We start from the raw sequence: 113,811 nt of genomic DNA, 5'->3' as shown, positions 1-113,811 counted from the left end.
TCACGCCCTTGGCATTGGCGGCCTTGGCGAAGTCGACCACGCCCGGGATCGCCTTGGCCTTCTTTTCGGCTACCCACTGGTCCCAGGTCAGTTCGTCGTATTCCTTGCCGTCGCGCACCAGGCGCGCCTGGTAGGGCGAGTTGTCCAGCACGGTCTCGTCCACGTCCAGCACCACGGCCGGCTTCAGGCCCTTGGCGTCGTTGCCGCGCTCTTCCGGCACCAGCGCATCCCAGTGGGCTTCCTTCAACGCCGCATCCAGGTGGTCGGCGGCGGCGCGGTAGGTCTGCTCGGTGATCGCCCTGTACTCCTGCGCGCGCTGCATCCACAGCACTGCGTTGAGGTTGTCGTTGGCGGTGGCATCGAGCGCGCCGTCGGCCTTGGCGGCGGCAGCGGGCGCCTGCGGGGCCGCGGCTTCGGCGGCGGGCGCCTCCACGCGCTTGCAGGCGGACAGGCCCAGCGCCGCAGTGGCGAGCAGGGTCAGGGACAGGGAAACGGGACGACGCATGGATTCACCGGCAATCAGATATACCGGCGCATTTTACCGGCAAAGCCGGCCCCGGGACGGCTATGCTTGGCGGTTGACCCGTTGCCCTTCCGGAGGCCGCCATGACCGATTCCGCCCAGACCCCTGACGTCCCCCTGCTCGACGCCGTGCAGGCCCGCCTGCTGGGCTGCCTGGTGGAGAAGGAGGCGACCACCCCGGACACCTACCCGCTGACGGTCAACGCGGCCCAATCGGCGGCCAACCAGAAGACCGCGCGCGAGCCGGTGATGAACGTGGACGCTGGCAGCGTGCAGCACGCGCTGCGCCAGCTGGAGGCGTTGGGCCTGGCCCGCCAGCACTTCTCCTCGCGCGCCGATCGCTACGAACACCGCCTGCAGGCCGCGCTGGACCTGACCCGGCAGCAGACCGTGCTGCTGGCGCTGCTGCTGCTGCGCGGTCCACAGACGCTGGGCGAGCTGGTCACGCGCAGCGAGCGCCTGCACCGCTTCGCCGACACCGACGAAGCCCGCCATGCCATCGAGCGCCTGCAGCAGCGTGCCCTGCTGGTGGTGCTGCCGCGTGCCAGTGGCCAGCGCGAAGACCGCTACATGCACCTGCTGTGCGGCGAGGTGGATGGCGCGGCGCTGGCGGCGAAGTACGCCAGCAGCAGCGGCAGCAGCGATGCGGCCCACCCGGGCCTGGCCGAGCGCGTGGCCCAGCTGGAAGCGGCCGTGGCCGAGCTGCAGGCACAGCTGGCCGAACTGCGCGGTTGAGGCAATCTACTGGGGTCGGATCCCGCAAGGCGGGCTCTGACCCCAGTGCTATCCCGGGTTGCCGGCCAGCGGCCGGCACTACCGGATGTCCTGCCGATGCAGTGCAGACCAACTGTCGGCACCCACTATGATCAAACCTCGGCCGCGCCCGGCGTGGCATACAGCCGGCTCGGGCTGTCCACGCCCGGCAGCTGGATCACCCCGCGTTCCTGCATGCCCAGGCCCAGCAGGATCTTTCCGGACACCACATTGTCCAGGTCGGTGATGCCATACAGATCGTGCAGGCCCAGCGCTCCGCGTGCATGCGCGAACACTGCCCGCGCCGCCTCGCCGGCATAGCCCTGCCCGGCAAATTCCGAAAGCACCGCATAGCCGATATCCGGCCCCGGCAGGCCATCACGCCGCACCAGCCCGGCGTTGCCCAGCCAGGCACCATCGGACAAGCGCTCGATGGCATACATGCCGAACCCGTTCAACGCATAGCTGTGCAGCACCCGCAGCGCGATGTACTCCCGCGCCTGCGCCTCACTGCGCACATCACGGTCGCCGATGAAGCGCAGGAAACCCGGATCGTTCAACAGCGCCAGCATCGGCACCGCATCGCGATCAGGTTCGATCGCACGCAGGCGCAGGCGTTCACTTTCAATCGGATGCACGCGCAGACCTCCAATGGAAAAACCGATTGTAGAGCCGTGAGCTGGGATCGGATCCCTTCCCATCGGGAAGCGGTCCGGCCCCGGTCAATCGAACAACGCCTCGATCGCCGCCAACCCGGCACTCGCCCGCTCCTTCTTCCGCGCCGCATCCGCCACCGGGTCGGCACCGTCGCGCTGGATCTCCTCGGCCGGGATCTCATCGAAGAACCGGCTCGGCTTCAGCCGCACGTGCTCGCCAAACTTGCGCGTGAGCTTGCTGTAACTCATCCACAGCTGGATCTTGGCGCGGGTGATGCCCACGTACAGCAGGCGACGTTCTTCCTGCAGGTTGCCCTCGTCCAGGCTGACCTGGTGCGGCAGCACGCCGTCCTCGCAGCCGACGATGAACACGTACGGGAACTCCAGGCCCTTGGAGGCATGCATGGTCATCATGCGCACCTGGTTGCCGCCCTCGTCCTTGTCGCTGCGCGACAGCAGCGCCAGCTGGCCGGCCAGGTCGGCGGCGGTTGCACCGCGCGGGCCGCCCTCGAACCACTGCGCCAGTTCCTCGATGTTGTTTGCGCGGCGCTGGTAGCTGGCCTCTTCCTTGGCCTGCTGGCGCAGCTCGCTCAGCAACCCGGATTCCTTGGCCACCTTGCGGATCATGTCGCCGGACGTCACCTGGCGCATCTGTGCACGCAGGTCGCGCAGGATGTCGGTGAAGCGCGCCAGGCTGTTGGCCGCGCGCGGTGGGAGCTGCTGCAGGGCACCGATGGTTTCGGCCACATGCGCCATCGGCATGTCTTTCTCCTGCGCCAGTTCGGCCAGCCTGGCCAGCGTGCCGGCACCGACATCGCGCTTGGGTGACTGCACCGCACGCATGAACGCGGTGTCGTCGTCCGGGTTCACCAGCAGGCGCAGCCAGGCCAGCGTGTCCTTCACTTCCTGGCGCTCCAGGAACATGGTGCCGCCGGTCAGGTGATAGGGAATGCGCAGTAGCTGCATCGCCTTTTCCAGCGGGCGCGACTGGAAGTTGCCGCGGAACAGGATGCAGAAGTCACTCCACGGCACGTTGCGCGATTGCGCCACGAAGGCGATCTCGGCGGCGACCTTCTCCGCTTCATGTTCGCTGTTGCGGCATTCCCACACGCGGATGCGTTCGCCGTCGGCCTGGTCGCTCCACAGCTTCTTCAGGTGCTCATGCGGATTGTTGGCGATCAGCGCGTTGGCGGCGCGCAGCACGCGGTTGGAGCAGCGGTAGTTCTGCTCCAGCTTGATGATTTCCAGCGTGGGGTAATCGCGCCCCATCTGCTGCAGGTTTTCCGGGTTGGCGCCGCGCCAGGCGTAGATCGACTGGTCATCGTCGCCGACGCAGGTGAAGTTGCCCTTCTCACCGGCCAGCTGCTTGAGCAGGCGGTACTGCGCGTCGTTGGTGTCCTGGCATTCGTCCACCAGCAGGTAGCCGATGCGCTCGCGCCAGGCCAGCGCGATCTCCGGGTTCTCTTCCAGGATCTGCACCGGCAGGCGGATCAAGTCGTCGAAGTCGACCGCATTGAACGCGGTCAGCCGCAGCTGGTAGCGCTCGTAGACGCTGGCCGCTTCCTTCTCGCGGTTGCTGCGCGCGGCGGCCATCGCCTGTTCGGGCGACAGGCCAGCGTTCTTCGCGCGCGACACCAGGTTCTTCATGTCCTCGATGTCATCGGGCTTGGCGCCGTACATCAGGTCCTTGATCTGCGCGGCGGCATCATCGGCATCGAAGATCGAGAAACCGCGCTTCAGGCCCACGGCGGCATGTTCGATCTGCAGGAACTTCAGGCCCAGCGCATGGAAGGTACAGATGGTCACCTCGTCGGCGTCCTGCTCGCGCAGGCGCTTGGCCACGCGCTCGCGCATTTCCTTGGCCGACTTGTTGGTGAAGGTGATCGCAGCGATGCGGCGGGCCGGGTAGCGGCCACAGCCGATCAGGTGGGCAATCTTCTCCACGATCACGCGCGTCTTGCCGCTGCCGGCGCCGGCGAGCACCAGCAACGGGCCTTCGATGTGCAGGACCGCGGCAGCTTGGGGAGGATTCAGACCGTGCATGGGGACAGGATTGTAGCGGGGTGCCGGCAGGCCCACCTGACTTGCATGGCGCCCGCCCGTAAGGTATTGAATCGGCACCGGAACACAGGAGCGTGGTCCATGTCCCCGACTGTCATCGCCCGTCCGCTTGCGGCCGCCCTGCTCGGCCTGCTGGCCCTGCCTGCGGCCGGGTCCGGCCCGCCGCCGCGCACGGATGCCTATGAAGCGATCGTGCTGCAGTCGCACGAGTTCCTCGTCTACCATCCGGACCTGCGCTTCCGTGGGCTCGGCATGCAGGCCCGCGAACGGGGCCGCCACGAAGAAGCCCGCATCGACTTCCGCAATGCCGCGCGCTACGGCGACAAGCTGTCACAGGCAGCGCTGGCCGACATGCTCTGGAACGGGCAAGGCGGCCCGGCTGACCGCGCCCTGGGCTACGCGTGGATGGACCTGGCGGCCGAGCGCGGCACCGAGTGGCTGGTGGTGCAGCGCGAACGCTTCTGGGAGGCGCTGTCCGCCGACGAACGCGAGCGCGCGGTGCGCGAGGGCCGCGCGCTGTACGCCGAGTTCGGTGACCCCGCCGCCACACCGCGGCTGGAACGCGAACTGCGCGTCGGCAGCATGCAGCAGACCGGCAGCCGCGCCGGCTGGAGCGGCGCCATGCGCAGCCAGGGCCGCGGCGATGCCGGGCCGCGCGTGCTGCAACCGGAGAAGCACCAACTGGCCCGTTACTGGGATCCGGTGGCCTACCGGCAATGGCAGGACGAGGCGTTGGCGAAGTCGGGGCGATGACGTTGGTTTTTTTCCATGGCCATGGCCAGGAGGGCGATCATGAAGGCGAAACACGCTCCACTCTGCCTGTTGCTGCTTCTGTCGACGGCCGCTGCCGTCGCCGCAAAGGAATGTCCGGTTGAGGCCCCGCGACGGATTCCGCCCACCGTCCTGACCGGAGGGTTTTTCGATTCGCACCCGGACCTCTTCTGGCGAAGCATGGCCCAACGGGCCGAACAGGATAAACAGCCCGCCAGGGCCCTGGTCTACTACAAACGCTCGGCACGCTACGCCGACAAGTTCTCCCAGGCAATGGTGGCAAGGCTGTACCAGGAGGGTATCGGCACTGCGCCGGACCCGGTGATGGCCTACATCTGGATGGACTTGGCCGCCGAGCGCATGTACCACGACTTCCTGGTCCTGCGGGAACACTACTGGGCACGCCTTGATCCGCTGCAGCAGGCACAGGCGATCGAGCGCGGCCAACAGGTATACGCCGACTATGGCGACCGCGTAGCCAAGCCCCGCATGGAACGGGCGCTCAGCGACGGGCGCCGGCAGATCACCGGCAGCCGCGTCGGCTACGTGAGCTCGGCCCTGGTCGTCGTGCAGCGCCGCGGCGACGAGCAGGGCATCGCAACACCAGGCAACATCGTCTACGACAACGACTACTGGAAGGCCGCCGACTACTGGTGCCTGCAGGACAACTACTGGCGGCCAGCGCTTGCGCCCAGCATCGAGATCGGTGCACCGCAGCAGATCCGCGACGGCGGGCCGGGTGGCGACTAGAATTGGCCGATGGCCAAGCTCTACTTCTACTACTCGGCGATGAACGCCGGCAAGACCACTACCCTGCTGCAGAGCGCACACAACTACCGCGAGCGCGGCATGCGGGTGGCGATCCTGACCCCACGCCTGGACGATCGTGCCGGCGCCGGCGTGGTCGCCTCGCGGATCGGCCTGCGCGCCGATGGCATGGCCTTCGACCGCGATACCGACCTGCAGCGCTGGGTGGAGCAGGATCTGGCGGCCAACGGCCCGATGGGCTGCGTGCTGGTGGACGAGGCGCAGTTCCTGACCCGCGCCCAGGTCTGGCAGCTCAGCGAAGTGGTCGACCAGCTGCGCATTCCGGTGCTGTGCTACGGGTTGCGTACCGACTTCCGCGGCGAGCTGTTCGAGGGCAGCCAGTACCTGCTGGCCTGGGCCGACGAGATGCAGGAGATCAAGACCATCTGCCACAGCGGCAAGAAGGCGACCATGACCGTGCGCGTGGACGAGCATGGCCACGCCGTGCAGGACGGGCCGCAGGTGGAGATCGGTGGCAACGATCGCTACGTGTCGGTCAGCCGTGCGGAGTTCAAGAAGATCACCCGCGGCGAAGGGCGGATCGACCCGGCGCAGGCGCCGCTGCCGCTGTAAGGGGTGTTCTTTTGCAGGGCTTGCAGCCCTGCACCTGCTCAACGCAACGGCAACGGCCAAAGCCAAAGCGGCATTCTGCGGGATGGCGGGGCGGTGTGGGTGGGTGTCGACCTTGGTCGACACATCTGTCAGATATCGAGTGAGATTCCGGGGTCAGATCCGTTTTCCTTCGTAAAACGGATCTGACCCCATGAGCAATTCCGACAGATCGCGGCGATCTGTCGAAGGCGGGGTGGGTCCGGTGGCGGGAGTGTTCGCGGCATGGATGCCGCGACCAAGCCCCCAGGGACGGGTTTACGGCGTCTCCCGCCGCCGGACCCACCCCGCCGTCCCACGGAATGCCCGCTTTTGACGTTGACGTTGATGTCTGCAGGTGCAGGGCTGCAAGCCCTGCAAACCCAACCCTCTCTTAGTACAGCGTGCGCTCCGGCGCACCCGCCGGCGGCGGGGTGTACTGGTACAGCCAGGTTTCCGTAAGCGTCTTGCCACCACTGCGCAGGAACAGGCGGATGTCGATCTGCTCGGTACTGCCTTCCGGCGGCACCAGGTCGAACATCGCGCGATAGCCGTTGATCTCGCGCAGCGGGCGCGCCGACACGATCTCGACCCGGCCACGGCTGGCTTCCACCACCGCCTCGACCTCACCCTTGTCGATCAGGCTGGCCAGCTCGCCCCCTTCGAAGTCCACCGCGAAGCGCCAGCTGAAGTACTCGCGCTTCTTGCCGACCACACCGCCCAGGCCGGTGCGGCTGGCCACGCAGTGCGCCAGCGGCGGGCGCACCGGCGGTTCGGCGCCCCAGTACAGGCGGTAGCCGACCAGCAGCTCCTGGCCCGGCTGCGGCTTTTCCTTCGGGTTCCAGAACGCCACGATGTTGTCGAACGTCTCGTCCACGGTGGGAATCTCCACCAGCTGCACCGAGCCCTCGCCCCATTCGCCCTTCGGCTCCACCCACAGGCACGGGCGCTTCTCGTAGAACACGCCGTCGTCCTGGTAATGGTCGAAATTGCGGTCGCGCTGCAGCAGGCCGAAGCCGCGCGGGTTGCGGTCCACGAACATGTTGAAGCGCAGGTTGCGCGGGTTCAGCAGCGGCCGCCAGATCCATTCGCCAGCGCCGGTCCACAGCGACAGGCCATCGGTATCGTGGATCTCCGGGCGCCAGTCCCATGCCATGCGGCGGTCGTTCTCGCCCACCTGGTACATGCTGGTGCACGGTGCGATGCCGAGCCGCTCGATCGGCTTGCGCGGGTACAGCGCGCTGTCGATGTCCATCAGCAGCACGTCGCCATTGGTGATCGCGAAGCGATAGGCGCCAGCCACGCTGGGTGAATCCAGCAGGCCGTAGACCACGATCGTGTCCGAATCAGCCGATGGCTGTTCCAGGTAGTAGGCGATGAAATCCGGGAATTCCTCCGGCTTGCCCATCCCGGTGTCGATCGCCAGGCCGCGCGCGGACTGGCCGTACTGGCCTTCCTTGCCGACCGCGCGGAAGTAGCTGGCGCCGAGGAAGGCGGCGAAGTCGCGGTCAGTGTCCTTGCGGGTGTTCAGGCGGAAGCCGGCGAAGCCGAGGTCGGCCGGCAGCTCGCCATCCTTGATGCCGCTCTTGCCGTAGTTGAACGCCGCGCCGTCATAGGCCAGCTCCTGCGCCTTGCCGTCGACCACGTCGAACATGCGCACCGGCGAATGGAAGTACAGGCCCAGGTGGAAGAACTTGGCCTGGAACTTGCCGGGCTGGTCGGCCCACAGCGCATGGTCCTGGCGGTAGCCGATCGACTGGTACTGGTCCCAGTCCAGTCCTTCCAGACGGCCCGGCAGCACCCGCTTGTGGCTCTTGTAGGGCGCCTGCGCCAGCGCGCGCGCCTGGCCCTTCAGGGTGGCGAAGTCGAACGGTTGCGGCTGGCCGAGGCGGCGCAGGCCCATCTGGCCGCTCCTGCTGGCCGCGCACGCGGGCAGGGACGGCAGGCCGAATGCAGCCAGGGCGAGGGAGGCATTGCGGATGAAGTCGCGTCGTTGCATGCAGGCGCGTCAGGCACAGGGAGGAAGGTCGGCCATCATAGGCAGACAAACGTTAACGGGCAGCGGAGACGCGCCCTGCCCGTTCAGCTGCCGCTGGCTGCCGGCTCAGCGCTGGCAGTGGCTGCACCAGACGCTGGCGCGCTGGCCGATGGTGGCGTGCTTCAGCGCGCGGCCACAGTTCGGGCAGGGCAGCCCGTCACGGCCGTACACCAGCAGTTCCTGTTCGAAGTAGCCCGGCGCGCCATCGGGGCTGATGAAATCGCGCAGGGTGGTGCCGCCACGGGTGATGGCATAGCCCAGAATCTCCTTCACCGCGTCGGCCAGCCGCTGGTAGCGTTCGCGCGAGATCTTCCCAGCCTCGCGCAGCGGACTGATGCCGGCCTTGAACAGGCTCTCGGCGGCGTAGATGTTGCCCACGCCCACCACCACCGCCTGGTCCATCAGGAAGGTCTTCACCGGCGCACTGCGGCCACGGCTGCGCGCAAACAGGTAGTCGCCGTCGAATCCCTCGTCCAGTGGCTCCGGGCCCAGCCCCTGCAGCAGCGGGTGGATCTCACCGGCGGGCTGCCAGAGCAGGCTGCCGAATCGGCGCGGGTCGTTGAAGCGCAGCAGGCGGCCGTTGTCCAGACTGATATCCACATGGTCGTGGGCGCGCAGCGGTGTGTCACCGGGCAGCACGCGCAGGCTGCCGGACATGCCCAGGTGCAGCACCGCGCTGCCCATGGCGGTATCCAGCAGCAGGTACTTGGCGCGCCGGCGGATGTCCTCGATGCGCTGCCCCGGCAGCAGCTCGGCCACTTCCGGTGGAACCGGCCAGCGCAGGTCGGCGCGGCGCAGGATCACGCCATGCACGCGGCGGCCCTGCAGGTGCGGCGCCAGGCCGCGGCGGGTGGTTTCGACTTCGGGCAGTTCAGGCATGCAGGGATTCTATCCCCGCTCTGCGGCCGGCACCTGGCCGTCGATGCCGGGGAATGATCCCCGGCATCGACCGGTGTCAGGCGCCCTGGCCGGCGCGCACAGGCTCCGCCGGAACCGGTGCCGCAGCGGCGGAACGGTCCGGGAACAGCGACGGCAGCGTTTCCACGAACCGGGCCAGGCACTGGTCGCTGTAGCGCTCGGCCGTCTGCTTGACCAACGCATAGTCGTCGGCCTGCCAGGCTTCCAGGGGTGCGGCCACCGGTGCGTCGACCTGGCACTGCACGCCTTCGCCACCGACCAGGCGCAACAGCTTGCGGGTATACGGGAAGCCGACGTGCTGGGTCTGGCGCAGCTCGTACTGGGTATCGGCATCGCCCAGTTCCTTGTAGATCAGGGTGAAGCCATCGGCGGTGATCTGCACCGGCCGTACCTCTGCCGGCACAGCGCCCGGATGCGCGGTGAAGTACTCGGCCAGGCGCATGCGCACCTGGTCCTGCAGGTAACCGAAGGCCGGGTTCGGAACGGTCTCCACCCGGGTTCCCTTCAGCTGGTCCTTCTTGAACGAGCTGCCGCCGAGCGTGCCGGAAAACAATGACACGGCAACCTGCGCGGCCACCAGCTTGCCGGTGGTGGAACGCTGCACCAGGCGCAGCGTCTTGTCGCCGACTGGCTGGCCATCCGCGCCCATCTGCAGCTTTACGCTCACCGGCACCCGGCTTTCCCAGGCAGGCAGCTCCGCCACGGCGGCGACAACGCCGGCATCAGCGGCGGGAACGTCTGCAGCCGTCGCCGTGTCGGACGGGGCGGTCGGGGGTGGCTCATGGGCCAGCACAGGCGAGGCGATGACGAGGCTGCCGAGCAGCGCGGCCGCCAGCAGCGGTGGGTTCGATTTCATGGGGGATCCTTGGGTCGTGTCGGGCCAGTGCAGGCGATTCCGTTCGGCATCGATCATCGCAATGGCACCGCACTCCCTTCCATGTCCTTCCCCCTACCGCGATCCATCGCGGTCGACATGCCAGATCGCCTTACCCGTGCGGATCGACCGGTACCCGGGATCGCGTCGAACCCACCATCGGCAGCACGCCGGGAATCTTTAGCGCGGAGGCGCCGCCAGTTCGCGCGCATCCAGGAAACCATCACCGTTGGCATCCTGCTTGTGGAAGCGCTGCACGATCACCTGCCGCTGCTGCTCGCGGCTGATCGCCCTGCCCTTGCCACCGGGCAGCTCCTCGGCCGTCAGCACACCATCACCGTTGCGGTCCATGCGGTCGAAGGCATACAGCATCCACTGCACGTACTCGGCCTCGCTGATCCTGCCGTCGCCATCGCTGTCCATCCGCTGCAGATAGCTGGCGGTGTCGGTGACCTGGGCCAGCGCCGCGCCCGGCAGCAGTGCCGCCAGTAGAAGCCCGTACCCTGCCCTCACGCGCCCACCAGGCTGTAGCCCTTCAAGCGTGCGGCGTAGGCCTGCAACGCCGCGATACCGCTTTCCTCGGCCTCGCGGCACCACGCCTGCAACTGGTGCAGGCGCTCGGCGGCGTCGTGGCCTCGGGCTTCCAGCAACGCCGCCAGCCGCGCGCGGTACTCGACAAGGGTGCGGATGCGCGGGCGCTGTGCCACCCATGCGCTGAGCTGGGCACGGCTGTCCGGCTTCAGCCAGCGACCATCGTTGACCAGTCCACGGCGCAGCCGGCGCGGCAGCAGGCGGCGCAGCTTGGCTCCGGCCTGGGCGGCTTCCTCGCGCAGGGCCGGCATGAACACATTGCGCTGGTAGTCGGTCATCGCCTGGAAGCGATGCGACAGCAGCGCCTTAAGGGTCTCGGCATCGGGCACGGCGATGTTCGGACGCACGTCCATGGCCGGTGCCACCCGCAGCACCTTGGCCAGGCGCAGCGCCTGCAGCAGGCGGATCGCACTCCAGCCGATGTCGAATTCCCAGCGCCGCATCGCGAAGCGCGCCGAGCTGGGGAAGGCATGGTGGTTGTTGTGCAGCTCCTCGCCACCGATCCAGAACCCCCACGGCGTGAGATTGGTGGAGGTATCGGCAGACTCGTAGTTGCGGTAGCCCCACCAGTGGCCCAGGCCGTTGACCACGCCGGCCGCCCAGAACGGGATCCATGCCATCTGGATCGCCCACAGGGCCACGCCGGGCAGGCCGAACAGCACGCTGTTGATCACCAGCAGCAGCACCGGGCCCAGCGTGGCGTGCGGGGTATACAGGTGGCGCTCGATCGCATCGTCCGGGGTACCGCGCCCGTACTGTTCGATGTCCGCGCGCATGCCGCGTGCCTCCCGGTACAGCTCCACGCCGTGCCAGAACACCCTGCCGATGCCGCGGGTGACCGGGCTGTGCGGGTCGTCCTCGGTCTCCACCTTGGCGTGGTGCTTGCGATGGATGGCCACCCACTCGCGGGTGATCATCGAGGTGGTCAGCCACAGCCAGAAACGGAACACGTGGGCCAGCGCCGGGTGGAAATCGACCCCGCGATGGGCCTGGCTGCGGTGCAGGTACAGGGTCACCGAGAAGATGGTGATCTGGGTGAAGACCAGCAGCACTGCCAGCATGGCCCACCACCCCAGGCCGAGCACACCACCGGTCAACAGGGACATCAGGGCATCAGGCATGAAGGCTCTCCGGATCGACGCGGGGATGGCAGACATGATGGCCGCTTGCGTTGCAAACTGCATCCCTGCGGCGATGTATCGCATCGCCATCCGTGGCACCGTTCACAGTTGGGGACCTGAGTTGTCGAGCCTTGATCCACGCGCCAGCGCCATGACCGCCGCCCCGCCCGTCGCGGAGCTGCCCCCCTTGATCGAACTGGACCGCGCCACCGTGGTGCGCGGCCAGGTGAAGGTGCTGCACGGGCTCAGCCTGCGCATCGCGCAGGGCCAGCACACCGCCCTGCTCGGCCCCAACGGCTGCGGCAAATCCACCTTCATCAAGCTGATCACCCGCGAACTGTATCCACTGGCGCAGGGCGACGGCACGGTGGCGGTGAAGGTGCTGGGCCAGAACCGCTGGCAGGTGGACCGGCTGCGCTCGCAGCTGGGCATCGTCACCGGCGACCTCAGCAGCAACCTGGCCGACATGCCCGGCCTGACCGTGGAACAGGCGGTGCTGTCCGGCTTCTTCGCCAGCTACGTGGTGCCGGCCTTCCGCGAGGTGACCGCCGACATGCGTGCACGCGTCGGTGAAACGCTGGCGATGACCGGCGCCCTGACGCTGCGCGAGCGCGCCTATGCCGAGCTGTCGGCCGGCGAGACCCGCCGCGTGCTGATCGCCCGCGCGCTGGTCAATCGACCGCAGGCACTGCTGCTGGACGAACCCTCCACCGGGCTGGACCTGGTCGCCCGCGAGCAGCTGGTGGCGACCATGCGGGTGCTGGCGCAGCAGGGCATCACCCTGGTGCTGGTGACCCACCACATCGAAGAGATCATTCCCGAGATCGAGCGCGTGGTGCTGCTGCGCGATGGTCGCGTACTGGCCGACGGCACCCGCGCCGAGCTGCTGCGCAACGAACCGCTGTCGGCGGTGTTCGGCGGCGCGATCACCGTATGCGAGCAGGAAGGCCGGCTGACCGCGTACGCGGGGTGATCGACATGCCACTGCAGAGCCGAGCCGATGCTCGGCTGCTCCTGATCACGACAAACAGCAGCCGGGCATCGGCTCGGCTCTACAGGATGCAATGCAGCGGGCCGGATATCCCGGCCCGCCACCGCCGTGCTCAGAACCGCAACGCCAGCGCGCGCGACTCGATCGGTGCCATCCGGCTCTGGTCCTGCAGCTGCAGGTCGCGCAGTTCGTACGGCGCACCGAAACCGGCCGGCAATGCGGCCTGGTCGAACGGCAGCACCAGCTGGCCTGCACCGGGGCCATCGAACCACGCCGCCGCATGTGCCTGCGCGACCGGCTTCAACTGGCCATCGCGGGCCGTGGCGTACAGCGTGCCGCGTGCTTCGTAGCGGCCAGCGGCGGCCACCTGCAGCGGCAGTGCCACCTGGCGGCTGGACGGGTCCGGTGCCGCCTGGCCACTGAAGCGCGCGGTCGGCCGTGCCACCGCGAAAGCCACCTTGCCGTCGCGCAGCACGCCATCGGCCTGGGCGAACACCTGCAGTTCCCACAGCCCCTGCACGCTGCCGAGATCGGCGGGGATGCGCACCTGCGCGCGCAGGCTGCCGTCGGTGGTGCGCAGCAGGCGCTGCGGCCAGCTGCGGCCATCCGGTGCGACCAGCAGGGCTTCACCGCCCAGGCCGCCACGGCGCGATGCCAGCTGCGCGGTGGTGGCGCCGTCTTCCAGCAGGCGTGCCTGCAGCTGCACGTTGCCACCAGCCAGCACCTGCGCCTGGTTGGCCTGCACTTCCAGCCGCAGCGGGCTGTTCGGCTCAAGCACCTGCACCACATAGCGGCCCTGCGCCTGCGTGCTCTGCAGCGTGTACGCACCGGCCGAACTGGTCGCGCCGGTGCGCAGCATGCTGCTGCCATCACTCACCGGCATGCCGGCATCCTGCAGCGCGCGCGCATCGACACTGCGGGCCACGCTGCTGCGGCCGGCCGGGTCGCGCACCTGCAGGGTGTTGGCCGGCAGCGCGCGGGCACCTGCGGCCGGGCTCAGCTGGATCACCGCATCGGGCGCCGTCAGCGGCAGGTCCAGGCCGCGTTGCAGCTGCGTGCCATCGACCTGCTGCCAGTAGCTGCGGCTGACCGAGGCATACGGCATGGCCGCCTGCAGCGGTTGTGCCGGGTCCAGCGCCCAGGCAAAGGACAGCGGCGCGTGCTCGCTTTCATCGGCGGGCAGCGGCGCGGCCACCAGTGCGGCAGGCACCTGATCGCCCGCGCGGGCGGCCTGCAGCGGCTGCGCGGCCTGCGCTGCGGAAAGGGACAGCACGGCCAGCAAAGCACTGGCCAGCAGGGTGGAATGGTTCGTCATGGTCATCTCCCTCACTGGTTCAGGTCGTTGCGCAGCAGGGTGCCGAGGCCGAAGCACTCGCGCCGGCTCTGGTTGTGGCTGAGTGGTTCGGCGCCCTGGGTGCGTGCCTTGTCGGTGAACCAGGTGGTGCCGGCAGCCTTCTGGCTGCTGCACTCCAGGAAGCCATCGGAGCAGGACGACAGCCAGTTCTGGGTGAACTCCAGGCCGACATTGGCGGCGTAGCCACCGCAGTAACTGTTGCTGTCCCACACCGCCGATTCCACATCGCTGCCGACCACCGCACGGAACGGTTTGGGCAGCGCCGGGCGACCGGCCGTGCCGTACAGGTTCTGCGCGTTGTAGGTGGCCATGCTCGCCACCTGCTGCTGGCGTACCGCGTCGTTCTTGTAGCCCAGCAGCCAGCCCAGCGACGTTTCGAAGGTATTGCCGTTGAGCACCGCATCGGCCAGCGGCGTGCCCGCCGAGGACGGAGCCAGTGCATTGACCTTGCGCACCGTGCGGATGATCTTCGGATAGCGGCTGTCGTAGGTCGGGTTGGACAGGATCCAGCGCATCACATTGCCGCCGTTGGAGTGGGTGATCACCACCAGCTGGGTGATGCCACGGCTGTCGATGAAGCCGGTCAGCTGGTTGGCCAGGCAACCGGCCGCTTCCGGTTTCCACATGTACTGGGTGAAGTCACAGTTGATGACGACGTAGTTGCTGCTGTTCGGCAGGCCCTGGCGCACGGTGTCGATGATCGCCGGCTGCCAGTAGTCCTGGGTGGCATTGGTCTGCGCGCCGGTGCCATGCACGAAGGCCACGCCGACCACGTCGGCGGCCTGCGCCGGGGCGGTTGCCAGCCCGAGGAGCAGGGCCAGGGCGGTACTTCCTGTTGCGGTGCTGCGCATCGCTTCTCTCCCTCTGTCAGTGGATCCCCCCGACCCGGCTGGAACTGGACGGCCTCTCGACCCCGTTGTGTCGATGCTCGCGGCGCAGGCGCGTGAAAGTCCGTGCGCTGCGCCCGGATTCAGGAGACTGACGACACTCGATGACGTTTTTCATACTGCCCCGATGACCATGCCGGGTCTGGCCGTATGACCGATGGCCACTGCGGTGTCGCATACGGGCTGCGATCATGACGCGATGTTTTTCCTCTGGAGCCGTCCATGTCGCTGATTTCCCACACCCCCCGCCCACTGCTCGGTCTCACCGTTGTCGCGGTCCTGGCTGGCTGCGCAGCCACCGCCAGCAAGCCGACCGCCGTCGAAGCCAACATCACCACCAAGGCGGTGGGCTATCTGGACACGAGCGCGGTTCCGGCCAGCCTGGACCTGGTGCCGGCACCACCGGCGGCCGGTTCGGCCGCCCTCGCCCTGGACGAACAGGTCAGCCGTGAAGCCCGCGCGCTGCGTGGCAGCCCGCGCTTCGCCCAGGCCGGCGTCGATGCGGAACTCGGCTTCCCCGAAGGCGCCAACCACTTCTCCTGCGCCGCCGACATCGACGTCGATGCAGTGAAGACCCCGGCGCTGTACCGACTGCTGGAGCGCAGCCGGATCGACGCCAGCGCCGCCACCAAGGCGGCCAAGAACCACTACCAGCGCCCGCGCCCGTTCATGGTCAACGGTGAGCCGACCTGCTCGCCGAAGGACGAGGACGGCCTGCGCAAGAACGGTTCCTATCCGTCCGGCCACACCTCGATCGGCTGGGCCTGGGCCCTGATCCTGTCGGAGATCGCGCCGGACCGCGCCGATGCCATCCAGGCCCGCGGCCGCAACTACGGCGAGAGCCGCCTGGTGTGCAACGTGCACTGGCAGAGCGACATCCTCGAGGGCCGCTTCATGGGCGCGGCCGCCGTGGCCCGCCTGCATGACAACGCTGCCTTCAACAAGGACCTGCTGGCCGCACGCAAGGAGATCGAGGCGGCGCGCAAGGCCGGTCGGCACTCCAGCCGCGACTGCGCCACCGAGAATGCGGTGCTGAAGGTGCGCCCGCAGAGCGCGCTGTAGGCCACGCCTCTGTAGAGCCGAGCCATGCTCGGCTCAGAGCAGCCGAGCGCAGGCTCGGCTCTACACGAAGCAGAAAACCAGAAGGGCCGGCATTGCGCCGGCCCTTCTGCATTGCATCAACGCAGCCACCGCATCAGAACTTCGCGGTGAACTCCACGCCCCAGGTACGCGGCTCATTGAGGAAGCCGGTCAGGTTGTTGAAGTCGATCGCGCCGACCACGCGGGTCTGGTTGGTCAGGTTGCGACCGAACACCGCCACGTCGTACTGGCCGTAATCCCAGTTGTAGCCCAGGCGCAGGCCGCCTTCCAGCGAACTACGGCCGCGGAATTCCGGCGACTCGTAGATGAAGAAGTTCACCGCACTGCGGTAGGCCCAGTCGGTGTAGGCGTACAGCTCGCTGCCATCGCTGAGCGGGAAGCCCACGCGCAGGGTCGCGTTGTGGATCCACTTCGGCGCCTGCGGCAGCGGGTTGCCGTTCACCAGCGCATAGGTCTGGTCGTTGATCACCGTGGTCGGGTCGGTGATGGTGCAGCCACCGCCGCAGATCGCCACCGCCAGGTTCTTGTCCTTGATCTCGGTGTCGTTGTAGCTGCTGCCGAAGGTCAGCAGGACGTTGTCGGCCAGGTAGGCCTCCAGGTCCAGCTCGACGCCCTGGCCGATGGTCTTGTCGGCGTTGAGCAGGGTGGCGGTGTTGTTGCTGCCGCCCACCGCGATCAGCTGCTGGCCATCGACGTTGTAGCGGAACACGCTCAGGCCCAGGCGCGCGCGGCGCTCGAACAGGTCGGCCTTGATGCCGGCCTCGTACGAGATCACCTTCTCCGAATCGGCCTGCGACAGGCCTGGCGCGAAGGCCAGGCGGCCCTGGATCGACGGCGCGCGGAAGCCCTTGGCCACGCGGGCATAGGCGTTGATGTCGTCGGTCAGCTTGTAGACGCCGCTGAGGTCCCAGCTGACGTCGTTGACGTCGGTGTTGGCCAGGTACGGGCCACTGACCGGGGTGCCGAACGGAACGGCCTGCAGCACGCTGGCGCTGAAGTCCTTCTTGTCCTGGGTGTAGCGCACGCCGGCACGCAGCTTGAAGCGGTCGGTGACATCGAAGTCACCCGAGGCGAACACCGCCCAGGCCTTGTTGCGCTGGTTCTGCACCACGTGGCCGGTCTGCGGATTGCCCGGGGCCAGCGAGTCGTAGTTGAAGTTGTTGATGGTCACGTCTTCATCGAAGTAGAAGACGCCGGCCTGCCAGTCGAAGCGGCCCCACTCGTTGGACTCGATGCGGACTTCCTGCGTCCACTGGCGGTGATGCGGCAGGCCGTCAGCCGACTCCGACGAGAACGGAATCAGGCCGGGGCCGTAGTTGCCGGCGCCAAGGAACGCCGCGCCGTAGCCACCGTCAATGTCACCGCGGTTGAGCGATTCGGCGGTTTCGTAGCCGGTGATCGAGTGCAGCGTCACCGAGCCGAGGTTCCACTGCAGGCGCGCGCTGCCACCCCAGGTCTTCAGGTCGGAGAAGTTGACGCCGTCGTTGGCCACCTTGTCGCGGTCGAAGTTCTCGACCAGCGAGTTGCCACCCTTCTCGATGATGTTGGCGCGGAACAGGCGGGCGGTGCCATTGAGCTTGCGCTTGTGCAGGTTGAACAGCGCTTCGAAGTCATCGCCTTCGTACAGGAACTGCACGCGGCCGGCGGCTTCGTCATAGCCTTCGAAGCCACTGTTGGGAGCGCCGACGCGGGTGTTGTCGACCCAGTCATCGCGGCGCTGGTAGATCGCCGAGACGCGTGCCGACCAGCGATCGGTCAGCGGGCCGCCGTAGGCGCCCTGCACGTTCCAGCTGTTGTAGCTGCCGTAGCCCACGCGCACGTAGCCGTCAGCATCCTGCGACGGTCGCGCCGAATCGAACTTGACCACGCCGGCCGGGGTGTTGCGGCCGAACAGCGTGCCCTGCGGACCACGCAGCACTTCCACGTTGGCCAGGTCGAACAGCGGGAAGCCCTTCAGCAGCGGGCTTTCCTGCACCACGTCGTCGTACACCAGCGAAACCGGCTGCGACGCATTGAGGTCGAAGTCGGTGTTGCCCAGACCGCGGATGTAGAAGCGCGGGAAGGCACGGCCGTAGGACGACTCGATGTTGAGGCTGGGCACGCGTGCGGCCAGGAAACGGATGTCATCGCCGGCCGAACCGAGCACATCCAGCTTCTCGCCCTGGATCGCGGAGAGCGCGACCGGCACGTCCTTGGCGTTCTCGACACGGCGCTGCGCGGTCACCTGCAGGGCGTCGAGGGCAACCGGATCCTTGGCAGCGGGGGTTTCCTGGGCGGCTGCTACCAGCGGCAGCAGGGCGGAAAGAGCGGCAACGAGGGGGCGCGCGACCGGAAATCGGCCACGGGAAGTGCGGGTCGGGGACATGGCGGTAGGCTGTGTTTGGAGGGGTGGTAAAACGGCGCTACCAGATAATTGTTGCAATACAGCACCTACGCCGCAAATGCCCGCCGTTCATGGCCCCGTCGCCGGCACCCCCGGGCGCTCGCTAGACTCGGGGTTTCCACGCGACGGACCCGCCGCCATGACCCAGTGGTACTTCCATGCCTCCGCCCAGGCCGAGCGAATCGGCCCGCTTGATGACGGGGCCGCACGCCGCTACGCGCAGGCCAATCCACGCGCCCTGGCATGGTGCCAGGGCATGAGCGGGTGGACGCCGATCGCCGAGGTGGCCGAGCTGCAGGCTCCGGCCCCGGGCATGCCCAACACACCGCCGCCGGTCCCGGTCGCCGCCGGCGCCAGCGGCCGCGCCGACGACATCGAGTTCCGCATCGTCGGCCATGAAATGCAGTTCGTGGAGATCGAGCTCGACCCCGGCGAGAGCGCCATTGCCGAGGCCGGCGCCTTGATGTTCAAGGACGCCACGGTACAGATGGACACGGTGTTTGGCGCTGCCAACGGTGACCAGGGCGGCTTCATGGGCAAGGTGATGGCCGCCGGCCGCCGTGTGCTGACCGGCGAGAGCCTGTTCGCCACCGTCTACACCCAGAGCGGGCATGGCAAGGGCAAGGTCGCCTTCGCCGCGCCCTACCCCGGCACGGTGCTGGCGATGAAACTGGACCAGCACGGCGGCCGCCTGATCTGCCAGAAGGACAGCTTCCTGGCCGGCGCGCGCGGCGTGCAGATCGGCGTGCAGTTCCAGCGCAGGATCATGACCGGCCTGTTCGGCGGCGAGGGCTTCATCATGCAGAAGCTGGAAGGCGACGGCTGGGTGTTCATCCATGCCGGCGGCTGCGTGATCGAGCGCGAGCTGGCCGCCGGCGAGCGCCTGGACGTGGATACCGGCTGCGTGGTGGCCTACCACTCCAGCGTGGACATGGACGTGCGCCGGGTGGCCGGCATCAAGAGCATGCTGTTCGGCGGCGAAGGCGTGTTCCTGGCCACGCTGACCGGCCCCGGCAAGGTCTGGCTGCAGTCGCTGCCGTTCTCGCGCCTGGCCGGCCGCATGTGGATGGCCGCACCGCAGGGCGGCGGCCAGAGCCGCGGCGAAGGCTCGGTGCTGGGCGGCCTGGGCCGGATGCTGGATGGTGACAACCGGTTCTGACCCACTCATTTGGTAGGTGCCAACCTTGGTTGGCACATTCCTTCAGCGCGCGACCAGGCATTTGTGCGGACCAAGGTCCGCACCCACCAGAAGCGATTCACGTTTTTTTGCTGAATAGGGAGTTCCCCCCACCCTGCCAGCCCCGCCACCGCTTCGGTATGCTGGCGCCCTTTCCTGAATCCAGCGCCGCGAGCGCACTGCCGATGAGCCTGTTCCGCCCCCGCATGCTGCTGTCCGTCGCCCTGATCGGCCTGCTGGCCGGCTGCGGTGGCGACCCGGTCCGCCCCACGCCGCCGCCGGCGCCGACCGTGGTGCCGCAGGCCAAGCCGATCAGGATCGGCATCGCCCTCGGTGGCGGCGCGGCCAAGGGCTTCGCGCACATCGGCGTGATCAAGATGCTGGAAGCCAACGGCTTCGAGCCGGCCGTGGTCTCCGGCACCAGCGCCGGCAGCGTGGTCGGTGCGCTGTATGCCAGCGGCATGGACGCCTTCCAGATGCAGAGCAAGGCAGTCGCGCTGGACGAAGCCAGCATCCGCGACGTACGCCTGTTCTCCGGTGGCCTGGTGCAGGGCCAGAAGCTGCAGGACTACGTCAACGAGCAGGTCGCCAACCGTCCCGCCGAGCGCCTGAAGAAACCGTTCGCCGCCGTTGCCACCCAGCTGGAAACGGGCGAGCGCGCGATCTTCGTGCGCGGCAACGTCGGCCAGGCGGTGCGCGCGTCGAGCAGCATCCCCGGTGTGTTCGAGCCGGTGAAGATCGGCGGCCGCAATTACATCGACGGCGGCGTGGTCAGCCCGGTGCCGGTGGATGCCGCGCGCCAGCTCGGCGCCGACTTCGTGATCGCCGTGGACATCTCCAGCAAGGCCAGCGGCAAGGCACCGACGGACATGCTGGGCATCGTCAACCAGTCCATCTCGATCATGGGCCAGCGCCTGGGCGAGCAGGAGCTGGCGCGCGCCGACATCGTCATCCGTCCGAAGGTACTGGACATCGGCGCCGCCGATTTCAGCCAGCGCGGCACCGCGATCCTGGAAGGCGAGAAGGCCGCAATGGCGGCCATGCCGCAGATCCGCGCGAAGATCCAGCAGTTGCAGCGCGCGCGCGCCGCCGCAGCGGCACCCGCGCCGGTGGCCGCACCAAAGTGCGAGGAAGCCTCGCGCCTGGGCAAGCTGATGGGCCGCAAGGACAAGTGCTGATCCATTGATGCCAGGCCACCGGGCACGCCTGGTGGCTGCTCAGGGCTCCAGCTGCGACAACGGCAACGCCTGGAAACCCTTCACCGTTCGCAGCACGAAGCTGGAATTGGCATCGGCCACGCCGCCGGCGTTGAGCAGCCGGTCCAGCAGGAAGTGCGAGAAGTGCTCCAGGTCGCGCACGTAGACGTGCAGCAGGTAGTCCATGTCGCCGGTCAGCGCATGGCAGGCCACCACCTCGTCCCACGCTTGCACGCTGTCCACGAAGTGGCCGATGGCGGCCTGGTCATGCTTTTCCAGCTGCACGCGCACGAAGGCCTGCAGGCCCAGGCGCAGCTGGCGCGGTTCCAGCCGCGCGCCATAGCCGACGATCACGCCCTCGCTTTCCAGCCGCTGCAGGCGGCGCAGGCAGGCCGAGGGCGAGAGGTTCACCCGTGTCGCCAGCTCGGCGTTGGTGGCGCGCCCATCCCGCTGGATTTCAGCCAGTAGACGTATATCCGTGCGATCGAACTGGACTTCTCCGGCCATTGTTGCCCCGCAACATGGTGAGTACGCAAGGATATTGCGCCAACAAGGCCAATCGACGCAACTTTTGCAACCCTGTTGCGTGCGCCCTGCCCTAGCATCGTGGGTATCCCGTCAAGGAGTGCCCCATGGACCTCGCCCAGCCCCGCCGCGTCGAACACCAGCAGACCGACAAGGGCTACGTGCCGGTGTATACCACCGCGCTCGTCGAGCAGCCGTGGGACACCTACAGCGCCGACGACCACGCCACCTGGAGCACGCTGTACCAGCGCCAGCGCGAACTGCTGGTCGGCCGCGCCTGCCAGGAGTTCCTGGACGCGCAGGACGAGATGGGCATGAGCGCACACATGATTCCGCGCTTCGACCAGCTCAACGAAGTACTGGGCGCCGCCACCGGCTGGACCCTGGTCGGCGTTGAAGGCCTGCTGCCGGAACTGGATTTCTTCGACCACCTGGCCAACCGCCGTTTCCCGGTGACCTGGTGGATCCGTCGCCCGGACCAGATCGACTACATCGCCGAACCGGACCTGTTCCACGATCTGTTTGGCCACGTGCCGCTGCTGATGAACCCGGTGTTCGCCGACTACATGGAGGCGTACGGCCGTGGCGGCGTCAAGGCCCACGCGATCGGCCCGGATGCACTGCAGAACCTGACCCGCCTGTACTGGTACACGGTGGAGTTCGGCCTGATCGATACGCCCGACGGCCTGCGCATCTACGGCGCCGGCATCGTGTCGTCGAAGGGCGAGTCACTGTACTCGCTGGAATCGCCCGCGCCCAACCGCATCGGTTTCGACCTGCAGCGGATCATGCGCACCAAGTACCGCATCGACACCTTCCAGAAGACCTACTTCGTCATCGACAGCTTCGAACAGCTGATGCAGGCGACGTCGCCGGACTTCACCCCGATCTACGCGGCACTGGCCGACCAGGCGCATCTGCCGGCCGGTGATGTGCAGGACGACGACCGCGTGTTCCAGAAGGGCACGGGTGAAGGCTGGGCCGACGGCGGCGACGTGTAAGCGCGTAACGCACACCGCTTCGCAGTGGAAACGGCGCACCCTGGTGCGCCGTTTTCGTTGTTGCCTGCACCGTTCTGTCGCGACGGCGCAGGCGAGGGCAGGACACTCAGCCGTCCACGGCCCGGCAGGAACCGCGCACCATCAGTTGCGGATGCACGCTGGCCGCAGCCGGCGCCTCCGGTACGTCGGTCTGCACCAGCATCGCGGCAGCCATGCGGCCGATGTCGGAGACGTGGCGGCGTACCGACGTCAGCGGCGGCCACAGCCGCGACGCCAGCGGGCTGTCGTCGTAGCTGACGATCGACAACTGCTGCGGCACCGCGATGCCCGCACGCAATGCCACCTGGTAGACGCCCGCGGCGATTTCGTCGTTGCCGGTGAAGATCGCACTGGGGCGTTGTCCGCCCATCAGCAGGCGTTCGGCGGCATGCACGCCGGACTCGAAGGTGTCGCCCGCTTCCAGCACGCGCTCGCCCGGCAGGGTCACGCCGACCTGGGCCAGCCGATCAAGGAAGCCGTGGGTCCGCTCGCGGGCAGCGCGCCGGTCACCGGGACCGGCAATCACCGCGATGTCGCGGTGGCCGAGCGAGAGCAGGTAGCCCGCAGCCGCCGCCGCACCATCGCGATCGTGGGTGACCACCGCCTGCACGTCTTCTTCCGACGCATGCGCGTTGATGCGGATGTGGCGGCAGTCGATCGCGTCGAGCATCTGCGCCAGCGCCATCGATTCGGAGGCGCGCGGGCCGAGGATCACGCCATGCAGTTTCTGCTGCTGCACGAAACGGCGCACGCCGTCCGCACAGTCCGGATCCTGGCTGTTGCACGGGTGCACCACCAGCTCATAGCCGGTGCCGCGCAGCGCTTCCAGCGCGCCGTGCTGCAGGTCGACAATGCATTGGGCGCCGGGGTCGTCATACACCAGGCCGATCAGGAAGGAGCGGCGGAACGCGAGTCCGCGCGCCAGCGGGTCGGGCACGTAACCGACCTCCCGCATCAACGCCTCGACCTTGTCGCGGGTGTCTTTGCGCACCAGCGGCGAGTTGTTGATGATTCTTGAAACCGTTTTCTTGGAAACTCCCGACAGTCGTGCGATGTCGTTGATCGTGGCAGCCTTGCCTTTCGATGCCGGCAACGCGGCATCGCTCATATTTCGCACTGACATGTATAGAACCAGGTAAGTCGGAGAATTCTAGCCTTGCACCCGTCGGATGCGAAGTTGCGGAACGTCGCAGCGGATCTGAATCGCGTCGTGTTCGACACGTTTTGCTGCGCGAGGTTCCCTTGTGATTGCTCTAGTGCCTCTGCATCTGAACCGTGCTTCTGCGCGTGTTCACCCTGAATGCGGACGCGACGCGCGCGAACGCCAACATTCCCTTAACCATGCTCCGCTACAGTCAGGTGCATGGACCTGCAGACCTCTCCGTTTCCGCCGTTCCGTGGCCGCGACCGGTTGATCGCTGCGGTCGACGCGGCGGTGACCGCCGGTGATGCCGGGCGCATCACCGCCGACCTGCAGCTGGCGCTGCAGGAAGCCATAACCGACAGCCGCATCGAATTGCCCGAATGCGTGCATCGGCCGGTCAGTGATCATTACGCGCGACGTCCGCTGTACCACAGCCGCGAACACGGCTACAGCGTGATCGCCATGAGCTGGGGCCCAGGGCAGGGCACGCCGCTGCACGACCACGATGCCATGTGGTGTGTGGAGGGAGTGTGGTTGGGCGAACTGGAGATCACCCGTTACGAGCTGCTGGAGCGCGCCGGCGAGCGCTGGCGTTTCCACCGCCACGCCACGCTGCGCGGAGGCTGCGGCAGTGCCGGCAGCCTGATCCCGCCGCACGAGTACCACACCCTGCGCAACGCCAGTGACGACGCATTGGCGATTTCTGTGCACGTGTACGAGTCGCAGATGGAGCGCTCGGCGGTGTTCGATCCGCTCGGTGGCGACTGGTACCAGCGCCGCATCCAGGCGCTGCAGGCCGACCCGGCCTGACCGGGGCAGGGCGGGGCGACGCTGCCAGCACCTTCGTGAGCCACGTGGCATCATGCGCCGCTGCGCTGCCGTACCCGGCGGCGATCCGCGATGCCCCGTCGGGCAAGGAGCAAGACCATGTCCAGCGCTGATCCGCGCCTGCGCGCGCTGTTGAAGCTGGCACCGGTGATCCCGGTGTACACCCCCGAAGATGTGAATGAAGCGGTCGACGTCGCCCAGGCACTGTTCCGCGGCGGCCTGCCGGTAATCGAGGTGACGCTGCGCACGCCGCAGGCGCTGGATGCGATCAAGGCGATGGTCGAGGCCGTGCCGGACGCGGTGATCGGTGCCGGCACCGTACTCGACGCCGCGCAGATGCAGGCAGCAAAGCAGGCCGGCGCGCGATTCGCGGTGTCCCCCGGTGCCACGCCGGCGTTGTATGCGGCCGCGCGTGATGCCGACCTGCCGTACCTGCCCGGTGCCGCCACCGCCTCGGACCTGATCCTGGGCCTGGAGCATGGCCAGGACACCTTCAAGTTCTTCCCGGCGGTACAGGCCGGCGGCGCCGCGCTACTGGCCGCCTGGCACGGTCCGTTCGCCGATGTGCGCTTCTGCCCGACCGGCGGCATCAGTGCGCAGACCGCACCGCAGTTCCTGCATCTGCCCAACGTGCTGTGCGTGGGCGGTTCGTGGCTGACCACCCCGGCACTGCTGCAGACCCGCGACTGGGAGGCGATCGAACGCCTGGCCCGCGAGGCGTCCGTGCTGGCCAGCTGAACCTGCTCCGCGAATCTTCAAAGGTTTGATCGTGATCAAAGCGCCGGCCTCGTGCAGGCGTCATTCTGTGGGCAAGCGCACTACGGAGATCCGAACATGAATTCGACCATGAAGGCCGCTGTCGTGCGTGAGTTCGGCAAGCCACTGGTGATCGAGGAAGTCTCGGTACCACGCCCGTGGGCGGGCGAGGTACTGGTCAGGATCGAGGCCTGTGGCGTCTGCCACACCGACCTGCACGCCGCCGAGGGCGACTGGCCGGTGAAACCGAACCCGCCGTTCATCCCCGGCCACGAGGGCGTGGGGCACGTCGTGGCCGTGGGAGGCGGGGTAGGGCACGTCAAGGAAGGCGACAGGGTCGGCATCCCCTGGTTGTACTCGGCGTGTGGCCATTGCGAACACTGCCTGGGTGGCTGGGAAACGCTGTGCGAGACACAGCGCAATACCGGTTACTCGGTCAACGGCGGCTTCGCCGAGTACGCACTGGCCGATGCCAACTATGTCGGCCTGCTTCCGAAGGACGTGGGCTTCGTCGAGATCGCACCGGTGCTGTGCGCCGGCGTGACCGTCTACAAGGGCCTGAAGGTCACCGACACCAAGCCCGGCGACTGGGTGGCGATTTCCGGCATCGGTGGCCTGGGCCACATGGCGGTGCAGTACGCCCGTGCGATGGGCCTGAACGTGGCTGCGGTGGACGTGGACGACAACAAGCTGGCATTGGCCCGGCAGCTGGGTGCGCAGATCACCGTGAACGCGCGCACCACCGATCCGGCCGCCTTCCTCAGGAAGGAGATCGGCGGCGCGCACGGCGCCCTGGTCACGGCGGTCTCACCGAAGGCGTTCGAGCAGGCGCTGGGCATGGTCCGCCGTGGCGGCACCGTCTCGCTCAACGGACTGCCGCCCGGTAATTTCCCGCTGGACATCTTCGGCATGGTGCTCAACGGCATCACCGTGCGCGGCTCGATCGTCGGCACCCGGCTGGACCTGCAGGAGTCGCTGCAGTTCGCCGCCGAAGGCAAGGTCGCGGCCACGGTCAGCACCGACCGCCTGGAGAACATCAACGACGTGTTCGCGCGCATGCACGCGGGCACCATTGAGGGCCGCGTGGTACTCGACTTCGCCGCCTGACCGCCTGTGCATGGCCGTCGTCGCTCCGTCCCCCTCTCCCACGGACGCGGCGGCCATGCCGATCCATCGGTAGTGACGGCCGCTGGCCGGCAAACCCCAGGCGGTTCGGTAGTGCCGGCCGCTGGCCGGCAACGCGGGCACTCTGTGGCCGCCGTACAATGCGCGCATGCCCGGCCTGCTCAAGACCCTGTTCCTGTCCATCGTCGCCCTGATCGGCGGCGTCCTGTCGCTTGCGCTGGTCAGCAGCGTCGCCAGCTGGCTGCCCCCGTTGCTGGGCCTGTCGCCGGACAACAACAGCGTGCAGCTGGGCTGGGACCTCACCTTCAGCGTTCTTGGTGGCATCGCGGGCGTTTCCTTTGCCACCTATTACGCCCCCTGCTGGCCGCGTTCGCATGGCTTCTCGATCTGGTCGCTGATCGCGCTGGGCTGTGGCTACGCGATGTGGACGGCCGGTGCGGATTTCCCGTTCTGGTTCGTCATTTCGCTGCTGGCATCGCTGCCGCTGCAACTGCTGGCCGGTTGGTGGTTCGGCCGTCGCGCCTCGCGCGACGCAGGGTAACGGCGCCTTTGTAGAGCCGAGCCCATGCTCGGCTTTCATGCACATCGACACATGCAGCCGAGCATGGGCTCGGCTCTACAGGTCCATGCGCGGCAGCGTCTGCTTCAACTGCGCGATGCCCTGCCATGGGTCACTCTTCAGGCGTTGCGCCCTCGCCAGCGCCTTGCCCATGGGAAAGGCGTCGGCAGCACTGATACGCGCCAGTTCCTCCCAGCGCAGCGGCACTGCCACACCGGCGGAATCGCGCGCGCGCAGCGACCACGAGCACACGCTGGTGGCCCCTCGGGTGTTGCGCAACCAGTCGATGAAGATGACGCCACTGCGCTTGGCCTTGCTCATCGTCGCCACATAGCGATCAGGTTGCTCCTTTGCCATTGCCTGCGCAAAGGCCTCGCAGAACGCCTTCGCCTCGTCCCAGCCGGCCTTGGGCTGCAGCGGTACCACCACATGCAGCCCCTTGCCGCCAGACAGCCGCACGAAGCTCTCCAGGCCCACCTGCTGCAGACGATCACGCACATCACGTGCACCCGATTTCACCTGTGCCCAGCTGACGCCGTTGCCAGGATCGAGATCGAATACCAGTCGATCCGGATGCTCGGTGTCTGCTACGGTCGCACCCCACGGATGCAGCTCCAGCGTGTTCATCTGCACCAGCTGCAGCAGGCCCCGTGCGTCGTCGATATAGACATAGTCCTCGCGGCCGCTCTTCTGCTGCAGGGGCACCGCGTGCACCGCGTCGCCCAGGCCGGGGCCATGATGCTTCTGGAAGAAACAGGCCTTGCCCACCCCATCGGGGCAGCGCAGCAATGACAGCGGCCGTCCGGCAATTTCGGGCAGGATCCAGCGCGCCATGCGCCGGTAATAGTCGGCCACGTCGCCTTTGCCCAGTCCCTGACTGGGAAACACCACCCGCTCCGGATGCGTGATCTGGACCTCACCCCCGGCTTCAGCAACTGCTGTTGCGTTGCTCATTCCCAGGTCCTCCTTCTGCTTGTCGCTGCGCAGCCGCTTGAAACTGGCCTGGCGCAGCAGGCCTTCCTTGCCCCAGCCACGGAACGCCACTTCCGCCACCGTCACCGGCTTCACCCAGCGCACGCTGGCGGCGCGGAACGGCACATGCGCCGGAAGCTGCAGCACGGGCGTCTTTACTGCCAGTGGCTGCAATGCCTTGAGCAGCGCGCGCAGGTTCTCGTCGTCGAAGCCGGTACCGACGCGGCCCACATAGCGCAGACCCTCCTTGTCCGGCGTTGCCAGCAACAATGATCCGAAACCCACCCGCGAGCCCCTGGGGGCCGTGTAGCCGACAATCACGAACTCGTCGGTGTCTTCGTGCTTCACCTTCACCCAGCTGCGCGCGCGGGTGTTCACGTACGGCGCGTCCACCTGCTTGCTGACGATGCCTTCGAATCCGGCCTGGCCACTGGCATCGAACACCTGCGGGCCCTGGTCGATCACATGTTCGCTGAAGGCCAGGATGCCGGGCACCGGTCCGATGAGATCCTTCAGCAGCGCTTTGCGTTCCAGCAATGGCGCACGACTGATGTCCGCGTTGGCCACACCCGGAAGATCGAACACGATGTAGCGCAGCGGTTGCTTCGAGCTTCCATCGATCACGCGCTGCAACGCTGCGAAATCGCTGCGCCCTTCCTTGTCCAGCACCACCAGCTCACCGTCCAGGCGCGCATCGCGCACCGGCAGCGCCTGCACGGCCTGCACGACCTCGGGGAAGTCATCGGTCCAATCCAGGCCATTGCGGGAGCGGAGCTTCACCTCGCCGTCGTGCAGATCGGCCAGCAGGCGATAGCCGTCCCACTTGATCTCGTGCAGCCAACGCGCGCCGTCCGGCGCGCTGTCGCGATGATCGGTCAATTGCGGTTTGAACCCATGCGGGTAGGGCGTGTCACGTGCGCCGTCCAGTTTCAGCGCGCGCGCATGCCAGCGTGCATCGGCCTTGCGGGTAGCCGTGCGTGCGGCGGGCACAGCACGCCCTGCCTTCCCCTCAGTGCGCTTCATCACGGTGGATGCGCGCTTGGGCACGTGCGCGTCCAGCAGATCGTCTGCTTCGGCATCGCGCGCCTGCTCGTCGTCGCGCTTGATCAGCAGCCACTGCACCTGGCGTCCCTTCATTGCCGTGCGCACCAGCTTCCAGCCACCGGCCAGGCGTTGTCCATGCAGTACGAAGTCGATCTTTCCAGCTGCCAGCGCCTGCAGTGGATCGCCTTCGCAGGCCCAGGTGCCCTGATCGAACACCTCCACGTGCCCCGCGCCGTAGTGGCCTTCGGGAATGTCGCCCTCGAAGCCAGCGTAGGACAACGGGTGATCTTCCACTTCCACGGCCAGCCGCTTCTCGCCGACGCGAAGCGAAGGACCTTTCGGCACCGCCCAGCTCTTCAGCACGCCGTCCATCTCAAGGCGGAAGTCATAGTGGCGCGAACTGGCATGATGCAGCTGGATGACGAAGGTTGGCCGCCGCTGCGGATCACCGCGTGCGGGTGTGTCGTCAGGCTCCGGCGTCTGCCCTGTGCCTCCGCCAAGCCGGCGCTTGCGCCGGTACTGGTGCAGCGACATGGTTCAACCTGCCTTGCGCCGTGGTGCGGCCTTCTTCGCAGCCTTCTTCGTTGTCTTCTTTGCGGCCTTCTTCACCGTCGACTTTGCAGCTGCCTTGCGCGTTGCGGCCTTCTTCGCCGGCGTGCGCTTGTTCGCATCCAGGCTCTTCTGCAGCAACGCCATGAAGTCGACAACGTTCGTTGTCGCATCCTCGTGTGGTGCGGGCCCATCTTCCACCCGCGTGGTGCCGCCCTTGGACTTGATGCGCTTGTTCAGCACCTGCTGCAGGCGCTCGCGGAATTCATCGTGGTAGTGCGATGGGTCCCAATCGCCGGACATCGACTCGATCAACTGCTCGGCCATCGCCGTTTCCTTGCTGGTGATGCGGTAGTCGGACAGCTTGCCGGCAGGCAGCTTGTAGTCCTCGGGATCCACCAGTTCCTGCGGATAGCGCAGGATCATCAGCACCAGCGCGTCCGCATGCGGCATCACCGCACACAGGTACTCGCGCGTGCGCACCACCACCCGGGCAATGCCTACCTTGCCGGTACTGCGCAGCGTTTCGCGCAGGAGCACGTAGCCCTTTTCGGCCTTCTTGCCGGGCACCAGCAGGTACGGCTTCTCGTAGTAGCGCGGGTCGATCTGCGCTGCGTCCACGAAGGATTCCACCTCCACCGCTTCGTGGCTTTCCGGCGCCGCCGAGCGGATGTCGCCTTCCTCCAGCACAACATAACTGCCCTTGTCGTACTCATAGGCTTTGACGATGTCCTTCCAGGGCACTTCCTCGCCGGTGTCGGCGTTGACCCTTTCGAAACGGATCGGCTTGCGATCGCGCGAGTCGAGCATGCGGAACTGCAGGTCAACCTTGCGTTCGCCGGACATCAGCGACACCGGCACATTGAGCAGTCCGAAGGACAGCGTACCGGTCCAGATCGGGCGGGCCATGGACGCACCTCTGATGGGGCAGGGCACCCAGCTTCAGATGGGCGGTGTAAACCACCCGTGTCGATACCGTGCACGTGGGTTCCACGCAGGTGCGGTAGTGCCGGCCGCCGGCCGGCAGAGCTCGCGGCCTCAAGTGTCCTGGGGTTGCCGGCCAGCGGCCGGCACTACTGCAGCAACGGCCTCACCGCCGCCGCCGGAATATGGTCCAGCGCGCGCCAGGCGTCCTCCACCACCGGTCGCGCCTGCGACCAGCCCAGCCGCGACTGCCCGCGCATCTGTTCCCAGTGCTCGGCCAATTCCTCGCAGGTATCGGCAGCGTCACCGCGCGGCCAGTCGGCAGCATGGGTGGTCAACGCGAAGGCATAGACCGGGCACAGGTCACGCCAGTTGCGATGACTTTGCCCGCGACGTTCCTCGTAGTCACTGAGCATGTACTGCAGATAGTCCTGGGCCACCGCCTGCGGATCCTCATGGCGGCGCGTGCGGCGCTGCGCGGTACGTTGGCCGAGCGGATCGAGCAGGGCGTTGAACACGGACGGTGCGGGTCGTTCAAGACGGGGCATGGCCGGCTCCTGCAGCGGGGCGGGTGGGCAGGAATACGCGCGGTGCCGTTACCAGCGGGTGAGCGAGATGTTCATGACGCCAGGTTCGCGGCGGCTTTACCTGCGTCGCGGTGTAGTGGGAACCCCGAGCGCAGGTAGCCAGACCATGAGCCGAGAGACCTCCCGCGACCCGCTGCGCGCAAACCACCCGCCCATTCCGGGCGAGCAGCGCGGCAAACGCGATGCCGACAACGCCGACTACCGTGGCACCGGCGCACCGTTCTTCGATGCCGAGCACGGGAGCGACCATCTGCCGGTGAAGCACGAGGCTGAACAGGCGGCGCAGGACCGCAAGGATGGCGGTGACCGCCATCGCGGTGGCCAGGAAAGCCCGCTCAAGCGCCGCGAACGCAAGCAGCGCGCCAGCGACAACCAGGACGAAGCGCTGGAGGAGACCTTCCCGGCCAGCGACCCGACATCGCCGTTCGTGCCAGCCAAGGCCCCCGACTGACGGGTAGTGCCGGCCGCTGGCCGGCAACCTCCTGACGTCCTGCACGGCGCGATGCCGGCCAGCGGCCGGCACTACCCCTTCAACGCCACGACCATTGCAGGCCGACGTTGGCCCGCCGTCCCGGTCCCGGTTCGTAGAAGCGCCCGTTGCCATCGTTGACGATCACCGAGCCTATGTAGGCCTGGTCCAGCACGTTCTCCATCCGGGCGAAGGCGCGCAGCTCGCCACCCGGCAGGGCCCAGCGACGGCCGCCTTCCAGATGCAGCAGGGCGAAGCCGGGCGCGCGTTCGGTCGCCACGTCGTTGACTACGGTATCACTGCTGGCGGAGGCCTCCAGCGCCCACTGCCACTGGCCGGGCGACCATTGCAGCCGGGCAGAGGCCTGCTGGCGCGGTACCCCGGGCAGGCGGCTGCCGGCGGCAACCAGGGTGTTGGAGGTGAGGTACGGCGAACGCGCCTGCGCCTGCAGCCAGGTCCACGCCAGCTGCAGCTCCAGCTGCTCGGCCAGCGGCTGGCGATACTGCAGTTCCACACCCTGGCGGCGGGTGCGGCCGATGTTGCGATAGGTGCTGCGACCGCCGATGTTGCTGGCAACTGCCAGCTCATCGTCGGTATCTGCACGGAACAGGCTGACATCGAGCTGGGTTCCATCCTGTGCGTGCCACTTGCTGCCTAGCTCCAGGCTGCGGCTGCGGGCGGCCGCCAGATCCAGCGCCAGACCCGCCTGACCATCGGCGCGATACCCCAGCTCGTTGAAGGTGGGGGTCTCGAATCCACGCCCCACGGCGGCATGCAGGCGCCACTGCGGGCTGGCCTCGAAGCTGACGCCTGCCACCGGCGTGGTCGCCTGGTAGCGCCGGTGGCCACTGTCATCCGGGTTGCGGGTGGTGATGTAGCGATCGTCCGAGTCGAAACGCACCGCGCTGTGGCGCACCCCGGCCAGCAGCGACCAGCGCGGACTCCATTGCCACCAAGCCTGGGCGAACTGGTCCACGTTCTGCACGGTATCGATCTGGTCACGGCGCAGGCGCCCGCGCACCCCGAGGGCGCTGCCCACGAAGTTCTCGTAGCCGGTGCGGTGCTGGCGCTGGCGGTCGGCGCTGAGCCCGGCCACCAGGTCCAGCGGCCGGCCGGCCAGATCGCCGTGCCAGCCCCAGCGCGCGTCCAGCCCGCCATACCCGCCCTGCAGATCGATCACGCCGCCGGCATGCAGCGGGCTGTTGGTCTGGGGTGCCGGCGGAATCGGCAGGTATTGGGTCACCGTGCGTTGGCCGGCATAGCCCATCAATTGCCAGCGCTGTGCCCCGGTCTCCCGGGTCCAGCGCAGGCCAGCCTGCTGCTGGCGCACCGATTTGCGGGTGTTGTACTGGTGCGCGACTGCCGTGGCCTGGCGCGGATCAGCCGCCACCTGGGCACGGCTCAGGCCCAGCGGATCCTGCGCATCGGGGGCATCCAGCGCATTGAGCAGCAGCTCCAGCCGCCCACCGCCCAGATCACCACCAATGCGTGCGTTGAGCGATTCGCGGCGCGCACGGCTGTGGTCCCGCCAGCCATCGGTGCGGAAGTGGTTGGCCGCGATGTTGTAGTCCAGCGCTGGGCCGGCACCCTTGAGCTGTGCGCCGACACTGAGGGTGTTGTCGGCGCCGGCATTCACGCGCAACCGCCACGGGTCACCGGCCTGGCCCTGCGCGCTCCAGACCTGCAGCACGCCGCCGGAGGAATTGCCGTACAGCGCCGAGAACGGCCCGCGCAGCACCTCGATGCGCTCGGCGCCCAACAGGCTGGCATGCGACAGCTGGCCCTGGCCGTCAGGCATGGTGGCCGGCACGCCGTCGATCAGCACCCGCACCCCGCGCACGCCGAAGGTCGAGCGTGCGCCGAAGCCACGAATCGACAGCTGCGTGTCCTGGGCGAAGTTCTGCCGGTCACGTGCCAGCAGTCCGGGGACCCCGGCCAAGGCCTCAGACAGCTGCGCACCGGTGCCCGCGCGGCTGGCGTCGATCCAGACCGTGTCCTGGCTGGCCGGCAGCGCGAACGGATCGATGCCCGGCACCCGGGCGGCCTGTACCTGCACCGCAGGCAGGGCGGTGGGCGCAGGCTCGGCCACCGCCGTCCAAGGCGACAGCAGCAGGGCGGACAGCGGCAGGCAACGGCGTCGTGCGGCGGGATTCATGATTCAGGTTGATGGATCGGGCGGCAACGCACGCCATGGTACGGGGCCGCGGATGACGATGGCGGCGGCCAGCCCCGGCAGGCTTTGTTACGATGGGCTGTTTCCGGCCGAAAAGCCGCGGACCGCGTAGCGCACTTCCTCCCCCTTTCCGTCTACCGAACGAGTACCGCCGTGTCCTTCTTTGCAAACGTGGAACTGGTCCCAGGCGACCCGATCCTGGGCCTGACCGAGGCGTACAACGCCGACAGCCGCCCGACCAAGGTCAACCTGGGTGTGGGCATCTACTACGACGAGAGCGGCCGCATTCCGCTGCTGCGCGCCGTCAAGCAGATCGAGCAGCAGCTCGCCGCTGAAGCCAAGCCGCGCGGCTATCTGCCGATCGATGGCCTGCCGGCGTACACGCAGGCGACGCGTGAGCTGGTGTTCGGCAAGGATTCGCCGCTGCTGGCCGCCGGCCGCGTGACCACCGCGCAGACCGTTGGTGGCAGCGGTGCGCTGCGCGTCGGCGCCGACGTGCTGAAGAAGCTGCTGGCGCACGCCACCGTTGCGCTGAGCAACCCGAGCTGGGAAAACCACCGTGCGGTGTTCAGCGCCGCTGGTTTCGAGGTGCTGGATTACACCTACTTCGACCCGGGCACCCATGGCGTCGATTTCGACGGCATGCTGGCCGACCTGGGCAAGCTGGAAGCCGGCACCGTGGTGCTGCTGCACGCCTGCTGCCACAACCCCACCGGCGCTGACCTCACGGTCACCCAGTGGAAGCAGGTCGCGCAACTGCTGAAGGACAAGCAGCTGTTCCCCTTCATCGACATGGCCTACCAGGGCTTCGACAAGGGCATCGAGCAGGACGGCGCAGCGGTGCGCATCATCGCCGAAGCCGGCATCGACAGCTTCATCGTCGCCAACTCGTACTCCAAGTCGTTCTCGCTGTATGGCGAGCGCGTGGGTGCGCTGTCGATGGTGGCGCCGACCGCCGCTGACGCCAAGGCCGTGCAATCGCAGGTCAAGCGCGTGATCCGCACCATCTACTCCAGCCCATCCACCCACGGCGCTGCACTGGTGGCCGGCGTGCTGACCAACCCGGAACTGCGTGCGATGTGGGAGCAGGAGCTGACCGAGATGCGCGAGCGCATCCACGCCCTGCGCCACGGCCTGGTCGAGAAGCTGGCCGCTGCCGGTGCACCGCAGTTCGGTTTCATCAACGAGCAGGCCGGCATGTTCTCCTACTCCGGCCTGAGCCGTGAGCAGGTCGAGCGCCTGCGCGACGAGTTCGGCATCTACGCCGTCGGCACCGGCCGTATCTGCGTGGCCGCGCTGAACCAGAACAACCTGGAATACGTCGCCAAGGCCGTGGCCACCGTCGCCAAGGGCTGAAGCAACGCTCCAGTAGCTTGAGGACAAAGGCGCCGAAAGGCGCCTTTGTTTTTTGCGCCCTGGTCTCTGTAGAGCCGAGCCTACGATCGGCTTGTGCGGCATGAAGGACGAAGAGCAGCCGAGCGCGGGCTCGGCTCTACAGAAGGAAGGCGCCACGAGCGCAACGCATCTGGAAACGATTACGCCTTCCCGCGCTCACGCACGCCCCCGCCAGACGGGCGACAATAGGCGTTTTCCCGCTGCCGAGACCTGCCCGCTCATGTCCCGTACTTCGTTGACCCGCTTCCTGATCCAGGAACAGCACGCCGGCCGCATCAATGCCGACCTGCGCCAGCTGATCGCGGTCGTCGCCCGCGCCTGCACCAGCATCTCCATCGCCGTCAGCAAGGGCGCCCTCGGTGGCGTGCTCGGCGACGCCGGTACCGGCAACGTGCAGGGTGAAGCGCAGAAGAAGCTCGACGTCATCAGCAACGAGATCCTGCTCGAAGCCAACGCCTGGGGTGGCCACCTCGCCGCCTGCGCCTCGGAGGAAATGGACCACAGCCAGCCGGTGCCGGACATCTATCCCCGCGGTGATTTCCTGCTGCTGTTCGATCCCCTCGATGGCAGCTCCAACATCGACGTCAACGTCTCCGTCGGCACCATCTTCTCCGTGCTGCGCTGCCCGACCAATGTCGAGCTGCCGGGCGACGACGCCTTCCTGCAGCCGGGCAGCAAGCAGATCGCCGCCGGCTACTGCATCTACGGGCCCAGCACCCAGCTGGTGCTGACCGTCGGCCATGGCACCCACGCCTTCACCCTGGACCGCGAGAAGGGCGAGTTCGTGCTGACCACCGAGAACATGCAGATCCCGGCGGCCACCCAGGAATTCGCGATCAACATGTCCAACCAGCGCCACTGGGAAGCGCCGATGCAGGCCTACGTCGGCGACCTGCTGGCGGGCAAGGAAGGCGTACGCGGCAAGAACTTCAACATGCGCTGGATCGCCAGCATGGTGGCCGACGTGCATCGCATCCTTACCCGCGGCGGCATCTTCATCTACCCGTGGGACAAGAAGGACCCGTCCAAGGCCGGCAAGCTGCGCCTGATGTACGAAGCCAACCCGATGGGCCTGCTGGTCGAGCAGGCCGGCGGTGCCGCCTGGACCGGCCGCGAGCGCATCCTCGACATCCAGCCCGACCAGCTGCACCAGCGCGTGCCGGTGTTCCTCGGTTCGCGCGAGGAAGTGGCCGAGGCCGTGCGCTACCACCACGCACACGACGACGCACAGGGCTGACAACCGATCGCCTGACGGCGGTCATGGCAGATCGATGACATGACCGTGGGGTGACACCGAGGGCGGCAAACGGCACCATCAAGCCGTTGCCGCCTAAGGAATGCACGCATGCACGAGCAGGGCCCGGTCGATTTCATCGAAGTCATCCACAACGCCGTCCCCAGCGAGGTCTGCGCGGCGATCGTCGAGCGCATGCGTGCGACGCGTGGCCTGCTGCCCGGTGCGGTGGGCAGTGGCGTGTTCCCGGAACTCAAGCACAGCAAGGATCTGCGCATCAGTGGCCTGGACGGCTGGCAGGATGTTGATCAGCAGCTGCAGATTGCGGTGTTCAACGGCCTGCTGACTTATCTACGCCGTTATCCACAGGCGTTGATCGCCCCACTGATGTTGCAGATCCAGGACAGCAACGGCCAACCGCGACGCCTGTCTGCCGAGGACTTCCCCGACATGCCGCAGCAGCAGCTGGCCGACCTGGCCCGCACCTGCCTGCGCCCGGGTGCGATCAACCTGCAGTGGTATGCGGCGGGCGAGGGCGGCTACCCGTACTGGCACTGCGAGCTGTACCCGAAGGATGCGCAGGCCGAGACCCTGCACCGGCATGTGCTGTGGACGCTGTACCTCAACGACGACTTTGACGAAGGTGAAACCGAGTTCCTGTTCCAGGGCCGCAAGATCGCGCCGCGTACCGGCAGCCTGCTGATCGCCCCGACGGCGTTCACCCACACCCATCGTGGCAACCGGCCGCAGGGTGGCGACAAGTTCATCGCGACGAGTTGGATCCTGTTCCAGAGTGCGCAGAAGTTGTTTGGAGGGTAATGCCGAGCTGCTCGTCGGCCGCGTATGTAGAGTCGAGCCATGCTCGACTGATGGACTCAGAACAACGAGCCCTGCGGCGACTCCTTCTTCGGCGGCAGCGGCTTCTGGAAACGGCTGCAATCCAGCTTCGGCCAATGGCTGTTCTGTGCATTGAAGCCCAGACGCTTGCGTGCCAGCTTGAAGCGGTTGTTCAACAGATCGGCATACACGCCCTGGCCACGCATACGCGTGCCGAACTGGCTGTCGTAGTCCTTGCCACCGCGCAGCTGCTGGATGGTGCTCATCACGTGCGCAGCGCGATCGGGATGGTGCGTATCCAGCCAGTCGCGGAACAGCGGTGCCACTTCCAGCGGCAGGCGCAGCAGCACGTAACCGGCGGTGCTCGCACCTGCGCCGTGCGCAGCCTCCAGCACGGCTTCCAGCTCGCTGTCGTTGATCCAGGGAATCACCGGTGCCACCATCACACCGACCGGAATGCCGGCGTCATGCAGGCGCTTCATCGCGCGCAGCCGTGCATGTGGCGCTGATGCACGCGGTTCCAGCTTCGCGGAAAGATGCGGGTCCAGCGAGGTCACCGAGAAGTGCACGCTGACCAGGTTCTCCGCGGCCAGCGGCGCGAGCAGATCGATGTCGCGCTCGACCAGCGCGTTCTTGGTGATCAGCGAGAACGGATGCCGGGTCTCCAGCATCACTTCAATCAGCTGGCGGGTCAGCTTGAACTTGCGTTCGATCGGCTGGTACGCATCGGTGTTGATGCCCAGTGCGATCGGCTGCGGCACATAGCCCGGTTTCGACAGTTCCTTGCGCAGCAGCTGCGGCGCATTGGTCTTGGCGAACAGCTTGGTCTCGAAGTCCAGCCCCGGCGACAGGTTCAGATAGGCATGCGAAGGGCGGGCGAAGCAGTACGAGCAGCCGTGCTCGCAACCGCGGTAGGGATTCACCGATTGACTGAAGCCGACGTCGGGCGAGTTGTTGCGGGTGATGATGCTGCGCGCGGTTTCGGCGCGTACTTCGGTGCGCAGGCGCGGGGCGAGGAACTCTTCGCTTTCGTCGACCGCCCAGCCGTCGTCCACCGCCTCGCTGACGGTGCTTTCAAAGCGCCCGGCAAGGTGGGACGTGGAACCTCGGCCCTTGATCGCAATACCCATTGCGGCAGGGTACGTCGTGGCCGTCTCAATGGCTGCGACGGCCGCCTGAAGGGTTCAGGTCGAGGGTGAGCCGAGCGTGGACTCGGCTCTACAGTTGATGCAGAGACCTTGTGGAGCCGAGCCTACGCTCGGCTGCAATGCATCAGAGCAGCGCCAGGTACCCGCGCACGGTGGCATCCAGCCCGTCATACAGTGCCTCGCCGATCAGCGCGTGACCGATCGACACCTCCAGCACCTCCGGCACGTGGGCCAGGAAGTCGCGCAGGTTGTCCTGCGACAGGTCGTGGCCAGCATTGACACCCAGGCCGACGGCCTGCGCTCGTCGGGCAGCAGTGGCGAACAGCGCCAGCATCGCATCGGCATCGCCCGCCGCATGCGCCTCTGCATAGGGCCCGGTATACAGCTCGATGCGGTCCGCCCCCACCTCGGCTGCCTGCTCCAGCAATGGGTTGCCCGCGTCAACAAACAGGCTGACCCGACACCCCATGGCCTTCAGCGCAGCCACCAGCGGACGCAGGCGCTCGGCATCGCGTTCGAAGTCGAAACCGTGGTCGGAGGTGATCTGGCCGTCATCATCGGGGACCAGGGTGGCCTGCGCCGGACGGGTCTGTTCGCACAGCGGCAGCAGCCCCGGGTAGCCCTCGCGCGGCGGCGCGAACGGATTGCCTTCGATGTTGAATTCAACGCCACGCGCGCGGGTCAGCGTGGACAGGGCCAGCACGTCCTCGGCGGTGATATGCCGGCGGTCCGGCCGTGGATGCACGGTGATGCCATGCGCGCCGGCATCCAGGCAGGCCTGGGCGGCACGCACCACGTCCGGTTCGGCGCCGCCGCGCGAATTGCGCAGGACGGCGATCTTGTTGACGTTGACGCTGAGCTGGGTCATGGAACGGAACTACTTGGAAAGAGGGGACGGGTCGTGGTCGTTGTGGTCGTCAGTGCGGCGGGCCTGGGCCTGTTCGCGCAGGCGGCGCAGCTCCTCGGCATCGATCAGCGTGGCCGGGTCGCGCTGCAGGTCGCCGAAACGGGCCACGTAGCGGCCGCGCACCCAGGCCAGCAGGAAGCCGAGCGCCGCCAGCAGGCACAGGGTCATCAACCCCGCGCTCGGGGTCTTCAGGGCGAAGGCAAAGCAGCCCAGCGCCAGCAGCAGGTACAACCAGTACATAGTCGGGCTCCCCGGATGATCGCCGCAGTGTAGCGCTGCGTCAGAGCAGCGGCGAGGCCAGCCGGGCGAAGGCCTCGGGCAGGCGGTGCAGCCACAGCGAGCGGCCGACCTGGTCGTGCACCCGCGTGGAACGGTCGAATTCGCCCTGCAGCAGTTCGGCCAGCGCAGCGACGCGGTCACGGTCGCTGATCATCATCGACAGTTCGAAGTTCAGCCGGAAGCTGCGGTGGTCGAAGTTGGCGCTGCCGACGATGCAGACATCGTCGTCGGCGATGAACGCCTTGGTATGCAGCATGCGCGGCCCGTACTCGTAGATCTTCACGCCCGCGTGCAGCAGTTCGTCGAAGTAGGACCGTGCGGCCTGGGTGACGAACCACGAGTCGCTCATCTTCGGCACCAGCAGGCGCACGTCCAGGCCGCCCAGCGCGGCCGAGGTCAGCGCCATCCGCGCTGCTTCACCGGGCACGAAGTAGGGCGTCACCAGCCACACGCGCTCGTGTGCTTCCTGGATCGCCGCCACGTGCAGGCGGTGGATGGTCTCCCAGCCCGAGTCGGGCCCGGACACCAGCACCTGGGCGCTGATCGGTCCATCCGCACGCAGCGGCATGTCGGCCGGCCACAGGCGGGCGATGTCGAAACGCGAGTGGTCCTGGCCACTGGCATAGAGCCAGTCCTCGGCGAACACCAGCTGCAGGCTGCGCACCACGTGGCCGCGGATACGCATGTGCAGGTCGCGGTAAGCGTCGGGCCTGCGGCTCTCGTCTTCCTCGTCAGTGATGTTGATGCCGCCGGTGAAGGCGAGGCGACCGTCGACGATCACCAGCTTGCGGTGGGTGCGCAGGTTCAGCCACGGGCGCTTGAACGGCTTCAGCAGCTGTCGCGGATGGAACCAGATCGCTTCGCCGCCGGCGTCCAGCAGTGGCTGCAGGAAGCGCCGGGGCAGGGCGGAAGAGCCCACCGCATCCAGCAGCAGGCGCACCTGCACACCGGCCTGCGCACGTTCGACCAGAGCATCGCGCAGTGCGGTGCCGGCATGGTCGGGGTTGAAGATGTAGTACTCCAGGTGCACGTGGTCGCGCGCCTGCGCGATCGCGTCGAGCAGCGCGGCATAGGTGGCTGCGCCGTCGACCAGCCAGGTCACCTCGGTGGCACTGCTGGGCGCCAGTCCGGTGGTGGCCTGGGCAACCTTGGCCAGCTCGGTGCAGTCCGAATCGGGCGGGCAGATATCGCTGTAGTGCTCCATGCCCGAGCGTGCACGGCCACGACGCAGCCGTTGCCGCTTCACCTTCTGCGGCCCCAGCAGGTAGTAGATGAAGAGCCCGAGGTAGGGCAGCAGTGCCAGCGAAAGGATCCAGCTCAGCGTGGCCACCGGCTCGCGCTTCTGCAGCATGATCCAGCCCGCCAGCGCGAACAGGTAGAGCAGGTAGGCCACCGCCAGGATCGTGCCGAGGTGGGCGATGCCGTCGAGCCAATGGCGCAGGGAGTCGAAGAGGGCGAGCATCCGCCGATCATAGCGGCGCCTGCTGCCGGATGGGGTCGGATGGGCTCAGATCCCTTTCCTCAGGAAAAGGGATCTGAGCCCAACCCGTGCGCCACGACGAGAACACAAAAAAACGCCCCTGTTTCCAGGGGCGTCTGCAGTCGCGTCATGACTGTTGTATTGCGGTGTAGCGTTTACTGCTGCACAAATCCGATCTTCTTCATCTGAGCATTCTTCGCGGCGGCCAGAACCTTGGCCATCACGTCGTACTCGGAATCCGGGCTGGCGTCGATGCGCAGTTCCGGCTGGTTGGTCGGGTCACGCTGGACCTCCTGCTCCATCCGCTGCTGCAGCTCGCTGGTATTGATCGGGCTGTTGTTCCACGAGACCTGGTTGCTGGCGTCGATCTTCAGTTCGATCGGCGGCGGCGGTTCGACCAGCTGCGGCGGTGGGTTGAGCACGCGCTGCGGCAGGTCCACGGCGATCGGGTACGTCATGATCGGCGCGGTCACGATGAAGATGATCAGCAGAACCAGCATCACGTCCACGAGGGGCGTGACGTTGATGTCTGCCATGGGGCCCTTGCCACCACCACTACTGAATGCCATGGCTTATTGCCCCTTTTCTTTGGTCGCAACGAAGCCGACGTCCAGCATGCCCTGTTCCTGCGCGACCTTGGTCAGGTCGTTGATGACGCGCATCTTGGTGGTGCGGTCACCACGCAGGTTCAGCGGCGGCTGCGGGGTCTGCTGTGCGGCGGTCGCCAAGCGGGACTCGAGAGTCTGCTTGTTGATTTCTTCGTCGTTCCAGTAGATCGAGCCGTCTTCCTTGACTGCCAGCGTGATCGGGTTGGGACGCTTTTCAGCATCTTCCGGCTTCTGGATCAGGTTGGCTTCCGGCAGATCCACCTTGACCTTGTGGGACATCAGGGGCGCCGTGATGATGAAGATGATCAGCAGCACCAGCATCACGTCCACGAGGGGCGTAACGTTGATGTCGGCCATGGGGCCGCCGCTGTTACCACTACTGAAAGCCATAACGGGCTCCGTCTAGATCTTGGTGACTACTTACTTCGTCGCTGGGTGACGCGCGCCGCAATTAGCGGACGCGCGAACCGGTGGCGAAGAAGTCGTGCAGGTCGTGCGCGAAGGTATCGAACTTGCTGATGGTCGCGCTGTTGATCTTGCTGAAGAAGTTGAAGGCGAACACGGCCGGGATTGCGACGAACAGACCGATCGCGGTCATGATCAGCGCTTCACCCACCGGGCCGGCAACGGCGTCGATCGAAGCGGAGCCGGTGGCACCGATCTTGATCAGCGCGCCGTAGATGCCCCACACGGTACCCAGCAGACCGACGAACGGAGCGGTCGCGCCGACGGTGGCCAGCAGGGTCATGCCCGACTGCAGCTTGTTGCTTTCGCGGGTGACGGCCTGGCGCAGAGCGCGGTCGACGAACTCCGAACGGCTCAGGTTCTCACCGACGCCGCCGGTAGCACCGCCTTCAGCGCGCTGGTGGTGGGCAGCGGCCTGGGCAGCGTCCAGGGCGATCTTCGAGAACGGCTCCGAAGCCGGCTGCTCTTCCATCGCACGGATGGCGTCCTGCGCGTTCGGGGTGTCCCAGAACAGGCTGACGACGCGGTCAACGGCGCTCTTCAGGCGGGTGGCACGGAAGATGTTGATGACGGTCCAGTACCAGGACATGGCCGACATGGCGATCAGGGTCAGCAGCACGACCCAGGAAACCGCGAAATCACCCGGCTTGGTGGTCATTTCGTGGATCAGGTGCTCGAAGCCCATCTGCGACAGGGCGTTGGACGGATTGCCCCCGGCAGCAGCGGCGATGAAAATTTCCTGCAGCATGACGCTTACCTTTGTTGTGTGTGGTGATAAAGGGTGTAGCTAAGCTAAACAATCGAACCGGGAGCGGGGGTGGCCGGAGGGCCACCCGGACGCATCAGTTCAGCGCAAAGTTGACCGGGACGCGAACGCGACCTGCCGCCTTCTTACCGCCAGATTCAGCGGCGTTGAAGCGCCACTTGCGAGCTGCTTCCATCGCAGCACGGTCCAGGTCGCGGTTACGGCTGGACTTTTCCACCGTGACATTGGTGACGTTGCCATTGGCATCGACATCAATGATCAGGATCACTTCGCCCTGGATACCCGCGCGGAAGGCGGCCGGCGGATAGCGCGGCGGATTCATGGCCTTCGACGAGATGTCCACGCTGGCCTCGATCGAGGTCGGCGGAGCCGGCGGCGACGGGGGCGACGGCGGGGTGACGATATCGTTCGGGCGCGGCTCCGGCACGTCCACGACCGGCGCCTGCGGCGGCGGCGGTACGGGCGACGGCTTCGGCGGCGACAGATTCTTCACCGGCGGTGGCGGAGTATCCTGCGGCGGCGGCGGCGGCGGCGGCGGTGGGGGCGGCGGCGGCGCGTCGACGATGGTCACCATGACGTTGCGCTCCTTCTCCGCGACGGCCTTGGGAGCCACGGCGGGAATGAGGAGCATCATGAAGGCGGCCAGATGCAGGGCAATTACAAACGCGATGCCGACGATGCGAGGCCAGCTCAGCCCCTTGTCATCGGGTTGTTCGTACCGGTGAACGACTAGTTGTTCCGTCATGCGCCAAGAGCTCAATAGTGGGGCCGGAATCCCGGGGGCGGGATCCCTGATCAGCGGTGCATGACACCGCAGGAACCTCCAAGCTTATACCAATCCTGAGCGCCTGCGCATCAACTGAGCAGGCATTCAGGCGTTATTCCTACTTACTTCAGGTTGATGATTTTTTTGGCATCCGCCTGGTTCTTCACGCCCTTCGCCAGCGCCTGCTGGGCGGCCTGCTTGGCCTCGGGGACGCGACCTTCGGCATGCAGGACGCGTGCCAGGTTCAGGTAGGTCTCACCGTCCTTGGAGAGCGGGGCAGCCTTCTGCCACGCATCGATCGCCTGCGGCACCTGGTCGGAGTAGTAGTAGGACTGGGCCAGCGCCAGGTAGACCTGGTAATCCGGCTTCAGGATGCCCTTCTGCAACCCTTCGTTGATGACCGCGATGACGTCCTTTTCCTTGTTCTCGGTGTTGGCATAGATCGAGTACAGCTGCTTGTACTCGCGCTCTTCGGTGAGCTGGCCGCTGCTGCGCAGCTTGTCCATCACCGCGGCGGCCTTCGGCATCTGGTCAGCCTGCATGTACATGTTGGCCAGATTCAGCTGGGCCTTCTTGTCCGTCGGGTTCTTGGCCGCCAGCGCTTCTGCGGCCTGCACGGCCTCACCGGTCTGGCCGGCTTCGGACAGGGCCGCCATCAGCAGCTGGTTCCAGTTGTCCTTCGGCTCGGCGGCGCCGGCGATGGCCTGCTTCAGCACCGGGATCGCTTCCTGGTAGCGCTCCAGCTGGTACAGCGCCTGGCCCTTGGCGATCAGCTCTTCCGGCTTGGTCGACTTGCTCTCTGCGAAGTACTTGTCCAGGGTGGCCAGGCCTTCGGCGGTCTTGTCTTCCTGCAGCTGCAGCTGGCCCAGCATCAGCATCGACTGGAAGTGGCCGTTGTTGTCCAGGCCGTTGAACTGGATCACCTGCTTCAGGTAGGCGATGGCGCCCGGCACGTCGTCGGTCTGGTAGGCGGCCTGCGAGGCCAGCTGCGCGGCCAGCGACTTGTCGTACTCGTTGGAAGCGCTGTCGGCCAGGATCGCGTCAGCCTGTTCGCGCGTCTCCGGGAACTTTTCCTTGTTGTAGCTGTCGATCATTTTCTGCAGCTTGCTGCCCATCTTGGCCGAGGCCTTGGCGGTCGGCTCCTGGCGGGTCGCATTCGGGTACAGCGGTTCGGCCTTGGCCTGCTTGCTGCTACCGCCGCGGCTGCCACGGTCGGAGGAACGCGAGGACTGCGCAAAGGCATCGGTGACCACGGCGCCGGTCAGGGCGGTCGCGACGAGGACGGAAAGCACAGCTTTGTGGTTACGGAAAATCATCGTTCACCTCGATCGAACCGCCGGATAGCGGCAAAGTCGGACTGTCAGAAAAATCTGAGCCGCCAAACGTATCAGAAACAGATGGCGTGAGAAATCGTTTTATGTGCTGCAATACAGCATAGAACTGCGCACTCATCCGCACTTTGGCCGCAGCCCGGCCGCCTGCGCCTGCTGGTAGACCGGCGTCAGGCCCGGTGCATCACGTCGCAGCTCCTGGATCCGGTTGGCCGGATCGGGGTGGGTGGACAGCCATTGCGGGCTGCGACCGCCGCTGGCGGCCATCATGTTCTGCCACAGGTCCACGGCCTGGGCCGGGTTGAATCCAGCCTGCGCCATCAGCCGCTGGCCAATCACGTCTGCCTCGCTTTCCTGCGTGCGCGAACCCGGCAGCAGGAAGGCCGCCTGCGCGCCCATCCCGCCCAGCTGGTTGACCGTGCTGGCGGCGCCATCGCCATAGGCGGCACCGGCCAGCGCGCCCAGCACGGCCAGGCCGGTCTGCGCGCCCATCTGCCGGGTGATGCGTTCTTCGTGGTGACGCGCGATGACATGGCCGATCTCATGGCCGATCACGGCAGCCAACTGGTCCTGGTTCTTGGCGACGGTGAAAATGCCGGTGTTCACGCCCACTTTTCCGCCGGGCAGGGCAAAGGCGTTCGGTTCCTTGTCGACGAACACGGCGGTCTCCCACCGTACGCCACGGTACTGAGGCGGCAACTGCGCGACCAACGCGTTGACCACGCACTGCACGTAGCCGTTCTGGCGGCCATCGGTGCTGATCTTCTCTTTCTGCTTGGTCTCGGCAAACGCCTGCGCGCCGAGCTGGTCAAGCTGTGCCTGCGATACGCCGCCCACCATCTGCCGTCTTCCGGTTGGCGAGGTGGTGGTCGCACAGGCACTGACCACGGTGGTGATGACTAGAGCCAGCAGCAGTTGTTTCATGGGTCCGCCCCCGTGTTCATGTGCGCAGTGTGTAGCGTACCTGCTTAATCTTTCGTCAAGCGGGCACGGCGTTACGTTGACCCCAGGAACACCATTGCGGCGAGCGCCACCGCGTTGTTCAGCGCATGCGCCGTGATCGCCGCCCACAGGGTGCCGGTGCGGCGGTACAGCCAGCAGAAGGCGGCACCCATGCCGCCGTAGACCAGCCACAGCTGCGCCATGCCCAGCAGCGAGTTCTTGCTGACACCGGGCACTTCATGGACCAGGGCGAACGCCAGGCTGCTGAGGATGAGGCCCAGCCAGGGGCGGCCGGCCTGCCACAGGCGCCCGAACAGGACACGACGGAACAGCAGCTCTTCGTAGGCGGGGGCGAGAACGACCGCAAACAGCACCAGGAACAACGGGAAGCGCGCGATCGCGCTCTGCATCAGTTCCACGTTGGTCGGCACCGGCTCGATGCCGAACTGCTTGGAAAGGAAGGCGACGCCGTTGCTGCCGACCACGATCAGCGTGGCCACCAGCAGGGTCCAGCCCCAGGTGGAAGGACGCTGCAGCGCCTGTCGCGAGGCCAGGCGTTCGCCGGCGTTCGCCGGGCGCCGCCAGAAGTACAGCAGCAGCGCGGCACCACCGGTGGCGATCAGGGCCATCAGGATCTGGGCCAGGGCCCCGGGCTGGCCCACTGCCGCGCCGGCGCTGTCAGGTGTGAGTGCACCGCCATTGGCCGCGACGTTGGCGCGGCTGACCACGATCGCACGGTAGAAGCCCCAGAACAGTCCGGTGACCATGCTCAGGCCGACCAGGGTGACGGCGGCGATGCCCAGGTCGATGAAGAAACCTGCCAACGGTGCCACGGCGCGCGGCGGGGTAGACGGCGGCGGAACCGGAGGCGGAGCGGCGGAGACCGGGGCGGATGCGGACATCAGGTACCTGCGTTCAAGGGACGAAGGCCGGTGCAGCTCCCCGCGCACCGGCCAGGTCCCGATTGTGTCAGATATCCAGGTTGGCGACCTTCAGCGCATTGTCTTCGATGAAGTCACGACGCGGTTCGACCACATCGCCCATCAGGGTGCTGAAGATCTGGTCGGCAGCGACCGCATCCTCGATGCGCACCTGCAGCAGGCGACGGGTCTCCGGGTTCACCGTGGTATCCCACAACTGCTCCGGATTCATTTCACCCAGACCCTTGAATCGCTGGATCTGGCGGCCGCGCTTGGCCTCCTCGAGCAGCCAGTTCTGCGCCTTCGCGAAGCTGTCGACTTCGATCGACTTGGCGCCGCGGGAAATCGTTGCACCTTCGCGCACCAGCCCGTGCAGCAGCTTGGAGGCCTGGTGGATCGCGCGCAGTTCGCCACTTTCGAACGCCGACAGCGGCAGCACCTGGATGTGCTCCTCGCCCATGTGGCGACGGGTCACCAGCACGGCGGCGGGGCGCTCCTCGTTGGCCTCCTGCAGTTCCAGGCTGAAACGCGGGCTGCCCAGGCTGCCCTGGTTGAGGCGCTTGGCCAGCGCATCCAGGCCTTCGCCTTCGCCGGCATTGCGCAGGCTGTCCATGTCCATCGGCACGAAATCGACCAGCGCTTCGAGCAGGTTGCGGTCATAGCGGTGGGCATTGCGTTCGATGGAATCGAGCGCGGCGGCATAGGCCAGCAGCAGCTTTTCCAGCGCCAGGCCTTCGATGCCCGGTTCGCCGGTGGCCGGCACCAGCGCGGCGTTTTCCACCGCACTACTGGCCAGGTAACTGTCCAGCGCCGGGTCGTCCTTCAGGTACAGCTCCTGCTTGCCCTGCTTGATCTTGTACAGCGGCGGCAGGCCGATGTAGACGTAACCGCGCTCGATCAGCTCCGGCATCTGACGGTAGAAGAAGGTCAGCAGCAGGGTGCGGATGTGGGCGCCGTCGACGTCGGCGTCGGTCATGATGATGATCTTGTGGTACCGCAGCTTGTCCGGGTTGTACTCGTCACGGCCGATGCCGGTGCCCAGGGCCGTGATCAGCGTACCCACCTGGTCGGAGGACAGCATGCGGTCGAAGCGTGCGCGTTCCACGTTGAGGATCTTGCCGCGCAGCGGCAGCACCGCCTGGTTCTTGCGGTTGCGGCCCTGCTTGGCCGAGCCACCTGCCGAGTCACCCTCGACGATGAACAGTTCGGACAGCGCCGGGTCCTTTTCCTGGCAGTCGGCCAGCTTGCCCGGCAGGCCGGCGATATCCAGCGCGCCCTTGCGGCGCGTCAGGTCGCGGGCCTTGCGCGCCGCTTCGCGTGCACGCGCAGCGTCGACGATCTTGCCAGCGATCGCCTTGGCTTCGTTCGGGTTTTCCTGCAGGAACTCTTCCAGGCGCGCGCCGAAGGCGTTTTCCACCGCCGGGCGCACGTCGGAGCTGACCAGCTTTTCCTTGGTCTGGCTGGAGAAGCTCGGGTCCGGCACCTTCACCGACAGCACCGCGATCATGCCTTCGCGCATGTCATCGCCGGTCAGGTTGATCTTGGCCTGCTTGGCGATGCCGTTCTGCTCGATGTAGTTGTTGAGCACACGGGTCAGCGCACCGCGGAAGCCGGCAAGGTGGGTGCCGCCGTCCTTCTGCGGAATGTTGTTGGTGAAGCAGTACATCGTCTCCTGGTAGGAGTCGGTCCACTGCAACGCCACATCCACGACGATGCCGTTGTGCTCGCCGGTGACCGAGATGACGTTCGGGTGCAGCGGGGTCTTCAGCTGGGCCAGATGCTCCACGAAGCTGCGGATGCCGCCTTCGTAGTGGAAGTCATCACGGCGGCCATCGCCACGTTCGTCGGCAAGGACGATCTTGACGCCGGAGTTCAGGAACGACAGCTCGCGCAGGCGGCGAGCCAGGATGTCGTAGTGGAATTCCACGTTGTCGTGGAAGGCGACCGTCGACGGCCAGAAGCGCACGGTGGTGCCGCGCTTGGTGGTGGTTTCCAGCTTGGCCAGCGCGGTCACGGCGGCGCCGTTGCTGAATTCCTGCTGGTAGTGGAAGCCGTTCTGGAACACGTCCACCAGCAGCTTCTGCGACAGCGCGTTGACCACGCTGACGCCGACGCCGTGCAGGCCGCCGGACACCTTGTAGCTGTTGTCGTCGAACTTGCCGCCTGCGTGCAGGACGGTCATCACCACTTCGGCGGCCGACACTTCGCGACCGAGCTTGGCGCTCATCTGCTCGTGCTTGCCGGTCGGAATGCCGCGACCGTTGTCGGACACCGAGACCGAGCCGTCGGCGTGGATCGTCACCGCGACATGGTCGGCGTGGCCGGCCAGCGCTTCGTCGATCGAGTTGTCGACAACCTCGAACACCATGTGGTGCAGACCGGTGCCGTCATGCACGTCGCCGATGTACATGCCGGGTCGCTTGCGGACAGCCTCCAGGCCTTCCAGGGCGGTGATGCTGTTGGCGTCGTAATTGCCGTTGTTTGCCGGGGTGTTCTGTTCGTCGCTCATTGCGCTTGCCGTAGGCTCCGCAGGTCGGCCACCGCTTGGAGCGATGCGCCGAGAATGAAAGGATTCCAACCCGAATTATACCAGCCGGGGTCGAGCGGCCCTGGTGTGCCCACTATGGCACAGCCACGATCTGTGCATGTTCCACGTGGAACCGGGCGATGTGGGTCAGTTCCTGCAGCGCCGCCGGCGTTTCGGTGGCGGTGATGAAGATCTGCGCGGGCCCGCCGAGCAGGCGCTGCAGAACCCGCGCCTGGTGGGTGCGATCCAGCTCCGAGCCCAGATCGTCCAATGCGATCACCGGCCATTCGCCGCGCTGTTCCGCGTAGTCCTCGGCCTGCGCCAGCAGGCATGCCAATGCCGTCAGCTTGGCCTGGCCGCGGGACAGCGCATCGCGACCCGGAATGCTGTGGAAATCCACGCTCCAGTCTGCCCGGTGCGGACCGACCGAGGTGTATCCGGCCTGGCGGTCACGTTCCCGGGCCAGAAGCAGCGCATCGGCCAGAGGGAGCTCGTGCCGACGCCAGCCCGGGCTGAGTTCCAGTGCCTGGATGCCGAGCTGCGGGGCCAGGCTGGAAGCCAGCGCCACGGTGCGCTGCTGCAGACGCTCCAGGTAGTGCTGCCGACGGCTGGTCAACGGTTCGCCGGCTTCAGCCAGTTCGTGATCCCAGGTATCCAGCATCCGCGACGGGCCACCTTGCTTGAGCAGGGCATTGCGCTGTTTCAGTGCCCGCGAATACCGGCGCCACAGGGACAGGAAATCAGGTTCCACGTGGAACAAGCCCCAATCGAGGAATCGGCGGCGAGGTTCACCACCACCGCTGACCAACGCATGGCTGCCTGGCTCGAATGTGACTACCGCAAGCGCTGCGCACAGATTGCCGAGCTGGGCCACGTCTTCGCCGTCCAGGCGCCCCTTCCAATCTTGGCCACTGTGCCGCAGGCCGGCCTTTCGGCGGTGCGGCGGGTGATTGGCACGTTGTTCGTCCCATTCCACGAAGATTTCCAGCGCTTCCTGGCCCTGGCGCACCAATCCATCGCGGACACGACCACGGAAGCTGCGCCCATAGGCCATCAGGTGCAGGGCCTCGAGCACGCTGGTCTTGCCGGCACCGTTGTCGCCGGTCAGCAGGTTCAATCCCGGCTGGGGCGACAGCTCCACCGCATTGAAGCGACGCAGTTGGTGCAGGGCGAGGCGGCGGATAAGCATGGGGCGCGAAAGACCATCCGCACGGGGCGGCAGAGGGGCAGGGAATTCATCAGCTTACTGCATCGGTCAAGCCGGACGTGCCCGGCCAGCTATCCGGCCAGCTATGGAGCAGTTACCGCAGGTCTGCCTGCGCCCTGACCGCTGGTTCCACGTGGCGCTGTTTCCTCATCCCAGCAGATGTGGGTCTCGGCAAGCCCGGAAATCCTTCGATTCTGCGAAGGGTAGCGGGGGTGTGAGCCTTGGATTTCGCCGATTTCAGGCGATGCCGTGGACAGCGCTTGCCTCGTCGCCGGCGAGTACCAGCGGATGAACCTGCAGATTCCTTGAAATCTACGGTCCCATGCCCTGGGCGGTTCCACAGATTTCAAAGAATTCAGACCGATCGTTCCACGCTGTCCACAGCTGCCCTGTATGACTTATACACAAGGTATGGGCAATCTGTGGATAAAAAAGCCCTTTTGCCATGCCTTCGAAACTATCCACAGGTTCCCCCCCAGGCTGGGAGGCCGATATACAGGGGGTTTCAGGTGCATAAATTTCTTTTAAATCAGTCAGATAAGGTGTTTTTCCACGAGATCTGGCTCTACCATCACCACCATGCTTTAGATTTATACCCAGATTTAGAAGCTAGGCTTGCCCCAATCTGCATCGAATCTTCCCTGTGGACAGCGGCGTTTGCAGAGGGAAGTCCATCGCGCCGCGATGCAGGATCATCGGTCCCTGTCTGGCCGGATCTGGGGACAGGCGACGAGTATCGGATCCTGCACCTGGACTTTCGATCAATCGCGACTCGTCATTGCTACGATCCAGCGATCCTGTTTTCAACGATCGAGACGAACATCCCGGAAAGGCAACGGATTTCAACCGAGCCCATCGACGGAAGTGACGTCGTCCGGAGAACTGCGTCTTCTCGATGCTCCACGTGGAACCTGCAAAAAAAACGCCCGGGAAGATCCCGGGCGTCGTTCGGTTCCACGTGGAACAGCAGCTGTCAGAGACGCAGCGGCATCACCACGTGGCGCGACTTCTCGCTGCTGGATTCACGCACCAGTGCCGAGGAGTTGGAATCGCGCAGCTGGATGATGACTTCCTCATCGCGCAGGGCGGAGAGGGCATCCAGCAGGTAGTTCACGTTGAAGCCAATGGCCAGATCGCTGACCGAGGTATCGGCTTCGATCTCTTCCTGGGCTTCTTCCTGTTCCGGGTTGTGCGCGCTGATCTTCAGGTTGCCCGGCGAGACTTCCACGCGGATGCCGCGGTACTTCTCGTTGGACAGGATCGCGGCGCGCTGAAGCGAGGCGCGCAGCGCTTCGCGATCAACCTTCACTTCACGGTCGGCACCGATCGGAATCACCGCTTCGTAGTCCGGGAAGCGGCCGTCGATCAGCTTGGAGGTAAAGGTGACATCGTCGCGCTTGACGCGCACGTGGCTGCGGCCGACTTCCAGCTCGATCTCGCGATCGCCGCTTTCCAGCAGTCGCTGCAGTTCGGTCACACCCTTGCGCGGCACGATGATCTGGCGCTTGGACCCGCTGGGCTTGGCCAGATCGGTTTCACACAGCGCCAGGCGGTGGCCGTCGGTGGCAACGGTACGCAGGGCATCGCCGCGCAGGTCGAACAGCAGGCCGTTGAGGTAATAGCGCACGTCCTGCTGGGCCATCGCGAACGCGGTGCGCTCGATCAGCTCCTTCAGGGTCGCCTCACCGATGGCCACGCGCTCGGTGGCTTCCACTTCATCCACCGACGGGAAGTCGTTCGAAGGCAGCGTGGCCAGGGTGAAACGGCTGCGACCGGCCTGCACGGTGATCTTGTCTCCGGTCTGCGAGACGGTGATCCGGCTGCCGTCGGGCAGGGCGCGGATGATCTCGAACAGCTTGCGGGCGGGAATGGTGGTTTCGCCGTCCTGGGCATCTTCAACCGCGATCCGCGACACCATCTCCACTTCCAGGTCGGTACCGGTCAGCGACAGCTGGCCGTTCTGCACCTGGACCAGGAAATTGGCCAGAACCGGAAGGGTCTGGCGGCGTTCGACCACGTTGACGACCTGTGCCAACGGCTTGAGAAAGGCTTCGCGCTGCAGTGTGAAACGCATGTGGTTCCGTGCCCCTATGCTTTAAAAAATGTGGAATAAATCAAAAGCTTGGTGGTGCTGGTAGAGACAGAATCGCTGGAAAACAATGCTAAGTCTTTGTAATTAAAGGTATTTCAGACCTCGAAACCCTCTGCATTACCGACCCCCAAGGGGTGGGGAAAGCTGTGGATAAATCTGGCGCGATTTCAAACGGCATTTTTATCCACAACGTGTCCCGCGCTTGCTACCGGATTCTGCACCGTTTTGTGCGATGACGCCTCATCGGCATCCGTGCATCATTCGCTCAGCTTCCGGATCAGCTTGTCCCAGTCTTCGCGGAGCTTGCCGTCGGTTTCCATCAGGGTCCGGATCTGGCGGCAGGCATGCAGCACCGTGGTGTGATCGCGACCGGCAAAGGCGTCGCCGATCTCGGGCAGGCTGTGCTCGGTCAGTTCCTTGGTCAGGGCCATGGCGACCTGGCGGGGACGGGCCAGCGAGCGGGTCCGACGCTTCGACAGCAGATCCTTGATCTGCAGGCCGTAGTAGTCGGCAACGGTTTTCTGGATGTTGGGAATGCTGATCGCCTGCTGCTGGGCGCGCAGCAGGTCACGCAGGGTTTCCTGGGCGAATTCGGTGGTGATCGCGCGGCCGGTGAAGTTGGCGCGGGCGGTCAGGGTATTCAGCGCGCCCTCGAGGTCGCGCACGTTGGAGCGCATCTTCTTGGCGATCAGGAACGCAACATCATCGGGAATCTCGGCACCGCGTTCGCGCGCCTTGGCCAGCACGATCGCGGCGCGGGTCTCGAAGTCCGGCGGTTCGATCGCGACCGACAGGCCCCAGGCAAGCCGCGACTTCAGGCGCGCTTCCAGGCCCTCGACTTCGCGCGGATAGCGGTCGCAGGTCAGGATGATCTGCTGCTTGCCATCGAACAACGCGTTGAAGGTGTGGAAGAACTCTTCCTGGGTGCGGTCCTTGCCGGCGAAGAACTGGATGTCATCGATCAGCAGCGCATCCACCTGCTGGAACTGGCGCTTGAACTGATCCATGGTCTTTTCCTGCAGGGCCCGGATCATCGCGCTGAAGAACTGTTCCGAACGCAGGTACAACACCTTTGCACCTGGATTGGCCTGGCGCATGGCGTTGCCGGCGGCGAACATCAGGTGGGTCTTGCCCAGGCCCGTACCTCCGTACAGCAGCAGCGGGTTGTGCGCCCGGTCGCCCGGCTTCTGCGCTGCCTGGAAGGCGGCGGCCAGGCCCAGCTGGTTGCTGCGGCCTTCGACGAAGTTGGCGAACGTGTAGTGGCTGTCCAGATTGCCGGCGAAGGGCACCTGCGGTTCGCTGGACACATGCGCCGACGGCGTGGAAACCGGCGCGTTCTGCGCCTCCACAGGGCGCGGGCGCGACCCGATTTCAAGAAAAACGTCGCTGAAACCGGCGAAATGCGCCAGCAGCTCGCGGATCCGGGCCAGGTACAGCTCGCGGACCTGGTCGACGATGAAGGCATTCGGTGCATACAGCACCAGGCTGTCCACGCGCAGATCGGCCTGCAGCGGCTTCAACCAGGTATGAACGTCTTCCGGCGGGAACTCCGCTTCGAGGCGCTCGAGACTACGGGACCAGGCATCCATCAGCAATAATCGTCCGGTGGCCGGGGCATGGACGCGACAAGGCGCCCAAACACAGGCCGGAAAGGGGGGAAATGGATGGCTCAGACTACCACCGAGCGCCCGCCTTCGGAATGCTTGTCCCCTACTTATTCACAAAAACATCCACAGCTATTGCACAGCCCGGTGAATTCGCGTAGCTGCCAGGGGTTGACGCGGGGTAGGGTACCTCTCTAGAATTTCCGGTTCTTTCCGTCCCATTCATACGAGAGGCCCCAATGGCCACGAAGCGCACCTACCAGCCCAGCAACCTCAAGCGTAAGCGCGACCACGGCTTCCGTGCCCGTATGAAGACCGCTGACGGCCGCAAGATCCTGTCGCGTCGCCGCGCCAAGGGCCGCAAAGTCCTGAGCGCCTGATTGCCATGCCGCACCCCGCGGCAGACGCAATCCCTTCGACAGTGAATACTGCAGACCCGCGCAAGCGATTCCCTCGCTCTGCGCGGGTTCGCACGCGTGCCGAATATTCAACGGTCTTCAACGGCGCCCGCCGTGTGTCCGATCCGCTGATGACCCTGCACTGGCTGCCGGCTGACCGGCCGGCCAGGCTGGGTCTGGCGGTTTCCCGCAAGGTTGATCCGAACGCCGTGGGGCGTAACCGGATCAAGCGCGTCCTGCGCGACATCCTGCGTCAGACACGTACCGAAATCCAGCCAGGCGACTTCGTCGTCGTGGCGCGTAGTGCTGCGCGTTCCGCCAGCAACGACGAGATCCGCCAGGCCTTCCTGCGCCTGCTGCGTCGCCTGCGTGCATTGCCCGCGCCGGGCGTGGACGGCACAATGCCGCCGCCTGATGGCATCGCAACTCCTTCTTTGACCGAGCCGGCATCGCGTCCCGGCCCCGCCGAGCCTGTCCGCTGATGAACCAGACCCGCGTATTCCTCATTTTTGCCTGGCTGATGGTGGCCGTGCTGCTGTGGATGGAGTGGAGCCGTGAAAAGGCTGCTCCGACCCCGGCACCGACGACCACGTCGGCCCCGGCTGCTGCACAGAGTGTTCCGGGCGCGACCCCGGGCAGCATCCCCAGCGCGCAGGTCCCGGGTGCGCCGGGCCAGGCCGCTGTGCAGGCCCAGGCCAGCGCCACCCCGGCCAGCCAGCGCGTGACCGTCACCACCGACGTGCTGCGCCTGGTGCTGGACGGCGGCCGTGTGCTCGATGCCGAGCTGCTGCAGTTCCCGCAGACCAAGGACGAAGGCAGCCCGCCGGTTCGCCTGCTGACCGAAGACCCCGCGCATCCGTACAGCGCGATCAGCGGCTGGGCCAGCGAAGACAAGAACACCCCGGTTCCCGGCGCTGACGGCTTCAAGCTGGTCGGTGATACCAAGGACTTCGTGCTGGCCAAGGGCCAGAACGAACTGCAGATCCCGTTCGTGTGGACCGCCGACAACGGCGTGACCATCAAGCGCACCCTGACCGTCTCGCGCAACGAGTACGCCGTGCGCTTCAAGGACGAAGTCAGCAATGCCGGCGCCGCACCGTGGAACGGCTACGTCTACCGCACCCTGGACCGCACCCCGACCATCCTGTCGCGGAGCATGACCAACCCGGATTCGTTCAGCTTCAACGGCGCCACCTGGTACGACAACGACAAGAAGTACCAGCGTCGTGCGTTCAAGGATTACCTGGACGACGGCGCACTGAACCAGAACATCACCGGCGGCTGGCTGGCGATGCTGCAGCATCACTTCTTCACCGCCTGGATCCCGCAGAAGGACCAGACCGCGCACTACGTGCTGTCGCAGGTGGCCGGTCGTGACCTGATTGAAGCGCGTGGCCCGGCCTTCACCGTGGCCCCGGGCCAGTCCACCAGCACCGAGGCCCGCCTGTGGGTCGGCCCGAAGCTGGTCAACCTGATCGCCAAGGAAGACGTGCCGGGCCTGGACCGCGTGGTCGACTACAGCCGCTTCTCGATGATGGCGGTGATCGGCCAGGGCCTGTTCTGGGTGCTGAACCAGGTGCACAAGCTGGTCGGCAACTGGGGCTGGGCGATCGTCGGCCTGGTGGTGCTGCTGAAGCTGGTGCTGTACCCGCTGTCGGCGACCCAGTACAAGAGCGGTGCCAAGATGCGCCGCTTCCAGCCGCGCATCGCGCAGCTGAAGGAACGCTATGGCGATGACCGCCAGAAGTTCCAGACCGCGATGATGGAGCTGTACAAGAAGGAAAAGATCAATCCGATGGGCGGCTGCCTGCCGATCCTCATCCAGATGCCGATCTTCTTCGCCCTGTACTGGGTGCTGGTGGAATCGGTCGAACTGCGCCAGGCGCCCTGGTTCGGCTGGATCCAGGACCTGACCGCACGCGACCCGTACTTCATCCTGCCGGTCATCAACGTGGCAGTGATGTGGTTCACCCAGAAGCTGACCCCGGCACCGGGCATGGACCCGATGCAGCAGAAGATGATGCAGTTCATGCCGCTGGTGTTCGGCGTCATGATGGCCTTCATGCCGTCCGGCCTGGTCCTGTACTGGGTGGTCAACGGTGGCCTGGGCCTGCTGCAGCAGTGGTGGATGACCAAGCGCCATGGCGGCGAGCCGGTTGCGGCCACCACCGCTCCGGCCCCGGTCAAGAAGAAGTAATCGGTAGAGCCGGCCGCTGGCCGGCTGACCCCAGCAAAAGCCCGCCGCAAGGCGGGCTTTTCGCATGCGGCGGTAGAATCGCCGGCACACCGTTCCTCCCACCTTCGAGTCCGCCATGCCGCGTGCGTCGTCGTTCCGCCTGTTCCTGCCCTCGCTGTTGTTGACCCTGGTTGTTGCCGGCTGCGGCGACAAGGACGCGAAGGCGCCGGCGACCACCGTCACCCAGCCAAGCGCGCAGGCCGCGGCCGCCGCCGATCCGGCCGCCGCGCCGTTGCTGGCGGCGCTGCAGAAGCAGCTCGACGGCTACCGCCGGATCATCGTGCTGCTGGCAGACGAGGAACAGCAATCGGCCGCCGACCGCGGCACCTCCACGCGTGTGGGCCAGCAGCTGTTCCACGATGGCCTGGAACAGCGCACGGCGATCGCCGCGCAGTTCGACACCCTGCTGCGCGGCTCCAGCCCGCAGCGCTTCGCCACCCTCGGCACCGTGCTGGACTACATCGAGTCGGCGCCGGAACTGTTCGACGCCGACCGCCTGGCCTTCCGCGAAGTGCTGCGTGATCTGCATGAGCGGGTCGGCACTGATTCGTCGCTGCCGGCGGTCAAGCTGCACCAGCGCATCGGCGAGGACCTGGAGGCACTCGACGAGATCGAGCGAAACTACAACCAGGAACTGACCCGCATCTTCAGCCGCTTCGAGCGCCCCCGTGCCATCGAGCTGAAGCGTGAGAAGTGGGACGACTACATCGCCCACCTGCACAAGGACTACAGCCGCGAAGCGATCCTGCGCGACTACGGCGTGATCGAGCCCTACCCGATGTCGATGAAGGACAGCGACCGCGAGATCTTCGGCCGCGACCTGCCGGCCAAGACCGTGGTGCTGACCTTCGACGATGGCCCGCACAAGGCCTATACCGATGAAGTGGTGGCCATCCTCAAGCGCTACGACGTGCCGGGTGTGTTCTTTGAAGTGGGCCGCAACCTTGGCAAGGTCGAGGCCGATGGCAAGGTCAGCCTCGGCCCGATGGCGAAGATCAGCCGCAACCTGATCGAAGAGGGCTATGCGGTCGGCAACCACAGCCTGACCCACGCCCAGCTGTCGCGCACCACCGGTGACGCGCTGCGCCAGCAGGTGCTCGACACCGACACGCTGCTGAAGGATGTCGACAGCAAGCGCGCGCCGCTGTTCCGTTTCCCGTATGGCGCGCGCAATGCCGAAGGCCTGCAGCTGCTCAACGAGGCCGGGCTGAAGTCGATCATGTGGAACATCGACTCGATGGACTGGGCCGACCCGGTACCGGAATCGATCGTGCAGCGCGTGCTAGACCAGGTGAACAAGGAACAGCGCGGCATCATCCTGTTCCACGACATCCACGATCGTGCGGTGAAGGCGCTGCCGCAGATCCTCGACCGGCTGATCGCCGATGGTTACCAGTTCGCCGGCTGGAACGGCCGTGACTTCACTGTCGCCCGTGCGCGCAAGGGTGAAGCCGGTGCCGCCACGGTCACCACCGGCTACGAGAAGTCCTGGGCGATCGTGGTCGGCATCGACAACTATGCCAAGTGGCCGAAGCTGGAGTACGCCAGCCACGACGCGCAGGCGGTGGCCGATACCCTGACCGGGCAGTTCGGCTTCCCGTCCTCGCAGGTGATCGTGCTGAAGAACGAGCAGGCGACCCGCAACAACATCCTCGCGGCCTTCCACGATCGCCTGGCAGATGACCGCACCGGCAAGAACGACCGCGTGTTCGTGTTCTTCGCCGGCCATGGCGCGACCCGCCAGCTCGCTTCCGGGCGCGACCTGGGCTACATCATTCCGGTCGATTCGGACCCGAAGGAATTCGCCACCGACGCCATCGCGATGACCGACATCCAGAACATTGCCGAGAGCATGCAGGCCAAGCATGTGATGTTCGTGATGGATGCCTGCTACAGCGGCCTGGGCCTGACCCGCGGTGGCCCGTCGTCGTCGTCGTTCCTGCGCGAGAACGCGCGTCGCAGCGCGCGGCAGATGCTGACCGCCGGTGGTGCCGACCAGCAGGTGGCCGATGCTGGCCCCAACGGCCATTCGGTGTTCACCTGGGTGCTGTTGCAGGCGCTGGCCGGCAAGGGCGACCTCAACGGCGACGGCCTGATCACCGGTACCGAGCTGGCCGCCTACGTGGCGCCGGCCGTATCGGCGGTCTCGCACCAGACCCCGGCCTTCGGCAGCCTGCCCGGTTCGCAGGGCGGCGAGTTCGTGTTCCAGGTGCCGGACAGCCAGGAATTCCTCAACGCCGATACGCGCCAGCTGACCGCCGATGCGATCGCGCTGAACAACAAGGTGGATGCGGCCAGCGAGGCCAAGGGCAGCCAGGCGCCGGTGACGGTGGCCGACCTGCAGGGTGGCAAGGCCAAGCTGGTGGTGCCCACCGCTGGCCCGGCGTCAGACCGCCAGCGCGCGCAGCAGGCCAACGACCGCGGCCTGCAGCTGTACCGCGAGAAGCAGTACGACGAGGCAGCCGCGCAGTTCGCCGAAGCGCTGAAGCTGCGTCCTGATTTCGCCCAGGCCGCCAACAACCTCGGCTTCGTCTACTACCGCCAGCAGCGCTATGCGGAAGCCGCGCGCTGGCTGGAGAACACGCTGAAGATCGACCCGTCGCGCGCGGTGGCCCATCTGAACCTGGGCGATGCCTACTTCAACGCCGGCGACAAGGCCAAGGCGAAGCAGGCCTACACCACCTACCTGGCGCTGCAGCCGCAGGGCAGCGGCGCGGCCCAGGCGCGCGCGCAGCTGGAGAAGCTCTGAGCCATGAACGACGCGATCCGCACCGACACCATCGTGGCCATCGCCAGCGCCCCCGGCGCCGGCGGTGTCGGCCTGTTGCGCCTGTCCGGTCCGCGCGCTGCGGCGATTGCCAATGCGCTGGGGGCGCCTGCACTGCGCCCGCGCCACGCGCACTACGCGCGCCTGCGTGATGCCGACGGCGAGGTCATCGACGATGGCATCGTGCTGTGGTTCCCGGCACCGAACAGTTTCACCGGCGAAGAGGTGGTGGAACTGCAGGGCCATGGCAGCCCGGTGCTGCTGCAGCAGCTGGTCGCGCGCTGCATCGCGCTCGGTGCGCGCCAGGCGCGGCCGGGTGAGTTCAGCGAACGGGCGTTCCTCAACGGCAAGCTGGACCTGGCCCAGGCCGAGGCCATCGCCGACCTGATCGCCGCGGGCGACAACCGTGCCGCACGCGCGGCGCGTCGTTCACTGGATGGCGTGTTCTCGCGCCGCATCGATGCGGTGGTCGAGCAGCTGGTGATGCTGCGCATCCACGTGGAAGCGGCCATCGACTTCGCCGACGAACCGCTGGATACCCTCGGCGGCGCGCAGGTGCGGCGTGGGCTGGAACAGGCGCGCAGCGATCTGGCCATTCTGCGCCGCGATGCCGAACGCGGCCGTCGCCTGCGCGATGGCCTGCACGCGGTGCTGATCGGTCCGCCGAATGCGGGCAAGAGTTCACTGCTCAACGCGCTGGCCGGCAGCGAACGCGCCATCGTCACCGACATCGCCGGCACCACCCGCGACACCCTGCGCGAAACCATCCGCCTGGACGGGCTGGAGCTGACCCTGGTCGACACCGCCGGCCTGCGCGACGGCGGCGACGCCATCGAACGCGAAGGCATGCGCCGCGCCCACGTGGAAATCGAGCGCACCGACCTGGCGCTGATCGTGCTGGATGCGCGCGATCCGGCGGCCGGTGAAGCGGCGCTGGGCGAGGCCGTGGCGGCGGTACCGCACAAGCTCTACATCCACAACAAGTCGGATCTGCTGGCGGCGCTGCCGTCGCTGGATGATCCGGATCGGGTGTTCGTTTCGGCCGCCACCGGCGCCGGGCTCGACGATCTGCATGCGCGCCTGCGTTCGATTGCTTCGGCCGGTGCCGGTGAGCAGGTGGACGGCGAGTTCTCCGCGCGCACGCGCCACGTGGATGCGATTGAACGCGCGCAGGAACATGCGCAGCGCGCCGATGGCGAGCTGGCGCACGAGCACCTGGAGCTGGCCGCCGAAGAACTGCGGCTGGCCCACGATGCGCTGGGTGAGATCACCGGGCAGATGAGTGCCGATGATCTGCTGGGGAGGATCTTCTCCAGTTTCTGCATCGGCAAGTAACTGTAGAGCCGAGCCCATGCTCGGCTGTTCTACCCGTCAGCCGAGCACGGGCTCGGCTCTACAGGGACTGGCTTCCCCCACCTGTCACATTGCCGCCGCATACTGACGCCCATCACATACCGCTTGGGGAAGTCGCAGTGAAGTCGTGGGGTTGTGCGTTGCTGTTGTCGCTGGCCGTGGCACCATCGGTGGCCATGAGTGCTGAATCCTCCACCCCGGCCGTGCCCAAGGTGTCGGTCTACGGCCATCGCGGGGCAAGCGCACTGCTGCCCGAGCACACCCTGGCCTCGTATGCGCAGGCCATCGCCGATGGCGCCGACTACATCGAACCGGACCTGGTGATGACCCGGGACGGGGTGATGGTGGCCCGCCACGAGAACGAGATCGGCGGCACCACCGACGTCGCCTCGCATCCGGAGTTCGCCAGCCGCCGCACCCGCAAGGTGATCGATGGGCAGCAGGTCGAGGGCTGGTTCACCGAGGACTTCACCCTGGCCGAGCTGAAGACCCTGTACGCCCGTGAGCGCCTGCCGGAACTGCGCAGTACCGCCTACGACGGCCAGTTCCGCATCGCCAGCCTGGACGAGATCCTGGCCTTCCTGGTGCAGCAGGCCGGGCGCGCCAACCGTGGCATCGGCCTCGTGCCGGAGATCAAGCACCCGACCTATTTCCAGTCCATCGGCCTGCCGATGGAAGACAAGCTGCTGGCCGCGCTGCGTGGCAACGCGTACACCAATGTCGGCCCGGTCACGATCCAGTCGTTCGAGACCGCCAACCTGCGCTACCTGCATGGCAAGATCGGCCGGGGCAGCAACATCCGCCTGCTGCAGCTGCTGTGGAAGGGCGATACCCAGCCGGCCGACATCGCCAAGGCCGGCGGCACGCTGACCTACGCACAGATGATGACCCCGGCCGGGCTGAAGGACATCGCCGGCTACGCCGATGGCATCGGCCCCGAGCTGCGTTCGATCATTCCGCTGGATGCCAAGGGCGCGCTGGGCACGCCGACCTCGCTGGTACGAGATGCGCACGCGGCCGGCCTGATGGTGATTCCGTACACCTTCCGCCCGGAGAACCATTTCCAGCCCAGCAACCTGCGCAAGGGCGCCGACAACGCGCGCAACGTCGAAGGCTCGATCGCCGAGATGCGCGCCTACCTGGCGACCGGCATCGATGCCTTCTTCACCGATGATCCGGCGCTGGGCCGGCAGGCGGTGGATGGGATGGGCACAGCGGGGAACTGAGCGATCAACGCGCCGGGCATGGCCCGGCGCTACCCGGGGGCCGGTGTGCTCTGGTAGGTGCCAACCTTGGTTGGCACGCAACAACCGCGCCGACCAAGGTCGGCCACTACCGGTTCATGAGGTTGCCGGCCAGCGGCCGGCACGACCGTCCCCTCAACTGCGCGGCTCGTCCGGCCGGCGGAACGGGATCACCACGTAGTCCTGGCCCTCGCGCGGCTGCCACAGCACCGGCACGCGCTGCGGTGACGGTGGCTCCAGCTCGTCGTCGGCCAGCGGCTCGGCCTCGTCTTCTTCGTCTTCCCAGCTGTAGCGCTGGCGCGGCGGCAGGGGGTCGGCGTTGCGGAACAGCAGCGCGGCGATGATGCCGGCGAAGGCGCCGCCCATGTGCGACTGCCAGGACACGCCATCGGCGTGCGGCAATACGGTCATCAGCATGCCGCCGTAGAACAGCATGCCGATCAGGCCGGTGGCGATCGCTGCACGATCACGGCGCAGCAGGCCCAGGCTGGCCAGCAGGAACATCAGGCCATGGGTCACGCCACTGGCACCCAGGTGCACGCTGCCCGGATTGCCCAGCATCCACGCGCCGAGGCCCGAACCCAGCCACAGCAGGGGCAGGGCGCGCACGGTGGCTTTGGGATACACACTGCCGGCCAGGGTGCCGAGGATCAGGATGGCGATGCTGTTGGCGGCGATGTGCTCGACCGAGGCATGCAGCATCGGGCCGCCGATCAGGCCGAGCAGGCCCTTGGCTTCCAGCGGCGCAACCGCCCACGGTCGCCAGTCGAACGTGCCCTGCAGGGCGAACACGGCCACCAGCACCAGCACGGCCGCCAGGCTGACATTGAACGCCCGCAGGATGCGCGAGCGGTCATTGCGGGGGGGCGGCACGTCGCCGGCGGGCAGGGGCGTGTTGTTGTCCATACCTCAGCAATGGCGGTGGCTGGCGCGAAACCAAGGCCACTGTTGCGGGAGAGTGGGTGCGGCCGGCGGGACAATCCCGCCGGCCGCGTCTTCCCACCGCTCAGGCTCAGGCGTGGCCCGAGCCTTCCTTCGGCGGGTACTTCAGGCTCAGCACCACTGTGGCGGCGATGATCACCGCGACCACGCCCAGCGACACCGGGGTCGGGATCTTGAACAGGTCGATGATCATCATCTTGATGCCGATGAAGGCCAACACCAGCGCCAGGCCGTACGGCAGCAGGTGGAAGCGGTCGGCCATGCCGGCCAGCAGGAAGAACATCGCACGCAGGCCCAGCACCGCGAACACGTTGGAGGTGAGCACGATGAACGGGTCGGTGGTGATCGCGAAGATCGCCGGGATGCTGTCCACGGCGAAGATCACGTCGGTGACCGCGATCAGGATCAGCACCGCGAACAGCGGGGTGAACCAGCGCACGCCATCGCGCGTCACGCTCAGCGCATTGCCGGCGTAGTCCGGCAGCAGGCGCAGGTGCTTGCGCATCCAGCGCAGGGCGGGGTTGGTTTCCAGATCCGGTTCCTGGCCGGCGGCGAACCACATCTTCCAGCCGGTGAACAGCAGGAAGGCACCGAACACGTAGAGCAGCCAATGGAACTGGCTGATCAGCACGCTGCCGGCGAAGATCATGATCGTACGCAGCACGATCGCACCCAGGATGCCGATGATCAGCACCTTCTGGCGCTGCTCCTCCGGTACTGCGAAGTAGCTCATGATCATCAGGAACACAAAGATGTTGTCGACCGCCAGCGCCTTCTCGACCAGGTAGCCGGTCAGGAATTCGAGGCCGACCTTGTTGGCCACCACCTGGCCGGCGGTCTCATTCAGGTAGTACCAGAGGCCGGCGTTGAACAGCAGGGCCAGCGCGACCCAGCCGATCGACCACCACAGGGCTTCCTTGAAGGTGACCTTGTGCGGTCCACCATGGCGCATCAACACGAGGTCGACCAGCAGGGCGATGACCACCACCGCTGCGAAGCCGCCCCACAACCACACGTTACCGATCGTCTGCATTGGGAATGTCCGTTGGAAAGATGAATGCCAGGCCGGACGGCGAGGATCTGCAACGGAGGATCGGGAGGGGGATCCAGGGACAGAGCTTCGCCAGTACGGCGAAGGTCTCGCTCGCAGTTCCAGTCGGCTGGAACTGCCGTTGCACCGGAGCCTGCGGGCTCGAAATGACGGCGACAACGTCTGGGAGCTACTCCCCTTCTGGCGCCGATTCTGCCGTCTGGCTGGGCCGACGTCAAATGGGGGACGAGGGGTCGGATCCCCGTAGGGGCTCTGACCCCATTCCCGAGCCCGTTCCGGCCTGGTGGGTGCCAACCTTGGTTGGTACGCCGGCGAGGGTCAGAGCCCCTGCGGGGATCTGACCCCGGCGCCCGGTTTACAATGGGTGGATGAATACCCCCCTTCCGATTGTCCGCCTCAAGAATGCGTGGCGCTCCAGCCACCCGTGGATCTTCCAGAAACTGGTCGAGAAGCCGACCGTCCGGCCCAAGCCCGGTTCCATCGTCGACGTGGTCGGCATTGATGGCGAGTTCGTTGGCCGCGGGTTCTACAACGGGCATTCGCGTATTGCCGTGCGCATCCTTGAGACCGACCAGAACGTGCCGGTGGATGCCGGCTGGTTCTCGCGCAAGATCGCCCAGGCGGTGTCGCTGCGCCGTGAGGTGCTCAAGCTCGACGCGGTCTCCGACGCCTGGCGCGTGGTGCACAGCGAAGGCGACGGCCTGTCCGGCCTGGTGGTGGATCGCTACGGCGACCTGGTGGTGGTCGAATTCTTCGCCGCCGGCATGTTCCGCCACCGCGAGTGGATCTACGACGCCCTGCGCGAGCAGTTCCCGGGTTGCCGCTTCCACAGCTTCGCCGATGAGCACGTGCAGAAACAGGAAAGCTTCGATTTCCACGGCAATACCACCACCGAAGCGTCGGTGATCACCGAGTACGGCATCAAGTTCCGCGCCGACCCGGCCGGTGCGCACAAGACCGGCTTCTTCGCCGACCAGCGCGAGAACCGCGAGTGGCTGAGCCAGCAGGTGGAAGGCAAGCGCGTGCTGGACCTGTGCTGCAACACCGGCGGTTTTGCGGTGTACGCGGCGGCGCGAGGCGCCTCGGAAGTGGTCGGCATCGACATCGATGAAGACGTCATCCAGATCGCCAAGGGCAATTCGCGCCTGAACAACGTGCGCCCGAAGTTCGTCCAGTCCGACATCTTCCCGTGGCTGCGTGATGCGGCCAATCGTGGCGAGCAGTACGACGTGGTGATCCTGGACCCGGCGAAGATGACCCGCGACCGCGACCAGGTCATCACTGCGCTGAAGAAGTACCTGGACATGAACAAGCTGGCGCTGGGCGTGGTCAAGCCGGGCGGCCTGTTCGCCACGTTCTCCTGCACCGGCCTGGTGGCCGAGGACCAGTTCCTCGACATGCTGCGCCGCGCGGCGTATTTCTCCGGCCGCACGATCCAGATCCTGAAGGTGGCCGGCGCCGGTCCGGACCACCCGTTCATGGCCCACGTGCAGGAATCGCGTTACCTGAAGGCCGTGTTCTGCCGCGTGGTGGACTGACCGCGTCACTGCCGATCTCTGTAGAGCCGAGCCCACGCTCGGCTGATCTGTCTGGCAGCCGAGCATGGGCTCGGCTCTACAAAAAGGCCGGGTGCGGCGCTATGGTCGGGCTCTTCCCAATGCCGGTGAGAGCCCATGCCATCGTTGCGCCACCTGTCCGTCGTGCTCGCCGTGGCGCTGTGCGCGCCGCTTTCGGCTCACGCCATCGAGTTCAGCGCCGAGGAACTGGCCCGTGCCAAGGCGCTGCAGCAGCGCCTGGTCACGCTCGACAGCCACCTGGATACGCCGGCAAATTTCGGCCGGACCGGCTTCGACATCGAGCAGCGCCACGACCGCAACGCGCTTTCGCAGGTGGACTACCCGCGCATGGTCGAAGGTGCGCTCGATGGTGGTTTCTGGGCGATCTACACCGACCAGGGCGATCGCAGCGCAGCGGCCCACCTGGTCGAGCGTGACCACGGCCTGCAGCGACTGCTGGAAATCCGCGAGATGCTGGCGGCCAATCCCGCGCGCTTCGCGCTGGCACTGACCGCCGATGATGCTGCGCGGATCAAGGCCGCCGGCAAGCGCGTGGTCTACATCAGCATGGAAAACGCCAGCCCGCTGGTGGAAGACCCGAGCCTGCTCTCGTTCTACCATCGCGCCGGCCTGCGCCTGCTCAGCACCGTGCACTTCGCCAACAACGAGTTCGCCGATTCGGCCACCGACCCCAAGGGCGCGGAGTGGAAGGGCCTGAGCCCGGCCGGCAAGGAGCTGGTGCGGCAGGCAGTGAAGCTGGGCATCGTGATCGACCAGTCGCATGCCTCGGACGCGGTGTTCGACGACCTGCTGGCGATGATGCCGGTGCCCTTCGTGCTGTCGCACAGCTCGGCCAAGGCGGTGTACGACCACCCGCGCAATCTTGATGACGCGCGGCTGCGCAAGCTGGCCAAGGCCGGCGGCGTGATCCAGGTGAACGCCTATGGCGGCTACCTGATCGACACGGCGAAGACACCCGAGCGCAAGCAGGCCGAAGAAGCGCTGAGCAGGCAGCTGGGCGGCTGGGAAGGCATGGGCATCGAGCAGGGCGTGGCCCTGCTGAAAGCCGAACAGGCACTGGACCATGAACACCCCGTGCGGCATGCCAGCCTGGACGACTTCTTCGCCCACTTCGAGCACATCCTCAAGGTGGTCGGCCCCGAGCACGTGGGTATCGGCCTGGACTGGGATGGCGGCGGCGGCCTGAGTGACCTGCCCGATGTCAGCCAGCTGCCGAAGATCACCGCCTGGCTGCTGCGCAAGGGCTATACCGAGCAGCAGATTGCCGGCATCTGGGGCGGCAACCTGCTGCGAGTGATGCGCCAGGCGCAGGATTACGCCGCAAAGCAGGGCGGTTGACCGCCCTGCGGTGGTGCCGGCCGCTGGCCGGCACAACAGGATACGAGTTGCCGGCCAGCGGCCGGCACCACCGGCGAGCCGGTTATTTCGCGATCAGTGCGTGGCGGCGGCTGTACAGGAAGTACAGCACCAGGCCGGCCACGTTCCACAGCAGGAAGTACAGCTGGGTGCTGTGCGGCAGGCTGAGGAACAGGTAGATGCAGCCCAGCGCGGCCAGCGGGCCGACCACGAAAGCAGCCGGCGTACGGAAGCTGCGCTCGCGGTTCGGTTCGCGCAGGCGCAGCACCACCAGGCAGACGCCCACTGCAGTGAACGCGGCCAGGGTACCGGCATTGGCCAGCGCGGCGATCTCGTCCAGGCGGGCCACGCCGGCCAGCGCCGACACCACCACCGCAGTGAACAGCGTGGTCGCCACCGGCGTGCCGGTACGCGCGTTGACCTTGGACAGGCCACGCGGCAGCAGGCCGTCGCGGCTCATCACGAAGAAGATGCGGCTCTGGCCGTACAGGAAGGCCAGCAGCACGGTCGGCAGCGCGATGATCGCAATCACGCCGATCACCATCGCCGCTGTCGGATGGCCCAGCTGGCGCATGATCAGCGCCAGCGGCTCGGCGCTGTGCCCGAACACGGCGTAGCTCATCGCACCCACTGCGGCCAGCGCCACCAGCACGTAGACAATGGTGCAGCCGATCATCGAACCGATGATGCCGATCGACAGGTCACGGCCCGGGTTCTTGGTCTCCTCCGCAGCAGTGGAGATCGCATCGAAGCCGTAGAAGGCGAAGAAGATGATCGCCGCTGCCGCCATCACGCCGTGCTCGACGCCATCGGGGCCCATCGACTTGGCAAAGCCATACGGCATGAACGGCTGCAGGTTGGCGCTGTCGAACGCAGGCAGGGCCACGGCCACGAAGATCGCCAGCGCGATCAGCTTGAACACCACCAGGATGGCATTGAGCGTGGCGCTTTCCTTGGTCCCGGCCATCAGCATGCCGGCCACCAGCCAGGTGATGATGATCGCCGGCAGGTTGATCATGCCGCCTTCCACGTGCGGGCCGGCTGCCAGCCAGGCCGGCAGGTGCACGTTCCAGCCGAACTGGGTGTGGACCCATTCGAGGAAGCCGACGAAGTAGCCGGACCAGCCCACCGCCACCGTACTCACCACCAGCGAGTACTCCAGGATCAGGCTCCAGCCCACCACCCAGGCGAACACCTCGCCCAGCGCACTGTAGCTGTAGGTGTAGGCGCTGCCGGCGGTCGGCATCATCGTCGACAGCTCGGCATAGGACAGCGCCGCACAGGCGCAGACCGCACCGGCGATGGCGAAGGAGATCAGCACGGCCGGGCCGGCCAGATTGGCACCGACGCCGATCAGCGTGTAGATGCCGGTGCCGACGATGGCACCGATGCCCAGTGCGATCAGGTGCGGCCAGCTGAGCGTCGGGATCAGGCGCCTGCCGGCTTCGTGGACGGTGACGGAATCTAGGGACTTGCGCCGGAACAGGGACATGCAGGCCTCGGAAGGGGTGACTAAGAACGACAAGTTCCCGAGTGTGACCGAACGCAGCGCAGCATTACCACTGACGGGGGTCATGCATGGCGGGGCACGCGCTGCGCCCCGGCCAGGCTGCCGGAATCGGCATAATCCGGCGGCAGCCACCGGTGTACGTTCGTCCCGGCCCCCGCTAGGACTCGATGTTGGCCATGCCGCTGACCGAATAGCGTTCGCCGGCCGCGGCATGCAGCGGGAAGGCCGCATCCAATGCGTCCAGCGTGGCCGCATCCAGTTCCACCTGCAGTGCAGCGAGGTTCTCGTCCAGCCGTGCCCGCCGCGTCGTGCCCGGGATCGGCACGATATGCCCGCCGCGCGACAGCACCCAGGCCAGCGCCAGCTGCGAGGCAGCGATGCCGCGCTCGGCGGCCAGCGCCTGCACGGTGTCCACCAATGCCAGGTTGCGCTGGAAGTTTTCGCCTTCGAAGCGGGGCGAGGTGCGCCGGTAATCGTCGGCGTCGAAGTCGTCCGGGCTGCGGATGGCGCCGGTCAGGAAGCCACGACCCAGCGGCGAATACGGCACGAAGCCGATGCCCAGCTCCGCCGTGGTGGCCAGCACTCCGTTCTGCTCCGGCTCGCGCGACCACAGCGAGTACTCGCTCTGCACCGCCGTGATTGGGTGCACCGCATGGGCGCGGCGGAGGGTGGCCGCCGAGGCCTCGGACAGGCCCAGCCAGCGCACCTTGCCCTGTTCCACCAGGCGTGCCATGGCACCCACGGTGTCCTCGATCGGCACGGTCGGGTCGACGCGGTGCTGGTAGTACAGGTCGATGTGGTCCACGCCCAGGCGACGCAGGCTGGCCTCGCAGGCGGCCTGCACATAGTCCGGGTGGCCGTTGATCTGCCGCGCCTTCGGGTCAGCCGGGTCCAGGCCGATGCCGAACTTGCTGGCCAGGAACACCTGGTTGCGGCGGCCGGCAATCGCGCGACCGACCAGCACCTCGTTGGTGTGCGGGCCATACACATCGGCGGTGTCGAGCAGGGTCACGCCACGGTCCAGCGCGTGCCGGATGACGGCAATGCCGTCATCGTCACTGCCGCGGCCGCCGTAATACGCGCTCATGCCCATGCACCCCAGGCCGAGGGCGGACACGGTGGGGCCGGCGGGGCCGAGAGTACGGGTCTTCATGTGGATCTCCTTGGGGAAGGCGCCACGTCTGGATGGGCAGTGGCGAGGGGCACAGCATCCTCCACGCCATCATGTGGATAAACTGCGTGTCACCGGACTTACCTTGAAGGCTGCCTTCACAATGGATGCCTCCGTCCCGCTCACTGCTGTGGTCGCTTTCGTCCACGTGGCCGAGCACGCCAGCTTTACCCGCGCCGCCGATGCCCTGGGTGTGTCGACCTCGGCGCTGTCGCAAAGCGTGCGCGCGCTGGAAGCGCGGATGGGCGTGCGGCTGCTGCAGCGGACCACGCGGCGGGTCAACCTGACCGAGCACGGCGCGCGTTTCCTGCAGCGCGTGCGCGGCGGCCTGGACCAGATCGACCAGGCATTTGCCGAACTGGACAGCGCGCGCTCGGTGCCTGCCGGGCGGCTGCGCGTGACCCTGCCGCGCATCGTCGCCGATCGCATGGTGCTGCCGCGGCTGCCCGAATTCCTTGCGCGTTACCCGCAGGTGCAGGTGGAACTGTGCGTCGACCCCGCGCTGACCGATTTGGTGGCCGAGGGCTTCGATGCCGGCATCCGCCTCGGCGAATCACTCGCACAGGGCATGATCGCGGTGCCGGTCGGGCCACCCGAGCGGCAGGTGGTGGTGGCCACGCCGGCCTATTTCGAACGCCATGGCGTGCCGCAGACCCCGCATGACCTGCAGGGCCACGCCTGCATCGTGCACCGGCTGGCCAACGGCCGGCTGATGCCCTGGGAGTTCAGCCGCGACGGCCACGACCTGGACGTGCAAGTGAGCGGGCGGCTGGTGTTCAACGATGCCGGCGTCGCCCATGGTGCCGTGCTGGCGGGTCTGGGCATGGCCCAGGGCTTCGCCTCGTTGATGGCCGACGACATCAACGCTGGGCGACTGCAGAGCGTGCTGCAGGACTGGCAGCCGCCATTCCCCGGATTCCACCTGTACTACCCGGCGCGTGAGCAGATGGCGCCCAAGCTGCGGGTGTTCATCGACCACCTGCGCGCGGAGATGCACGACCGGTAGATGCCAACCTTGGTTGGCATGCTTCAATCGACCACGCGCGCCGCTACGCCTCCCGGCCAGTGGCAGCCATCCTCCTGCCACGCCTGGCTGTCATCGTGGAAGGTGGTGCGACGGCCATCACGGGCGCGTTCGTAGCTCAGATCCAGTACCAGCGCGCCCTGCGTGCTCAGCAGGTAGCGGCCGTTGAGGCGCCCGTCGATGCGCTCTTCCCACACGCTGTCGAACTGGTACGGGCGATCTTCGGCCAGCACCGTGGTCTCCATCGAGATCCGGTGCAGGGGCAGGCGCTCGCGCTGGCCGGCGTAACGCACGTCGGCCCGGCCGTCTTCCAGCCAGCGCCATTCCAGGTGGATGTTGTCGTTGCGACCGCCCGTCAGGCAGCGATGGTCCTGCACGGTGCCGGCAGAGGCGGCACCGGCCAGCAGCAGGGTCATGCCGAGCAGTGGCAGCCGCCCGTTCATCCGTTCAGCCCCAGGCGGATGCCGAACCCCACCAGGAACAGGCCGGCCACGCGACGCAGCGCATCGCTGATCCGCGGGTGCTGGATCAACCGGCGGCGGGCCAGGTTGCCCACGCCGATCAGCATCGAGCAGTAGGCGATACTGACCACCAGGATGATGCCGGCCAGCGCGGCGAAGGTGGCGATGCCCTGGTGCGCCTTCGGATCGATGAACAACGGCAGGAAGGCCATGTAGAACAGGATCGCCTTCGGGTTGAGCAGGCTGACCAGGATCGCCTGCTGGAAGTAGCGGCCGGGTTGCATGCGGATCGGGCCGGCGTCGCCGCCCTCGTGCTTGGGCGTGCGCAGCAGGCTGATGCCGACCCACACCAGGTAGGCCGCGCCGAGGTACTGCACGGCGTGGAATACCAGAGGATTGGCCTTCAGCAGTGCGGCCACGCCGGCCAGCGCCAGCCACATCAGGATCTGGTCGCCGACCAGCAGGCCGGCCAGTGCGGTGTAGCCGCCGCGCACGCCGCCACGGCCGGTGGCAGTCAGCAGCGTGAAGGTACCGGGACCGGGCAGGGCGAGAAACACCAGCACGGCGACCAGAAACGTCCACAGGTCCTGGATGCCCATCCACGGCATGGCGGTGCTCTTCTGTTACTGGGGGCCGCCATTGTCGGCCAGCGCTGCGGCGGGCGACAGGGGGCCGGTGGGGCCAACCGGCATCCCGGACAGCAGCGGTTGCAGGTGCTGGCGCAGCTGCGCGTGCAGCTGCCGCACGGCGGGTGAGAACTGCTTGCGATGCGGGCACACCAGCTGCAGCGGGATGCTGCTGCCAACGCCGTCCAGCAGCACCTGCAGGCGCCCGGCCAGCACATCCTCGCGCAGGTCCAGCCAGGACTTGTAGGTGATGCCTTCGCCGGCCACGGCCCAGCGCCGCACCACGTCGGCGTCGTCGCAGACCAGCGGGCCGCGTACCGGAACCACGCTGCGGCGCCCGTCCACCTCGAACGACCAGCGATCGTAGGCGCGGCCATTGAGTTGATAGACCAGGCAGTCGTGCTCGCGCAGATCCTCCAGGCGCGTGGGCGGGCCACGCCGCTGCAGGTAGCCGGGCGAGGCGGCCAGCACGCGCCGGTTGCCTTCCAGCAGGGGCAGGGCTACGTAGTTGGCGTCATCGAAGTGGCCGATGCGGATGGCCACGTCGACCGGTTCGCGGAACACGTCGGCGACCTCGTCGGACAGGCGCAGGTGCAGGCGCAGCCGCGGGTGCGCGGCGCGGAACGCGCTCAGCCAGGGCAACAGCAGGTTGCGGCCGAAGTCCGACGGCGCCGACAGCTGCAGGATGCCGTGCAGCTCGGTGTCCTCGCCCTGCACGCGGGCCTGGCCTTCGCGCAGGGTGGCCAGCACCTCCTGCGCATACGGCAGGTAGAGCGCGCCCTCGCCGGTCAGGCGCAGGCTGCGGGTCGTGCGCACGAACAGGCGCAGGTCCAGCTCGCGCTCCAGCCGTGCCACCGCCGCAGCGACCTGCCCGGGCAGCAGGTCGGCCTCGCGGGCGGCCTGCGAGAAGCTGCCCAGCGCGGCAGTGCGGACGAACAGCTGCAGATCGTCGATGCGGATCATCTTCATCGCCAGAGTGAAAGTGCTGCCCGATTCTGCGCCTTTCCGAGGGAGCGCGCGCGGCGCAACCTGTCGCCTCCTTCCCCACTGGACCGCTGCCATGCGCGCCATTGCCTATACCCACGCCGGCCTGCCGATCGATGATGCCCGGGCCCTGATCGACATCGAACTGGAGCTGCCGCAGCCCGGCCCCCGCGACCTGCGCGTGGCGGTACGCGCGGTGGCGGTGAACCCGGTCGACACCAAGGTCCGCCGCGGCGTGGCCACCGATGGCCCGCGCGTACTGGGCTGGGACGCGGTCGGCATCGTCGACGCGGTGGGCAGCGAGGTGACCCTGTTCCAGCCCGGCGACGCGGTCTACTACGCCGGCGTCATCGACCGCCCGGGCAGCAATGCCGAGTACCAGCTGGTGGACGAGCGCAGCGTCGGGCGCAAGCCGGCCAGCCTCGATGATGCCGCCGCCGCGGCGCTGCCATTGACTGCAATCACCGCCTGGGAGCTGCTGTTCGACCGCCTGCGCATCCCCGAGGGTGGTGGCGAGGGCCAGACCCTGCTGGTGATCGGTGCTGCCGGTGGTGTCGGTTCGATCCTGGTGCAGCTGGCGCGGAAGCTGACCAGGCTGACCGTGATCGGCACCGCCTCGCGTCCGGATACCCAGGACTGGGCATACGCAATGGGCGCGCACCACGTGATCGACCACCGCCTGCCGCTGGCCGAGGGACTGGCGCGGCTCGGCATCAGCGAAGTGCAGCATGTGGCCAGCCTGACCCACTCCGACCAGTACTACGCGCAGATCGTGGAACTGCTGGCGCCGCAGGGCCAGCTGGGGCTGATCGATGATCCTGGCCAAGTGGACGTGATGGCGCTCAAGCGCAAGGCGTTGTCACTGCACTGGGAGTCGATGTTCACCCGGCCGCTGTACCGCACCGCCGACATGCAGCGCCAGCACGACCTGCTGAACCGTGTGGCCGAGCTGATCGACACGGGCGTGCTGCAGACCACGCTGGGCGAGCACTTCGGGCGCATCGACGCGGCCAACCTGCGGCGCGCCCACGCGCTGCTGGAGAGCCACCGCGCCAAGGGCAAGATCGTGCTGGAAGGCTGGTAAGGCCGGATCGTTCCCGCACCCTTGGGGTCAGATCCCTTTGCCCCGGGAAAGGGATCCGACCCCTGCCTCAGGCCACGCCGTTGTCGACGTGGGTGGTGAAACCCGGCTGCTGTCGCAGGCGCTCGAACCACGCCGCGAGGTGTGGCAGCACGGGCTTGTTGCCGGGCGTGCTGCGCCAGCGTTGGGTCGACAGCCCGAGCACGATGTCGGCCAGAGTGAAGGTGTTGCCCGCCACGTAGCCGTCGGTAGTGGCCAGCTGTGCATCAAGGACAGCCATCAGCCGGTTCCACTGCGCCAGGCTGGCTGCGGCGCGGGCGTCATCCGGGTAGTCCGGGTGCTGGCGCACGCGCGCCATGAACACGTGCCGCCAGGCACTGTTGAGGTCGCTGGCCTGCCAGTCCATCCATTGTTCGACCCGCGCACGATCCTGTGCCGCGCGGGGCAGCAGGTCATCACGGCCAGCGCGTACGGCCAGGTAGCGGCAGATGCTGTTGGATTCCCACAGCACGAAGTCGCCATCGCGCAGCACCGGCACCTGCCGGTTCGGGTTCAGTGTGGCCAGCAGGTCCGCCGGCGGCGCTGGCTCGTGGTGAAGTGGCAGGTCGAGCCCGACGCACAGCCACAGCACCTTGCGCACGTTGATGGAGGTGGGCTTTCCGTACAGAGCGAGCATGGGGGCTTCCGGGGCAGACCGACCCAGCCTAGCGCAGCGGGGCTAAACTGATCGCATGAATATCGAAGTCCTCATGATCCTGGCAGTGGTCCTGCTGCTGGCGACCCTGGTCGCGCTGGTGCTGCTGTGGCGTCGCAGTGCTGGCGGTGCACCCTCCGACGAACTGCAGCGGCTGCTGGACAGCGAACGCGAACAGCATCGCCTCGCCCTGGTCGATGCCGGCCAGCTGCGCGGCCGCCTCGATGCGCTGAGCGCTGAACTGGAGAACGAACGGAGCCGCAGCCAGCAGCACGCACAGGCCGTCACTACGCTGACCGCCCGGGTGGAGCGCGAAGCAGCGCTGTCGGCCAGTCGCGAAGCACAGCTGGCCGAACGTGAAGCGGCCCTGGCGCAGGCGCGCGCTGCCGTTGCGGAGACCAGCAGCGAGCTGCAGCAGGCGCAGCAGCGCTATCAGCAGTTGCACGGTGAACATGCCCGCGCGGTGGCCAATCTGCAGCACTCCGAACGGGCCAGTGCCGAACTGCGCAGCTATCTTGATACCGCCAAGGAAAAGCTGTCGGGCGCCTTCGCCGAACTGGCGGGCAAGGTGTTCGACGAACGCGGACAGCAGTTCGAGAAGAACGTGCGGCAGGCGACAGTGCAGTCACGCGCGGACATCGAGGGGCTGCTCAAGCCGTTCGCCGACAAGCTGGGCGATTTCCGCACCCGCGTCGATACGCTGTATGGCGAGGAAGCGCGGCAACGCGCCAGCCTGCTGGGTGCGGTGGGCGAACTGAAGACGCTCAACCAGGACATGGCGGCGCAGGCATCGGCGCTGACGAATGCGCTGAAGGGCAATGCCAAGGTCCGCGGCGACTGGGGCGAGCTGATGCTCGACAACGTACTGCGCGGATCGGGGCTGGAAGAGGGCGTGCACTACCAGCGTCAGAAGCATGCCGTGGATGACGAAGGTGCGCGCCTGCGACCGGACGTGGTGGTGCAGTTCCCCGACGAACGCAGCGTGGTGATCGACAGCAAGGTGAACCTGATCGCCTGGCAGGAAGCCATGAATGCCACTACCCCGGAGCAGTCGGAAGACGCGTTGCGCAGGCACGCGGTTGCGCTGCGCCAGCACGTTAAGGACCTGGGCGAGAAGAATTATCCGAAGGCGTTGGGCAGCGAGACGCTGGACATCACCATCGCCTTCGTTCCCATCGAGGGTGCCTTGTCAGCCGCACTGGGCGCCGATGGCAGCCTGCAGGCGTTCGCCTTCGACAACCGCGTGGTGTTCGCCTCGCCCAACACCCTGATGGCGCTGCTGCGCGTGGCCGAGCGCCTGTGGACGCGCGACAAGGTGCAGAAGCAGGCGCTGAAGATCAGCGAGGCCGGCGGTCTGGTGCTGGACGCCCTGACCGGGTTCCTGCAGGACTTCACCGCCATGGGCAAGAAGCTGGACGATGCCGGCAAGGCCTACGCCGATGCGCGCAATCGCCTGATCGATTCGCCGCAGTCGGCCATCAGCCGCGCCCGTCGGCTTGCCGAACTGGGCAGCAAGGCCAAGCGCGCGCTGCCCCCGGAGCTGACCCCGGACCCGATGCAGCAGCTGGACGCGCCGGAGGACGACGAGGACGGCAATGCGGGTTGACACGTCCCGTGCACCTGCGCCTGGCTATGCTGGGCACCCTGAGTCCGTGGCGGGTATCGACATGCGCTTGCGCTCCTGTGCCGTTCTTGTCCTGGCTGCGTTGCTGACTGCGTGCAGCAGCACGCCCCCGGTCGCCGACACGACTACGGCCGCTCCTGCGCCGGAAGCCAGCGAGGCCTACCGCGAAGCACGTGACGTCGACTGCCAAGCCGCTGGCGGCACGCTGCAGCGGCTCGGCCGCCTGCAGCGCGAGCAGTGCGTGATTCCCTATGCGGACGCCGGCAAGGCCTGCAGCCGCAAGAGCGACTGCACGGGCCAGTGCCTGGCCGGAGCCGAGGTGGCCGCCGGCAGTGCCGCCACCGGTACCTGCCAGCGTGATGTGCGCCAGAACTTCGGGTGCCGCCAGCGCATCGATGATGGCAAGGCGCAGGGCACGATCTGCGTGGACTGAATCCTGCCTGTAGAGCCGAGCCCACGCTCGGCTGCCATACCATCAGCCGAGCATGGGCTCGGCTCTACAACAGCGCGCGCGGCGCTATGCTGGTGGGCCATTCCCCGCCGTAGCCGGAGCCTCCGCGTGAGCACCCCGATCCAGGACATTCCCCTCACCACCATCGACGGCCAGCCGTCCTCGCTTGCCGACTACCAGGGCAAGGTGCTGCTGCTGGTCAACGTCGCCTCCAAGTGCGGCCTGACCCCGCAGTACGAAGGCCTGCAGGCGCTGTATGCGGAAAAGCACGCGCAGGGCCTGGAAGTGCTGGGCTTCCCCGCCAACAACTTCCTTGGCCAGGAGCCGGGCAGCGAGGCCGAGATCCAGCAGTTCTGCCAGCTCACCTACGATGTCAGTTTCCCGATGTTCTCCAAGATCAGCGTGGCTGGCGAGGACACCCACCCGCTGTACCAGCAGCTGACCGCCGCGCAGCCGCAGTCGATCGGCGAAGGCCCGCTGCGTGAGCGCCTGGCCAGCAAGGAGATCCCGATCCATCCGGCACCGGCGGTGCTGTGGAACTTCGAGAAGTTCCTGGTCGGCCGTGATGGCAAGGTCGTCGCACGCTTTGCCCCGGACGTGGCCGCCGATGACGCGCGCCTGCGCGAGGCCATCGAGGCCGCGCTGGCGGCCTGAGCACGGCGTGCCAACCAGGGTTGGCACCCACCGGAAAAGAAAAACCCCGCCGAGGCGGGGTTTTTCATGCACCGTCGCGCGGCCTCAGTGGGTCCACTGCGGCATCGGCATCGCATCGACGGGGATCGGCGAATTGGCATCGTCATGGCCGCGGTCGCGCTTGCTGCGCAGATCGTTCTCGATCTGGTAGTTGCGGCGCTGCATCCAGGCATCACGGACCAGGGCGTATTCGTCCACTGCGGTGTCGCGCAGATCGTCGATCGCCAGCAGCTGTGCGCGGGTGTCGACCAGCTGCAGGCCCTGCAGGCCGATGCGGATCTTGTCTTCCTCGACGCGCCGGATCGGCGACAACGGGATGTCACCGGCCAGGCCGAACACGTCGCGTACGGTACGCGGGCCGAAGAACGGCAGTTCCACGTAGCGCGAACGACGCCAGCCCCAGGCACCCAGGGTCTGGCCGAAGTCTTCATTGCGACGCGGCACCATCGCCTTGCTGGCTGGATCGAACAGGCCACCGATGCCCAGCGTGCTGTTCATCAGGAAGCGGCCGAGGCTGTCCCACGCATCGGCACCACGGCCCTGCAGCAACTGGTTGGTGATGGTCACCGGCGCACGCAGGTTGCTGAAGAAGTTGCTGACGCCGGTGCGCGCGAAGCGCGGCACCACATGGGTATAGGCGGTGGCCAGCGGGCGCGCCACGCCGCGGTCGACCGCATTGTTGAAGGTGTGCACCTTGCGGTTGAACGGTTCCCACGGATCGTAGGCCGCCGCGTTGCCGGTGTTGCCGGTACCACCATAGAGGGCGTCGAAATCATCGTCGCCGGCGGCGGCGGTGGACGCTGCGGCCTTCGGTGGCCTGGCCTCTGCGCCCTGCGGCGCAGCCGTCGGCGCTGAAGCGGTCGGCGCGGCAGAGTTGGCCACGGAGGCGACCGGAGCAGCGTCGACCCCGCCGGTATCGGCCGTTGCGGCCGGAGCAGCAGGGCCGGGCGCAACCACGGTGCTGGCGACCGGTGCATCGCTGCGCGCGGGCTTGCCGGCACAGGCGGTCAGGGCGGTGGCCAGGAGGATCAGGGGGAAAGTGCGTACGACGTTCATGTCAGCTCGCAGCAGAAGTAGCGTTGAAATCCAGGTTGGGCGACAGCCGGTAGGCTGCGCTCAGCTCGTTGAAGCCGGCGGGCGCGCCGGAAATGGCCAGCGCATGGCCCGCCTTGCGTGCACGGGCCGCCAGCTCGGCCAGCAGCGCCAGGCCGGCGCTGTCCACGCGCTCGACCTCACCCAGCTCCAGCCGCGCCAGCTTGGCCGGCAGGGCCTGCAGCTGCGGCCACAGTGCGATCACCGCGGCACGGTCAAGCACCCCGCGCAGGCGCAGGGTGTCGCCTTCCAGCAGCGCAAGTGCGTTACTTGCCATTGCCCGCGGGCCCGGCCTGCATGCTGCCGCTGTGCAGCTCGCTGGCCACCTGCTTGATGCCCTTCTGGCGCAGCGGGGTATCGAACTGGTTGCGGAAGGTCTGCACGTAGGAGATGCCTTCGATGTTGACGTCGAAGATCTTCCACTGACCGTTCACGTTGCGCATCCAGTATTCGACCGGGGTCGGTTCGTTGCCGGCGCGCACCAGTTCGGTGCTCACGCGCACGCCACGGTTGCCCGGCAGCGGGCTTTCACCCTTCAGGCGGAAGCTCGGCTTGCCCTGGATGTTGAGCAGGGTCGAACCGTAGCGCTGCATCAGGCTGTCGGCCATGGCATCGGCGAACAGCTTGATGTCGGCATCCGAGGCGCCGCGGGCGTGCGGGCCCAGCACCAGGCGCGCGGCATAGTCGCGATCGAAGGTGCGGTTCAGTTCGCTGTCGATGTAGCTGCGCAGGCTGGCCGGGTTGCTGCTGAACTCGCTGCGGCGCTGCTGCAGGGTGGTGAGGATGCGCGTGCTGGCATCGATCACCACCTTGCCGGCCTGGCCCTGCGCCGCGGCAGCGGCGGGGGCGGGAGCGGTGGCCTGGGCCTGGGCGAGGAATGGAGTAGCCGCCAGCAGCGCCGAGGCGAGCAGGGCCGGGATCAGTTTCATCTTCATGGTTGCGGTTCCGTTGCAGGCGCCTGCGCGCCATCGTTGGGCTTCTGGCCTGCGCCACCACCGGCGCCGCCACTGAACATGTACTTGCCGACCAGCTGGATCAGGTCCACCGCCGGCTGGGTGAAGACGATCTCGTCACCGGCCTTGAGCACGTCCGGGTCACCGCCCGGCTGCAGACCGATATAGCTCTCGCCGAGCAAACCACTGGTGAAGATGCCGGCCGAGGTGTCCGCCGGCAGGTCCTTGACCTTGCTGTCCATGCGCAGGGTCACGATGGATTCGAACTTCACCGGATCCAGGTCGATCGAGGCGACCTGGCCGACGGTGACGCCGCCGATCTTCACCGGCGCCTGCTTGCGCAGCTGGCCGACCTGGGAGAAACGCGCCTTCAGCTCGTAGCCCTGGCTGCCCCAGCTCCAGCGCTGGTTGGTCGAGGCCACGGCCAGCACCATCAGCGAGGCCAGGGCCAGCAGCAGGAAGGCGCCGACGGAGAATTCGAGTCTGGGACCGCGGATGGCCATGTGGATTACCTGATCGAGTCGTGGTGGCCGAGCGCGCCTGCGCACCGCCGGTGGAGGGGTTAGGTGAACAACATTGCCGACAGCACGAAGTTGAACATCAGTACCAGCAGCGAGGCGTTGACCACCGCACGGGTGGTCGCCACCGAGGTGCCCTCGATGGTCGGCTCGGCGTGGAAACCAACGTAGGCGGCGACCAGCGCGGCGGTGCCGCCGAAGATCGCCGACTTCAGCATCGCCACGCCGAAGTCATCCCAGAAATCGACGCTGTTGCGCAGCGCCGACCAGAACACGCCATTGTCCAGGCCCAGCACGTGTACCGCTTCGAAGTAGCTGGCACTGATCGCCAGCGAACAGAAGATGCCGGTCAGCAGGGGCACGGTCAGCACCGCCGCCCAGAAGCGCGGCGCCACGGCCTTGGCCACCGGGTCGATCGCCATCAGCTCCAGTGCCTTGATCTGGTCGGTGGCGCGCATCAGGCCCAGTTCGGCGGCGATCGAGCTGCCGGCGCGGCCGATGAACAGCAGCGCGGTCAGCACCGGTGCCAGTTCGCGGTACAGCGACAGGCCGAGCAGGGTCGACAGCGCGTCGGCCGCACCGAAGGTGGTCAGCGTGCGGTAGCCCTGCAGCGTCAGCACCAGGCCGACGAAGGCGCCACCGACGGCGATGATCGGCAGCGAGCGCGCGCCGATCTTGTAGATCTCGCGGGTCAGCTCGGCCAGGAAATCACGGGTCGGCAGCGAACCACGCAGCACGGTCAGCGAGAACAGGCCGGCGCGGCCGAGTGAGCGGGTGGCTTGGACGAACGGCATCAGGCGACCCTCGCGCGCGGTGCGGCATCGAACGGGATGGGGCCGTCAGGCTGGCCGTGCAGGAACTGCCGCAGCAACGGGTCCTGGCTGGACTGCAGCGCCTCGGGCGTGCCCTGGAACACGATGCCGCCATTGGCGATGGCGATCACCTGGTCGCAGATCGGCAGGGTATCGTGCACGTGGTGGCTGACGATGATGCTGGTCAGGCCCAGGCTGTGGTTGAGGCGCTGGATCAGGCTCATGATCACGCCAGAGGCGATCGGGTCCAGCCCGGTCAGTGGCTCGTCGTAGATCATCAGCGGCGGGTCCAGCGCCAGCGCGCGGGCCAGCGCGACGCGGCGCGCCATGCCACCGGACAGCTCGCGCGGCCAGGCATCGGCAGCGGCCAGGAGGCCCACCGCATGCAGCTTCATTTCCACAAGGCGGCGCAGCACGGCGGTCGGCAGGCCGGTATGCGTGCGCAGCGGCAGCGCGACGTTTTCGGCCACAGTGAGGTCGGTCAGCAGGCCGTTGCCCTGCAGCAGTACCCCCACACTCTTGCGCATTTCCAGCAGCGCGCCGCTGTCCTGCGGAATCGGCTTGCCGAACAGGGTGACCTCGCCAGCCACCGGGCGCAGTTCGCCGGTCAGTGCCGCCAGCAGGGTCGACTTGCCGCTGCCGGACGGACCCAGCACGGCCGTGATGCTGCCCTTGGGCACCTGCAGCGACACGTCGCGCAGGATCGTGCGCCCGCTCCGGTCGATGCGGACGTTGGATAACTGCACCAGACTGGAGGTGGAAGCCGACATGGGCACCATTAACGTTTTTTAGACATCGAAGGATCGGGCCCGTCGGCTGAACATAAGCAGACTGGACGGTCCAGTATTGTGGCACGGCAAGATCCCTGCCAGGCCGGGATAATCGGCCGGCAGCCCGGAACAATCCGTACCGGCGATGGGCCGGCCATTGAATACTGCCTGCCGTGCTGCACACTGTGCATGATGAGTGACCCGGGCAGCGATTTCCGCCTCTACCATTCCAACTCCCTGGACGTGCTGGCCGCGCTGCTGGCGCGCAACGTGCGTGCGCCGGTTGCGGGTCAGCCGCTGCTGGCGCCGGAGGTGGTGCTGATTCCGCAGGTGGCGATGCGGCGTTGGCTGCAAGCAACACTCGCTGCCGAATATGGCGTGGCCGCCAATCTTGAGTTCCTGACCCCGGGCGAGTTCGTTGCCCGTGCACTCAACGCCAATGTGCCCGGCGAACGCGACGACCTGGACGCGGCCGGCCTGCACTGGAAGGTGTACCAGGCACTGCGCGACCCGGCGTTGCTGGCGCAGCCACCGATGCGCGCGCTGCAGTCCTATCTTGCCGGTAGCGATGCATTGAAGCCGTGGGCGTTGGCCGGTGAACTGGCGTCGGTGTTCGAGAAGTACCAGGCCTGGCGCCGCGACTGGCTGCTGCGCTGGGAGGCCGGCGCCGACCCGGCCGACCCGCAGGCCATCCTCTGGCGCAGCATCGCCGCTGGCCACGACTACCGCGCGCGCCGCATCCAGGCTTACCTGGACCGCTTCGAGGGCGCCGGCCAGCCGTTGCCGCAGGGCCTGCCACCACGCATGTCCGCGTTCGCGACGCTCAACATCTCGCCCGATGTGCTGCGGGTGATGGCCACCCAGGCGCGGGTGGGCGAGCTGCACTTCTATATGCCCACGCCGGTGCAGTCGTACTGGGGTGACCTGCAGACGCTGGCCGAGCGCCTGCGCAGCGGCGCGCCCGATCCCTTCGGTGAAGCGGCCGGTGAGAACCGCCTGCTGGAAGCCTGGGGCGCGGCCGGGCGCGATTTCATGGCGGTGCTGGGCAGCTACGAGGTGGTGCACCCGGCCGGCGAGATTGCCGCGTATTCGGATCCGGAGGACGACACCCGGCCGACGCTGGCCGAAGGTGGACTGTCCGACAGCCTGCTGCATCGCCTGCAGCGCGATCTGTTCCACCGCCGTGCGCTGCCCTCGGGCGAGCTGCGCGACGGGCTGCGCAGCGACGATCCCAGCCTGCAGGTGCATGCCTGCCATACCCGCCTGCGCGAACTGCAGGTGCTGCACGACCAACTGCGCAGCCTGCTGCAGGACCCGCGCTTCGACCCGCCGCTGCAGGCGCGGGAGATCGCCGTGCTTGCACCGGACATCGACCCCTATGTGCCGTATCTGGAAGCCGTGTTCGGCGGCCGTGGGGGCGAGGACGAGCACATTCCCTATGCACTGGCCGACAGCAGCCCGCTCGCCGGCGAGCCGCTGGCCGACGTGTTCGTGCACCTGCTGGGCCTGCCGGTCTCGCGTTTCGGCCTGAACGAAGTGCTGGACCTGCTGGCCAGCGCGCCGCTGGCCGAAGCGGCCGGCCTGGAGGCGGTGGACTTTGATCGCCTGCATGGCTGGCTGCAGCAGGCTGGCGCACGCTGGGGCCTGGATGCGAAGCACCGCAACCAGCACCAGGCCCCGGCCGACGACGCCTACACCTGGCAGTTCGCGCTGGATCGCCTGGTGCTCGGTCATGCCACCGGCAGCGAGGCCGACCTGGCCGGTGTTGCCCCGTGGATCGAGCTGGAGGGCGGCGCATTGGACGCCCTGGACCGGCTGCTGCGCCTGTTGCGCGTGTTGGCGGTCTACCAGCGCCGCCTCGGCGAACTGCTGACGCCGGCGCAGTGGCGGCAACGCCTGCTGTCGCTGCTGGATGCGCTGCTGCCGACTGCGCCCAGTTCGCCCAACAGCCAGCGTGCCCTGGAGCGCCTGCGCAAGCTGCTCAACCAGTTCGCCGATGATGCCGCCAAGGCCGGCTTCACGGACGGGGTGCCGCCGGAGGTCGTGCGCGCGCACTTCGCCGGAGCACTGGGCGAGGCCGATACGCGCGCGCCGCTGCTGACCGGTGGCATCAGCTTTGGCCGCATGGTGCCGATGCGCCTGCTGCCGTTCCGGGTGATCTGCGTGCTCGGTCTCAATGATGGCGATTTCCCGCGCCGTGACCCGGCTGCCGGTCTCAACCAGCTCACTGCCGAGCTGGACACGCCGCGCCGCCGGCCCGGCGACCGCTCCACCCGCGAAGACGACCGCTTCCTGTTCCTGCAGCTGTTCGCCGCCGCGCAGGAGGTGTTCTACCTGAGCTACCTCGGTGCCGATCCGCGCGATGGCAGCGCGCGTGAGCCGTCGGTGCTGGTCAGTGAACTGATCGATGCCGCCGCTGCGTATCACCTCGATCCGCCTGCGGCGGTCCGCGACTTCACCGTGCGCCACGCACTGCAGCCGTTCTCTCCGGCGGCGTTCGGTGACGGTGATCCACGCCGCTTCAGCTATCGCCGCCAATGGCATCCGGCCGCCGGTCGCCTCACCGGCGCGCGCGGAGGCCTGCAGCCGTGGTTCGATGCCGCGTTGCCGCCGCTCGACGATGCGGTGGAAGACGACGTTGCACTCGATACCCTGCGCCGCTTCCTGTGCGATCCGGCCGGGCAGTTCCTGGCGCAGTCGCTGGGCCTGCGCCTGGCCGACGATGTCGAGGAGGTCGATGACCTGGAACCGCTGGTGCTGTCCTCGCGCGGGCCGGAAAAGCGCAGCGTGCAGGCGGCGGTGGTACGCGCCACGCTCAGTGGCGATACCGAGCCGTTGTATCCGCGGCTGCGCGCGCGTGGCCTGCTGCCGTCGGGCCCCCTGGGCGAGCGCCAGTTCGAGGTGGAGCAGTTGAAGACCCGCCCGTATGCCAGTGCATTGCTGGGCTGGATGCGGGGCGAGCCGCTGGAAAGCCGCCGCTATGAAGTGGAGATCGATGGCGTGCGCCTGCATGGCCGTGTGGCCGATCGACACCCCGACGGGCTGGTGCGCCTGCGCGCTGGCACCCTCAATGGCACTGCGGTGATCCGCCAGGGCCTGGATTGGCTGCTGGCCAACGCTGCCGGCGATGCCCTGCCGCTGGTGCAGTTCCATGATGGCGGCGACGCCGGTCCCGGTCCGCATGTACTGCCGGCACTGAGCGCTCCTGCTGCACGCGCGGCATTGCGCGCATTGCTGCAGTTGCGCCAACGCGGACTGCGTGAACCGCTGCGCTTTGCCCCCTACACCGGCTGGGTGCTGTACAACGCGCCGGCCGAAAAGCAGCGCAGCGAAGGCTGGAAGCAGTGGCACGGCAGCGACCGCAGTTGGGGTGAATCCAGCAGCGACGCCTGGCAGCTGCTGCTGCGCGGTGCCGATCCATTTGCCACCGACGCCGGCTATGCCGATCTGCTGCGCAACAGCCAGGTGGTCTTCAGCGCGGTGCGCGAAGGCCGCACCCTTGGCGCCGATGCACGCCAGGAGGGCAGCACATGAGCACCGCCATCGTCGATGAGGACTCCCAGCGCATGGCGGGCGATCCCTATCTGGCCCTGCCGCTGGATGGTATCCGCCTGATCGAGGCCAGCGCCGGTACCGGCAAGACCTTCACCCTGGCCACGCTGTTCACCCGCCTGGTGGTGGAGCAGGGCCTGCGCATCGGCCAGATCCTGGCGGTGACCTTCACCGATGCCGCCACCCAGGAACTGCGCAAGCGCATCCGCGAGCGCCTGTCGCTGGCCGCGCGCCTGGTCGATCTGGAACCGGCCGAGGGCGAAGCACCGGACACGAGGCTGACCCGCCAGGTGCTGCAGCGCCATCTGCAGGGGGGCACCGAGAGCGCCGCCGCACTGAAGCGCCGCCTGCAGGTGGCCGCCGATGAGATCGACCTGGCGTCGATCTTCACCATCCACGGCTTCTGCACCCGCGTGCTGCGCGAGCATGCGCTGGAGAGCGGCCATACCTTCGATCCGCCGGAACTACTGGCCAGCGACCGTGAGCTGTTGGAGGAACTGGCGGCCGATCTGTGGCGGGTGCACGCCAACGACGCGGCCACGCTGGAGCCGCTGACCTGGCTGTGGTCCAACCCGGACGCGCTGGCCACCGATCTGCGCGCGTTGCTGGCTGCGCCGCCTCTGCGCCCGTTGCCACGGCCGGTGGCGCTGGCCGATCCACAGCCGGCATTGCGGGCCGCCGCCACCGAACTGCAGCAGGCGCTGCGCGGGCATGGCGAGCAGTTCTTCATCGACCTCTGCGATGCCGTCGACAACAAGTGGATCAACGGGGTGTCCTACAAGCTGGGTTGGCTGCACACGCTGGGCCGGCAGCTGCTGGCCTGGGCCGAGCGGGGCGACCCGCGCGAGCTGCTGGCCAGCGAGCGCCTGCCGGCACTGCTGCCGGAGGTGCTGGCCGACAAGACCAACAAGAAGTTCCCCGACCGCACGCCGTCGTCGCCAGTGCAGGTGCCGTTGGCGCGCTATGTCGCGCTGCTGGCCGAACGCGATGCCTGGCTGCGTGGTACCGCGCTGAATTTCCTGCACGCGCTTCGCGCCGAAGCCATGCAGCGCCTGCAGGCGCTGAAGCGCACGCGCCGGGTGCAGACCTATGACGATCTGATCGATGGCGTGGCACTGGCCCTGGAAGGCCCGCAGCGGCTGCCGCTGGTAAGGCAGCTGCGCGCGCAGTACCGCATTGCGCTGGTCGATGAGTTCCAGGACACCGATGATCGCCAGTGGAACATCTTCCACACCGTGTTCGGCAATTCGCCGGAGGTGCGCGAACTCGGCCTGGCACCGGCGCTGTTCCTGATCGGCGATCCCAAGCAGGCGATCTACGGGTTCCGCGGCGGCGACATCCACACCTACCTGAAGGCCAAGCAGGTGGCGCAGCAGGCGCCGGTGCTGGACCAGAACTTCCGCTCGCGACCGTCAGTGCTGCGCGCGTTGCAGGCGCTGTACGACAACGGGGGTGAGGACGCCTTCCTCGAGCGTGACATCCAGTTCGAGCCGGTGCGTCCCGGTGGCGTGCGCACCGATGAGGACTATCTGCACGACGGCCACGCCGCCAAGGCACTCACCCTGCGCGTGCTGCGCAGCGGGGGTGACAAGGCGATGAGTGCCGATGCCTCGCGTGAGGCAGCGACCCAGGCCTGCGTGGCTGCGATCCACCAGGCCCTGGTCGAGGCGCGTGCGGGCAAAGCGGTGTTGCGTGGGCGCCCGGTGCAGCCTGGTGATATCGCGGTGCTGGTGCGCTCGCATCGCGAGGCGACGCTGGTGCAGCGCGCGCTGGCTGCGGTTGGCATACCCGCAGTGGCGGCGGGCAAGCAGAGCCTGTTCGCCACCAGTGAGGCACGTGATCTGCGCGCGCTGCTGCTGGCGCTGCTGCAACCGGCAGACGAAGGCCGCCTGCGTGCAGCGCTGGCCACGGTGTTGCTGGGCCAGCGGGCCAGTGCGATCGCGGCGATGGAGCGCGAGGGCGACCTGCAGCGCGGGTTCCAGGCGCAGCTGCTGCACTGGCGCGAGCGCTGGCAGCGCGGTGGTCCGTTCGCGGTGATCGCCGATGTCTGTGCCGCGCACGGCGAACGCCTGCTGGCGCTGATCGACGGCGAGCGCCGCCTGACCAACTACCTGCAGCTGGGCGAACTGCTGCAGGAAGCCTCGGCGCAGGCGCTGGGCATGCATGGCCTGCTGGACTGGCTGCAGGGGCAGATGGCCAGCGCCGACCAGGATGACGAGCAGCAGTTGCTGCGCCTGGAATCGGATGCACGCCGCGTGCAGATCATCACCCTGCACAAGAGCAAGGGCCTGGAGTATCCGCTGGTGTTCCTGCCCTTCGTCGGCATCGACGGCGGCGCACCGAACACCGCCTCGCACTGCACCGTGCACGTCGATGGCCAGCGCCAGCTGCACTGGAAGCTGGACAGGGACGAGGCCTGGGAAGCGGCCAGCACACAGCGCGAGCGTGAGCAGCGGGCCGAGGATGCGCGCCTGCTGTATGTGGGACTGACCCGCGCCGAGCATGCGCTGTGGATCGCCGTGGGTGATCTGGCCGGGCTTGGCAAGACGCGCCTGGCGCCGCTGCTGGGCGACCTGCAGGCGCTGCGCGCGCACGCCGACGTGCACATCGATGACAGTGAGACAGTGGCCGCGCTGCCGCAGCTGGCGGCCGAAGTGGAAGGGGATCTTCCGGCAGTGCGTGCACTGACCCGGCGCGTGCCGCACGACTGGTGGGTATACAGCTTCACCCAGCTGGCGCATGCCGACGCGGGCGCTGGCAGTGATATTGAAGCCGCCGCCACCGAGCTGCCGGCGCCCGCCGCCGACGAACCCGCGGGCCCGGAACTGCCGCTGGAGCCCGCGCTGCCGGAACCCGCCGCCGTCGAAGACAGCCCGCCGGTCGACCCGCGCTTCATGGGCAGCCGCTTCGGCAACGTGCTGCACGAGGCGATGGAGAACGTCGACTTCGCTGCGTGGGGGGGCTGGCAGCCGGGCCTGGAAGCGCCCAAGGGCCAGGCCGAGGTGCTGCGCAAGGCGCTGCACGATGAAGGCTATGCCGACGTCGACCTGGACGATGGCGTGGCGGTGCTGGTGCCGTTGGTCGGCCACACGCTCACCGTGCCACTGCCCGAGGGCGGTGCGCTGCACAGCCTGGGCGAAGGCGAGCGGCGCGCGGAAATCGACTTCCATTTCGCCATCGAACCGACCACGGTACCGGCGCTGTTGCAGCTGCTGCATGCACATGGGGTTTCCAGTGCGCGTCGCGGCTTCGGCCAGCGCCGCCGCCTGGAAGGGCTGATGACCGGCATGATCGACCTGACCTACGTGCGCGACGGGCGCTGGTACGTGCTCGACTACAAATCCAACCGGCTGCCCGGCTACAGTCCGGACCTGCTGGCCATTGCCATGCGCCACAGCGAGTACGACCTGCAGGCGCTGATCTATACCGTGGCCCTGCATCGCTGGCTGCGCTTCCGTCTGGGCGCGGCCTACGATTACGAGCGCGACATGGGGGGCATCCGCTACCTGTTCTGCCGCGGCCTGGATGCTGCCGGCAACGGCGTGCATGTGGACCGCTTCCCGTTCGCGCTGGTGGATGCACTCGACGCACTGTTCGCAGGTGGCGAACAGGCCCAGGCCGAACTGGCCGCACGTGCCCGTGGGGCCAGCGCATGAGCCTGCTGAAGGAACTGCACCAGAAGGGCCTGCTGCGCACCCTCGATCACGCGTTGGCGACCAGCCTGCAGCGGTTGCGCGGCGACACGCCGGACAGTGTGGCGTTGGCGGCCGCGCTCGCCTCGCTGGCGGTGTCGCAGGGCCACGCCGGGTTTGATCCGGCACAGCCGCAGCGGTTGCTGGACGGCGTGCCCGAGTGGCCTGCCGCGCAGGACTGGCTGGCGCAGCTGCGCGCATCGCCCTGGGTAGCGACGCCGGAGCAGGCCGATGCCATCGCCGAGGATGCGCCGCTGGTGCTGGAGAACGGCCTGCTCTACCTGCGCCGCTATCGCGAGTACGAGCGGCAGTTGGCGGCCGGGCTGCAGCGCATCGGCCGGCATCCGCTGCCGGCACCGGACATGGCCGCGCTGGCACCGTTGTTCGCGCAGCTGTTCCCGCAGGCACTGGGCAGCGAGGATCACCAGGCACGCGCCGCCGGCGTGACCCTGCGCCATCCGCTGGCGCTGGTCACCGGCGGTCCCGGCACCGGCAAGACCACCACCATCGCGCGGCTGTTGCTGCTGCTGGCCGCACAGGCCCGGCACGCTGGCCAGCCGCTGCCCGAGGTGGCGCTGGCCGCGCCCACCGGGCGCGCCGCCGAACGCATGGCCGAGAGCCTGCGGCTGGCCGTGCAGCGCCTGCAGGAGCACGGCGTGGACCCGGCGCTGTGCGCGGCACTGCCCAGTTCCGGCACCACCCTGCATCGCCTGCTCGGCGTGATCCCGGATTCGCCGCGCTTCCGCCACCACGCCGACAATCCGCTGCCGGTGGACGTGGTGGTGGTCGACGAAGCCTCGATGATCGATCTGCCGATGATGGCCAAGCTGGTCGATGCGATCGCCAGCGGCACGCGGCTGATCCTGCTCGGCGATCCCGACCAGCTGCCGTCGGTGGAGGCCGGCGACGTACTCAGTGCGATCCTGCGTGCCAGCGGTGATGGCATCGGCACCCGCGCCGATGACGCGCAGGCGCTGCGTGGATTGCTGGCGCCGTCCACGCTGCAGCCCCAGGCCGAACCGAACACCTTCGCCGGCCGCCGCGTGCAGCTGCAACGAGGGTACCGGCAGAGCGATGCACTGGTGCTGGCCCCGTTGGCAGATGCCGTGCGCGAGGGTGACGCCGTCGCCGCTTTGCAGCTGCTGCGCGGCGGTGAACTGGCAGGCGTGCATTTCAATGAAGGTGAGGCAGACCCGCTGCGCGGCCAGCGCGAGCACCTGCTGGGCCATTGGCGTGCGTTGGCCGACGCCGCCGATCCGGTGCTTGCCCTGCAGCAGGCCGGGCGACTGCGCGTGCTGACCGCGCTGCGCGAAGGCCCGCAGGGCGCGCGTGGCCTCAACAGCCGTATCGAGCAACTCCTGGCCGGCAACACCCCGGGCTACTTCCAGGGCCGCCTGCTGCTGGTGACCGAGAACAGCTACCGGCACCGCCTGTTCAACGGCGATATCGGCATCTGCCTGCGCGACCGCAGCGGCGCGATGGTGGCCTGGTTCCCCGGCGACACCGTCGAGCAGCCGCGCGCCTTCCACCCCGCAGCACTGCCCGCGCACGAAAGCGCCTTTGCGATGACCGTGCACAAGGCACAGGGCTCGGAGTTCGATGAAGTGTGGTTGCAGCTGCCACGCCAGGACAGCCGCGTGCTGTCGCGCGAACTGGTCTACACCGGCCTCACCCGCGCCCGCCAGGTGCTGCATGTGGCGGGCAGCGCAGAGGTGCTGCAGGCCGCATTGAAACGCCACGCCAGCCGGTTGGGTGGCCTGGCCTGGCGGCTGGGTGCGGAAGCGGTGGCCGAAGCACCGGCGCGCCTCGAACAGCCCACGGTGCAGGGCCAGTTGTTCTGAATCGGGGTCGGATCCCGTTCCCACCGGGAACGGGCTCTGACCCCTTCACCTGATCGCCAGGCAAAAGCAGTCGAGCATGGCTCGACTCTACAAATGCGTACTTCGATCATTCCGACGTTCATCCACGCATGGCGTGGACCCGCCCCGCCAACCCACGGATAGCGCGCATTTGACGTTGCCGTTGATTCGGCAGGTGCAGGGCGCAGCCCTGCCGCCGCACCTATTCCGCGATCAACACCAGCCCATCCGGGAACACGATCGCCGCTTCATCGGCACTCACGTCGAAGAAGCCCACGCCGTGCTTTTCGGCCAAGTCCTGCACGCGGCCATGCGCACGCTCGGCCACCGAATAGGCAAACGCACCGTAGATCACCTGCTGGCCGATGCTGTACTCGGTCACCTCGGCGCGGTCGTCATCGTCGTTGCTCAATGGGCCGTTCAACGGCGGGAAGTCCTGCGCCATCTCCGCGAACCACGCCTGCAGCGCCGCGCTGCTGACTGCCGGGTCGTCGTACTCGTGGCGCTCGTTCCACTGCGTCTGCTTTTCGAACCAGGCGATGAACGCTGCCGCCTCGCGTGGCGCGGCGCTGGCCTCGAACACCATCATGTCGTAACTCATTGGAGCTTCCTGGGCAGAGCAGGGGTCAGAGCCTTCGCTCGCGGCGAAGGATCCGATCCCGGCAACGGGGTCTGTGGACGCACAGGGTATCGCGCTACGGCTGTTCGGCTGCACTCATGGCCAGGCCCGGCGCCAGCGCCTTCGCCTCCGGAAACAGCGCGAAGCGCAGGCCGATCAGGCCCATCAGCGCCTCGTCACGTGCCTTGCAGGCGGCTACGCTGCCGACCCGTCCCAGCGAGGTATCCAGCCGCTCGCGCAATGCGTCGGCCGCCACCATCGGCTTGCGTGCGGCAATCTGCCGCCGGTAGTGCGCGGCGATCTCCTCAAGAATGTGCTCGACCGCTTCGCGGCTGCGCTCGGGCAGTTCCAGCCGCGCGCGGCGCAGCTGCAGGATGTTCAGGCCAATGCGCGCTTCGTTGAGCATATCCACCGAGGCGATGTCGCTGCCCTCCGGGGTTGCCGCCAGGCGCGGCGCGAGCAGGCCCAGCAGGTCGAGCATGCGTGCGGCGAAGCGCTGGCGGTCCTGCTGGCCGCGCCCTTCGGCGGCCTCGGCCAGCGTAGTCCAGCCCTGCCGCACCAGCCGGCGCGCGGTCCACTCGGCACCCACCGAACGGAACAGGCGGGTCATCACCACCGCAAAGCCAATGCCGATGAACATCGCGATCGACGAGTTGAGGAAGGTCTGGATGTTGGCGCTGTAGGTGTTCTGCAGGCTCAACAGCGCGGCCAGGTTCACCGTCAGCGGCAGTGCGAACAGCGCGCTCTTGGGGTGGTGCAGCATCAGCCCCAGCGGCAGGAACGCCACCGCCAGCACCAGCGCCAGCAGGCCGAAGTCGTGCACGGCCGGGAACACGCCGAACAGGTACACGCCTGCCACCACCGAGGCGACCATGGCCCACACCAGGAACGACACCATGCTCGGTGCCGGGTCGTCCTGCGCGGCGAAGAACGCCGCGGTCACCGCGGCCATCATCGCGCCGTTGCCACCGCCCTCCCAACCCAGCGCGATCCACAGCACGCAGTAGCTCATCAGTGCCACGCCGGCACTGAGCGCGGAGAACAGCGCCATGCCGTAGTCGACGTGCTTGTCGGCGGCCACGCGTTCGGTACGGATGCGGTAATGCGCGCGGTCCAGCGGCGCGGTGCCGTGGTCGATGGCGTGCTGCAGGGTGCGGCAGTCCTGCCACAGGTCCACCAGTTCCTCCAGGCGCAGCAGCAGGCTGGCCAGCTGCAGATGCTGCAGGTCGCGGTCCACCTGCGGCTTCAGCGCGCTGATGCGCGCGCGCAGGCGGGCGTATTCACTGGCGTTGGTCGGGCCATCCAGCCAATCGTGGATGTCATCGACCAGCGCCGGCAGCCCTTCGGGCAGGGCTTGGCCGTCGCTGCGCAGCGCACTCAGGCGATCGGCAATCGAGGACAGCACTGGCAACAGCAGCAGCATGCGCTCACGCAGGCGCTCCATCGACACCGCAGACCCGGCATGGCGCGGATCATCGCGGCGCAGGAATTCGATCAGTGCCTCGAACTGCACCAGGTCGGCGGCCAGCCGGTTGCGCGGCGCGTGCGCGCGTCCACGTTCAAGGATCTGCCGGCACCACTGCGCGGCGTCCTCCATCCAGTTGCCGATGCGCGCGCGCAGCATCGGGCGTACCGAGGCCGGGAACAGCAGCGAAGCGGCCAGCACCGCCACGACCGTGCCGAGGATGATCTCCTCGCTGCGTGCCACCACCGTGTCGAAGATGGTCTCCGGCGAAGTCACCGCAGGGAAACCGATGAAGGCGGTGGTGTAGCCGGCCAGCAGGAACGCGTAGCCGCGCGGGCCGCGGTTGAGCAGGGCCATGAACAGGCAGCCGGCCAGCCAGATCGACATGGCCGCGCTCAGCACCAGCGGCGTCTCCACCAGCGCCGGCAGCACCAGCAGGGTGGCCAGGCCGGCCACCAAGGTGCCGACGATGCGGTACACGCCCTTGGCCCGGGTCGGGCCCAGCAGCGGCTGGCTGACGATGTACACCGTGCCCATCGCCCAGTACGGGCGCGACAGGTTGCCGGCCATGGCGATGTACAGCGCGGCCACTGCGGCCAGGTAGGTCTTGATCGAGAACAGCCAGGCCTGGCGGTCGGTCAGCGCGTTCATGGTTTACTTCGCTGCGGTCGAGGCGTTGGGCGCGGTGGCGCTTGCCTGCCAGCCACCGCCCAGCACCAGGAACAGGTGGATCTGGTCGCGCGAGACCTGCGCTTCGGCGGCCGCCAGGGTGGCATCGCTGGTGGCCAGGCTGCGGTCGGCATCCAGGCTGGACAGGTACGGCGTGCGGCCGCCCTGGTACAGCCGGCGGTTCTGCTCGGCGGCCAATGCGGCCTGTTCCTGCGCAGTGCGCAGCGACTGCAGCCGGCGCAGGTCCTGCGCATAGCGGTCCAGCGCGGTCTGGGTCTCGCGCAGCGCCTGCAGCACGGTGTGGTCGAACTCGGCCAGCGCGGCATCGGCGCCCGCCTCGGCGGCGTGGATGCGTGCGTGCGTGCCGGAGGACGGCAGCGTCCACGAGATCAGCGGGCCGATCGACCACTGCTGGGTCATCGGCGTGCCGAAGTCTTCCAGCAGGCCGGCGGCACCCACCGAGGCACCCAGGCGGATGTCCGGGTACAGCTCGGCGGTGGCCACGCCGATCCGCGCGGTGGCCGAGGCCAGCTTGCGTTCGGCCTGGCGCACGTCCGGACGGCGCTGCAGCAGCGCACGCCCATCACCGACCGGCAGCGGCTGCGCCAGGCTGGGCGCGTGCGCGCAGTCGATCACGCCGGCCGGCAGCTGGCCCGGGGTCTGCCCGAGCAGGGCGGCCAGCGAATAGGCGGCCGCCGAACGCTGCGCGCGCAGCGGCGGCAGCGCGGCTTCCAGCAGCGCGACCTGGGCATTGGCGCGGGCCAGTTCCGGCGGCGTGCCACGGCCAGCCGCGATCAGGCGCTCGGTGACCGTACGGCTGCGTTGCTGCAGCTGCAGCGAATGTTCGGCCACGTGCAGCTCGTGGTTGGCGTGGCAGATTTCCAGATAGCTGTCGGCCACCTGCGCGACCACGCTGACCTGGGCCAGGTCGCGCGCGGCAGCAACGGACTGCTCGTCGGCACGCGCTGCCTCGGCGCCGCGCTTGAGCTTGCCGAACAGGTCGAACTGGTAGCTGACCGCGAACTTGCCATCGGCCAGGTTGATCACCGGCAGCTCGTGCTCCTGCAGGAACGATTCGGCCGACAGCTGCGCGCGGCTGACCCCGGCCTCGGCCTCGTACTCGAAGCCACCGGCGTCCAGCGCCTGCTCGTACACCGCCGCGGCACGGCGCAGATGTGCATCGGCGGCCTTCAGCTCGACGTTGTCACGCAGCGCCTGCGTGATCAGGCCGTCCAGCACCGGGTCGTTGTACAGCGACCACCAGCGGTCGGGCAGCGCCTGGTTGGCGGCCACCTGCGGGTTCTGCGTATCGATGAAGGCCGCATTGGCCTGCGGGCCCTTGAAGGCCGAGCCTTCCGGCAGGGCGTAATCCGGGCCGACGGTCTTGCAGGCCGCCAGGCTGGCCAGCGCAACGATCAGGCCGAGACGGGGCAGGGCGGCGTTCACAGGCCCGCCTGTGTCGGCGCAGTGCCGGCCTTGTCGTTGTGCGGATGGCGGCCGGTGTCCACGGTCACCGTGGCGGTACGGCCGGCGATCAGTTCCACGCCCTTGGGTACTTCGTCGATGGCGATGCGCACCGGAATGCGTTGTGCCAGCCGCACCCAGTCGAAGGCCGGGGTCACGTTCGGCAGCAGGGTGCTGCCGTTGCTGCGGTAGCGGTCTTCGATGCCGGCGGCGATGCTCTCCACATGGCCACGCAGCGGGGCCGACTCGCCCATCAGGCGGATGTCCACGCGCTGCCCCGGGGCCACGCCGCGCAGGCGGGTTTCCTCGAAGTAGCCATCGATGCGGAACGAGCCGGTATCCAGCAGCGCCAGCACCGGCTTGCCGGCTACCACGTAGTCGCCCACGCGCAGGGTGCGGTCGTTGACCCGGCCATCGGCCGGTGCGCGCACTTCGGTGCGGCCCAGGTTGAGCTCGGCCAGGTCGACCGCCGCCTGTGCGGTGGCCAGCGCAGCCTGTGCGGCCTGCAGCTTGGCGCGGCGCACTTCGGCGTCCTCGGCGGCGACCAGGTCCTGCAGGCTGCGGTCACGGCCGATCTCGCGGCGCAGCTGCGCCACCGATGCCTGGCGCTCGGCCAGGTTGGCGCGGGCCTGCTCCAGCGCGATGCGGTAGCGGGCGCGGTCGACCACGAACAGCAGGTCACCCTTCTTCACCGCCTGGTTGTCGGCCACCTGCACCGTTTCCACCAGCCCGGACACGTCCGGCGCCACCTGCACCACGTCGGCGCCGACATGGGCATCGCGGGTCCACGGCTCATCCATGTAATAGACCCACAGCTGGCGCAGCACCAGCAGGGCGATGATCACGGCTGCGCTGGTGAGCAGCACCGGCAGGGTCTTCTTCACGATCTTGTTCACGATTGCATCCAACGCAGGAGGTGGAACAGCAGGCCAAGCACGATCCCGTACAGGGCCAGGTTGAACAGCGCCGGGTGCCATACGTGGCGATAGGCGCCGGCACGCTGCAGCAGCGCGTGCAGGCCGCTGTTGACCAGGTAGGCCAACAACATCAGCCCGAGCAGGGTCGGGACGAACACTCCGTGGAGACTGAATTCACCGGGCATCGGTAGGGGCGGGGGCGAGGTGGGGGAGGGGAGGGGAGGAACAACGAAACAACGGCAACGGGTAAAAGCCGCTGGCGTGTGCACGGCAGCGGCGGTATTCGGGGGCAGCGGTCTTACGTGATGCGGTCGGCGGCCTCGGCCAGCAGGCGCCATGCCTTCAGCACGGCGTGCAGTTCATCCATGGAAAGCTCGCCGAACACGTCCTGGCGCAGGCCGATCAACTGGTCTTCCAGCTCGCTGACCAGCGCATGGCCCGCGTCGGTCAGCCACAGCAGGTTGGCGCGGCGGTCGCTGGCGTCGCTCTCGCGGCGGACCAGGTCGCTGGCGCACAGCTTGTCCAACAGGCGCACCAGGGAAGGACCCTCCATGCCCAGCTGCTGGGCCAGCGCCACCTGGCGGATGCCACCGCCGGAGCGGCCGATCATCAGCAGGGGCATGGTGCAGGCGGTGGAGATGCCGTAGCTGCCGAGCCGGCTGTCGGCCAGGCGCTGCCACTGCCGCCCTGCGTACAGCAGGCCGGAGCTGAGCTGCATCTGCAGCACGGTGCGCTCGTCGAGGGGTCGGTCCATAAGAGATAGATAGGATACTACTAATTTCATTCCTATCAATAGGTATTGCTGAATGGGTGGGTAGGAATACTGAGGAAAGCGTTGCGCCCGCTTGGTGTCGGGTGGGGCAGCGGGGGCCGGACGGTGCAGGACACGCCGCAAGTACGTCCCTGTAGGCTCGGCCGCGGCATCCATGCCGCGGACGGTCCCGCCCCGCCCGGCCCCCGCTGCCCTCCCATCACCCCGCGAGCGCGGTGGGTTGGCTCTTTAAAGGCAGGAGCAGTGCGGACCAACGGCCCGCACCCACCGCAGCAGCGGCCCGCGGTGCTTCCGAAGCCATGAACCCCCGCTTTTGCCCCCGCTTTCGGGCGGTCCGGCCGCGCCCGCAGGAAACCGTCGGAGAGGGGGAGGGGCAGGCCGGGCAGGACCGTCCACGGCATGGATGCCGTGGCCGAGCCTACAGGGACGTACTTGCGGCGTGTCCTGCCCGGCCTGCCCCTTCCCCCTCTCGCTCAGCAGCAACGAGGCGCCGGAAGAACCCCCCGATGAACCGTCCCAACAGGACGACCCACCCCCCGGTCGGGTACGATGCTCGCCCCCCGTTCGGGACGCTGTACGCAATGAGCAAGAACAACGAAAAGGCCGCCCCGCAGGGCGACGTGACCCAGGACCAGGCCGAGGATGCCGTGCGCACCCTGCTGCGCTGGGCCGGTGAGGACCCGTCCCGCGAAGGCCTGCTGGATACCCCCCGCCGTGTCGCCGAAGCCTATGGCGACTGGTTCAGCGGTTACCGCGACGACCCGCGCGCCTACATGGAGCGGACCTTCGAGGAAGTGGCCGGCTACGACGAACTGATCGTCCTGCGTGACATCGAGTACGAAAGCCACTGCGAGCACCACATGGCGCCGATCATCGGCCGCGTCCACGTCGGCTACCTGCCGGCCGGCAAGGTGGTGGGCATCAGCAAGCTGGCCCGCGTTGTCGAAGCCTACGCCCGCCGTTTCCAGGTGCAGGAGAAGATGACCGCGCAGATCGCCCAGTGCATCCAGGATGTGCTGCAGCCGATCGGCGTCGGTGTGGTCGTCGAAGGTGCCCACGAATGCATGACCACCCGCGGCATCCACAAGCGCGGCGTCAGCATGGTCACCTCGAAGATGCTGGGCAGCTTCCGCGACGACGCGCGTACCCGCGCCGAGTTCCTGCGCTTCATCGAAGTGGGCGGCAAGCGCTGAGCCGCTTGACCGCACTGCGCCGGCCTCTGCGGGCCGGCATGCCCACGGCTGCCCGCGCGGCCGCCGCGGGCGGCTGCTCGTCCCCGCCAGCCCTCATGACTCCTTTCGCTGCATGAAGCACCGCGAACGCATCTCCCGTTACCGCCATCTGCGCGAACAGCCCCAGTGGAAGCTGCTTGCCGCCGACCACGCCCCGGAAATCATCGGCCTGCTGCAGGGGCTGCTGATGGACGGCGAGCGCACGCTGCCGTCGTCAGTGCTCAACGAGCGCCTGCAGCGTGCGCTGGACCAGCTCAACGGCGACGAACTGTCGCGTGAGCTGCCGCGTACCGCGCAGGCCTACATCGCGCACTGGCTGGCCCAGGGCTGGCTGGAACGCCGTCTGCCCGAAGGCGCCGACCAGGAGCAGTACGAGCTGTCGACTGCGGCACTGCAGGCCATCCGCTTCGCCGATGGTCTTGAGCAGGCGCGCGTGGCCGCCACCGAAAGCCGCCTGGCGCTGGTCATCGAACAGCTCTCGCAGTTGGCCGCGCAGACCGAGTCCGACCCGGATGCACGCCTGTCAGCACTGCGCGACGAGCGCGACCGCATCGACGCCGAGATCGCCCGCGTCGGTGCCGGCCGCGTGGTCGCGCTGGATGGCAAGCGCGCGCTGGAGCGTGCGCGCCAGATCATCGGCCTGGCCGACGAGCTGACCGAGGATTTCCGTCGCGTGCGCGACGATTTCGAGCAGCTCAACCGCGACTTCCGCGAACGCATCATCGACGACGAGGGCGAGCGCGGCGATGTGCTGTCGCAGCTGTTCGAAGGCGTGGATGTGATCGGCGAGAGCGATGCCGGTCGCAGCTTCCAGGCCTTCTGGCGCCTGCTCAACGACGCCGAACAGAGCGCCCAGCTCGATGCCGCGCTGGAAGCGGTGCTGGCGCGTGGCTTCGCCCGCCGCCTGGACCGCAATGAACGCAACTTCCTGCGCGGCTTCACCAGCACCATGCTCGAGCGCGGTGGCCAGGTGCACGACGTGCTGCAGAATTTCGCGCGCAGCCTGCGTGGCTTCGTGCAGAGCCGTGGCTATCTGGAACAGCGCCGCCTCAACCAGCTGCTGAAGCAGGCGCAGTCCGAAGCGCTGGCCCTGCGCGACGAATTCCCCGCACAACGCGGCATCGGCCGCGACCTGCAGCTGACCACCAGCCGCCTGCGCTCGTGGTCGCAGTGGAAGCTGCACGATCCGCGCAGCGCCCAGGTCGATGGCAACGTCGAGTACAACGACGCCGCAGCCATCAGCCTGGAGAGCGTCGGTGATCTGGTCGCTTCGTCTGAAATCGACTTCCGCACCCTGCGCCGCGACCTGCACGACCTGCTCGATGCACAGCCGCGGCTCAGCATCGCCCAGGCACTGTCGCAGCGCGAAGCGCCGCAGGGTCTTGGCAGCGTCATCGGCTACCTGTCGCTGGGCACGCGCTTCGGCAACGTGATCGCTGGTGAGCAGGAGCTTGCCGAATGGCGTGGTGGCGACGGCCAGGTCCGTCGCGCCCGCATCCCGCTGGTTTGGTTCACCCAGGAGAGACGCCATGAGCTGGCATGAAGATCCCATCGACGCACCGCAGGCCGACGTGGCGGAAGACGCCTACGAAGCCGAACCGGTGGCGGCCGTGGCGCAGCCCCGCCGTGGCAATGACGTGTATTACCTGGGCGACACCGGGCGCCTGCCGCTGGATGCACGCCGCGCGCTGTGCCAGCTGCTGATCGGCCCCAGCATCGACCAGCTGCGCCACGCCAAGCTGTGGCCGGCACTGATCCGCAGCGAGGCGGCCATCCGCTCCTCGCTGGCGGACCTGTTCCTGGAACTGGTGCTCGACCGTGACAGCGGCGTGGCCTTCACCCGCCAGGCCGATACCGAAGACGTGGATGCGCCGGTGCTGCTGCGCACCTCGCCGCTGACCTTCATCGATTCGGTGCTGCTGCTGTACCTGCGCCAGCAGCTGGCCGAGGCCGATGCGCGCGGCAACCGCGCGGTGGTCGCCGACGCCGAGATGGCCGAAGCGCTGGCCATCTACGAGAAGAACCTGTCCACCGACCGCGCCGGCTTCAACCGCCGTGTCGCCTCGGCGGTGCAGAAGATGAAGGACAACCACATCCTGACCCGCCTCAGCGGCCAGGAAGACCGCCACGAAGTCTCGCCGGCGCTGAAGCTGCTGTTCTCCGCCGAAGACGTATCCCAGCTTTCGGCGGTCTACCGCCAGCTGCGTGAAACCCCGGCCGCCGAGGCCTGAGAGACCCGACCATCGCATGGCTATCTCCAAGCACACTCCCGCCCTGTTCAACGAAGGCCTGCCGGACCCGCGCCTGCAGCAGTTCCGCATGCGTCGCCTGCAGGTACACAACTGGGGCACGTTCAACGGACTGACCGAAGTACCGATCGCCGAGCGTGGCTTCCTGTTCGTCGGCCGTTCCGGCTCGGGCAAGTCGACCCTGCTCGATGCCATGTCCGCGCTGCTGACGCCGCCGGCCATCGTCGATTTCAACGCCGCCGCGCGTGAAGCCGAGCGCAGTGGCCGCGACCGCAACCTGGTGTCCTACGTGCGTGGCGCGTGGGCCGACCAGCAGGACAGCGGCACCGGCGAAATCGCCACCCAGTACCTTCGCAAGGGCGCGACCTGGACTGCGCTGGTGCTGGAGTACCGCGCCGGCGATGGCCGCGTGGTCAGCCTCGTGCGCCTGCTGTGGATCTCCGGTAACGGAACCTCGGCCGGTGACGTGCGCAAGCACTACATGATCGCCGAGCGTCCGTTCGACATCGCGAAGGATCTTGGCGGCTTCGACCTGGACCTGCGCAAGCTCAAGCAGAAGCTGTCCGACCTGCACCACTTCGACACCTTCTCCGGCTACGCCGAGCGCTTCCGCGACCTGCTCGGCATCGACAACGAGATGGCGCTGCGCCTGCTGCACAAGACGCAGTCGGCGAAGAACCTGGGCGACCTCAACGTCTTCCTGCGCGACTTCATGCTCGACACGCCGAAGACCTTCGACGCCGCCGAGCGCCTGGTCAGCGACTTCGCCGAACTCGATGGCGCGCACCAGGCCGTGGTCACCGCCCGCCGCCAGGTGGAGACCCTGCTGCCGGCACGCGCCTACTACAACGACCTGAAGGAAATGCACCGCCGGCGCGGCGACGACGAAGCCCTCAAGCTTGGCGTCGACAGCTTCCGTGAAAGCCGCCGCCAGGCGCTGATCGAGGCGCGCCTGCGCGAGATGGACGTGCGTGACCGTGGCCTGCTCGGGGAAGAAGCCCAGCGCCGTGCCGCACTGGACAACCACACCGAGCGCCTGGCCGAACTGGAACTGCAGCGTCGCCAGCAGGGCGGTGAGCGCATCGAGGAACTGGAACGCGAGCAGGGCCGCGCCGAAGCCGAGCGTGACCGCCGCCAAGCCAAGCGCGAGCAGGCAAGCCTGGCCGCGCAGCAGCTGGGGGCTGAACTTCCGGACGACGCACACGGCTTCGCCGAGCTGGTCGAGCGTGCGCAGAACGAACTGCAGGACCGCCAGCGTGCCTCCTCGGCGCTGGACGATGCGATCAGCGATCGCCTGGGTGGCAAGCGCGATGACGAGCGCCGTTTCGGCGAAGTCCGTGCGGAACTCGAAGCGATGCAGCGCACGCCCTCCAACATCCCTGCGCCGATGCAGAAGCTGCGCGCGCGCCTGGCCGAGGAAACCGGCATTGCCGAGGCGGCGCTGCCGTTCGTCGGCGAGCTGATCCAGGTCCGCTCGGAAGAGCAGGGCTGGCAGGGTGCCATCGAGCGTGTGCTGGGTGGCTTCGCGCTGTCGCTGCTGGTCGATGACAAGCACTACAACGACGTCGCCGAGTGGGTGAATCGCACTCACCTGGGCATGCGCTTCACCTACTACCGTGTGCGCCGCAACGATGATGCGTTCGCGCGCGAGCCGTCGGCGAAGTCGCTGCTGCACAAGCTGGAGCTGCGCGAGCACGTATTCGAAAGCTGGCTGCGCCGTGAGCTCGGCAAGCGCTTCGACTACGAGTGCGTGGATGCCAAGCAGCTGCGCAACGTCGACCGCGGCATCACCCGAGAAGGCCAGGTCAAGCATCCCGGCGACCGCTTCGAGAAGGACGACCGCAGTGCGGTGGGCGACCGCCGTCGCTGGATCCTCGGCTTCAACAACCACGACAAGGTGGGCGCCTTCGAGCGCGAAGCCCAGGAACTGGCCAAGCGCATCGCCAGCTGCGAGACCGACATCGCGCGCCTGCGTGGGCAGCGTGACCGCGACAACGAACGTCGCCTGGCCTGCCACGAGCTGGTCAGCATCAGCTGGAACGAGATCGACATCGCCGCCCCGCAGCAGCGCCTGACCGATATCGAGGCCACCCTGCGCGACCTGCGCGAAGGCAATGCCGACCTGGCCAAGCTGGCCAAGCAGATCGACGCCGTGCGCGCCGACATCGAGCAGGCCCGCCGCACCTATGAAGACGTCCGCGTCGAGCGCGGCCAGCTGGTCAAGGAACGCGATCGCCTCGACCGCGCCCGCCAGCAGAGCCGTGCGCTGGTGCTGCCGAGCCTGGCCCAGGAGCAGGAAGCCGGGCTCGCCGAGCGCCTGCAGGAGCAGGGCCCGCTCAGCCTGGAAACGCTGGAGGCGCACATGCGCCAGGTCAGCAACGCGCTGAACGAGCAGCTGTCGACCTCGCAGCAGGACCTCAACCGCATCGAGAACCAGCTGATCGGTTGCTTCCGTCGCTTCATCCAGCAGTGGCCGGAGGAATCGGGCGACTTCACCGTATCGGTGGCCTCGGCCGAGGATTTCCTTGCCCGCCTCGAGCGCCTGGAGCGCGACGGCCTGCCGCAGCACGAAGAGCGCTTCTTCGATCTGCTGCAGAACCAGAGCAAGAACAACCTGCTGGCCCTGCAGCGCCACAGCGCCGAGGCCCGCAAGTCGATCGGCCAGCGCCTGGACGAAGTGAACGCCAGCCTGGAGCAGGTGCCGTTCAACCGTGGCACGCTGCTGACCATCGAACTGAGCGACCGCCGCCTGCCGGAAGTCGGCGAGTTCCACCTGCAGCTGCGCGAGGTGCTGGCGCAGCAGCAGACCGAGCAGCGCGAGCTGGCCGAATCGCAGTTCACCGTGCTGCGCCAGCTGGTCAACCGCCTGGGTTCGCAGGAAGGTGAGGACAAGCGCTGGCGCGAGCTGGTGCTGGACGTACGCATGCACGTGGAGTTCATCGGCGTCGAGCTGGATGCGGAAACGCGCCAGCAGGTCGAGATCTACCGTAGTGGCGCGGGCAAGTCCGGTGGCCAGCGCCAGAAACTGGCCACCACCTGCCTGGCTGCGGCACTGCGCTACCAGCTCGGCGGCGCCGACAGCCAGCTGCCCAGCTACGCCGCCGTCGTGCTCGACGAAGCCTTCGACAAGGCCGACAACGAGTTCACCGCGCTGGCGATGAACATCTTCGACAACTTCGGTTTCCAGATGGTGGTCGCCACCCCGCTGAAGTCGGTGATGACGCTGGAGCCGTTCATCGGTGGCGCCTGCTTCGTCGAGATCAGCGGCCGCCACGACTCCGGCGTGCTGCTGATCGAGTACGACGAAGAAGGCAAGCGCCTGAAGCTGCCCGAGCGCAGCCGCCAGCAGGCCAACGAACCGGAAGAAGCCGAAGCCTGACCCGGTCGATTGAATGGGGATGCCGGCCAGCGGCCGGCATTACCCATGGGCAGCGTTCCTGACCCGATCGGATGGGGATGCCGGCCAGCGGCCGGCACTACCCATGGGCAGCGTTCATGACCCGGTAGTGCCGGCCGCTGGCCGGCAACCGCATTCACGCACCGCGGAAGGTATCCCACGCCATCCGCGCGATCAGTACCACCACCAGCCCCACGAACAACTTGCGGATGAACGGCGTGCCGCCCTTCAACGCCAGGCGCGTGCCCACCACCGAGCCGATGATGTTGGCCGCCGCCATCGGCAGCGCGAACAGCCACAGGATGTTGCCGGTCGGTACGAAGAACGAGATTGCCGCCACATTGGTCGCCAGGTTCACCACCTTCGACGCCGCTGACGCACGCAGGAAATCCAGGCCGAAGAAGCGCACGAACAGGAAGATCAGGAAGCTGCCGGTGCCCGGCCCGAAGAAGCCGTCGTAGAAGCCGATCGCCGCACCGATCGCCAGCGCGATCGCCAGTTCGCGGCGGCCGATCTCCTGCGGCCGGTGCAACGCGCCGAAGTCCTTCTTCCACAACGTGTAGGCCAGCATCGCGATCAGCAGCACCAGCACCAGTGGGCGCACCGCATCCTTGGGCAGCAGGCTCACCGCGGTGGCCCCGGCGAAGGAGAAGATGAAGGCGGTACCGGCCGCGAACAGTACCGGCTTCCAAGGGAAGCGCACGTTGCGCGCATAGCGCCAGGCGGCCGCACCGGTACCGAACATCGAACTGAACTTGTTGGTACCGAACAGCATCGCCGGCGTCTGCTGCGGCAGCACCGTGAACAGGCCGGGCAGCTGCACCAGGCCACCGCCACCGACGGCGGCATCCACAAGGCCGGCGATGAAGGCGATCACCACCAGCCACCACAACTCAGGGGGAACCAGTTCCAGCACGGCGATCAATCAAGGAGGGGGCGCGACAGCATACGCCTGTCCTGCTCCGGGCGACTGCCGCCCCGCGTGGATCAATCCCGGCAACCCGGCGACAATGCCGGCATGAGCCGAAAACCCGCCGATCCCTGCCCCTGTGGCCTTCCCGCCGACTATGCCGCCTGCTGTGGCCGTTTCCATGCCGGTGAAGCCGCGCCTGATGCAGAGCACCTGATGCGTTCGCGCTACAGCGCCTATGTGCGTGGCCTGGCTGACTACCTGCGCCAGTCCTGGCATCCGGACACGCGTCCGGCCGAGCTGTCGCTGGACGATGCCCCCGGCCAGCGCACCCATTGGCTGGGCCTGACCGTGCACGAGCACACTGTCACTGGTGCTGACAGCGCCGAAGTCCGCTTCACCGCGCGCTACCGCATCGGCGGCGGCAGCGCGGTGAGGATGACCGAGCACAGCCGCTTCCAACGCATCGACGGCCGCTGGTACTACCTCGACGCGGTCTGAGCACTACGCGCTGTGCGCTGCCAGAACGCGCTGGCCGCCGTGCGCGCGCACCTGGTTGCGGCCCCCGTCCTTGGCCACATACAGGGCCTGGTCGGCGGCCTTGACCACGGCCATCGGCCGCGGATCCACGCGGCTGTCGGCCAGCCCGATGCTCACCGTCACCTGTACCACCTGGCCGCTGCCACCGCGTCCCCGCCGCTGGCGGCCGGCTTCGTCGTCACGGCTGCGGGTGCTGCGGTCGCGAAGCTGCATGCGGGTGTCCTCGATGCTCTGCCGCAATGCTTCCACGGCATCGACACAGGCTGCCGCCGGCCGGTCCAGGAACACCACCGCGAACTCCTCGCCGCCATAGCGGAACGCACGGCCACCGTCGCCCACCCGCGCCAGCCGCGACGCCACCAGGCGCAGCACATCGTCGCCGGTGTCGTGACCATGGGTGTCGTTGAATGACTTGAAGTGGTCAACGTCCACCATCGCGATGCTGTAGGTACCGCGTGCCCGCTGCAGGGTCTCGTTGAACGCCCGTCGCCCCGGCAGGCCGGTCAGCTCATCGCGGAAGGCCATGTGGAAGGATTCCTGCAGCATCGCGCCCAGCATCAGCAGCAGGGCGGCACTGCTCAGCGCCGGCAGCAGCACCGGCTGCAGGAAGATCCGCGGCAGCATCCACCACAGGCACAGCAGGGCCAGCAGCATTGCCGTGTGCAGTGGCCGCGGATGCCGCCACGCCTGCCAGCCCAATGCTGCGGTCGCCAGCAGGAACAGCAGCGCCGGCAACTGCGCCAACGCGTTCCAGTTGGCGGGAATCCAGGCCCAGTGACGGTTCGACAGCAGATCGTGCATCCCCTGCGGCTGCTGTGCCGCCAGCAGCAGGAAGATCATCAGCGCCGCGCCGCACACTACGCTGCGCAGCAGCAGGTCCTGGCGTCGGCGTCCGCGTTCCGGCCATAGTGCCAGTCCGGCGAACAGCAGCGGCACCCACGCCGAGATCGCGTGGAAGCGCAGCGGGGTCAGGGCGTCGACATGGCCGCTGCGCAGGTAGCCACCGACGTCCCGGTGCAGCAGGGCGAATACCACCGCCACCACCAGCAGCAGGCACAACGTGCGCATCTGGTGGTAGAGCAGGGCCAGGCCTGCACCGAGACAGGCCAGCAGCCAGGGCAGGATGCGCTGCGCCGGGCTGGCGACATCCTCGGTGCCCAGCGCCATCCACAGCACCAGGACGACCAGCACGGCGGGCAGCACGAACAGGTAATGCGCAGGCTGGCGGAGCGGATGCAGGGGCACGCGGTAAGTCCAGTGCGGTGACGATGCGGCCGCAACATTGCCGTTAGCGGCGTCCCCACGCGCTTCTTGAATGCGCGTGCCCGCTGTCATGTGAACGTGGTGATGTGGTGCCATGACGTTGCGCTCACCGTCCTGCGCCGATGCTTCCGGCATGGACAGCGTACCCACCGCCGTCGCTGCCCCGCAGCGCGATCTCGCCCGCCGCTTTGCACAGGTGCGGGCGCGCAGCCTGCAGCTGGCCGCGCCGCTCAGTGCCGAGGACGCCATGCTGCAGAGCATGGCCGACGCCAGTCCCAGCAAGTGGCACCTGGCCCATACCACCTGGTTTTTCGAACGCTTCGTGCTGGCCGGTTTCGCCACCACGCCCGCGCATGACCCGGCCTGGGACTATCTGTTCAACAGCTATTACAAGAGCATCGGCCCGGCGCATGCGCGGCCGCAGCGCGGGCTGCTGTCGCGGCCCTCGCTGCAGCAGGTGCGCGACTACCGGCAACAGATCGACATGCAGGTGCAGTCACGGCTGGCAGCCGGTGACCTCGACGCGCAGGCGCTGCACCACCTGCAGTTGGGTCTGCAGCACGAACAACAGCACCAGGAATTGCTGTTGACCGACATCAAGCATGCGTTCTGGTGCAATCCACTGCAGCCACCGTATCGCGAGGACCTGCGGCCCGTCGCCAGCACCGCCACGGCGCAGGGCTGGATCGAATCGCCCGAACGCATCGTCACCGTCGGTGCCGCGGCATGGCCCCGGCACGCCGCCTTTGCCTACGACAACGAATCGCCGCAGCACCGCGTGCTGCTGCCCGCGCATGCCCTGGCCGAGCGTCCCGTCAGCAATGCCGAGTACCGCACCTTCATCGAGGCAGGGGGGTACCGCGAACCGCGCTGGTGGCTCAGCGAAGGCTGGGCGCTGCGAGAAGCCGAAGGCTGGCAGCACCCCCTGTACTGGGATGATGCCCTGCAGCGCGAGTACACCCTGGGTGGTTGGCGCGAGCTGGATCCGCATGCGCCGGTCTGCCACCTCAGTTACTACGAGGCCGATGCCTGCGCCCGCTGGGCCGGTGCGCGCCTGCCCAGCGAGTTCGAGTGGGAAGCGGCCGCCGCGTCGCAGCCCCTGTGCGGTCATTTCGCCGATGACGATCACCTGCACCCGCAGGCAGCCGGGGGCAGTGGGCTGCGGCAGCTGTTCGGTGATGTCTGGGAATGGACCGCCAGCGCCTATGGTGCCTACCCGGGCTTCCGCTCTTTTGACGGCAACCTCGGCGAATACAACGGCAAGTTCATGTGCGGGCAATGGGTGCTGCGCGGCGGCAGCTGTGCCACGCCCCGTGGCCATGTGCGCGCCAGCTACCGCAATTTCTTCATGCCGCCGGCGCGCTGGCAGTTCTCCGGACTGCGCCTGGCCAGGGACCTCATATGAGCACGGTGCATGACGCGCTGCAGGCGCTGACCGACCTGACCCCCAGCCGCCAGCAGGTCCTGGCCGATGCGCTGGCCGGTCTGTCATGCGCATCGCGGCAGCTGCCTTCCAAGTACTTCTACGATGCCCGCGGCTCGCGTCTGTTTGAACAGATCACCCAGACCCGCGAGTACTACCCCACGCGCACCGAGCTGGCGCTGCTGGCGCGGGTGCTGCCCGATATCGCGCGCGTGGTCGGCCCGCGCCTGCATGTGGTGGAGCTGGGCAGCGGCAGTGGCCGCAAGACCGCGTTGCTGCTGGCCGCGCTGCAGGATCCGGTGGCCTATACGCCGATCGAGATCTCGCGGGCCGCACTGCTGTCCAGCATCGACCACCTGGCGCCGGCGCTGCCCGAGGTCGAGATGCTGCCGGTCTGCGCGGACTTCACCCGCGCCGTCGCCGTGCCCATGCCCGAACGCGAACCCGCGCGACGGCTGCTGTTCTTCCCCGGTTCCACATTGGGCAATTTCGCCGAAGCGGAGGCCGTCGCCCTGCTGCGGGCGATGCGCCAGACGATGGGCCGCGACGGCCTGGCCCTGATCGGCATCGACCTGCACAAGGACACGGCGCTGATCGAAGCGGCCTACAACGATGCGCAGGGCGTCACTGCGGCATTCACCCTCAATCTGCTGGCCCGCCTCAACCGCGAGATCGGAAGCGATTTCGATCTCGATGGATTCCGCCACCGCGCCCGTTACAACACCGCGCGGCTGCGCATCGAAACCGACCTGGTCAGCCAGTGGCCGCAGGACGTCCACCTCGGTGGCCGCACCTTCCACTTTGCTGCCGGTGAACCCATCCGCGTCGAGTACAGCCACAAGTACACCGATGACAGCTTCGAGGCGCTGTTGCAGCAGGCGGGCCTGCAGGTCGCACAGCGTTGGGATGCCGAAAGTCCCGCCTATGGCCTGCGCCTGCTGCGCGTTGCCTAGGGGGGACGGCCAGCCGGTGCCCCTTCAGGTTCGGCCGCACTGCTGCCCCTAAGATGGCCGTGCAACGGCAACACGGAGGACGCCATGCCCATTCTGACCACGCTCGGCCTGGCGGCCGCCCTCGCGTCGACCCCGACGCTGCCTGCGGCCCCTGCCGCCAGCAACGATCCGGCGTTCAGCCGCTGCCTGGCGGGCCTGCAGGCCACCGCCGCAACCCAGGGCATCGGCGCCGACCGTTTCAACGAGATCACCACCGGGCTCACGCCGGACCCGAGCGTGCTCGGACTGCTGGACGCACAGCCGGAATTCACCACGCCGATCTGGGATTACCTGGCCGCGCTGGTCGACCGCCAGCGCGTCGATGATGGCCGCACCCTGCTGCAGCAACATCGCGATCTGCTCGATCGCGTCTCCGCGCAGTATGGCGTCGACCCGGCCACCATCGTTGCGGTCTGGGGGGTGGAGAGCGACTATGGCCGCGTCTTCGGCAAGCGCCCGCTGCTGCAGTCGCTGGCCACGCTGTCCTGCGCCGGCCGCCGCCAGGCCTTCTTCCGTGGCGAACTGCTGGCGCTGCTCAAGCTGATCGACCGCGGCGACCTGCAGGCCCAGGGGCTCACCGGTTCCTGGGCCGGCGCCTTCGGGCATACGCAGTTCATGCCCAGCACCTACGCACGTATCGCGGTCGATGGTGATGGCGATGGCCGCCGCGATCTGGTCGGCAGCATTCCCGACGCGCTGGCGTCCACCGCCAACTACCTCAAGCGTGCGGGTTGGCGCAGTGGCGAACCGTGGGGCATGGAGGTCCGTGTTCCCCCCGGTTTCAATGCCAGCCAGGCGGGCCGCACCCAACGTAGAGCCCTCGCCGATTGGCGCGTGCAGGGCGTGACCGCGCTGGATGGCAGCGCGCTGGTGCCGCCCAATCTGCCGGCCGACGCGCGCGCCGCCCTGCTGCTGCCGGCCGGCATCAAGGGCCCGGCGCTGCTGGTGTTCCGCAACTACGATGCGATCTACAGCTACAACGCCGCCGAAAGCTATGCACTGGCCATCGCCACGCTGGCCGACCAGCTGCGTGGCGGCACCGGCCTGGCCACCGCCTGGCCGACCGATGATCCCGGCATCGGCCGCGATGAACGCCGCCAGCTGCAGACCCTGCTGCTGGCCCGCGGCCACGACATCGGCAGCGCGGACGGCATGATCGGCACCGCCACGCGCCGCGCGATCCAGGCCGAGCAGCAGCGCCTGGGCTGGGCCAATGCGGATGGGCGCGCCGGCCAGCGCATCCTGCGCGCGTTGCAGCAGGAGGCAGCCGCAGGGACGCCTGCCACCCGCTAGACCTTGCCGATCACAGGCTGGCCGCGACATCATCGCCGCGGTCTTCAAGGAGCGTCATAGCATGCAGTCGAACCCGGACATCAGCACCGGCCTGTACCACGGGCTCGAGGCCTGGCAGATACGCACGCCCAGCGCCACCGCGGTCATCAGCGTGTTCGGCGGACAGCTGCTGTCGTTCATCCCGGAGGCGCAGCCGGACCTGCTGTGGCTGTCGCCGAAACGGGCCGGGCTGCCCACGCCGATCCGGGGTGGCGTTCCAGTGTGCTGGCCGTGGTTCGGTCGCCAGGGCCAGGGTGATGACGTGCCGGCACACGGCCTGGTACGCACCGCGCGCTGGGAGTTGCTGCAGGCCCGCCAGGACGATGACGGTGAACTGGAGCTGCAGCTGGCGCCCCTGTCGATTGCCGAGTGTGGCCTGCGCCTGCAGATGCAGCTGCGCATCGGTCGCCAGCTGCGCCAGCAGTTGACCACCGAGAACACCGGCCCGTCCCCGGTGGCTTTCACACAGGCCCTGCACAGCTACTTCCGGGTAGGCGATGCCCGTCGTGTCGAGGTTGATGGCCTCGATGGCCTGCACTATCTGGACAAGTACGAGGATTACACGCAGCTGCGCCGGCAGCAGGGGCCCTGGTCGCTGCGTGACCCGCGCGATCCGGGGCGCAGCGACCGCATCTATACCGGTGCCGGTGGCCACTACGTGCTTCGCGATCCCGTCCTGCAGCGGCGGATCGAGATCCGCAGCGAAGGCAGCCAGACCCTGGTGGCGTGGAATCCGGGCGCGGAGGCGGCGGCGAAGATGGCCGATGTCGGCGACGGTTGGCACGATTACGTGTGCCTGGAAGTAGCCAATGCCGGGCCGGAGCAGATTGCCCTTGCACCCGGCGCGCGCCACCAGCTGGTGCAGGTACTGGCCAGTGAACCGCTGCAGGCCGTGGCGGGGTGTTCGGAGTAACCATGGGATCGACAGGAATGGATGGCATGCAGGACGCACAGTGGTGGTACGCCAACAGCAAGCAGAGCGAAGGGCCGGTGGACCTGGCCGGGCTGCGCCGTCTGCAGCAGGACGGCACGGTAACCGCCCGTACGCTGATGTGGCGGGAAGGAATGGCATCGTGGCGGCCGCTGGCCGAGCTGGATCCTTCGGTGGCGCCGATGGATCCGACCCCGCCGTCGATTGAACCGGCGCAGGCCGTCAGCGCCAGCGGCGCATCGACCGCTGATCCGTCCGACCCCTATCGTGCGCCGGCAGCTTCGCCGGTGGCCGCGACCGCGCCGCAGCTGGAAGGCGACATCGCCTTGTACGCCGCCGTGGTCGGCGGCAACTTCCCGATCTATCGACAGCGCTGGCGGCTCGACCAGGGCATTGCCGACGGCAACGGCACCTGGCACTGGCCGGCGTTCCTGATCGGCGTGATCTGGATGGTGTACCGCAGGATGTACCGGCTGGCGGCGATCTGGGCCGGCGTGCTGGTGTTCTTCAGCATCGCCGAGGCGTTGCTGGGCGTTCCGGAAGGCGTGTCGACGGTCATCACCCTCGTCATCAACATCACCGCCGCGGTGTATGCCAACCGCTGGTACCTGGCGCATTGCCAGCGTGAGATCGCCCGCGCGCGCGCGTTGGTGGGAGATGACGAGGCGCGCCTGCGCAGCGAGCTGGCCAGACGGGGTGACACCAATGCACTGGCAGCGGCGGTGGTGGCCATCGCCGTCGTTGCGGTGATGCTGGTGGGGCAGGCGCTGGCAGGCTGAGGCCGGGAAGGCTTCAGATCCAGCGGTGGCTGCCGCTACCGCGGGATCATCCTGGGCAAGGAATCGCCGACATGAATCATCTGGATACTCCGCCGGTTTCCCCGGCGGATGACAATCCCTATCTTGCGCCCGCCACAGAGGTGGACGACGCGCCCGCTCCGTCCGACGCGGACTACCTGAACCTCCTCGTCGGCCCCAACGCGGCGCTCTACCGCCAGCGCTGGCACCTGGGCAGCCCGGTGCCGAAGCCGCCGCGACCGTGGCACTGGCCCGCCTTCCTGGTGCCGACGTACTGGCTGCTGCACCGGAAGATGTACCTGGCAGCCATCCTCTTCGAGCTGGTCCTGATCGGTATCGCGCTGCTGGCGGCCCGCGCCAACCCGCTGCTCACGGTGGCGTTGCTGGCGGTGCCTCGGTTCGCCATCGCGGTGACCGCCAACACCGTGTACCTGCGCTACTGCACGCGACTGCTGGGCAAAGTGAAGGCTGCCCACGCCGGGCAGCACAACCGCATCCGTGCCGAACTGCAGCGTCGTGGCGGCACCAGCGTGTGGGCGGTGGTGATCGGCATGGCGGCCAACGCGGTGATCAATACCGTCGCCCGCATGGCGGCCTGATCATGCCGGCCTGATAGGGTTGCTCAGGCCGCTGTCCGTGCCCGCAACACCAGCAGGCACAGTGCACCGGCCAGCAGTCCCCAGAACGCCGAACCGATCCCGGCCAGGGAGACCCCCGAGGCGGTGACCAGGAAGGTGACGAGTGCAGCCTCGCGGTCGCGCTCCACCGCCAGGGCGCTGGCCAGGCTGTTGCCGATGGTGCCGAACAGCGCGATACCGGCCACGCAGGCCACCAGCTCCCTGGGGAAGGCTGCGAACAGTGCGGCCACCGTGGCGCCGAACAGCCCGATGACAATGTAGAAGGCGCCGGCCGCCATCGCTGCGGTGTAGCGGCGCGCCGGATCCTCGTGCGCATCGCGGCCCATGCAGATGGCGGCGGTGATCGCCGCCAGGTTCAGTGCATACGCACCGAACGGCGCCAGCAGCGTATTGACTACACCGATCCAGCCGATCAACGGCGACACCGGGGCGTCATAGCCGGACGCGCGCATCACCGCCACACCGGGAATGTTCTGCGAGGCCATGGTGACCACGAACAGGGGCAGGGCAATGCCGGCCACGGCCGTCCACGACAGCGAGGGCGTCACCCACTGCGGGATCGCCAGTTGCAGATGCACCTGCTGGGCGTGCAGCAGGCCACGGCTCGCGGCGACGGCGATGCCGACCAGCAACGTGGCGATCACCGCATAGCGCGGGAACAGCCGGCGCCCGGCCAGCCAGGTGGCGAACATTGCCAGCGCGAGCACCAGCTGGGTGTTCATGGCGACGAACACATCCAGCCCGAAGCGCAGCAGCACACCGGCCAGCATGCCGGCGGCCAGCGCCATCGGTACCCGTTGCATCAGTCGCGCGAAGACCCCCGAGAAACCCGCAAGCAGGCCCAGCACGGCGGCCAGCAGGAATGCGCCCGTGGCCTCGGAGAGCGAAGCACCGCCGGCACCCACCACCAGCATCGCTGCACCCGGGGTCGACCACGCTGTCACCACCGGCACCCGATAGCGCAGCGACAGGCCAATGCAGGTCACGCCCATGCCCAGCCCCAGCGCCCACATCCAGGAGGCGATCTGCGCCTGGTCGGCACCGACGGCCTGTGCCGCCTGGAACACGATCACGGCCGAGCTGGCGAAGCCCACCAGTACCGTAATGAAGCCAGCGACGATTGCCGGCATCGAAAGATCGCGCCACCACGCGCGCCGCACCTGCATGCTCATTGCCCTGTCTCCACTGTGCATCCCTGCATTGATAAGGGTTTCGGCGTTGACCGCGCAACGCGCGGGCAACGCCGCAGTGATCTTCGAGCGTACGTCATGCGTGATGGCGTGGTGCTTCTGTCATCACGCTGCAAAAAAAGCCTTGACGAAATCCGCAGGATCTCTAGAATTCGCTCCCTTGCTGCAGCGCATCGCTTCCCCGGAAACGACACGCGAACAGCGACGCCACCACCGGCGAACGAATTGATCGAACGAAGGTGTTGACGGACTCGAAAAGTCCGGCATAATAGGCGGCTCGCAACGACGAAAGGCCCTCGGGTCCAACGACGAAGCGGCATCGGCAACAACGTCCACTCCGGTGAGACGGCCTTGAAAAAAGGTGTTGACGAAGCGGAAAAGCCGGCTATAATGGGCGGCTCGCTACGAAGGAAACTTCGCAGCACACGGGAACGGCGCTGAGGCCACTTCCCCGGATCTTTGAAAGTATGCGCAGGTATCTTGTGAAGGCGCCTGCAGGAAGGATGATTGTCCATCTTGCAGACGTTT

At 67.4% G+C, this 113,811-nt stretch carries 99 protein-coding genes (1 of these 99 only partly in view); 44 read left to right on the top strand and 55 right to left on the bottom strand.

Annotated elements, in window-relative coordinates; translation table 11 throughout:
• Positions 1-505: the 5' portion of a 5'-nucleotidase, lipoprotein e(P4) family gene (locus AC5P6H_RS16400; RefSeq protein WP_032962372.1), read on the bottom strand. It extends 419 nt beyond the left edge of the window; 505 of the gene's 924 nt are visible here — the first part of the coding sequence; the start codon lies at positions 503-505; its stop codon lies beyond the left edge, outside the window.
• Positions 506-606: 101 nt separating this feature from the next.
• Between AC5P6H_RS16400 and AC5P6H_RS16395 the strand changes: the two genes are divergently transcribed.
• Positions 607-1,257 carry a DUF480 domain-containing protein gene (locus AC5P6H_RS16395; RefSeq protein WP_197605506.1) on the top strand — a complete coding sequence of 217 codons (651 nt, stop codon included), beginning with the start codon at positions 607-609 and terminating at the stop codon, positions 1,255-1,257.
• 131 nt (positions 1,258-1,388) lie between these two features.
• Here the strand turns inward: AC5P6H_RS16395 and AC5P6H_RS16390 are convergent, their stop codons facing one another.
• Positions 1,389-1,913: a GNAT family N-acetyltransferase gene (locus tag AC5P6H_RS16390; RefSeq protein WP_032962369.1), complete on the bottom strand. Its 525-nt coding sequence runs from the start codon at positions 1,911-1,913 to the stop codon at positions 1,389-1,391.
• A gap of 84 nt (positions 1,914-1,997) precedes the next feature.
• Entirely contained in the window at positions 1,998-3,974 is a 1,977-nt protein-coding gene (locus AC5P6H_RS16385) for a UvrD-helicase domain-containing protein (RefSeq protein ID WP_241887671.1), read from the bottom strand.
• Between the two features lie 99 nt (positions 3,975-4,073).
• Here AC5P6H_RS16385 and AC5P6H_RS16380 point away from each other — a divergent pair, with 99 nt between their 5' ends.
• From AC5P6H_RS16380 to AC5P6H_RS16370, 3 genes are read left to right on the top strand one after another with little or no spacing between them, the layout of a single operon-like run.
• Positions 4,074-4,745, top strand: a complete 672-nt coding sequence (locus tag AC5P6H_RS16380) for an SEL1-like repeat protein (protein WP_126411559.1) — start codon at positions 4,074-4,076, stop codon at positions 4,743-4,745.
• A 39-nt stretch (positions 4,746-4,784) separates the two neighbouring features.
• Positions 4,785-5,513 carry an SEL1-like repeat protein gene (locus AC5P6H_RS16375; RefSeq protein WP_032962363.1) on the top strand — a complete coding sequence of 243 codons (729 nt, stop codon included), beginning with the start codon at positions 4,785-4,787 and terminating at the stop codon, positions 5,511-5,513.
• Positions 5,514-5,522: 9 nt separating this feature from the next.
• The gene (locus tag AC5P6H_RS16370; RefSeq protein ID WP_008264720.1) at positions 5,523-6,143 is read left to right on the top strand and encodes a thymidine kinase; all 621 of its coding nucleotides are present in this window, start codon (positions 5,523-5,525) and stop codon (positions 6,141-6,143) included.
• Positions 6,144-6,552: 409 nt separating this feature from the next.
• On the opposite strand, the gene AC5P6H_RS16365 is transcribed toward AC5P6H_RS16370, so the two are convergent.
• From AC5P6H_RS16365 to AC5P6H_RS16345, 5 genes are all read right to left on the bottom strand, one after another.
• Positions 6,553-8,157: an OpgD/OpgG family glucan biosynthesis protein gene (locus AC5P6H_RS16365; RefSeq protein WP_346601358.1), complete on the bottom strand. Its 1,605-nt coding sequence runs from the start codon at positions 8,155-8,157 to the stop codon at positions 6,553-6,555.
• Between the two features lie 105 nt (positions 8,158-8,262).
• A complete protein-coding gene (mutM, locus tag AC5P6H_RS16360) occupies positions 8,263-9,075 on the bottom strand; it encodes a bifunctional DNA-formamidopyrimidine glycosylase/DNA-(apurinic or apyrimidinic site) lyase (RefSeq protein ID WP_346601357.1) in 813 nt (270 codons plus the stop codon).
• A gap of 76 nt (positions 9,076-9,151) precedes the next feature.
• On the bottom strand, positions 9,152-9,970 hold the full coding sequence (locus tag AC5P6H_RS16355) for a hypothetical protein (protein WP_197605488.1): 819 nt from the start codon (positions 9,968-9,970) through the stop codon (positions 9,152-9,154).
• Between the two features lie 198 nt (positions 9,971-10,168).
• On the bottom strand, positions 10,169-10,501 hold the full coding sequence (locus tag AC5P6H_RS16350; RefSeq protein ID WP_197605485.1) for an EF-hand domain-containing protein: 333 nt from the start codon (positions 10,499-10,501) through the stop codon (positions 10,169-10,171).
• A complete protein-coding gene (locus AC5P6H_RS16345) occupies positions 10,498-11,700 on the bottom strand; it encodes a DesA family fatty acid desaturase (RefSeq protein WP_014645436.1) in 1,203 nt (400 codons plus the stop codon). The genes AC5P6H_RS16350 and AC5P6H_RS16345 overlap by 4 nt, the downstream gene beginning before the upstream one ends.
• A 151-nt stretch (positions 11,701-11,851) precedes the next feature.
• Between AC5P6H_RS16345 and AC5P6H_RS16340 the strand changes: the two genes are divergently transcribed.
• The gene (locus AC5P6H_RS16340; RefSeq protein WP_032962356.1) at positions 11,852-12,673 is read left to right on the top strand and encodes an ABC transporter ATP-binding protein; all 822 of its coding nucleotides are present in this window, start codon (positions 11,852-11,854) and stop codon (positions 12,671-12,673) included.
• A 130-nt stretch (positions 12,674-12,803) separates the two neighbouring features.
• Here the strand turns inward: AC5P6H_RS16340 and AC5P6H_RS16335 are convergent, their stop codons facing one another.
• Positions 12,804-14,006, bottom strand: coding sequence for a DUF4785 family protein (locus tag AC5P6H_RS16335; RefSeq protein ID WP_241887638.1), 1,203 nt, complete (start codon positions 14,004-14,006; stop codon positions 12,804-12,806).
• Positions 14,007-14,017: 11 nt separating this feature from the next.
• On the bottom strand, positions 14,018-14,896 hold the full coding sequence (locus tag AC5P6H_RS16330) for a hypothetical protein (RefSeq protein ID WP_014645433.1): 879 nt from the start codon (positions 14,894-14,896) through the stop codon (positions 14,018-14,020).
• Positions 14,897-15,154: 258 nt separating this feature from the next.
• On the opposite strand from AC5P6H_RS16330, the gene AC5P6H_RS16325 reads away from it, so the two are divergent.
• Positions 15,155-15,994, top strand: coding sequence for an acid phosphatase (locus AC5P6H_RS16325; RefSeq protein ID WP_014645432.1), 840 nt, complete (start codon positions 15,155-15,157; stop codon positions 15,992-15,994).
• Positions 15,995-16,127: 133 nt separating this feature from the next.
• Here the strand turns inward: AC5P6H_RS16325 and AC5P6H_RS16320 are convergent, their stop codons facing one another.
• Positions 16,128-18,398 carry a TonB-dependent receptor gene (locus tag AC5P6H_RS16320; protein WP_495202886.1) on the bottom strand — a complete coding sequence of 757 codons (2,271 nt, stop codon included), beginning with the start codon at positions 18,396-18,398 and terminating at the stop codon, positions 16,128-16,130.
• 157 nt (positions 18,399-18,555) lie between these two features.
• Between AC5P6H_RS16320 and AC5P6H_RS16315 the strand changes: the two genes are divergently transcribed.
• The gene (locus AC5P6H_RS16315; RefSeq protein ID WP_142235497.1) at positions 18,556-19,575 is read left to right on the top strand and encodes a TIGR00266 family protein; all 1,020 of its coding nucleotides are present in this window, start codon (positions 18,556-18,558) and stop codon (positions 19,573-19,575) included.
• Between the two features lie 203 nt (positions 19,576-19,778).
• A complete protein-coding gene (locus AC5P6H_RS16310; protein ID WP_032958418.1) occupies positions 19,779-20,771 on the top strand; it encodes a patatin-like phospholipase family protein in 993 nt (330 codons plus the stop codon).
• A gap of 39 nt (positions 20,772-20,810) precedes the next feature.
• Here AC5P6H_RS16310 and AC5P6H_RS16305 read toward each other — a convergent pair whose 3' ends face one another.
• Entirely contained in the window at positions 20,811-21,296 is a 486-nt protein-coding gene (locus tag AC5P6H_RS16305; RefSeq protein ID WP_014645428.1) for an Lrp/AsnC family transcriptional regulator, read from the bottom strand.
• A gap of 125 nt (positions 21,297-21,421) precedes the next feature.
• Between AC5P6H_RS16305 and phhA the strand changes: the two genes are divergently transcribed.
• Positions 21,422-22,315, top strand: coding sequence for a phenylalanine 4-monooxygenase (phhA, locus tag AC5P6H_RS16300; RefSeq protein ID WP_014645427.1), 894 nt, complete (start codon positions 21,422-21,424; stop codon positions 22,313-22,315).
• A gap of 106 nt (positions 22,316-22,421) precedes the next feature.
• Here phhA and AC5P6H_RS16295 read toward each other — a convergent pair whose 3' ends face one another.
• Positions 22,422-23,477, bottom strand: coding sequence for a LacI family DNA-binding transcriptional regulator (locus AC5P6H_RS16295; RefSeq protein WP_041862907.1), 1,056 nt, complete (start codon positions 23,475-23,477; stop codon positions 22,422-22,424).
• Between the two features lie 240 nt (positions 23,478-23,717).
• Here AC5P6H_RS16295 and AC5P6H_RS16290 point away from each other — a divergent pair, with 240 nt between their 5' ends.
• The 4 genes from AC5P6H_RS16290 (at position 23,718) to AC5P6H_RS16275 (ending at position 26,748) form a co-directional block, all read left to right on the top strand.
• Positions 23,718-24,308, top strand: coding sequence for a cysteine dioxygenase family protein (locus AC5P6H_RS16290; protein WP_014645425.1), 591 nt, complete (start codon positions 23,718-23,720; stop codon positions 24,306-24,308).
• A 117-nt stretch (positions 24,309-24,425) separates the two neighbouring features.
• The gene (gene eda / locus AC5P6H_RS16285) at positions 24,426-25,064 is read left to right on the top strand and encodes a bifunctional 4-hydroxy-2-oxoglutarate aldolase/2-dehydro-3-deoxy-phosphogluconate aldolase (protein ID WP_014645424.1); all 639 of its coding nucleotides are present in this window, start codon (positions 24,426-24,428) and stop codon (positions 25,062-25,064) included.
• A gap of 96 nt (positions 25,065-25,160) precedes the next feature.
• The gene (adhP, locus tag AC5P6H_RS16280) at positions 25,161-26,189 is read left to right on the top strand and encodes an alcohol dehydrogenase AdhP (RefSeq protein ID WP_495202885.1); all 1,029 of its coding nucleotides are present in this window, start codon (positions 25,161-25,163) and stop codon (positions 26,187-26,189) included.
• 166 nt (positions 26,190-26,355) lie between these two features.
• A complete protein-coding gene (locus AC5P6H_RS16275) occupies positions 26,356-26,748 on the top strand; it encodes a hypothetical protein (protein WP_014645422.1) in 393 nt (130 codons plus the stop codon).
• A 75-nt stretch (positions 26,749-26,823) separates the two neighbouring features.
• On the opposite strand, the gene ligD is transcribed toward AC5P6H_RS16275, so the two are convergent.
• The 3 genes from ligD to AC5P6H_RS16260 form a co-directional block, all read right to left on the bottom strand.
• Positions 26,824-29,316 carry a DNA ligase D gene (gene ligD / locus AC5P6H_RS16270; RefSeq protein ID WP_495202884.1) on the bottom strand — a complete coding sequence of 831 codons (2,493 nt, stop codon included), beginning with the start codon at positions 29,314-29,316 and terminating at the stop codon, positions 26,824-26,826.
• Positions 29,317-29,319: 3 nt separating this feature from the next.
• Complete coding sequence (gene ku, locus AC5P6H_RS16265; RefSeq protein WP_495202883.1) at positions 29,320-30,240, bottom strand: non-homologous end joining protein Ku; 921 nt, start codon at positions 30,238-30,240, stop codon at positions 29,320-29,322.
• Positions 30,241-30,404: 164 nt separating this feature from the next.
• Positions 30,405-30,803, bottom strand: coding sequence for a hypothetical protein (locus AC5P6H_RS16260; RefSeq protein WP_014035432.1), 399 nt, complete (start codon positions 30,801-30,803; stop codon positions 30,405-30,407).
• A gap of 145 nt (positions 30,804-30,948) precedes the next feature.
• Between AC5P6H_RS16260 and AC5P6H_RS16255 the strand changes: the two genes are divergently transcribed.
• Positions 30,949-31,293, top strand: a complete 345-nt coding sequence (locus tag AC5P6H_RS16255) for a hypothetical protein (RefSeq protein ID WP_014645419.1) — start codon at positions 30,949-30,951, stop codon at positions 31,291-31,293.
• Positions 31,294-31,372: 79 nt separating this feature from the next.
• Here the strand turns inward: AC5P6H_RS16255 and AC5P6H_RS16250 are convergent, their stop codons facing one another.
• Positions 31,373-33,466, bottom strand: a complete 2,094-nt coding sequence (locus tag AC5P6H_RS16250) for a TonB-dependent receptor family protein (RefSeq protein ID WP_495202882.1) — start codon at positions 33,464-33,466, stop codon at positions 31,373-31,375.
• Between the two features lie 171 nt (positions 33,467-33,637).
• Here AC5P6H_RS16250 and AC5P6H_RS16245 point away from each other — a divergent pair, with 171 nt between their 5' ends.
• The 3 genes from AC5P6H_RS16245 to AC5P6H_RS16235 all read left to right on the top strand — a co-directional run bounded on the left by AC5P6H_RS16245 (position 33,638) and on the right by AC5P6H_RS16235 (position 36,932).
• On the top strand, positions 33,638-34,840 hold the full coding sequence (locus AC5P6H_RS16245) for an amino acid aminotransferase (protein WP_495202881.1): 1,203 nt from the start codon (positions 33,638-33,640) through the stop codon (positions 34,838-34,840).
• A gap of 259 nt (positions 34,841-35,099) precedes the next feature.
• Entirely contained in the window at positions 35,100-36,116 is a 1,017-nt protein-coding gene (locus tag AC5P6H_RS16240) for a class 1 fructose-bisphosphatase (RefSeq protein WP_032957939.1), read from the top strand.
• A gap of 108 nt (positions 36,117-36,224) precedes the next feature.
• The gene (locus tag AC5P6H_RS16235) at positions 36,225-36,932 is read left to right on the top strand and encodes a 2OG-Fe(II) oxygenase (protein WP_032957940.1); all 708 of its coding nucleotides are present in this window, start codon (positions 36,225-36,227) and stop codon (positions 36,930-36,932) included.
• A 56-nt stretch (positions 36,933-36,988) separates the two neighbouring features.
• Here the strand turns inward: AC5P6H_RS16235 and AC5P6H_RS16230 are convergent, their stop codons facing one another.
• The 15 genes from AC5P6H_RS16230 to dnaA form a co-directional block, all read right to left on the bottom strand.
• On the bottom strand, positions 36,989-38,080 hold the full coding sequence (locus tag AC5P6H_RS16230) for a PA0069 family radical SAM protein (RefSeq protein ID WP_032957941.1): 1,092 nt from the start codon (positions 38,078-38,080) through the stop codon (positions 36,989-36,991).
• Between the two features lie 142 nt (positions 38,081-38,222).
• Positions 38,223-38,966, bottom strand: a complete 744-nt coding sequence (locus tag AC5P6H_RS16225) for a pyridoxine 5'-phosphate synthase (protein ID WP_014645413.1) — start codon at positions 38,964-38,966, stop codon at positions 38,223-38,225.
• A 9-nt stretch (positions 38,967-38,975) separates the two neighbouring features.
• Positions 38,976-39,245 (bottom strand): hypothetical protein, encoded by a 270-nt coding sequence (locus AC5P6H_RS16220; RefSeq protein ID WP_014645412.1) that lies wholly within the window; start codon positions 39,243-39,245, stop codon positions 38,976-38,978.
• 40 nt (positions 39,246-39,285) lie between these two features.
• On the bottom strand, positions 39,286-40,746 hold the full coding sequence (cls, locus tag AC5P6H_RS16215; RefSeq protein ID WP_495202880.1) for a cardiolipin synthase: 1,461 nt from the start codon (positions 40,744-40,746) through the stop codon (positions 39,286-39,288).
• 173 nt (positions 40,747-40,919) lie between these two features.
• Positions 40,920-41,333: an ExbD/TolR family protein gene (locus AC5P6H_RS16210; RefSeq protein WP_005411740.1), complete on the bottom strand. Its 414-nt coding sequence runs from the start codon at positions 41,331-41,333 to the stop codon at positions 40,920-40,922.
• 3 nt (positions 41,334-41,336) lie between these two features.
• Entirely contained in the window at positions 41,337-41,762 is a 426-nt protein-coding gene (locus tag AC5P6H_RS16205; protein WP_005421196.1) for an ExbD/TolR family protein, read from the bottom strand.
• Positions 41,763-41,823: 61 nt separating this feature from the next.
• On the bottom strand, positions 41,824-42,585 hold the full coding sequence (gene exbB, locus AC5P6H_RS16200; protein ID WP_495202879.1) for a TonB-system energizer ExbB: 762 nt from the start codon (positions 42,583-42,585) through the stop codon (positions 41,824-41,826).
• 94 nt (positions 42,586-42,679) lie between these two features.
• Positions 42,680-43,348, bottom strand: a complete 669-nt coding sequence (locus AC5P6H_RS16195) for an energy transducer TonB (protein ID WP_049408447.1) — start codon at positions 43,346-43,348, stop codon at positions 42,680-42,682.
• Positions 43,349-43,491: 143 nt separating this feature from the next.
• Positions 43,492-44,685 carry a tetratricopeptide repeat protein gene (locus AC5P6H_RS16190; protein ID WP_014035419.1) on the bottom strand — a complete coding sequence of 398 codons (1,194 nt, stop codon included), beginning with the start codon at positions 44,683-44,685 and terminating at the stop codon, positions 43,492-43,494.
• A gap of 132 nt (positions 44,686-44,817) precedes the next feature.
• Positions 44,818-45,624: a M48 family metallopeptidase gene (locus AC5P6H_RS16185; protein WP_014645409.1), complete on the bottom strand. Its 807-nt coding sequence runs from the start codon at positions 45,622-45,624 to the stop codon at positions 44,818-44,820.
• Between the two features lie 71 nt (positions 45,625-45,695).
• Positions 45,696-46,544, bottom strand: coding sequence for a CPBP family intramembrane glutamic endopeptidase (locus AC5P6H_RS16180; RefSeq protein WP_046433405.1), 849 nt, complete (start codon positions 46,542-46,544; stop codon positions 45,696-45,698).
• A gap of 67 nt (positions 46,545-46,611) precedes the next feature.
• Entirely contained in the window at positions 46,612-49,071 is a 2,460-nt protein-coding gene (gene gyrB, locus AC5P6H_RS16175) for a DNA topoisomerase (ATP-hydrolyzing) subunit B (RefSeq protein ID WP_014645407.1), read from the bottom strand.
• A 112-nt stretch (positions 49,072-49,183) separates the two neighbouring features.
• Positions 49,184-50,278, bottom strand: a complete 1,095-nt coding sequence (gene recF, locus AC5P6H_RS16170; protein WP_014645406.1) for a DNA replication/repair protein RecF — start codon at positions 50,276-50,278, stop codon at positions 49,184-49,186.
• 991 nt (positions 50,279-51,269) lie between these two features.
• The gene (gene dnaN / locus AC5P6H_RS16165; protein WP_100554271.1) at positions 51,270-52,370 is read right to left on the bottom strand and encodes a DNA polymerase III subunit beta; all 1,101 of its coding nucleotides are present in this window, start codon (positions 52,368-52,370) and stop codon (positions 51,270-51,272) included.
• Positions 52,371-52,645: 275 nt separating this feature from the next.
• Positions 52,646-53,977: a chromosomal replication initiator protein DnaA gene (dnaA, locus tag AC5P6H_RS16160; protein WP_014645405.1), complete on the bottom strand. Its 1,332-nt coding sequence runs from the start codon at positions 53,975-53,977 to the stop codon at positions 52,646-52,648.
• Positions 53,978-54,231: 254 nt separating this feature from the next.
• Between dnaA and rpmH the strand changes: the two genes are divergently transcribed.
• The 6 genes from rpmH (at position 54,232) to AC5P6H_RS16130 (ending at position 61,972) form a co-directional block, all read left to right on the top strand.
• Positions 54,232-54,372: a 50S ribosomal protein L34 gene (gene rpmH, locus AC5P6H_RS16155; protein WP_005411729.1), complete on the top strand. Its 141-nt coding sequence runs from the start codon at positions 54,232-54,234 to the stop codon at positions 54,370-54,372.
• A 5-nt stretch (positions 54,373-54,377) separates the two neighbouring features.
• Positions 54,378-54,872, top strand: a complete 495-nt coding sequence (gene rnpA, locus AC5P6H_RS16150) for a ribonuclease P protein component (protein WP_080053031.1) — start codon at positions 54,378-54,380, stop codon at positions 54,870-54,872.
• Positions 54,872-56,587 carry a membrane protein insertase YidC gene (yidC, locus tag AC5P6H_RS16145; protein WP_014648955.1) on the top strand — a complete coding sequence of 572 codons (1,716 nt, stop codon included), beginning with the start codon at positions 54,872-54,874 and terminating at the stop codon, positions 56,585-56,587. Before rnpA ends, yidC begins: the two co-directional genes overlap by 1 nt.
• A gap of 115 nt (positions 56,588-56,702) precedes the next feature.
• Entirely contained in the window at positions 56,703-59,375 is a 2,673-nt protein-coding gene (locus AC5P6H_RS16140) for a polysaccharide deacetylase family protein (protein WP_495202878.1), read from the top strand.
• A gap of 3 nt (positions 59,376-59,378) precedes the next feature.
• A complete protein-coding gene (gene mnmE / locus AC5P6H_RS16135) occupies positions 59,379-60,728 on the top strand; it encodes a tRNA uridine-5-carboxymethylaminomethyl(34) synthesis GTPase MnmE (RefSeq protein ID WP_180834721.1) in 1,350 nt (449 codons plus the stop codon).
• A 137-nt stretch (positions 60,729-60,865) separates the two neighbouring features.
• Positions 60,866-61,972, top strand: a complete 1,107-nt coding sequence (locus tag AC5P6H_RS16130; protein WP_346601349.1) for a glycerophosphodiester phosphodiesterase — start codon at positions 60,866-60,868, stop codon at positions 61,970-61,972.
• 153 nt (positions 61,973-62,125) lie between these two features.
• Here AC5P6H_RS16130 and AC5P6H_RS16125 read toward each other — a convergent pair whose 3' ends face one another.
• Both AC5P6H_RS16125 and AC5P6H_RS16120 read right to left on the bottom strand, forming a co-directional pair.
• Positions 62,126-62,896, bottom strand: coding sequence for a rhomboid family intramembrane serine protease (locus AC5P6H_RS16125; RefSeq protein WP_478406190.1), 771 nt, complete (start codon positions 62,894-62,896; stop codon positions 62,126-62,128).
• Positions 62,897-63,002: 106 nt separating this feature from the next.
• The gene (locus AC5P6H_RS16120) at positions 63,003-63,965 is read right to left on the bottom strand and encodes a TerC family protein (RefSeq protein WP_414611396.1); all 963 of its coding nucleotides are present in this window, start codon (positions 63,963-63,965) and stop codon (positions 63,003-63,005) included.
• Positions 63,966-64,351: 386 nt separating this feature from the next.
• Here AC5P6H_RS16120 and AC5P6H_RS16115 point away from each other — a divergent pair, with 386 nt between their 5' ends.
• Together AC5P6H_RS16115 and AC5P6H_RS16110 are read left to right on the top strand one after the other, a co-directional pair.
• Positions 64,352-65,521, top strand: coding sequence for a class I SAM-dependent rRNA methyltransferase (locus AC5P6H_RS16115; protein ID WP_014648949.1), 1,170 nt, complete (start codon positions 64,352-64,354; stop codon positions 65,519-65,521).
• 135 nt (positions 65,522-65,656) lie between these two features.
• Positions 65,657-66,898 (top strand): dipeptidase, encoded by a 1,242-nt coding sequence (locus AC5P6H_RS16110; protein WP_049442541.1) that lies wholly within the window; start codon positions 65,657-65,659, stop codon positions 66,896-66,898.
• Between the two features lie 82 nt (positions 66,899-66,980).
• Here AC5P6H_RS16110 and AC5P6H_RS16105 read toward each other — a convergent pair whose 3' ends face one another.
• Positions 66,981-68,408 (bottom strand): amino acid permease, encoded by a 1,428-nt coding sequence (locus tag AC5P6H_RS16105; protein ID WP_495202877.1) that lies wholly within the window; start codon positions 68,406-68,408, stop codon positions 66,981-66,983.
• A gap of 175 nt (positions 68,409-68,583) precedes the next feature.
• Positions 68,584-69,579: an aldo/keto reductase gene (locus AC5P6H_RS16100; protein ID WP_046433390.1), complete on the bottom strand. Its 996-nt coding sequence runs from the start codon at positions 69,577-69,579 to the stop codon at positions 68,584-68,586.
• A gap of 121 nt (positions 69,580-69,700) precedes the next feature.
• Here AC5P6H_RS16100 and AC5P6H_RS16095 point away from each other — a divergent pair, with 121 nt between their 5' ends.
• The gene (locus tag AC5P6H_RS16095) at positions 69,701-70,603 is read left to right on the top strand and encodes a LysR family transcriptional regulator (protein ID WP_053494819.1); all 903 of its coding nucleotides are present in this window, start codon (positions 69,701-69,703) and stop codon (positions 70,601-70,603) included.
• A 23-nt stretch (positions 70,604-70,626) separates the two neighbouring features.
• On the opposite strand, the gene AC5P6H_RS16090 is transcribed toward AC5P6H_RS16095, so the two are convergent.
• The 3 genes from AC5P6H_RS16090 to AC5P6H_RS16080 are packed head-to-tail and all read right to left on the bottom strand — an operon-like array spanning position 70,627 to position 72,677.
• The gene (locus tag AC5P6H_RS16090) at positions 70,627-71,064 is read right to left on the bottom strand and encodes a hypothetical protein (RefSeq protein ID WP_014648944.1); all 438 of its coding nucleotides are present in this window, start codon (positions 71,062-71,064) and stop codon (positions 70,627-70,629) included.
• Entirely contained in the window at positions 71,061-71,690 is a 630-nt protein-coding gene (gene leuE, locus AC5P6H_RS16085) for a leucine efflux protein LeuE (protein WP_005411716.1), read from the bottom strand. Before leuE ends, AC5P6H_RS16090 begins: the two co-directional genes overlap by 4 nt.
• 15 nt (positions 71,691-71,705) lie before the next feature.
• Positions 71,706-72,677, bottom strand: coding sequence for a LysR family transcriptional regulator (locus AC5P6H_RS16080; RefSeq protein WP_495202876.1), 972 nt, complete (start codon positions 72,675-72,677; stop codon positions 71,706-71,708).
• A 91-nt stretch (positions 72,678-72,768) separates the two neighbouring features.
• Here AC5P6H_RS16080 and AC5P6H_RS16075 point away from each other — a divergent pair, with 91 nt between their 5' ends.
• Positions 72,769-73,776, top strand: a complete 1,008-nt coding sequence (locus AC5P6H_RS16075) for a zinc-binding alcohol dehydrogenase family protein (RefSeq protein WP_014648942.1) — start codon at positions 72,769-72,771, stop codon at positions 73,774-73,776.
• 67 nt (positions 73,777-73,843) lie between these two features.
• Here the strand turns inward: AC5P6H_RS16075 and AC5P6H_RS16070 are convergent, their stop codons facing one another.
• Positions 73,844-74,449 (bottom strand): glutathione S-transferase family protein, encoded by a 606-nt coding sequence (locus tag AC5P6H_RS16070; protein WP_126411548.1) that lies wholly within the window; start codon positions 74,447-74,449, stop codon positions 73,844-73,846.
• 55 nt (positions 74,450-74,504) lie between these two features.
• On the opposite strand from AC5P6H_RS16070, the gene AC5P6H_RS16065 reads away from it, so the two are divergent.
• The 3 genes from AC5P6H_RS16065 (at position 74,505) to AC5P6H_RS16055 (ending at position 77,196) form a co-directional block, all read left to right on the top strand.
• A complete protein-coding gene (locus AC5P6H_RS16065; protein ID WP_241887647.1) occupies positions 74,505-76,073 on the top strand; it encodes a DNA recombination protein RmuC in 1,569 nt (522 codons plus the stop codon).
• A 61-nt stretch (positions 76,074-76,134) separates the two neighbouring features.
• Positions 76,135-76,524: a hypothetical protein gene (locus tag AC5P6H_RS16060; protein ID WP_049442548.1), complete on the top strand. Its 390-nt coding sequence runs from the start codon at positions 76,135-76,137 to the stop codon at positions 76,522-76,524.
• Between the two features lie 126 nt (positions 76,525-76,650).
• Positions 76,651-77,196, top strand: a complete 546-nt coding sequence (locus tag AC5P6H_RS16055; RefSeq protein ID WP_014648938.1) for a glutathione peroxidase — start codon at positions 76,651-76,653, stop codon at positions 77,194-77,196.
• An 84-nt stretch (positions 77,197-77,280) separates the two neighbouring features.
• Here AC5P6H_RS16055 and AC5P6H_RS16050 read toward each other — a convergent pair whose 3' ends face one another.
• The 6 genes from AC5P6H_RS16050 to AC5P6H_RS16025 are packed head-to-tail and all read right to left on the bottom strand — an operon-like array spanning position 77,281 to position 81,380.
• The gene (locus tag AC5P6H_RS16050) at positions 77,281-78,291 is read right to left on the bottom strand and encodes an MlaA family lipoprotein (protein WP_049442549.1); all 1,011 of its coding nucleotides are present in this window, start codon (positions 78,289-78,291) and stop codon (positions 77,281-77,283) included.
• 1 nt (position 78,292) lies between these two features.
• Positions 78,293-78,604 (bottom strand): STAS domain-containing protein, encoded by a 312-nt coding sequence (locus AC5P6H_RS16045; RefSeq protein ID WP_049442550.1) that lies wholly within the window; start codon positions 78,602-78,604, stop codon positions 78,293-78,295.
• Positions 78,594-79,262, bottom strand: coding sequence for an MlaC/ttg2D family ABC transporter substrate-binding protein (locus tag AC5P6H_RS16040; RefSeq protein ID WP_014648935.1), 669 nt, complete (start codon positions 79,260-79,262; stop codon positions 78,594-78,596). The genes AC5P6H_RS16045 and AC5P6H_RS16040 overlap by 11 nt, the downstream gene beginning before the upstream one ends.
• Positions 79,259-79,783 (bottom strand): outer membrane lipid asymmetry maintenance protein MlaD, encoded by a 525-nt coding sequence (gene mlaD, locus AC5P6H_RS16035; RefSeq protein ID WP_014039020.1) that lies wholly within the window; start codon positions 79,781-79,783, stop codon positions 79,259-79,261. The genes AC5P6H_RS16040 and mlaD overlap by 4 nt, the downstream gene beginning before the upstream one ends.
• Before the next feature lie 59 nt (positions 79,784-79,842).
• Positions 79,843-80,592, bottom strand: coding sequence for an MlaE family lipid ABC transporter permease subunit (locus AC5P6H_RS16030; RefSeq protein ID WP_005414955.1), 750 nt, complete (start codon positions 80,590-80,592; stop codon positions 79,843-79,845).
• Positions 80,592-81,380, bottom strand: a complete 789-nt coding sequence (locus tag AC5P6H_RS16025) for an ATP-binding cassette domain-containing protein (RefSeq protein ID WP_241887648.1) — start codon at positions 81,378-81,380, stop codon at positions 80,592-80,594. The genes AC5P6H_RS16030 and AC5P6H_RS16025 overlap by 1 nt, the downstream gene beginning before the upstream one ends.
• Positions 81,381-81,569: 189 nt before the next feature.
• Between AC5P6H_RS16025 and recC the strand changes: the two genes are divergently transcribed.
• From recC to recD, 3 genes are read left to right on the top strand one after another with little or no spacing between them, the layout of a single operon-like run.
• Positions 81,570-84,914, top strand: coding sequence for an exodeoxyribonuclease V subunit gamma (gene recC / locus AC5P6H_RS16020; RefSeq protein WP_041863987.1), 3,345 nt, complete (start codon positions 81,570-81,572; stop codon positions 84,912-84,914).
• Positions 84,911-88,588, top strand: a complete 3,678-nt coding sequence (gene recB / locus AC5P6H_RS16015) for an exodeoxyribonuclease V subunit beta (protein WP_241887649.1) — start codon at positions 84,911-84,913, stop codon at positions 88,586-88,588. The genes recC and recB overlap by 4 nt, the downstream gene beginning before the upstream one ends.
• The gene (recD, locus tag AC5P6H_RS16010) at positions 88,585-90,465 is read left to right on the top strand and encodes an exodeoxyribonuclease V subunit alpha (protein ID WP_197574247.1); all 1,881 of its coding nucleotides are present in this window, start codon (positions 88,585-88,587) and stop codon (positions 90,463-90,465) included. Before recB ends, recD begins: the two co-directional genes overlap by 4 nt.
• A 220-nt stretch (positions 90,466-90,685) precedes the next feature.
• On the opposite strand, the gene AC5P6H_RS16005 is transcribed toward recD, so the two are convergent.
• From AC5P6H_RS16005 to AC5P6H_RS15980, 6 genes are all read right to left on the bottom strand, one after another.
• A complete protein-coding gene (locus AC5P6H_RS16005) occupies positions 90,686-91,084 on the bottom strand; it encodes a hypothetical protein (protein WP_049405551.1) in 399 nt (132 codons plus the stop codon).
• Between the two features lie 94 nt (positions 91,085-91,178).
• On the bottom strand, positions 91,179-93,218 hold the full coding sequence (locus tag AC5P6H_RS16000) for an FUSC family protein (protein ID WP_014648929.1): 2,040 nt from the start codon (positions 93,216-93,218) through the stop codon (positions 91,179-91,181).
• Positions 93,219-93,221: 3 nt separating this feature from the next.
• Complete coding sequence (locus AC5P6H_RS15995) at positions 93,222-94,682, bottom strand: efflux transporter outer membrane subunit (RefSeq protein WP_495202875.1); 1,461 nt, start codon at positions 94,680-94,682, stop codon at positions 93,222-93,224.
• A complete protein-coding gene (locus tag AC5P6H_RS15990) occupies positions 94,679-95,596 on the bottom strand; it encodes an efflux RND transporter periplasmic adaptor subunit (protein ID WP_049442557.1) in 918 nt (305 codons plus the stop codon). Before AC5P6H_RS15990 ends, AC5P6H_RS15995 begins: the two co-directional genes overlap by 4 nt.
• Positions 95,593-95,802, bottom strand: coding sequence for a DUF1656 domain-containing protein (locus AC5P6H_RS15985; protein ID WP_010487502.1), 210 nt, complete (start codon positions 95,800-95,802; stop codon positions 95,593-95,595). The genes AC5P6H_RS15990 and AC5P6H_RS15985 overlap by 4 nt, the downstream gene beginning before the upstream one ends.
• A 113-nt stretch (positions 95,803-95,915) precedes the next feature.
• Positions 95,916-96,371: a MarR family winged helix-turn-helix transcriptional regulator gene (locus AC5P6H_RS15980; protein WP_012481667.1), complete on the bottom strand. Its 456-nt coding sequence runs from the start codon at positions 96,369-96,371 to the stop codon at positions 95,916-95,918.
• Positions 96,372-96,970: 599 nt separating this feature from the next.
• Here AC5P6H_RS15980 and folE point away from each other — a divergent pair.
• The 4 genes from folE (at position 96,971) to AC5P6H_RS15960 (ending at position 103,249) form a co-directional block, all read left to right on the top strand.
• Positions 96,971-97,582 (top strand): GTP cyclohydrolase I FolE, encoded by a 612-nt coding sequence (gene folE, locus AC5P6H_RS15975; RefSeq protein WP_004141296.1) that lies wholly within the window; start codon positions 96,971-96,973, stop codon positions 97,580-97,582.
• Between the two features lie 112 nt (positions 97,583-97,694).
• Complete coding sequence (locus AC5P6H_RS15970; RefSeq protein WP_032960145.1) at positions 97,695-99,164, top strand: DUF3375 domain-containing protein; 1,470 nt, start codon at positions 97,695-97,697, stop codon at positions 99,162-99,164.
• A complete protein-coding gene (locus tag AC5P6H_RS15965; protein WP_005421303.1) occupies positions 99,151-99,852 on the top strand; it encodes a DUF4194 domain-containing protein in 702 nt (233 codons plus the stop codon). The genes AC5P6H_RS15970 and AC5P6H_RS15965 overlap by 14 nt, the downstream gene beginning before the upstream one ends.
• Before the next feature lie 16 nt (positions 99,853-99,868).
• Entirely contained in the window at positions 99,869-103,249 is a 3,381-nt protein-coding gene (locus tag AC5P6H_RS15960; protein ID WP_032960149.1) for an ATP-binding protein, read from the top strand.
• A 154-nt stretch (positions 103,250-103,403) separates the two neighbouring features.
• Here AC5P6H_RS15960 and AC5P6H_RS15955 read toward each other — a convergent pair whose 3' ends face one another.
• Complete coding sequence (locus AC5P6H_RS15955) at positions 103,404-104,183, bottom strand: sulfite exporter TauE/SafE family protein (protein ID WP_032960169.1); 780 nt, start codon at positions 104,181-104,183, stop codon at positions 103,404-103,406.
• A gap of 102 nt (positions 104,184-104,285) precedes the next feature.
• Here AC5P6H_RS15955 and AC5P6H_RS15950 point away from each other — a divergent pair, with 102 nt between their 5' ends.
• On the top strand, positions 104,286-104,678 hold the full coding sequence (locus AC5P6H_RS15950; RefSeq protein ID WP_041863982.1) for a YchJ family protein: 393 nt from the start codon (positions 104,286-104,288) through the stop codon (positions 104,676-104,678).
• A 3-nt stretch (positions 104,679-104,681) separates the two neighbouring features.
• On the opposite strand, the gene AC5P6H_RS15945 is transcribed toward AC5P6H_RS15950, so the two are convergent.
• Positions 104,682-105,962: a GGDEF domain-containing protein gene (locus tag AC5P6H_RS15945; protein ID WP_075076415.1), complete on the bottom strand. Its 1,281-nt coding sequence runs from the start codon at positions 105,960-105,962 to the stop codon at positions 104,682-104,684.
• Between the two features lie 151 nt (positions 105,963-106,113).
• Between AC5P6H_RS15945 and egtB the strand changes: the two genes are divergently transcribed.
• From egtB to AC5P6H_RS15915, 6 genes are all read left to right on the top strand, one after another.
• Positions 106,114-107,385: an ergothioneine biosynthesis protein EgtB gene (gene egtB, locus AC5P6H_RS15940; protein WP_481454114.1), complete on the top strand. Its 1,272-nt coding sequence runs from the start codon at positions 106,114-106,116 to the stop codon at positions 107,383-107,385.
• A complete protein-coding gene (gene egtD, locus AC5P6H_RS15935) occupies positions 107,382-108,356 on the top strand; it encodes an L-histidine N(alpha)-methyltransferase (RefSeq protein ID WP_495202874.1) in 975 nt (324 codons plus the stop codon). The genes egtB and egtD overlap by 4 nt, the downstream gene beginning before the upstream one ends.
• Positions 108,357-108,440: 84 nt before the next feature.
• Positions 108,441-109,688 carry a lytic murein transglycosylase gene (locus tag AC5P6H_RS15930; protein ID WP_032960158.1) on the top strand — a complete coding sequence of 416 codons (1,248 nt, stop codon included), beginning with the start codon at positions 108,441-108,443 and terminating at the stop codon, positions 109,686-109,688.
• Between the two features lie 61 nt (positions 109,689-109,749).
• On the top strand, positions 109,750-110,640 hold the full coding sequence (locus AC5P6H_RS15925; RefSeq protein WP_495202873.1) for a D-hexose-6-phosphate mutarotase: 891 nt from the start codon (positions 109,750-109,752) through the stop codon (positions 110,638-110,640).
• 26 nt (positions 110,641-110,666) lie between these two features.
• Entirely contained in the window at positions 110,667-111,437 is a 771-nt protein-coding gene (locus tag AC5P6H_RS15920) for a GYF domain-containing protein (protein ID WP_032960164.1), read from the top strand.
• A 71-nt stretch (positions 111,438-111,508) separates the two neighbouring features.
• Complete coding sequence (locus AC5P6H_RS15915; protein WP_495202872.1) at positions 111,509-112,054, top strand: DUF2628 domain-containing protein; 546 nt, start codon at positions 111,509-111,511, stop codon at positions 112,052-112,054.
• Positions 112,055-112,077: 23 nt separating this feature from the next.
• Here AC5P6H_RS15915 and AC5P6H_RS15910 read toward each other — a convergent pair whose 3' ends face one another.
• Positions 112,078-113,265, bottom strand: a complete 1,188-nt coding sequence (locus AC5P6H_RS15910; protein WP_046433322.1) for a benzoate/H(+) symporter BenE family transporter — start codon at positions 113,263-113,265, stop codon at positions 112,078-112,080.
• Positions 113,266-113,811: the final 546 nt, after the last annotated feature.

The organism is Stenotrophomonas sp. YJH_SMC_110, assembly GCF_059369255.1.
The sequence above is the reverse complement of the archived record's forward strand: the minus strand, read 5'-3'. Positions and strand labels throughout refer to the sequence as shown.

Coding starts and splice junctions, on each gene's coding strand:
- AC5P6H_RS16080 (WP_495202876.1), bottom strand. CDS start 72,677: ATGAAGATGATCCGCATCGACGATCTGCAGCTGTTCGTCCGCACTGCC.
- AC5P6H_RS16025 (WP_241887648.1), bottom strand. CDS start 81,380: ATGTCGGCTTCCACCTCCAGTCTGGTGCAGTTATCCAACGTCCGCATC.
- AC5P6H_RS15950 (WP_041863982.1), top strand. CDS start 104,286: ATGAGCCGAAAACCCGCCGATCCCTGCCCCTGTGGCCTTCCCGCCGAC.
- AC5P6H_RS16365 (WP_346601358.1), bottom strand. CDS start 8,157: ATGCAACGACGCGACTTCATCCGCAATGCCTCCCTCGCCCTGGCTGCA.
- AC5P6H_RS16180 (WP_046433405.1), bottom strand. CDS start 46,544: ATGTCCGCATCCGCCCCGGTCTCCGCCGCTCCGCCTCCGGTTCCGCCG.
- AC5P6H_RS15925 (WP_495202873.1), top strand. CDS start 109,750: ATGCAGTCGAACCCGGACATCAGCACCGGCCTGTACCACGGGCTCGAG.
- eda (WP_014645424.1), top strand. CDS start 24,426: ATGTCCAGCGCTGATCCGCGCCTGCGCGCGCTGTTGAAGCTGGCACCG.
- AC5P6H_RS15965 (WP_005421303.1), top strand. CDS start 99,151: ATGAGCTGGCATGAAGATCCCATCGACGCACCGCAGGCCGACGTGGCG.
- AC5P6H_RS16310 (WP_032958418.1), top strand. CDS start 19,779: ATGAGCCTGTTCCGCCCCCGCATGCTGCTGTCCGTCGCCCTGATCGGC.
- egtD (WP_495202874.1), top strand. CDS start 107,382: ATGAGCACGGTGCATGACGCGCTGCAGGCGCTGACCGACCTGACCCCC.
- AC5P6H_RS16045 (WP_049442550.1), bottom strand. CDS start 78,604: ATGGCAAGTAACGCACTTGCGCTGCTGGAAGGCGACACCCTGCGCCTG.
- recB (WP_241887649.1), top strand. CDS start 84,911: ATGAGCACCGCCATCGTCGATGAGGACTCCCAGCGCATGGCGGGCGAT.
- adhP (WP_495202885.1), top strand. CDS start 25,161: ATGAATTCGACCATGAAGGCCGCTGTCGTGCGTGAGTTCGGCAAGCCA.
- AC5P6H_RS16305 (WP_014645428.1), bottom strand. CDS start 21,296: ATGGCCGGAGAAGTCCAGTTCGATCGCACGGATATACGTCTACTGGCT.
- AC5P6H_RS16380 (WP_126411559.1), top strand. CDS start 4,074: ATGTCCCCGACTGTCATCGCCCGTCCGCTTGCGGCCGCCCTGCTCGGC.
- AC5P6H_RS16340 (WP_032962356.1), top strand. CDS start 11,852: ATGACCGCCGCCCCGCCCGTCGCGGAGCTGCCCCCCTTGATCGAACTG.
- phhA (WP_014645427.1), top strand. CDS start 21,422: ATGGACCTCGCCCAGCCCCGCCGCGTCGAACACCAGCAGACCGACAAG.
- AC5P6H_RS16110 (WP_049442541.1), top strand. CDS start 65,657: ATGCCATCGTTGCGCCACCTGTCCGTCGTGCTCGCCGTGGCGCTGTGC.
- AC5P6H_RS16185 (WP_014645409.1), bottom strand. CDS start 45,624: ATGAAACAACTGCTGCTGGCTCTAGTCATCACCACCGTGGTCAGTGCC.
- rpmH (WP_005411729.1), top strand. CDS start 54,232: ATGGCCACGAAGCGCACCTACCAGCCCAGCAACCTCAAGCGTAAGCGC.
- recC (WP_041863987.1), top strand. CDS start 81,570: ATGATGAGTGACCCGGGCAGCGATTTCCGCCTCTACCATTCCAACTCC.
- AC5P6H_RS16115 (WP_014648949.1), top strand. CDS start 64,352: ATGAATACCCCCCTTCCGATTGTCCGCCTCAAGAATGCGTGGCGCTCC.
- AC5P6H_RS16125 (WP_478406190.1), bottom strand. CDS start 62,896: ATGGACAACAACACGCCCCTGCCCGCCGGCGACGTGCCGCCCCCCCGC.
- AC5P6H_RS16005 (WP_049405551.1), bottom strand. CDS start 91,084: ATGAGTTACGACATGATGGTGTTCGAGGCCAGCGCCGCGCCACGCGAG.
- AC5P6H_RS16210 (WP_005411740.1), bottom strand. CDS start 41,333: ATGGCATTCAGTAGTGGTGGTGGCAAGGGCCCCATGGCAGACATCAAC.
- rnpA (WP_080053031.1), top strand. CDS start 54,378: ATGCCGCACCCCGCGGCAGACGCAATCCCTTCGACAGTGAATACTGCA.
- AC5P6H_RS16275 (WP_014645422.1), top strand. CDS start 26,356: ATGCCCGGCCTGCTCAAGACCCTGTTCCTGTCCATCGTCGCCCTGATC.
- AC5P6H_RS16195 (WP_049408447.1), bottom strand. CDS start 43,348: ATGACGGAACAACTAGTCGTTCACCGGTACGAACAACCCGATGACAAG.
- AC5P6H_RS16105 (WP_495202877.1), bottom strand. CDS start 68,408: ATGTCCCTGTTCCGGCGCAAGTCCCTAGATTCCGTCACCGTCCACGAA.
- mnmE (WP_180834721.1), top strand. CDS start 59,379: ATGAACGACGCGATCCGCACCGACACCATCGTGGCCATCGCCAGCGCC.
- leuE (WP_005411716.1), bottom strand. CDS start 71,690: ATGCCGTGGATGGGCATCCAGGACCTGTGGACGTTTCTGGTCGCCGTG.
- AC5P6H_RS16370 (WP_008264720.1), top strand. CDS start 5,523: ATGGCCAAGCTCTACTTCTACTACTCGGCGATGAACGCCGGCAAGACC.
- ligD (WP_495202884.1), bottom strand. CDS start 29,316: ATGTCGCTGCACCAGTACCGGCGCAAGCGCCGGCTTGGCGGAGGCACA.
- AC5P6H_RS16205 (WP_005421196.1), bottom strand. CDS start 41,762: ATGGCTTTCAGTAGTGGTAACAGCGGCGGCCCCATGGCCGACATCAAC.
- AC5P6H_RS16375 (WP_032962363.1), top strand. CDS start 4,785: ATGAAGGCGAAACACGCTCCACTCTGCCTGTTGCTGCTTCTGTCGACG.
- AC5P6H_RS16225 (WP_014645413.1), bottom strand. CDS start 38,966: ATGACCCAGCTCAGCGTCAACGTCAACAAGATCGCCGTCCTGCGCAAT.
- AC5P6H_RS16330 (WP_014645433.1), bottom strand. CDS start 14,896: ATGCGCAGCACCGCAACAGGAAGTACCGCCCTGGCCCTGCTCCTCGGG.
- AC5P6H_RS15915 (WP_495202872.1), top strand. CDS start 111,509: ATGAATCATCTGGATACTCCGCCGGTTTCCCCGGCGGATGACAATCCC.
- cls (WP_495202880.1), bottom strand. CDS start 40,746: ATGCTCGCCCTCTTCGACTCCCTGCGCCATTGGCTCGACGGCATCGCC.
- AC5P6H_RS16040 (WP_014648935.1), bottom strand. CDS start 79,262: ATGAAGATGAAACTGATCCCGGCCCTGCTCGCCTCGGCGCTGCTGGCG.
- AC5P6H_RS16345 (WP_014645436.1), bottom strand. CDS start 11,700: ATGCCTGATGCCCTGATGTCCCTGTTGACCGGTGGTGTGCTCGGCCTG.
- AC5P6H_RS16335 (WP_241887638.1), bottom strand. CDS start 14,006: ATGACGAACCATTCCACCCTGCTGGCCAGTGCTTTGCTGGCCGTGCTG.
- recD (WP_197574247.1), top strand. CDS start 88,585: ATGAGCCTGCTGAAGGAACTGCACCAGAAGGGCCTGCTGCGCACCCTC.
- mutM (WP_346601357.1), bottom strand. CDS start 9,075: ATGCCTGAACTGCCCGAAGTCGAAACCACCCGCCGCGGCCTGGCGCCG.
- AC5P6H_RS16190 (WP_014035419.1), bottom strand. CDS start 44,685: ATGATTTTCCGTAACCACAAAGCTGTGCTTTCCGTCCTCGTCGCGACC.
- folE (WP_004141296.1), top strand. CDS start 96,971: ATGAGCAAGAACAACGAAAAGGCCGCCCCGCAGGGCGACGTGACCCAG.
- AC5P6H_RS16120 (WP_414611396.1), bottom strand. CDS start 63,965: ATGCAGACGATCGGTAACGTGTGGTTGTGGGGCGGCTTCGCAGCGGTG.
- AC5P6H_RS16355 (WP_197605488.1), bottom strand. CDS start 9,970: ATGAAATCGAACCCACCGCTGCTGGCGGCCGCGCTGCTCGGCAGCCTC.
- recF (WP_014645406.1), bottom strand. CDS start 50,278: ATGCTTATCCGCCGCCTCGCCCTGCACCAACTGCGTCGCTTCAATGCG.
- AC5P6H_RS16255 (WP_014645419.1), top strand. CDS start 30,949: ATGAGCCGAGAGACCTCCCGCGACCCGCTGCGCGCAAACCACCCGCCC.
- AC5P6H_RS16315 (WP_142235497.1), top strand. CDS start 18,556: ATGACCCAGTGGTACTTCCATGCCTCCGCCCAGGCCGAGCGAATCGGC.
- AC5P6H_RS15970 (WP_032960145.1), top strand. CDS start 97,695: ATGAAGCACCGCGAACGCATCTCCCGTTACCGCCATCTGCGCGAACAG.
- AC5P6H_RS16395 (WP_197605506.1), top strand. CDS start 607: ATGACCGATTCCGCCCAGACCCCTGACGTCCCCCTGCTCGACGCCGTG.
- AC5P6H_RS15930 (WP_032960158.1), top strand. CDS start 108,441: ATGCCCATTCTGACCACGCTCGGCCTGGCGGCCGCCCTCGCGTCGACC.
- AC5P6H_RS16090 (WP_014648944.1), bottom strand. CDS start 71,064: ATGAACGGGCGGCTGCCACTGCTCGGCATGACCCTGCTGCTGGCCGGT.
- AC5P6H_RS16230 (WP_032957941.1), bottom strand. CDS start 38,080: ATGGGTATTGCGATCAAGGGCCGAGGTTCCACGTCCCACCTTGCCGGG.
- AC5P6H_RS16290 (WP_014645425.1), top strand. CDS start 23,718: ATGGACCTGCAGACCTCTCCGTTTCCGCCGTTCCGTGGCCGCGACCGG.
- gyrB (WP_014645407.1), bottom strand. CDS start 49,071: ATGAGCGACGAACAGAACACCCCGGCAAACAACGGCAATTACGACGCC.
- AC5P6H_RS16060 (WP_049442548.1), top strand. CDS start 76,135: ATGCGCTTGCGCTCCTGTGCCGTTCTTGTCCTGGCTGCGTTGCTGACT.
- AC5P6H_RS15910 (WP_046433322.1), bottom strand. CDS start 113,265: ATGAGCATGCAGGTGCGGCGCGCGTGGTGGCGCGATCTTTCGATGCCG.
- AC5P6H_RS16295 (WP_041862907.1), bottom strand. CDS start 23,477: ATGTCAGTGCGAAATATGAGCGATGCCGCGTTGCCGGCATCGAAAGGC.
- AC5P6H_RS15985 (WP_010487502.1), bottom strand. CDS start 95,802: ATGCCCGGTGAATTCAGTCTCCACGGAGTGTTCGTCCCGACCCTGCTC.
- AC5P6H_RS16240 (WP_032957939.1), top strand. CDS start 35,100: ATGTCCCGTACTTCGTTGACCCGCTTCCTGATCCAGGAACAGCACGCC.
- AC5P6H_RS16000 (WP_014648929.1), bottom strand. CDS start 93,218: ATGAACGCGCTGACCGACCGCCAGGCCTGGCTGTTCTCGATCAAGACC.
- yidC (WP_014648955.1), top strand. CDS start 54,872: ATGAACCAGACCCGCGTATTCCTCATTTTTGCCTGGCTGATGGTGGCC.
- AC5P6H_RS15920 (WP_032960164.1), top strand. CDS start 110,667: ATGCAGGACGCACAGTGGTGGTACGCCAACAGCAAGCAGAGCGAAGGG.
- dnaN (WP_100554271.1), bottom strand. CDS start 52,370: ATGCGTTTCACACTGCAGCGCGAAGCCTTTCTCAAGCCGTTGGCACAG.
- ku (WP_495202883.1), bottom strand. CDS start 30,240: ATGGCCCGCCCGATCTGGACCGGTACGCTGTCCTTCGGACTGCTCAAT.
- AC5P6H_RS16050 (WP_049442549.1), bottom strand. CDS start 78,291: ATGAACGTCGTACGCACTTTCCCCCTGATCCTCCTGGCCACCGCCCTG.
- AC5P6H_RS16250 (WP_495202882.1), bottom strand. CDS start 33,466: ATGAATCCCGCCGCACGACGCCGTTGCCTGCCGCTGTCCGCCCTGCTG.
- AC5P6H_RS16065 (WP_241887647.1), top strand. CDS start 74,505: ATGAATATCGAAGTCCTCATGATCCTGGCAGTGGTCCTGCTGCTGGCG.
- AC5P6H_RS16385 (WP_241887671.1), bottom strand. CDS start 3,974: ATGCACGGTCTGAATCCTCCCCAAGCTGCCGCGGTCCTGCACATCGAA.
- AC5P6H_RS15960 (WP_032960149.1), top strand. CDS start 99,869: ATGGCTATCTCCAAGCACACTCCCGCCCTGTTCAACGAAGGCCTGCCG.
- egtB (WP_481454114.1), top strand. CDS start 106,114: ATGGACAGCGTACCCACCGCCGTCGCTGCCCCGCAGCGCGATCTCGCC.
- AC5P6H_RS16030 (WP_005414955.1), bottom strand. CDS start 80,592: ATGCCGTTCGTCCAAGCCACCCGCTCACTCGGCCGCGCCGGCCTGTTC.
- AC5P6H_RS16325 (WP_014645432.1), top strand. CDS start 15,155: ATGTCGCTGATTTCCCACACCCCCCGCCCACTGCTCGGTCTCACCGTT.
- dnaA (WP_014645405.1), bottom strand. CDS start 53,977: ATGGATGCCTGGTCCCGTAGTCTCGAGCGCCTCGAAGCGGAGTTCCCG.
- mlaD (WP_014039020.1), bottom strand. CDS start 79,783: ATGGCCATCCGCGGTCCCAGACTCGAATTCTCCGTCGGCGCCTTCCTG.
- exbB (WP_495202879.1), bottom strand. CDS start 42,585: ATGCTGCAGGAAATTTTCATCGCCGCTGCTGCCGGGGGCAATCCGTCC.
- AC5P6H_RS16220 (WP_014645412.1), bottom strand. CDS start 39,245: ATGTACTGGTTGTACCTGCTGCTGGCGCTGGGCTGCTTTGCCTTCGCC.
- AC5P6H_RS16235 (WP_032957940.1), top strand. CDS start 36,225: ATGCACGAGCAGGGCCCGGTCGATTTCATCGAAGTCATCCACAACGCC.
- AC5P6H_RS16140 (WP_495202878.1), top strand. CDS start 56,703: ATGCCGCGTGCGTCGTCGTTCCGCCTGTTCCTGCCCTCGCTGTTGTTG.
- AC5P6H_RS16075 (WP_014648942.1), top strand. CDS start 72,769: ATGCGCGCCATTGCCTATACCCACGCCGGCCTGCCGATCGATGATGCC.
- AC5P6H_RS15980 (WP_012481667.1), bottom strand. CDS start 96,371: ATGGACCGACCCCTCGACGAGCGCACCGTGCTGCAGATGCAGCTCAGC.
- AC5P6H_RS16260 (WP_014035432.1), bottom strand. CDS start 30,803: ATGCCCCGTCTTGAACGACCCGCACCGTCCGTGTTCAACGCCCTGCTC.
- AC5P6H_RS16320 (WP_495202886.1), bottom strand. CDS start 18,398: ATGTCCCCGACCCGCACTTCCCGTGGCCGATTTCCGGTCGCGCGCCCC.
- AC5P6H_RS16100 (WP_046433390.1), bottom strand. CDS start 69,579: ATGAAGACCCGTACTCTCGGCCCCGCCGGCCCCACCGTGTCCGCCCTC.
- AC5P6H_RS16070 (WP_126411548.1), bottom strand. CDS start 74,449: ATGCTCGCTCTGTACGGAAAGCCCACCTCCATCAACGTGCGCAAGGTG.
- AC5P6H_RS16095 (WP_053494819.1), top strand. CDS start 69,701: ATGGATGCCTCCGTCCCGCTCACTGCTGTGGTCGCTTTCGTCCACGTG.